Raw genomic sequence first — 97,725 nt, 5'->3', positions numbered from 1 at the left:
GGTTTGAGCTGCTTTCTCTTGCCTACTTCTCTTTGCAGCCGGCAAAGAGAAGTAGGTGCCGCCCCGCACAGGGGCAACGCTAATAGACCACTAACAATTCAAGGAAAGGCCAAAGCCCTAAGAACACTGACAATAAGCGCCGCAGGCAAAAAAACCCCAAATGCTCACCTCAATCAAAAGACTCCTAAAGAAATGGCGCGCCTCCCGCGACAGCGGCCACCAGCTCGACGCGCTGCTAGCGATCGCCGACAAGACGGCACCGTATCCAGACCGTAGCGAATGGCTGATCGAACTCGCCCATTGGATCCACCGCGGCCGCGCAGTCCACCCCGAGCAACCAGGCACCGCCAGCCCCACCCCAGCACACACAAGAATCCGCTACATGCTCAACGTGCTGGACCGCAACCCAGCCTGGAAGAGCAACGTCGCCGGCATTCTCCGTGCGCTCCTGCGCGAAAGCGACGGCCTCTCGCTGCTCTGCGATGCAGGCATGCCCGTGCACTCAGGCTTCTTCGGCGCACTCTTCGAGCGCCTCGAAGCCTCCCTGATCCCGCCCGCGCCAAACCGCCGCGATCTGAGAGCAATCGTCACGCTGATGTTCAGCCAGGAACGCGACGCCGAGTGGATCGCCAATCTGCCCACCGATCTGCTCACCCGCATCCGCGCGCTCTTCGATTACGAACAGGACGACAGCGAAAAACGCGACACCACCCCGTTCTCGCTCGACCTGCTGGCCGCCCTGCACAACCTCACCTGCCAGATTAGCTCGACCGGTCTGTCGCAAACCGTCCGCAGTCGCCTCGGTGACGTCGACCTCGGCGATGCCGGCGGCGTGCGCGTCGCCATGGAAAAGCAGCCGTTCTACCGGCTCACGCGCGCCATGCTCGCCGTCGAAGCGGCCCATCAGGCAGTCAGCGAAGGCGCCCCGCAGGAGAAGCTGCTGCATGAGGTCAACTATCTGCGCCTGCTGCTCGACGAGTGCCGCAGCGCCACCGACAACGTCTTCGCCCATCTCTATCGCAACGGCGTCAGTGTCGATATCGTGTTCCAGGTCGAACGGATGCGCATGCGCATCGTGCGCGCGGAGCACCTGCTGAACGCCTGGATGGCGCCGGACGATCCGCATGCCGGCGCACGTCTCACCGCCGAACTGGTGGACGCGAACCACGCGAGTCAGAGCGTGGCGCATCTCGTACGCAGCAATTTCTCGTTGCTCGCGCGCAAGGTCGTCGAATACAGCGCCGATACCGGTGAACACTACATCGCCCGCGATCGCGCCGAATACCTGAAGATGCTGCGCATGGCAGCCGGCGGCGGGCTCGTGACCGTCGTCACGGTCTGCGTGAAATTCGCCATCACCGGCGCGCATCTGCAGTCGATGTTCGAAGGCCTGCTCGCCGGCATCAACTACGCGGCCAGCTTCCTGCTGATGCACTTCCTGCACTTCTCGCTCGCCACCAAACAACCGGCAATGACCGCGCCCACGCTCGCGCGCGAATTGGACGGCGTCGGCACGCCGGCGGGTGTCGACAGCTTCGTGAGTTCAGTGACCGCGTTGATGCGCACGCAGGCAGCCGCGGTGCTCGGCAACGTGCTGCTGGTGTTTCCCGTGTGCTTCGGCGTGCAATGGGTGTGGCATGCGCTCTTCAACGCCAACATCATTTCGCCCGAGAAGGCCCACGCCACGCTGCACTCGTTCTCGCTCCTGGGACCGACGCCGTTCTACGCCGCGCTGACCGGCGTGCTGCTATGGTCGTCGAGTTTGCTGTCAGGATGGGCGGACAACTGGTTCGTCCTGCATCGCGTGGCGGATGCGCTCGCCTACAACCGGCGCCTGCGCATGACGCTCGGCGCGGCCGGCACCGCCCGGCTCGCTGCCTTCTGCCGCTCGAATGTGGCGGGCGTCGTGGGCAACATCACGCTCGGCCTGATGCTCGGGCTCGTGCCGGCGATCCTCACCGCCTTCGCCTTCACTTTCGAGGTGCGTCACGTAACGCTCAGCGCCGGCTCGATCGGCATCGCGCTCGGTGTGCTCGGCAAGGACGCGTTGAAGTTGCCGGAGCTGTGGTGGGCGGTTGCGGGTGTCGGCAGCATGGCGATCCTCAACGTGGCCGTGAGTTTCGCGCTCGCCTTCTACATGGCGGTGAAATCGCGCGACCTGCGGCGCAATGCGGTGCGCTCGCTGCGCGGCGCGATCTGGCAGCGGGTGTTCAGGCATCCGCTGGAGCTGGTATGGCCGGCCAAAGCGGCGCCGCACCCCGACCGCGTACAATAGCGCCTTATCTAACGCCTTCCGGCAACCTCAATGTCCTTCGATTTCTTCCTTCCCTGTCCGCGCGGCCTTGAAGCCTCGCTCGCCGCCGAACTCGCGGAAATTGCCGCGAAGCACCTGAACGGCGCGCCGTTCGCGGCCGGCGCGCAAGTGCCCGGCGGTGTGCATTTCCGCGGCGGCTGGGCCGCCGGCATGGCCGCCAACCTGCACTCGCGCCTCGCGAGCCGCGTGCTGCTGAAAATCGCGCATCGGCCGTATCGCAGTGAACAGGACGTTTACGCGCTCGCGGTCGAACAGCGTTGGGAGCAGTGGTTCTCGGCAAACGAAACGCTGCGCGTGGATGTCACCGCCATCAAGTCGCCGCTGCGCAGCCTCGAATTCACGACGCTGCGTGTCAAGGACGCGATCTGCGACCGTCTGCGTGAAGTGAGCGGCGCGCGTCCGAACATCGATACCGCCATGCCCGACGTGCGCGTGTTCGCGTTCCTCACGGCCACCGAATGCACGCTCTACCTCGACACGTCCGGCGATCCGCTCTTCAAGCGCGGCTGGCGGCTGGATAAGGGCGCGGCGCCGCTGCGCGAGAACCTCGCGGCGGGCATCCTGCGTCTGACCGGCTGGACCGCCGGCACGCCGCTGTACGACCCGATGTGCGGCAGCGGCACCTTCCTCGCGGAAGCCGCGCAAGTGGCGCTGAATATCGCACCGGGTGCGGAACGCCGCTTCGGCTTCGAGAAGCTCAAGCAATTCGACGCCAAGACCTGGCAACCGCTGAAGGCCGCCGCGCTCGACGCCAAGCACGCCGCGCGCACCTCGCGCGCCGATCTGCAGATCTTCGGCAGCGATATTTCCGGCGACATGCTCGACAAGGCGCGTGCGAACTTCCAGCGCGCCGGTCTGCCGTCGATTCCGCTCAAGCAGGTCGATGCGCGCGGCATGACGGCGCCGTCGGCTGAGCCTGGCATCCTCGTCGCGAATCCGCCGTATGGCGAGCGGATCGAAGTGCGCGGCCGCAACGCGCGCGGTGAAATCCGCGAAGGCCGCGCCACGCGTGAAGGCCGTGACGACGACAGCTTCCACCGCGCCCAGGAAGAGGTACCGGACAGCGAGTTTTTCCAGTCGCTCGGCGATGCGCTGAAGCAGCGTTTCACCGGCTGGCATGCGTTCATCCTGACGTCGGATCGCAAACTGCCCGGCCAACTGCGTCTGCGTGAATCGACCAAGACCCCGCTCTTCAACGGCGCGCTCGAATGCCGGTTGTTCCGTTTCGATCTGATCGCGGGCAGCGTTCGCCAGCGGCCGCAGAACAACGACACACCGGCAGCGTAAGCCGGAGCAGAGCAGCACTGAAAAACCCGCGGATTCTGGTCCGCGGTTTTTTTTTGCCGGTAGCTCGGCGATCGGCCGGGGTTGGATCCCACCTGTTGTCACACCAGCTTCTCCGTTCCTCCGTTCGCGGCCGCCTCGCCCCGCCATTCGGCCATCCCGCGCGCTCTGCCGCTCTACCATCCCGCCACGGCTGCCGGCTCTTCGACCACCACGTCCTTTTGCTACGCCCGCCACTCCCTACTGACACTACGCTGTCAGTAGCCCCCCCGCACACTCCTTCTCACGCCATCCGGCGCTTTGCACGGCTTACCGCCATCCCCAGGAGAGTGTCATGTTCGCATCATCCAAAGTTGTTGCATGGTTTGAGATTCCGTCCGTCGATTTCGAGCGCGCCGTTCGCTTTTACGAAGCCGGGCTCGACGTCAAACTGACTCGCGAGGAAATTGGCGGCCAGCCGATCGCCATCTTCGGCTACGAGGAACCGGCCACCGGCGGCGCGATCATCCATAGCCCGTCGATGACGCCCTCCGACGACGGCGTGCTCGTCTATCTGAACGCCCGGCCGACCGTCGACGCCACCCTCGCCCGCATCGAAAAGGCTGGCGGCAAGACCGATGGTCCGGTGATCAAGTTGCCGCAGGACATCGGCTACATCGCGTTCTTCACCGACACGGAGGGCAACCGCCTCGGCCTGCATTCGTTGACCAACGGCTAACAGCCAACGCGGCGCACAAGCGCGGCGGCCAGCAGGCACCGCGCAGAACGCTGACCGGAGCGCGGCATGCGGCGCTATCATCGCGGGACTGTTCCTGTCCTTTTCTACAAGACGCCCACGATGACGCGCCGCGCCGACCGTCTGTTCCAGATCGCCGAACTGTTGCGCGGACGGCGTCTGACCACCGCGCAACAACTCGCCGACTGGCTGCATATCTCGCTGCGCACGGTCTATCGCGACGTGCGCGATCTGCAACTGTCAGGCGTGCCAATCGAAGGCGAAGCGGGCATCGGCTACCGGTTGAGCCGCGCGGCGAGCCTGCCGCCGCTCACCTTCACCGCCGATGAACTGGCCGCGCTCGCAGCAGGCGCGCGGATGCTCGAATCGTGGGGCGGCGCCGGCTTCGCGAGCGGCGCACGCGGGGCGTTGGCGAAGATTGCCTCGGCCATGCCCGCCGACAAGCGCGCAACGATCGAACGTCTGGCGATCTTCGCGCCGTCGTTTCATATCAAGGCGGAGTTTTCAGCGAAGGTGGATGTGCTGCATCGGGCGATCGATGCACGTCAGGTGGTGAGTTTTGCCTATACCGATGCGAATAGCGCAGAGACCGAGCGGCGCGTGTGGCCGCTGTCGCTGGCTTATTGGGGCGCGCGCTGGACGCTCGGCGCGTGGTGCGAATTGCGCAGCGATTTCCGCAATTTCGGGTTGGAGCGGATCCGGGATCTTGAGGTACTCGAAACGTATCCGGATCAGGAAGGACGACGATTGGCGGATTGGCTGCGGCATGTGAATGCGAAGCCGCGGTGAATCACGAAGCGCCTTGCCTCGGCCAGATTTCGCGCACGCATCAGCCGCGTATCTGGCAGTTCGCGGCCCGCTGCGAGGCAGGCCGCGTAGCACAGTAGCGCTGTTATTCCACCGCCTTCACCATATCCTCGATCACCTTCTTCGCGTCGCCGAACACCATCATCGTCTTGTCCATGTAGAACAGGTCGTTGTCGAGGCCGGCGTAACCCGCCGCCATCGAACGCTTGTTCACGATCACCGTGCGCGCCTTGTACGCCTCGATGATCGGCATGCCCGCGATCGGCGACTTCGGATCGTTCTTCGCGGCCGGATTCACCACGTCGTTCGCACCGAGCACCAGCACCACGTCGACCTGACCGAACTCGCCGTTGATATCGTCCATTTCGTAGACCATGTCGTACGGCACTTCGGCTTCGGCAAGCAGTACGTTCATGTGTCCCGGCATCCGTCCGGCCACCGGGTGAATCGCGTACTTCACCTCGATGCCCTTCTCGACCAGCTTGTCGGTGAGCTCCTTCAGTGCATGCTGCGCACGCGCCACCGCAAGACCGTAACCCGGCACGATCACCACGGTTTCGGCATTGCCGAGCATGAACGAAGCGTCATCAGCCGAACCGGATTTCACCGGACGCTGCTCCGCCGACCCACCTGCTGCCGCCGCACCCGCCTCGTTACCGAAGCCGCCGAGTATCACGTTGAAGAACGAGCGGTTCATCGCCCGGCACATGATGTACGACAGGATCGCACCCGACGAGCCCACCAGCGAGCCCGCGATGATCAGCATCGGATTGTTCAGCGAGAAGCCGATGCCCGCCGCCGCCCAGCCCGAATACGAGTTCAGCATCGACACGACCACCGGCATATCCGCGCCGCCGATCGGGATGATGATCAGCACGCCGAGCACGAAGGCGATGATCGTCATGATGATGAACGGCAACCACGACTGCGTGAGGAAGAAGATCACGCCGAAGCCGAGCATCGCGAGCGCGAGGAACAGGTTGATCAGATGCTGCCCTGCATAGACGACCGGCGCGCCCTGGAACAACCGGAACTTGTACTTGCCCGACAGCTTGCCGAACGCGATCACCGAACCGGAGAACGTAATCGCGCCGACGAACGTGCCGATGAACAGCTCGACGCGATTGCCGTACGGCAGGAAGCCCGGCACCGGATTCTCCGGATCGACCAGACCGAAGGCCGACGGCTCCGACACCACCGCATACGCGATACACACGGCCGCAAGACCGATCAGCGAGTGCATCGCCGCGACCAGTTCCGGCATCTTGGTCATCTCGACGCGCGCGGCGACGAACGCGCCGATCGCGCCGCCGATCACCAGTGCGACCAGCAGCAGGCCGAGCCCTAACCCAAGATTCGAGCCGAGCGCATTCGCCTGTTTGACGATCAGCGCGATGGTGGTGAGGATCGCAATCGCCATCCCGACCATGCCGAAGGTGTTGCCGGTGCGCGCCGTCTTCGGATTCGACAGCCCCTTGAGCGCCTGAATGAAACAGACCGACGCGACCAGATAAAGCAGCGTGACGACGTTCAGACTCATTACGCATTCTCCTTGGCCGTCTTGTCAGCGATGAGCTTCTTCGGCTCTTTCTTGCGGAACATCTCCAGCATTCGCCTCGTCACCAGAAATCCGCCGAACACGTTCACCGCCGCAAGCGCGACGGCGAGCGTGCCGAAGAACTTGCCGGTGTCGCCCACGGTGAGGCCTGCGGCAAGCATCGCGCCGACGATCACGATCGCCGAAATCGCGTTGGTCACGGCCATCAGCGGCGTGTGCAGCGCGGGCGTGACGTTCCAGACGACGTGGTAGCCGACGTAAATCGCCAGCACGAAGATGATCAGGTTGATGACGGTGTGGTTGATGACTTCCATCGCCGTTCTCCTCTATGCCTTGCGCGTGACTTCGCCGTCACGGGCCAGCAGCGTGGCCGCGACGATGTCGTCCGCGAGATCGATGTTCAGGGCGCCTTCCTTGGTGATGATCAGCTTCAGGAAGTCGAGCAGGTTGCGTGCGTATAGGGACGACGCATCGGCGGGGACCATCGAGGCCAGATTCGTATAGCCGACGATCTGCACGCCGTTTCGGGTGACGACCTGGTCCGCTTCGGTCAGCGGGCAGTTGCCGCCGCGACGGCCTTCGTACTCGGCGCCGCGTCCTGCCGCGAGGTCCACCAGCACGGAGCCGGGTTTCATCGCCTGCACGGTTTCCACTGAGATCAGTGTCGGCGCAGCACGGCCCGGGATCAGGGCGGTCGAGATCACGACGTCAGCCTGTTTGGCCCGCTCGTGAACCAGTGCGGATTGCCGCGCAAGCCACGAAGGCGGCATCGGCCGCGCGTAGCCGCCGACGCCCTGCGCGGCTTCACGCTCCTCGTCGGTTTCATAAGGCACATCGAGGAACTTGGCGCCGAGCGATTCGATCTGCTCCTTGACCGCCGGACGCACGTCGGACGCTTCGATCACGGCGCCGAGGCGCTTGGCGGTCGCGATGGCCTGCAGACCGGCCACACCTGCGCCGAGAATCAGAACTCGGGCCGCTTTGACAGTGCCCGCCGCGGTCATCAGCATCGGCATGAAGCGGGGATAAAGCGTGGCAGCCAGCAGCACCGCCTTGTATCCGGCGATGTTCGCCTGCGACGACAGCACGTCAAGGCTCTGCGCACGGGTGGTTCTTGGCGCGGCTTCCAGAGCGAACGCGGTGACACCCGCGGCCGCCAGCTTTGATGAGTTTTCGGTATTAAACGGATCAAGCATGCCGACCAGCGTCGCGCCGCGCTTCAGAAGCGGCAACTCGGCATCGGTCGGCGACTGGACCTTGAGGACCAGATCAGCCCCAAAAGCAGTAGCCGCGTCGACGATTTCAGCGCCGGCGGCTGTAAAAGCTTCGTCAGGAAAGCTTGCGCCGGTGCCGGCGCCGCTCTGGATCGTGACCCGGTGGCCCTGGGTCACATACTTCTTGACCGTTTCGGGCGTCGCGGCGACGCGGGTTTCGTGCGCGCGCGTCTCGGCTGGCACTCCGATGTGCATCTTTTCTCCTCCTCGACTTCCTGTTTTACGACAGAGCTGCCGACGAGGCACGCCGGCTTGCAAGTGCAACGGCTAACGGCGTCACTTTAACCGAAACCTGGGGGTGCGCAGAAATCGGGGACAATCCGGGGGTGCCCGGCGGGCGACGCGGCTCGTTGGCTGGGGCTGAGCGGCCCTCGCAGCCGCCCGCCCGCTTCCAGGCAGCCCAGGCCCATAAACGGTAAAATGCGCACCCATGAAACCGGAAACCTGGCTGCCGCACGTCACCGTTGCGGCCATCGTCGAGCGTGACGGGCGTTTTCTCGTGGTCGAGGAACATACCGCCGACGGCCTGCGCCTGAATCAGCCCGCCGGCCATCTGGAAGCGGGCGAAACGCTTCTGGAAGCGGTCATCCGCGAAACGCTCGAGGAAACCGCGCAACCGTTCACGCCCGAGGCGCTGGTCGGCATGTATATGACGCATTTCGAGCGGCCCGGCAGTGAGGGCGTGACGTATCTGCGCTTCACCTATTGCGGCACGAGCGGCAAAGCGGATACCGAGCGCGCGCTCGATCCCGACATCGTCCGCACACTGTGGATGAGCGCCGACGAACTACGCGCCTGCCCCGAACGGCATCGCACGCCGCTTGTCATGCAATGTCTCGACGATTACCTCGCGGGACGGCGTTTCCCGCTCGACTTCGTGCACACGCATTCGGTCGGGCAAAAACAGGCGTGACCCGTCACAAGCGGGCCTGATCTGTCACGAGCGGTCAGGCAGACGACAGGGCAACACGGTCCACCCACGATCAACGAAGTTCCGCAGTACCCAGTGAGCACCTTATGAGCAAGCAGAAAGTCGTAGTAGGCATGTCGGGCGGCGTCGATTCGTCGGTTACCGCGTGGCTGCTGAAGGAACAGGGCTACGACGTGGTCGGCCTGTTCATGAAAAACTGGGAAGACGACGATGACAGCGAGTACTGCTCGACGCGGCAGGACTGGATCGACGTCGTCTCGGTGGCGGACCTGATCGGGATCGACGTGGAAGCGGTCAACTTCGCCGCCGAATACAAAGACCGCGTGTTTGCCGAATTCCTGCGCGAATATTCGGCCGGCCGCACACCGAATCCAGACGTGCTGTGCAACGCCGAAATCAAGTTCAAGGCCTTCCTCGATCACGCGATGTCGCTCGGCGCGGAAACCATCGCGACCGGCCACTATGCGCGCGTGCGCGAGAACAACGGCCGCTTCGAACTGCTGAAGGCCTTCGATCATACGAAGGACCAGTCGTACTTCCTGCATCGGCTGAACCAGGCGCAGTTGTCGAAAACGCTGTTTCCTTTGGGCGAGATTCCGAAAACCAAAGTCCGCGAGATCGCCGAACAGATCGCGCTGCCGAATGCGAAGAAGAAAGATTCGACCGGCATCTGCTTCATCGGCGAACGGCCGTTCCGCGACTTCCTGAACCGCTATCTGCCGACCAAACCCGGTCCGATGAAAACCACCGACGGCAAAGTGGTCGGCGAACACATCGGCCTCGCGTTTTACACCTTCGGGCAGCGCAAGGGCATCGGCCTCGGCGGCAGCAAGGAAGGCAGCGGCGAGCCGTGGTTCGTCGCCGGCAAGGATATTGCGTCGAACACGCTGTATGTCGCGCAAGGCCATGACCATCCGTGGCTGCTGAGCCATACGCTTTCCGCAGGCAATACGAGCTGGGTCGCGGGCGAACCGCCGGCCGACGGTTTCGCGTGCGGCGCGAAAACCCGTTACCGGCAAGCGGACGCACCGTGCTCCTTCAGCGCGGCAGGTGTCGGCGAAGGCCTCTTCGAGCTGAATTTCGACGCCGCGCAATGGGCTGTCACACCGGGGCAATCTGCGGTGCTCTACGATGGCGACGTATGTCTCGGCGGCGGCATCATCGAACACGCGGTGACTGGGCAGCCAACGGCACGCCAGCCGCAACAGGCAGCCCTGCTCACCGCCCGTTGAACCATGAGTTCGATCGTGCGGCAACGCTTCGGCGCCGCCGCACACGCCTCACCTGCATGTCTCATCTTCACGCTTCACCGACGCGTTTCACCTTCGAGCCGCAGCTAGCTTCACCATAACAAACAGGTGTTCGTTCCCCTCGCGGCAGACTCCGTTTGCGCCGACAGCGTTGACGATCCCTCCGCGACGATCCTCACTGCACTGGAGTCCCCATGTTTTCTCGACGTTATCTGGCGATGTGGTGCGCAGTCGTGCTGTTCGCAGCCTGCGCTCTGCTTGGCGCGACGCAGCACATTTCGTGGTTCTGGATCATCGTGCCGGTGGCGCTCGTCGCGCTCGGCCTGTTCGATCTGACGCAGCAGCATCACGCAATTCTGCGTAACTATCCGCTGTGGGGCCACTTCCGTTTCCTGTTCGAATTCATCCGCCCGGAGATCCGCCAGTATTTCGTCGAGGACGACACCGACGAGAAACCGTTCTCGCGCGCGCAACGCAGCATCGTCTATCAGCGCGCGAAGAACGACGTGGATAGCCGTCCTTACGGCACCGAACTCGACGTCAAAGCCGTCGCGCACGAATGGATCAGCCACTCGCTCGCGCCGACCAAGCTCGATAACCACGACTTCCGTATCGTCGTCGGACCGGATCGCGCGCAGCCCTACTCGATGTCGATCTTCAACGTCTCGGCGATGAGCTTCGGCTCGCTGTCGGCGAACGCGATCATGGCGCTGAACCTCGGCGCGAAGAAAGGCAACTTCGCACACGACACCGGCGAAGGTTCGATGTCGAAATACCACCGCGAGCATGGCGGCGACATCATCTGGGAAATCGCTTCGGGCTATTTCGGTTGCCGTAACGACGACGGTACCTTCAGCGCGGAAAAGTTCGCGAAGCAGGCCGCCGAGCCGCAAGTGAAGATGATCGAGGTGAAGCTCTCGCAAGGTGCAAAGCCCGGTCACGGCGGCGTGCTGCCAGCGGCGAAAATCACGCCCGAGATTGCGGAAACGCGCGGCGTGCCAATGGGCCGCGATTGCATCTCGCCCGCTACCCACTCCGAATTCTCGTCGCCGCGTGGCCTGCTCGAATTCGTCGACCGCTTGCGCACGCTGTCCGGAGGCAAGCCGACCGGGTTCAAGCTGTGCATCGGGCATCCGTGGGAATTCTTCGGCATTGCCAAGGCGATGCTGGAGACGGGGATTCTGCCGGACTTTATCGTGGTCGACGGTGCGGAAGGCGGCACGGGCGCAGCGCCATTGGAGTTCACCGATCACGTCGGCGTGCCGTTGCAGGAAGGGTTGCTGCTGGTGCACAACACGCTGGTCGGCATCGGCTTGCGTCAGCGCATCCGGATCGGCGCGAGCGGCAAGATGATTACCGCGTTCGATATCACCAAGACTTTGGCGATCGGCGCGGATTGGGTCAATGCGGCGCGTGGCTTCATGTTCGCGGTCGGTTGCATTCAGGCGCAGACCTGCCATACCGGCCGCTGCCCGACCGGCGTCGCGACCCAGGATCCGGTTCGTCAACGTGCGCTGGTCGTACCGGACAAGGCCGAGCGCGTGTTCAACTTCCATCACAACACGCTGCATGCGCTGAAGGAAATCATTCAGGCCGCGGGGCTCAAGCATCCGGCGGAATTGCGAGCGCATCACATCGTGCGGCGCGTGTCGTCGCATGAAGTGCGGTTGATGTCCGATCTGTTGAAGTATCTCGATCCGAACGATCTGCTGAAAGGCAACTATCGCTACACGTTGTACGAGAAATATTGGCCGATGGCGCAAAGCGATTCGTTTGCGCCGAAGGTTGAACTGGCCGCGACGTAAGGCAGTTGTGGCGGCGATTGGCTCGTGAGCCGATCGCTGCGTAGGTCTTAGAATTTGACGACGAGTTCTTGCAGAAAAATAAGAATCCTTAAGAGCTCGTCTCATATACAAGGACAGCGGCGGACCGTACATTTGCGTGATCTTTTTCCCGCTCAATGTCCATGGTTACGCGCCCTCCTGCTCCGCTGCCGCTCAGCGAACACACGCAACTCGTCCAGACGCGTCATGGCTGGATGCTCGCCAATCCCAACGACTTCTATCTAGGCCGCGCGCTCATCGAATACGGTGAATGCAGCGAACTCGAATCTGCCGTGTTGCGGCAGTTGCTGGTGCAGCCGGGCATCGTCGTGGAAGTCGGTGCGAATATCGGCGTGCATACGATCATGCTGGCGCGTGAGGCGCAGGCGCGTCGCCAGGTGCTCGTCGCGTTCGAGCCTCAGCCCGTGATCTTTCAGAACCTCTGTGCGAATCTCGCGGCCAACAGCATGCGCAATGTGCTCGCGTGGCCGTATGCGTGCGGGGCCACAGCCGGGACGCTGTATTTCGCGCAGCCGGACTACGATGCGCTGGGCAACTTTGGCGGCGTGTCGATGCAGACCGAGGCTGCGGCGAACACGCTCCCGGTTCCGTGCGTGCGGCTGGACGACGCGCTGCGCTCACATACCGTGGGGCTGCTTAAGCTCGACGTGGAAGGGTTCGAGTTGAACGCGCTGCTGGGCGCGCAGGAAACCATCGCCCGCTCGCGACCGGTGATTTATGTGGAGAACGACCGGTTCGATCGGTCGCAGGCGTTGATTGAGTGGTTGTGGTCGAAGGAATATCGGTTGTGGTGGCACTTGCCGCTTTTGTTCAATCCGGCCAATTTCTTTGGACGAACGGAGAATATCTACGACCGCGTGGTGTCGTGCAATATGCTGGCGCTTCCGCGGGAACTGGCGATGGAGATTGACGGGTTCGTCGAAGTGACGGATTCGGGGGCGCATGCGTTGATGAGTTTGAGCAGGTAGCGGACGGGACACGTTCCGACAAAACAAACGACCATCGGCCGCCTGAAGCGGCCTTGTTTCGTTTGAAGAACACTTCAGTCCCCGTCCGACCCCGCAAAACGGACACCCCCCTCCCTTTCCGTTAAAATCTACGGTTTAGCACTTCGCTCCACGGCCAGCTCGCGCGCTCCGGCGTTTGCGGCGCGGCCCTATGCCCGAAAGGCACTTCATGCTCACGTTTCAGCAAATCATCCTGACACTGCAGTCCTACTGGGACAAGCAGGGTTGCGCGTTGCTCCAGCCGATCGACATGGAAGTCGGCGCGGGCACGTCCCACGTCCATACTTTCCTGCGCGCAATCGGTCCGGAGCCGTGGCGAGCCGCCTATGTGCAGCCGTCGCGCCGCCCGAAAGACGGCCGCTACGGCGAGAACCCGAACCGCCTGCAGCATTACTACCAGTATCAGGTCGTGCTGAAGCCGGCGCCGGAAAACATCCTCGACCTGTACCTCGGCTCGCTCGAAGCCCTCGGTTTCGACCTGAAGCAGAACGACGTGCGCTTCGTCGAAGACGACTGGGAAAATCCCACGCTCGGCGCCTGGGGTCTCGGCTGGGAAGTGTGGCTGAACGGCATGGAAGTGACCCAGTTCACCTACTTCCAGCAAGTCGGCGGTCTGGATTGCAAGCCGGTGCTGGGCGAAATCACCTACGGTCTCGAACGTCTCGCGATGTATTTGCAGAAGGTCGAGAACGTCTACGACCTCGTCTGGACCGAGTGGGAAGAGCAAGGCCCGAACGGCCCGGAACTTCGTCGCCTGACGTACGGCGACGTGTACCACCAGAACGAAGTCGAACAGTCGACCTACAACTTCGAGCATGCAAACGTCGATCTGCTGTTCACGTTCTTCAACAGCTACGAAGCGGAAGCCAAGCGCATGATCGACGCACAGATCGCGCTGCCTGCTTATGAACTGGTGCTGAAGGCCGGCCACACGTTCAACCTGCTGGACGCCCGCGGGGCGATCTCGGTCACGGAACGTGCCGCGTATATCGGCCGGATTCGCGCGCTGTCGCGTCTGGTCGCCCAGGCTTACTACGACTCGCGCGAAAAGCTCGGTTTCCCGATGCTCGGCAATCCGGTGCACGGCGTGCCCGGCCTCACGACCGACGAACAGGATGCCGCCATGCCCGCGTGGGCGCCGCCGCTGAAAGTCGAACGCAAGATCGACCAGGACTGACGAGAACATCAAGAAATGACTCAACCCCATCAAGCTACCCTGCTCGTCGAGCTGCTGACCGAAGAACTGCCGCCGAAAGCGCTCGCGCGTCTGGGCGACGCCTTCGCCGAAGGCATTGCGCAGCGCCTCGCGGCGCGCGACCTGGTCGAAGGCGAACTGTCGTTCGAACGTTATGCGACGCCGCGCCGTCTCGCCGTCACGATCAAGAACGTGCGTTCGGTCGCGCCGGAAAAACACGTGCGAGAAAAAGTGCTGCCGGTTTCCGTCGCGCTGGATAAAGACGGCCAGCCCACCGCGCCGCTCGCCAAGAAACTGGCCGCGCTCGGCTTCCCCGATTTTTCGGTGAACGACCTGGAGCGCGCACAGGACGGTAAGGCCGAAGCCTTCTTCCTGCGCTACGCCGCGCCGGGCGCCACGCTCGCCGAAGGCCTGCAAAGCGCGCTCGACGAAACGATCGCCAAGTTGCCGATTCCGAAGCCGATGACGTATCAGCGCCCGGACGGCACCAGTGTGCAGTTCGTGCGCCCGGCGCACCGTCTGACCACGTTGCACGGCGAACAGGTCGTGCCGGTCACGGCACTGGGCGTCGATGCCGACGACACCACGCTCGGCCACCGCTTCCTGTCTGAAGGTTTCGTGCAGATCCAGCACGCGGATTCGTACGCCGATACGCTGATGCACAAGGGCCGTGTGGTCGCGAATTTCGCCGACCGCAAGGAAACCATCCGCACGCATCTGCTCGCGCAAGCCGATGGCGATCAGGTCGTGATGCCGGAATCGCTGCTGGATGAAGTGAATTCGCTGGTCGAATGGCCCGTGGTCTACGCCTGCCGTTTCGAGGACGAATTCCTGCAAGTGCCGCAGGAATGCCTGATCCTGACAATGCAGACGAACCAGAAATACTTCGCGTTGACGGATGCGAACGGCAAGCTGCGCTCGCGCTTCCTGATCGTGTCGAACATCGAAACGAAGACGCCTGGCGATATCGTCGAAGGCAACGAACGCGTGGTGCGTCCGCGTCTGGCCGATGCGAAGTTCTTCTTCGAGCAGGACAAGAAGAAGCCGCTCGCCGAGCGCGTACCGCTGCTCGCGAACGTCGTGTATCACAACAAGCTGGGGTCGGCGCTGCAACGCGTCGAGCGCGTCGAAGCCCTGGCGGGTGCAATTGCCTCGCTGATCGGTGCAGATGTCGCGCTCGCCAAGCGCGCTGCACGTCTCGCCAAGGCCGACCTGATCACCGACATGGTCGGCGAATTCCCCGAGCTGCAAGGCACTATGGGCACGTACTACGCGCGCCACGACGGCGAGCCGGAAGAAGTCGCGCTGGCATGCTCGGAACACTATCAGCCGCGTTTCTCCGGCGATGCCTTGCCGGCCACGGCAACCGGCACCGTCGTCGCGCTGGCCGACAAGCTCGAAACGCTGGTCGGCATCTGGGGCATCGGCCTGCAACCCACCGGCGAGAAGGACCCGTTCGCGCTGCGCCGTCATGCGCTCGGCGTGCTGCGGATTCTGGTCGAGAAGCAATTGCCGGTCGACCTGATCGAACTGCTGCGCACCGCTTACGCGCAATTCGCCACCGTGCCGGGCGTCGCCGATTCGACGCAAGCGATCTACGAATTCAGCATGGACCGCCTGCGCGGTCTGCTGCGCGAACGCGGCTACGCGCCCGGCGAAATCGACGCGGTGTTGGCACTGAACCCGACGCGCCTCGACGACATCGTCGCGCGCCTCGATGCAGTCCGCGAATTCGCGGCACTGCCGGAAGCAGCATCGCTCGCAGCGGCCAACAAGCGGATTTCGAACATCCTGAAGAAATCGGAAGGTTCGACGACCGGCGGTGTCCAGGTTGCACTGCTGACCGAAGCGGCCGAAAAAGCCTTGCATGCGCAACTCGAACAGGTTGCACCGCGCGTGCAATCGCAACTCGCCGTACGCGACTACACGGGCGCACTCACCGCGCTCGCCGCGCTGCGCGAACCAGTCGACACGTTCTTCAACGACGTGATGGTCAACGCCGAAGATCCGGCGTTGCGCGCCAACCGTCTGGCCTTGCTCGGCGCACTGCATCAGCAGATGAATTGCGTCGCCGACATTTCCCGACTCGCCGCCTGAGCCCCGCGCCATGCCAACCAAAAAGGTGGTGATTCTCGACCGCGACGGCGTGATCAACGTCGATTCCGACGCGTTCATCAAGTCGCCGGACGAATGGGTTGCCCTGCCCGGTTCGCTCGAAGCGATCGCGCGGCTGAACCAGGCGGGTTATCGCGTGGCAATCGCGACCAACCAGTCGGGCATCGGCCGCGGTCTCTTCGACATGAACGCGCTCAATGCGATGCATCTGAAAATGCATCGCATGGCGGCGGCGGTCGGTGGGCGCATCGACGCCGTGTTCTTCTGCCCGCACACGGCGCAAGATCAATGCGAATGCCGCAAACCGAAGCCCGGCATGCTGAAGATGATCGCCGAACGTTTCGAAGTCGATCCGCACCATACGCCGGTGGTCGGCGACGCGATGCGTGATCTGCAAGCGGGCGCCTCGCTCGGCCATCCGACGCATCTGGTGCTGACCGGCAAGGGCCGCAAGACGCTCGCAGCCGGCGGCCTGCCCGAGGGCACCCGTGTGCACGACGACCTGCGCGCGTTCGCACTCGACTTCCTTTCCGACGCTCACGAGTGACGCGCACCACGCGCGTCCTCAACCCTCACTGACCACGCCGATGCGCTTCATTCGTTCTTTGCTGCTGCTGATCTACTTCGTGCTCTTCACGGTGCCGTACGCAACCGCGTGCTTCATCGCGTTTCCGTTCATGCGCGCCGACAATCGCTACTGGATGGCGGCCGGCTGGTGCCGCGCCACGCTTCACACGGTGCGTTGGCTGAATGGCATCCGCTACAAGATCGAGGGCTATGAGAACCTGCCTAACGGTCCGGCCGTGCTGCTGTCGAAGCATCAATCGGCATGGGAAACGCTGGCGTTTCCGGCGCTGATGCCGCGGCCGCTGTGCTACGTGTTCAAGCGCGAGCTGCTGTACGTGCCGTTCTTCGGCTGGGCATTGGGCATGCTGAAGATGGTCCACATCGACCGCAAGGAAGGCAAGTACGCGTTCGAATCCGTCATCAAGCAAGGCAAGCAGCGCATGGCGGAAGGCGCGTGGGTCATCATGTTTCCGGAAGGCACACGTACGCCGACCGGCAAGCAAGGCAAGTACAAAACCGGCGGCGCGCGTTTTGCGATTGCTACCGGCGCGCCGGTCGTGCCGATCGCACACAACGCCGGACGTGTGTGGCCGCGCAACTCGTTTCTCAAATATGCGGGTATAGTCACAGTGTCGATCGGCAAGCCGATCGACACGACGGGGCTCACGCCCGATGAAGTGAACACGCGCGTCGAAAAGTGGATCGAAGCTGAAATGCGTCGCATCGATCCTACCGCGTACCGCGCGGCGGAAAGCAGCTCCGCCGCCGCACCAATCTGACGCGCCCGCGCCCTCGAAGGCGCATTTGCGCGAAGCCGAATCCGATGCAGAAGTCTCCTACGTCGCAGCCCGCTGCGGCGCTCGATAACCGGCAGCTCGATCTCCCGCTCTTCGCCGAGCCGGGGTCGACGTCGTCGTCCCCAACACCCTCCGCACCAACGGCGGGCTCGCAGAGCGGGCAGCAGCCGGCCGTGCCGCTCGCACCGGACGGCACGAAGCTGCGCAGCCTCACCATTGGTTCGCGCACGCTGCACTATGCGCTCAAGCGCTCGGCACGCCGCTCGATCGGCTTTGCGATCGACAGCACCGGCCTGATGATTACCGCACCACGTTGGGTCACGCTCGCGGATATCGAAACCGCGATCACCGAAAAGCAGCGCTGGATTTTTACGAAGCTGATCGAATGGCAAACGCGTGTCGAACAGCGCGCGTTGCCCAAGGTCGACTGGAAAGATGGTGCGGAAGTGCCGTATCTCGGCCAGCCGGTGCGCGTGAAGCTCGGTTCGCCGCAAGGCACGCTCGCGTTCAACGCGGATGAAGCCGCACTGCAAGTGCCGCTGCCGTTGCAAGCGGACCCGCAGCAGATCAAGGATCGCGTGCAAGGCTGGCTGCAAGGCGAAGCAAAGCGCCTGTTCGGCGAACGCCTCGCAATCTACGCGGAGAAGCTGGGCGTCAACTATCGCGCGTATGCGCTCTCTTCCGCGGCCACGCGTTGGGGCAGTTGTTCGAGCGATGGGAAAATCCGCCTGAACTGGCGGTTGATTCACTTCCCCCTGTCGATCATCGATTACGTCGTGGCGCACGAACTCGCGCATCTGCGCGAGATGAATCACAGTCCGCGCTTCTGGGAGACTGTTGAATCGATTTTTCCGGAATTCCGCGAGGCGCGGCAGACGTTGAAGTCGCATCCGCCGGAATTGCTGCCGACGCTTTAAGGCCTTCAGATCCTCTTTGGCCTTCTTCGGCCCTTCAGGACTTCGGCCATGCAGACTTAAAGCCGGCGCCTCAGCGCGAAGCGCCAGCCTTCTAAAACCCGCCACTCACTCCGTACAGAAAGTTTCCTGCAAGTGACGCCAAGTCACCTTGCCGTGCGCGTCCAGGTCCATCACCGCTGTCGAGCGCCGCACGTTCGCATTGCCCGCGTTGTCGCGCTGATACTCCCGATATTTCACCACCGCACCCGACGGATACTCAGACACGATCTCCATATCGCGAATCGTGATCTGCGAGCCGGGGCGCGCACCGTTCAGCTTCGCAAAAATCTCGCGCAGGCCCGCGTGGTCCAGTGCGAGACCGGACGGCATGACCAGCGTGAATTGCGGAGCGAAGCGCGCCATGATGCGCTCCAGCGCATCGTGATCCGCAGAACCGTCGAACAACGCCTGGATTTCGACGTGGATGTCGTCGAGTTCTTTGAAGTAGGGATTGCTGTCATTCATAGCTTGTCCTCGCCCCGCCGCTTACGTCACTTTTTCTTCTGGATGAATTCGATCTTGTAGCCGTCCGGATCTTCGACGAAAGCGATCACGGTGGTGCCGTGTTTCATCGGGCCGGCTTCGCGCACAACCTTGCCGCCCTGGGCCTTGATCTTGTCGCACGCCGCATACGCGTCTGCGACTTCGACGGCGAGGTGCCCAAAACCGGTGCCGAGGTCGTACGACGGCGTGTCCCAGTTGTGCGTGAGTTCGAGAACGGTGCCATCACGTTCGTCTTCATAGCCCACGAAAGCCAGCGTGAATTTACCGTCCGGATAGTCATCGCGGCGCAGCAATTTCATCCCGAGCAGCTCGGTGTAGAAGGCAATCGAACGGTCCAGGTCGCCGACCCGGAGCATAGTGTGAAGCAGGCGCATCGTGTACTCCCTAGTGCGTGATGTCGAGAACGACAATGTACCCGGAATCACGCCGCGCTGCAGGGCGCGCCACACGTGCCGACATGCGGCAAAACGCGTGGCGCGCCCGCTTTCAGCCCGCGCTTTTCACCTCGTCGCGCAATGCGCGCCGCAGAATCTTGCCGACATTGGTCTTCGGCAGTTCGCTGCGGAACTCGATGATCTTGGGGCGCTTGTAACCCGTCAGTTGCTCCTTGCAGAACGCAAGAATGTCCGCGTCGGTGAGCGCCGGGTCCTTCTTCACGACGTAAAGCTTCACCACTTCACCCGCCTCCGCGTCCGGCACGCCCACCGCCACCACTTCGAACACGCCCGGGTGCTTGGCCACCACGTCCTCGATTTCGTTCGGATAGACGTTGAAACCCGACACCAGAATCATGTCCTTCTTGCGATCGACGATCTTCACGAAACCTTCTTCCGTCATCACGCCGATGTCGCCGGATTTGAAGAAGCCGTCCGGCGTCATCACCTTCGCGGTTTCGTCGGGACGGTTCCAGTAGCCGGCCATCACCTGCGGCCCGCGAATGCAGATTTCGCCGCGCTCGCCGAGCGGCGCGTCATTGCCGGCGTCGTCGCGAATCGTAATTTCCGTGGACGGCAACGGCAAGCCGACAGTCCCGGTGAACGCGGTGGACGTCGGCAGATTGGTTGTGGCGCACGGCGAGGTTTCCGAGAGCCCATAGCCTTCGACGATCGGCACACCGGTCAGCGCCTGCCAGCGTTGCGCGACGGCTTGCTGTACCGCCATGCCGCCGCCGTTCGATTGCACCAGCTTCGAGAAGTCGAGCGTCTTGAAGTCCGGCTCGTTCAGCAGCGCGTTGTACATCGTGTTCACGCCGGGGAACGAGTTGATCGCGTAGCCTCGCAAGGCGTTGATCAGCCCCGGCAGATCGCGCGGATTCGGAATCAGGATGCCCATGCCGCCACAACGCATCGTCAGCAAACCGCAGACCGTCAGCCCGAAGATGTGATACAGCGGCAGCGCGACGACCGTGATGTACTGCTTGATGTCGGTGCGCCCACGATAAACCGGTTCGCGCCACAACTCCGATTGCAGGACGTTGGCGATCAGGTTGCCGTGCAGCAAGGTGGCGCCCTTCGAGACGCCGGTGGTGCCACCGGTATATTGCAGCACCGCCACATCGCTTTGCGTGAGCGTGACGGGTGTAAAGCCCGCGTCCGAACCGCGTGCGATCGCATCGTTCAGCGCAATACACGAAGTCGGCGGCACATTCTCTGCAACCTCTGGACTACCCGCGCCGAGCATCTCGCCGATCGACGTCAGCACGACATGCCTGATCGACGTTTGCGCTTGCACCGTCTCGAGCGTCTTCGCGAACGGTTCGAGCAGCACGATCGCTTCCGCGCCGCTGTCGTTCAACTGATGCTCGAGTTCTCGCGGCGTGTACAGCGGATTGACGTTCACCACCACGTAACCGGCACGCAGGATGGCCGCCATGACCACCGGATACCGCAATACGTTCGGCAGCATCACGGCGATGCGCGCGCCGCGCGCGAGGCCTAGCCATTGAAACCACGCCGCAAGGTGACGCGACTTCGCATCGAGTTCGCCGTAGGTCAACTCGTGTCCCATGCAAACGAACGCGCGCTCTGCGGCGTGCGCCTGGAAACTCTGCTCCAGCAAGTCGCCGACAGAACTGAACTGCGTAGTGTCGATCTCCGCCGGCACGCCTGGCGGATAGGACTTCAACCAGATTTTTTCCATGTCTCCTCCTTGGGTTTCGCATCGCGATGCGCCAATACACGATGTGCCGCTGCGCCAACACACCGATGCGAGTCGCTTCTATCGCGTAGTAAGTGCGGGCATACGCCGCGCGGGCCGGTCGAAGCAATCGAAGAATCTGCGCAACTGCTCGGCCGTGCCACGCTCCAGCACTACTGTGCCGTTCTCGAGGCACGCCGGCAACTGCGACACCATGTCGCGCAACATGCCGTACAGGGTGCTGGTTTCCAGCGCGAGTTGAACATCGATCGCCGACGGAGTGCGCTCGTGAATCTGCAACACGCCACGCCGCAATTCGAGCGCATGCGTTTCATTGCGATCCGTCACGCGGAATGCGAGTGTCATCTGCACATCGGCGCAACGTTCCGGATCGACGTTCACGCTAAAGCGCTGAAACACATTGCGCAACGGTTGGGCGCGCAATACATCCGTCGAGGCGAGGCTCGAGCTGCCGGCGAACGGCAGTTCGTCGTAGGCGTGTTCGAGTTCGCGCGCCGCGCTCAGGTACCAATTGCGCCAGTTGGTGTTCACCGTGCGGTAGCCCAGCTCGCGCAACACGCTCGCCTTGATGTTGCGGGCTTCGACGTCGCTTGTATCGAGGCGCACCAGCAGCGTGGCCAGTTCCGCAGCCCAACGCCAGTCGCCGTCACCCAGCGCGATACGCGCAGCGGCACGCACCGCCTCCACGCCGCCCATCATCTTGACCATGCGCTGCGAACGTTCAGCACGCGGCAACGGATCGAGCGATGCCGGATCGCCATCGAACCAGCCGAGCTGACCGCTGTACACCTGCCGCACCGAATGCTTGACCGTGCCGTAGTACTCGCCGAGCCACGCGTGCTCCGCGAGGTGCGGCGGCAACGCGGGAATGGCCTCAGCGAGTTCGTCCGGGCTCAGGCCGAAGTTCATGTGGCGAATGGTCTGATCGTGGATGAACTGGATGGCGTCGCGATACACGCACAGCACCTCGGCGACATACTGCGCGCCCGATACCGGACGGCCATGCGCCGGCACCATGTGCGCCGCGTTGAAGCCGCGCATCATGTCGATGGTCTGATACCAGCGCACCATCCATGGCGGATGCGCAATGGGGCGCCACGGTCCATCACTACTACAACCGGGACCGTACTCGTCTCCTACCCGTGCTGCTAGCGAAGGAAACGTGACTGACATTTAAAAGTTGTGTCCCCGACAGGCGCAAACGAAGCGGCCGCCGCCCGCCGGATAGCAGCACACGCAGCACCCAGTCCGTCTGGGTCGCTGCTTCCCTCACGGAGGAAACCATGACGAATCATCGAAAGAGAAAGACACGCGACACGGGCCGCGATGATGGTAAAGATGAGCGACCAGGAGACACCCCGAACTCGTCTGGCCCGCCAGTGCCCGACAGCGCTGCTCCGGTCTTGCAGTCAGAGGACGAAGACGCATTGGTCGACGAAGACGCGCCGGGATGAGATGCGACGGAGCGAGGCGTTGCGCCGAAAGGGAACATTTCCAGGAGGGACGCAGCGAGTGGAGATTGCTGCGATGGACAACTGATTTGACAGACAAGAACTGCTGCTTCACCTCGCGAACATGCTCGAACTTTTGAGCTGTTTGGGCCCGGACAGGTTCGCCAGACGCGCTGGTGGTCCAGCTTGCGAAGGACCAGGATTTGTTACAGGACTTCGAGTTTCTCCAGGCGCGTGCCGCCAAGATGACGGTGGCCGATTTCAGTGCACGCGTCACCAGCGCGTTCTTCCTGTGGCCAAAGGAACTGCTCGAGACGGAGGGATGCGGGGGGCCGAGCCGTTGCACGATGTCGCGCAGGAAGTGAATCAGGTCGGGGTCGCGCCGGGCGCGATGAGGCACCCAATCACCGCCGGCACCGGCGACCAACTTCCCGAGTCGGCCGCCTGATAAGGCCCCAGAGGCATGCGGTTAATGGTGACGCGTCGTGCGGTCCTTCGCCGCTTCCCTGGCGTCCCCGACGTCTTTCCTGGCTTGTCCCGCGGCTTGCTCAACATCGCCTTTCAGTTCCCGGGCCGGCCTGCCCGTGACCTTGCCCATGGCCTCGTTAAACTTGCCCTTCATCTTTTGAGCAACGCCTTTGACCTGGTCCTTGTTCATGATGTCTTCCTCCAAGTATGCGACCGACGTCGCGTTACCAGATTGCGACAAAAACAGTATAGGAAAAGCGGGGCGTTCGTGAAGCAGAGGGCGCGAACGAACCAGGTTGCACGATTCGCGTATGGTAAATCGCCGGGGACAAGACGCCCGGGAGCTAGCGCTCGCGATATGCATCCTGCGGCCGCCGGACGGTTGAAGCAATATGACGTTCCAGGTGCGCTCGACAAACGCGATGCTCGCCAACCCCTGCCTTCGCGCGGCGTGCCCCCTTCACCAACACAACGCCTGCGTTGTTCTGCCGACGCAACGAACAGTGAGCTCCGTGGGAACTTGTTCTGAAATCAGGCGGAACCGCAATCACTACGGCCCCCTACAGCAGAGCCGCCCGGTAACCCTCGTCCCGCTTCGTTCGGCCAGACGGGAAACGGGTCGAGAGGTCTCCTGATAGCAGGACATCGAGCCCTTCGCCCGGTCCTCAGTTCCAGCATTGCGCAACGAATCGCGAGTTGCACGAGTCGAAAATTGTCGATTTCATGTCTCCGCGCGGTAAGCGATGACGAAGCCGTGTGCAACCCGCTGTTATCGCGTCGGTGGCAATTCAAGACGTAGCCTATACACGATTACCGAGTCAGCAAGTGGGATACCACTGGCATCGTGACGAGGAAGCTGCGTACTACTGGCCCTTTTGCCTTGAGCCACCAGGTCCGCTTTTGACGTCGCTGTTCGCGCCGCTATTTGTACCCTTATTCAGACCGTTGGTCTTGCCCCTATTGGAACGCTCCGTCCTGGGGATACTGCGCGCCGCGCCGACGCCACTGCCCGTAACGTCGGGAGAACCGTAGCCGGTCTCGTTCGGGGTCTTCATCGAACCGGCACCGGCGCCGGGTGTTGGGACCCCGCCAGCGCTGCCGCCGGCCTGTGCGTATGTTATTGCCGACAGTGCCATCGCGAGAGCCGAAGCGAAAAACGTCCTGGTTATATTTTTCATGGCTCACCTCCGGAGAAGATATCTCATGCAAGCGTCTGCCGCTCACGAATGAAGTGCAGCAAGGTGCGTGCCTCGTGTCGCTCATTCGTCTCCTTTGTAGCGGCAGGTAGGCGACAAAATCGACAACGGAGGCTCCCGCAACGCAGTCATGTCCGAAAAATGCCGCGCTCACGGCGGTCCTTCGCAATGCCTGGCGCTCCGCCGCGCCCTGCAGTGCAGCGGGCTGTTCGTGCGCTCTCGACTCTCGTCGATTTCTGGTATGGATTCGCGCGTGCTTCGTAGGAATCGGCCCGTCATTTCGGCGGGCCGATTCCTATGTACAACACGAGAAGAATCGCGACAGAGATTTCCGGTTTAGTCGTTGACGAGAAAGTTGGCCGCGTTCACACGCTCTCAATCGGGAGTTCAAACTAGGGCCCGCTCAGCTCGCCTTCCAGAATCCATTGACGCTCGCTTTCCGACAACCGGTCAATCCGGAGTGTGCCGGAATCCGGGAGCCCGTTGAATTTTTCTGTCGCTCCGCTGACTTCCCACAGGCCGTTGAAAGCAGAAGGTGACTCGCCGCGTTTGCCTGGCAAGGTTGTCTGTCGCAGTTGCGTTTTCAGATAGAGTATGCCGCCGGGGCCACAAGTGATGACAAGATAGCGGGTTCCTCGACCATTGGTTTCGGGTCTCAATGTCACCTCGTGGAATCTCCACTCCTGCCCCCGTCGCGGCGCGAAGCATGCCCTCGCTCATCACCTTGCCTGAGCGACGCACAAGCGCGGCATCTCGATTGTTGCCGTCTGCAAACACCAGTTTCGTGTATTCATTGGGCGACCCGGGTTCACCGTTCTTGATGTCAAACCGGATTTCGGCTGTAAACGGCTTTGCTTCAGTCAATGATTGGGTCCCGGCCACGCCGCCTGCGGACGACCCCTGAGTCAACTGGCTCAATTGCAACTGAATTTGCTATTGCTCGTCTTCCGTCGCCTGCGCGCGCACAGCGCCCAGCGAAAAGCGCGCCGACGATGAACACCGGACGGCCTGGCGAGTCCAATCAAATACCGACGAAAACACCTCCTATTCCGAAGAAAGAAGACCACTGAAGAGGACCAGAAACCAATTTCCGGGCATCTCAAATTTGCGGACGAGCCGTGCGACGTGGGGTTTCTCCTCCCTTCTCTGCTCGGATTCTCAAAGGTGTACGCGCCAACGGATATGCGTGCGCAGGGACCAATTTGAGGGTTGGCACCGTTCGCTGATTGCGCAGACAGGGGCTGCCGCCTACGCTTGAGCGCGTCAGCAAACTGGCGGTCCTCGAGGTTCGTGGCTGCGGGACAGACCAAGGAGCGGCAGATGGACGTTGCTCAATATCTGCAGGCGATGAAGCAACTTGAACGCGCGACGGAAAGCATCTGGAAGAATGCGCCGGAGCCATTCAAAACCCAGGCATTCAAGTGCGGCTGGGCGCTCGACGATACGAAGAAGCGCCTTCGCTCATGGGGTTACGATTTGCTTCGAGACCGCGACCGAATGTTGCTGGCTACGGCTGGCATGAACGCCCAGCGGCTAGAGGCATGCGGAGATTTTGAGAGAGCGGTAAAAGAGATTCAGGCCGCGATTTTCCTCTTGCGTAATAGTCCTGGCGGCCCGTTTGACGACATCTTCGGCGGGCCACTTACACCAGAGCAAGAGGCTGACTTCCGGCTCCGTGACCTCGGGCCGTCTACAACCGCACCGACTATGGACACCGGACTCCCTGGCGAGTCCAATCAGATACCTCCGAAAAATCCCCCTATACCTAAGAACGAAGACGACTAAGGAGAGCCAGAAACATGTTTTCGGGTCTCTCGAACCTTGCCGACAAGCCTTGTTTCAGGATTCTTCCTACCCTCGAACCACGCGCAGGTGCGTGAGCCGGCCAACAAGCAGGCCGCACTAGGCATAAGCGCGGTGGGGCTTCGAATCGGATTTGACTGAACTCTCGTAGGTGCTCGCTGTGTCAAACCAGGGTTGATGCCTCTACCTGTGAGACGGTCTCAGGCTCCTTCTCATGCATCTCGAAGTATCGGTCAAGCGCGGCGAGTGTGATGTTTTCGCGCACGACAGTGCGCCGTTTCGCTCAGGCAAAAACAACCTGCTGTCGTGAAGAGAGCTTTGTCGGATGCATGGCCGGTGGGGCGCCGTTAGCCGGTGAGTAGCGCCGACTTGATAGCTCCCCAACTCGCAATACGCGCGTCCATGCGGAGCCGTTCGGCGCGCAGGACATCGTGGCAACCAACGCGGGAACCATTATGATAAGGCTGGTACTGCCGGGAGCCCCTCAGGGGCAACTGGGCGGTTGGGTAAACAAAAAGCCGTGAACCATGGACAGCACTCTCGCCGCCGAAGCCAGTGTTTCCGCAGACGGAAAGCTGGTCGCTTTTATCGCACATGCCCGTGGGCGTGCGGTGCAATGTTCGATTACTCGCGATGCACTGGAGCAGCACTTCTGGGCACCCATCGGAGCAGACGACGCGCACCTGCTAAAAGCTTGTATGGACGGACACAAGCGGATTGTGGCAGCTGTTGAACGAAAGGTGCTGAGAGGCTCGGACGAGCCGATAAAGCTGAACGCCGCAGATTTCTCTCACTGAGCGTCGCGTTACGCCGTTTCGCTCAGGCAAAAACAACCTGCTGTCGTGAAGAGAGCTTTGGCAGATGCATGGCCGGTGGGGCGCCGTTAACCGGTGACTAGCGCCGACTCGATAGCCTCCCAACTTGCAATACGCGCGTCCATGCGGAGCCGTTCGGCGCGCAGGACATCGTGACAACCAACGCTGGAGCCAAGCGGATGGAAGATGACCAGAAAGATGGGATGCTTGAGACGCGGCTGGTGAGGGTGCGCGGCCTCGTGCAGGGCATTGGCTATCGGGAAGCCTGTGTACGCCGCGCCCATGCACTGGGCGTCACTGGCTGGGTCCGCAACCGCATCGACGGCTCGGTGGAGGTGATGGTTCAGGGTTCGCCGGAGCAGCTTGCAGAAATGTGTGCCTGGTTAAGTGAGGGCATGTCCGCCGCGCTTGTCGACAGGCTTGAGGTAACCGAGGTCCCGCCACCGTTCGCCCGCTTCGAACACTTTGAGCGATTACCGACGTTGTAGGGACTCACGGTTTGCCCATAGCATTCCCACAGTGCACAAGTCTGGCGTGCCAACTTTGAACGACGTCCTCTCCTCGACCCGGCGGCTCAATTTTTCTTTGCCTGGGACGCATTCTTCGAATGCAATTGCCAGCGTTGAGCAGATGACCGCGGCGCGACAGTACCTACGTTCCGAGACCTGGCCGCCCGCTTTCGCCTTCAACTACGCGGACCCGCGGATTCGCGCTGCTTCCTGTGTTCGTGGCGAATATCGGTACCGCGAACAACATAGACGATGGCTTCGGCAATGTTGGTAGCATGGTCGCCGATACGCTCGATGGCTTTAGCGATAAACAGATAGTCGAGCCCAATCTGGATTGTCCGAGGGTCTTCCTTCATGGATGTGACGAGCTTGAGCACGAAGGCTCGAAACTCGGTGTCGATGGTTTCGTCGTCGCGGACAATCTGTGCAGCCGCAGTTGCATCCATGCGCGCAAATGCGTCCAGCGCTCTACGAAGCAGGTGCGAAGCCATTTCGCCGGAAGCCTTGATTTCAGCGATGTTGACGGGTCGCGCGGTGCTCTCCATGGCAATGCGGCGTGTCCGCTTCGCAATCTTCCGTGCCTCATCACCAGTACGCTCGAGGTTGGTGATGCACTTCGAGGCGGCCATCAGGAGTCGCAAGTCACGAGCGGTGGGTTGCCGGCGAACGATGATGTTGCTCACTTCTTCGTCGATTTCTATTTCCATCGCGTTGAGCCGGTGTTCACCCTCGATGACCTGCTCAACAAGTGTCAAATCGAACGTGTTCAGTGCCTCCATCGCGCGGGAAATCTGCGCCTCCACCAAGCCGCCCATTTCGAGCAACCGGGTTGAAAGCAGGTTGAGGTCGAGGTCAAACCTGCTGGAAAGATGCTTATCCGACATTTTCGCTCCTCGGACAAACTTGCCTGCGATGCAATGCTCAGCTACGCGATGCCTTGGTTCATGCGACCACGTCGCGTTGCTCAAGCAGATGCAAGAGGAATGCGAATCTCTATCCACCTGCGCCGGAATGAGCGGCAGTGCAAGTCGCGCGATGCGGACATGAGCAACGAAAAATTGCTAGCGTGTAATGCGCAAGCGCGCTTGTTGCGTCCGGTGCGGAAACCGCAGCGCTACGATTTTTCTGGCCAGCCGGTCTTCACAGTTTCGACGGCAGAAATAGCTGCCAGCAAACGCTTTGGGGGCACCGATTCGAGCAGGAGAAGACCAGCCCTCAGTAGCTCGCTCTTTTTCACCGATATGCCTGCGTCAAGACATTTCTGTTTCAGCGCCGCGATTTTTTCGTAGTCGGACTTCGGCATTGTGAAGCTGTCACGCACGACCTTTTCCTTCTTCACGTGCTTTGTCTTCACTTCAACCGCTGGAGCGGCTGAAGCTGCTCCAGCGGTTGCGGCGCGCGTCTGTTTTGGAACCCTGGTCGAAACCGGTTTCGCCTCTACGGCTTCGGTGGCCGGTGCATTTGCCCTATTTGCCTGCTTGTCGGAGGCTTTCGCATGGCCGTTTGCGTTCTTCGGGAAGTGAAAGGCTTTCTTGGTCGGCTTCCTGATGCTGGCTTCGGTCATGACCATCCCCAAGTTGACAAACGATATAAACAGTATATACAGTTTTTGAGCGGTTCTCGATTGCATTGGCGACGCCACCTACGGATATGACCCGCAAGTTGTCCACACAATCTGTTTGCAAGGCTGTAGATAATTCGCGAGCAAGCGGCGCAAGCCCCTGAAACGATTGGATTTGTGTATTGCGCGCTCGACGCGTGCATTTGACGGGGCGCCAGAGACCTGTACGGAATTGTGGAGTAAGCACACCACTGGTCAGGCCTACGAAAGAATATGTACAGACAAAACGACGACAACTGACCCTCCCTCAACGATAGGTCGATTCAATTTGCATGCGGAGCGGCAACATCGTCTAATCGCCTTTCCGCGCGCGCCCCTCTCTTCAAAATCCAGGAGCACACTATGGCCCCACCCAACTTTGAACATGTCGTCAAGACAATCGCCTCTGACACCAATACGTCCACTGAGACTGTTTCGAAGATGTATGCAGACACATGGGCCGAATACAGCGACGGCGCGCGAATCCTGGACTACCTGACGGTCCTGGTCACCAAACGCGTTCGTGAAAATCTGCGCGGTGTTTCGCGAGACCTACACTAGGCGGCCGCCACAATGCTCATCAAATCGCCTCAGGGTACCCGGCGTCGATGGCGTATACCGGGAAGGCCGCTCAGGGTCTCGGCATCCCCGGGTTTGCCTGTCGTTGACGAAGACAATCCGGTTCGGTACCTTTTGTTAAATCAGAGATACCGCAGAGCAGTGATTGATGGCCGACAACGATGAAACGACCAGAGAAATTGAAATCGAACTGAACGGGTCGCGCTATCGCGGCCGGTATCGCGTTATGAGCGATACGGTCATCGTCTACTACGAGAACGAAATCAAGTTTGCCGACTGCGGGATGAACGGACCTGAAGTCGTGGCGAAGTGGCTGCTCACAGACCTAACGCGCCGGCTCGAAGCGAAGAAGAGAAAATCCGCCGGCAGCTAGGCACACGGCGGAAAGCGCTAGGCTTGGCGGCCAACTGCTCACCATACGTTGCGAAGCATTTTGTGAGCGGCGCGCATGTGTCGCTTTTTCTGGGCGCCGAGAAATGCCACCGCCTCTTTCACAGCGTCCGGGTCGCCTAGCTGGAACGAATACTGGCGCAGCAGCGTCTCGCTGACGACTAGGTCATTGAGCTTACCCAACTCCTCCTGCACCCCGGTCAACAGTTCGGTTTTTTCCGATGGCTGCCGTCGAGCACCGGAGCAAAGAACTCGAGCAAATATCGAAGCTTTTTCCCTGCGATTCGTACCTCGTGCAGCGCGGCGTAGCCTGGATGTTCAGGTTGAATCGCACGCTTTACCTTCTTCTTCAGCGCCTTCTCGGCGACATCCACTCGCGATTCTGCAAATTCTGCGAGCATCGTATTCACAACTTGTGAGTTCAGTTGTTGTTGCGCGGAGGACAATGCGCCGTGCAATATATCTTCGACGCCGGCGCCGCGAATCGTTCTGCGACTGAACGACAGTGCAGCGGCCCGGTGCTCGCCCACCACGCGAAGCAGCGGGCCAAACGATAGCCGCGTTGGCTCCTCGCCTGAAAGAACGTCACGCAGCACATCCCAGTCTCGGGTTTTACCCGCTGCATTAGCCAGATACTTGAACTCCTCCCGTTGAAGCGTGCAGTCTTTCCTGTCAAGCAGCGGTTCGTAGGCCCAATACAGCGAACGCAATCGACGCAGCGCTACACGAAGCTTATGGAGGACCTCGGGGTCCGCTTTCGCGCGGAGTGCATGGGCGCGACGAATGGCTTCTGCAGCGGTCGCGGTGGCAAGGATAGTGAACGCTTCGGCCGCAGATGTGGCTACGCTTATCGACTCCGCAAGGGGCCTTTCTTTGACAGAGCCCGAAGCGGAGGCGTCAGGTTCTTCCATCGCCGGAGCAGAATTGTGCGAGCTCATGTCTGGAACGCCTTCGGATACAGCAACGTAGAAAGGAACTACAGAAGTCCACGACCTGCTTTCAACATACTTCAACAGCGCTTGCTTACTAGACGGTGTGTTTGACCCTATTTCAATCGTACAACGACGCACGCCTGGAAATTAATACGGTCTGGCATTTCGTTCGCGCTTCTGAATACACACGAGTCATCGCGGTCAATACTTACAAACGGTCAATGCAGCCATCAGGGTCGCTGGCGTGCTTCCGAAGCATGGTGGCCATCGCGTCCTGTCAGGCCGTCATCAAACGTTCAAGCCACCAGGCAACCATTTGACGGCCGACACACCGTGCCGGTGACTTGTCGTTCCCTCATCCCAACCCCGTCGTAAATACCACGCGGCTGCTCAGCGAGCGACCGCATCAAGTCGCGGATGCCTCGCGACACCAAGGAGATACGCATGTCGACAAAGTGTATTGCTCTCTCGAACAACGACATTATTCTTGTGGCATGGACATTCGAACACAAGCTTCCAGATTGCGTTGGCTTCGATGTCCGACGCATTGATGCATCACAAGCGAATCTCGAAAGCGATAGTCCACAGGGCGTATCGCTGCCCGCTATGGCCGGCTTTCCGAGCAATCCGAATTCGGGACAATCCGGACAAACAACCGCTCAGGGCCCAATCCAGAAGTTCTTCTGGAAGGACCTGTATGCACGGGATGCGCATACACAGGGCAGCTACATCTATCAAATCATCCCACTTCAGGGGACCTTCAGCAAAGATGCGTCGCCGAAGCTGTCGCCGCTCACAGGCGTAAGCGCTCTCTTTTCGAACCCAGTCAGTCTGACGGCCGAACACGGTCCGCAGGAAGACCCTGAAGCCATCAAATGCTATTTCAATCGGGGGATACTTGCCACGCAGGCCGTAGCCCGTCAGCTCCCCAAGAGCAAGGCCGATTTGCCGGACTCTGGCGCTCTGCTCAAACGCATCGCCGACGCCAATGACCCACTGCGAAAGTCGCTGGCCGGCGACCTGGTCACAGTGCTGCCATCGCTGCTGGTGGAGGCAAAAGCGCACGGTGGAAGCTGTTACGGCGCATTGTATGAGCTCGCCGACAAACAACTCGAAGCATCTCTGGTCAGCAACAAACAATTGCATCTGATTCTGTCGAACACCTACGACAGCACGACGCACGATGATAAGGAAAACGCGCCCGCACGAGTAGCGCTCCATCATTCCGGAGTCGACGTGATAGACCGGATGCTGCCCGACGGCAGCCATATCGGGCACAACAAGTTCATGCTTTACGTCGATGCTTATGGCAAGCCGGCGGCCGTGCTGACTGGCTCGACCAATTGGACGCCGACGGGGCTGTGCGCACAAACGAATAACAGCATCGTGCTGCGCTCTCCAACACTGGCAAACGCTTACTCGAACTATTGGGATGCGCTCAAGAAGGATACGCTAGACGCGGGCACGGACCCTCATGCACTACAGAGCAAGACGTTCCGGACGGAAAACGCATCCCCCATCGCCGTGGAGATTCCCGGCGCGAAGAAAGCAACGCTGTGGTTCTCACCGAACACGCCGCAGAAGAACAAGGCGAAAGGCGTGACGCCGCCGGATATGGCGAATGTGTATGCGCGCATCGAGAACGCAAAATCAGCGGTGCTGTTCTTAGCTTTCGACCCAGGCCAGCCCAGCATCATTGACGCGGCTGCGTCAGCGCAGGAAAAGAACAGCACACTTTTCATCCGGGGCGCACTCACCAATGCAGACCGCGCGGGCAACTTCGTCATCGACCTTCACAACAACAATACGAGGCCAGCGGACCCCGCTCAGGTGATTCCAACCGAAGGAGTAAATGACGCATTCGGCGTCTGGGAAAAGGAACTCGCAAGAGCCGGTCACGCCGTCATTCACGACAAAATAGTTGTCATTGACCCGTTTGACCCCGAGAACTGCACCGTGGTTGTCGGAAGCCACAACCTCGGCAACAAGGCGTCGTCCACCAACGATGAGAACCTCCTTATCATTGAAGGTAACGTCAGCCTGGCATCTGCGTATGCAGTTCACGTGCTCGATGTGTACGACCACTACCGCTGGCGTTACCTTCTCGCGCAGCATGGGACCAAGGATAGCTGGCAGGGACTGCATGAGGATGACTCGTGGCAGGACACGTACTTCTCGCCAGCGGGGAAAACGAATAACGCCGAGTTGGTGTTCTGGTTGGAGGCGTCGACGCGTGCGACGGAAGCGCGACCCGCAGCGAAGCCCAAGCGGACAGCCGAATTGGAGGCGTGACCTCTAGCGAAGCGCTGAATTGCGCGACTGACCGCCGTCGTTTCGACCAATTGCGCTCTTGCACGCGATACGACGCTCAGCAGCTCTCGGACGAATCCGGTACAGGATTCGAATGGGTAACAGGCGCACTCGAAGACCCCCACACGCCGGCTGGTTCCAACCAGCTGTTTCTTTACTCCTGCTTCCGGAAACGGTGACTGTCGGGGCGTCCTGTCTCGGCGTCGCGCCTGGCCAATTGCGTGAACCTGGTCAGGCGCAGCAGGAGTCAGACTGCTGCATCGGCGGACACCTGTTGGTACCGTACGAGCAGTACACGCAGCAATCCCCGGGTTTCGGTCTGACCACTGCCTTGCAATGCTCGCATTCGTAAAACCACACACAGGCGTTGGTCGGCATCGTCTCGTTTTTCTTGTGCCCACACACCGGACAGGTGATGTTGGAATCCAACACGACTGAAATCATTACTGCACCTGCCTGACGTGAGTCGGATAGCTGGAGTCAGTTGTGGCGGTAGCGTTTGTCAACGCGTCGACCGACGCCTTGTTCGGGTCAAAGACTACCTGCGTGCGTTTGCCTGCGAAGTCGACCTTAGCCGAAGCCACGCCGTGTACTTTCTCAACTGCCTTGCGAACCGTAATCGGACACACAGCGCAATCCATCTTCGTGACGTCAAGTGTGACCTTGCGAAGCTCCTCCGCGAGGGCCGTGGATGCGCTCAGCGCCGTCGCGACGAGCACAGCAATCAGTTTCTTCATGGCAGGTGCTCAATAGAAGAGCGGCGCATACAGGGGGAACGACATCAGCGCGAGCGCGGCCGGCATCACGACCCAGAAAATGAAGCGCTGCCGATGTCGCGCCGAGGGCACGGCGCAGGCTTTGCCCACCGCACATTCTTCGGACCTGGCGTAGAGCCTGCGAAAAGCGACCGCGAAAAACGCGATGGATATGGCGACAAATAGGGGTTGGAACGGCTGCAACGCGGTCAGGCGCGAGCCCCATGCGCCCCCCCACTCCCAGCACAACAAGGAGCAAGGGGCCGGCGCAACAGGCGGATGCCCCGAATGCGGCAGCAGTTCCGGCTAACAAGGAGCCGGTAGTGGCCCAGCGAGGTCGCATGGCACTTCCTTTTCGGACTGGTTGAGTCTAGTCTAGGTGCGTACCTAAGTACGGAGTCAAGCGCGCCATGCAGGAAATGACCATCGGACAACTGGCTGAAGCGGCAGAGGTCAACATCGAAACAGTGAGGTACTACCATCGTCGCGGGTTACTGCCGGCGCCACCCCGCCCAGCAGGCGGCATCCGCCGATACCCGATAGCCGTACTGACGAGGCTTCGCTTTATCAGGCGGTCCCAGTCGCTTGGCTTTTCGCTCGATGAGGTGGAGGCGCTGTTGTCTCTGCACGATGGTCAGGCGTGCAACGCCGCGCGCGCTATCGCCGAACACAAGCTTGTCGATGTGCGCCAGCGTATCCAGGATTTGTCCATGCTGGAAGCCGCGTTGGCAACACTGGTACAGCGCTGCTCGACGTCGAAAGGCACGGTGTCGTGCCCACTCATCGACACACTCATGAACGGCGATGAGCTGACCCAGTGAGCGCGTTAGCGCAACGCGTGCCGGTAGCACACACCGCCACCGACACAACCGGGACAGTGCTCACCTGTGTGACGGGGCCGGCGGTCGGCAGGCTACCTGCGGTTTACCGGCAATCGTAACGCAAGAGGCGCAATCATTTCGTCTCTCGAACGTCTAACAATAAGGTTGTGCTTATCTCTGGGTAGACCGTAATGCTGAACGTTTTTCGCCGATATCTGCTCGCGACGAGCTTGTTACTGGTCGTCAGTATCGCTTTCGCTGGCGAGCAGCCTTTTAGCCAGGCCCGGTTCGACAGGCTGAACGCCGACGGGAAGCCTGCCGTCGTCTACTTCCACGCGACTTGGTGCCCGACCTGCAAGGTCCAACAACCCATTGTGGACCGTTTGGCAGCGAGCCCGGAAATGAAAGACGTGACCATTTTCGTGGCCGACTACGACAAGGAAGTTGCCCTGAAACGGGCAATGAAAGTGAGCCAACAGTCGACATTCGTTGTCTTCAAGGGCGGCCACGAAGTTGCGCGCTCTACGGGGCAGACGCGCGAACAGGACATCAAAAACACGTTCGCCAAAGCCCTGTAATGGACTTCACGCCGGGTACGTACGCGCTCGGGTTCCTGGCCGGGGCCCTGACGACGCTGTCACCGTGTGTGCTCGCCCTTGTTCCCGTACTCGTTGCGTCTGCATTGGCGGCACATCGGCTGGGGGTCGTTGCACTCTCAGCTGGATTAGGCGTGTCGTTCTCGGTCATCGGGATTTTCGTGGCCAGCGTCGGCGCGTCGCTGGGTGTGGATAGTGAACTCTTTCGTCGCGTGGCCGCCGTGCTGATGATTCTGTTTGGGCTCGCGATGTTTTCCCACCGATTGCAGGCCATTTTCATCCGCGCGGCCGCCGGAATCGGTGGCTCGGGTCAAAATTGGTTGAGCAAGATACGAGGCGACACCCTGTCAGGCCAGTTCGCGGTCGGACTGATTCTGGGAGCAGTCTGGAGTCCCTGCGTCGGCCCCACATTGGGCGCGGCCACTACACTCGCCTCGCAAAGCAGGAGTCTCGGGAGTATCGCGCTGTTGATGGGCATATTTGGCATCGGAGCCAGCCTTCCGCTTACGATTCTCGGTTCCCTTTCCCGGACCTCGACGCAGAAGCTGCGACGCCGACTTGGCCCAGTGGGAACGGCAGGGACAACCATCCTCGGAGCGGTGTTCATCGCCGTCGGCATGCTCGTGCTTACGGGGCTGGACAAGACGCTGGAGACGGCGCTGCTGTCTGCAAGCCCCCCGTGGCTGACGGACTTCACAACGTCGCTTTGAGCAGCCACGTGCGGATTCGATACTCAGGGTACAAACCAGACTATGCTTTCGGCCGTGCACCTCCGGGCAATTTTCTAAAGCTCACTTAACTCGAAATATTCGGTTTCAGAACTCACAACCCCTTGGTCAACACTGTGGGTGTCTGCGGCGTTAAGGAGGTGAATAGTGCGAAGCCGTCCCGTTACCTGAACGGGAAAACTGCTGGAGCGGAACATGAAAAACACGAGCGGGCAGTCCCTGCGTTGTCAGGTCGAAAAGTGGCTCGCACCGGCTCCCGCGACACCTGTTCATGTGACCAGATTCAGTAGCACTGGATGGAATGGGCGACGCTACGTGTGCGTTGAGACGTCGTCACCAGCCGGAGCGCGCGCATTGTTCTTCTTCAGGCACGATGACGGCAGTTGGTGCGTATTTCCGCCGACTGCCAACAGACAGAAGTTGGCCGCAAAGCAACCTCTTATGCAGGCGACCATCGCGACGCCATAAACAATTTCAAGTCGCTGCCCTTTGTGGCCTGAGCCCACCTTTGCCAGCAGGCAAGCAGGTACGAACCCTCGTTGACTTTGCGCCGCCCCTCCCGTAATGTGAAATTCGCCGCCGTGAAGAACGTCGCTCTGGCGCCCGTCTGTCGAGCTGGCAGCATCCCGGCATCCCGACCTTCGAACTTTCTCTATTTCTCCAGTCGCTCTGTCAGCCATGGAAAGCAATCGCGCGCCCAGTCAAACGGATGAGCTCGCCCGCAGGCCGGTCCGCGCCGCAGATTATGCGGCCGAGAACCGGGCGCTTGTGGCACTCGCTCGAGCTCAGGCCGGCCCGCGCTCCGAATTCCTCCAGGCCATCGCGGATACGGCTCTGACACTTTGCCATGCTGGCAGCGCTGGCATCAGTCTTGTCGAAGGACCTGACGACAATCGGGTCTTCAGGTGGCTCGCAGTTGCCGGGCTCTGCGCTGGCCTGCGCGGCCATACGACCGCATGGGACGAGTGCCCGTGCGCGGTAACCCTGGAAGCGGAGACACCGCAACTATTCGTCAACCCTCAGGCTCGGTTCCCTTGTCTTGCGTTTCCGGGAGTCGACCTTCCGGAAGGAATAGTCGTTCCAATCACGGCTGAGAATGCAGAGCTAGGAGCGATATGGGTGATGTCACACACAGAGGATTGCAGATTTGACCTTGAAGACGTCAGACTGCTCTCAAACCTCGCCGTTTTCGCCGGCTCGGCGTTGACCATCGTCAATGCGCGCGACAGCGGTGAAGAGAGCGACCGGCGGCATAACGAATTCATCGCCATGCTGAGTCACGAGTTGCGAAATCCGATGACGCCAATCGATGGCGCCATAAGTGCAGCAAAACGACTTTGCGCCGAAGACGAAAGAGCCGTCGAAGTGCTGACTATCGCGCAACGCCAGATGAGGCATCTGCGCACGCTGGTCGATGACCTGCTCGACGCCGCCCGTTTGAAACATGGCAAGCTTGCTATCAAGCACAGCGACACGTCACTCAGCGACATTACGTTTGATGCCGTGACAGCCATCAGACATCACATCGTATCCCGCAGGCACACACTCAAAATCTCTGGGCTGGACGAGCCCGTCCCCGTGCGTGCTGACCATGTCCGCTTGAGCCAGGTGCTGGGCAACCTCCTTTCGAACGCGGCGAAATACACACCTGTCGGAGGCACCATCGAGCTCAACGTCCGCGTCGAGCCAAACAACTCGCGCGAAGAAGCACCCGGGCTGATTGTTATTGACGTCACTGACAACGGCATGGGCATCGATAGCGCGGTCCAGCCGCACGTCTTTGAGTTATTCGCGCAGTCTGCCCTTGGCCAGGCGCGTTCCGAAGGCGGCCTGGGAATCGGACTCGCGGTGGCAAAGCGGATGGTCGAGCTTCACCATGGAACAATCTCAATCCAGAGTGAAGGCTCGGGCAAAGGCACGGTTGTGACACTCCGTTTGCCGATAGCCCGGACGACAGCAGATACAGACGCATGCGCCCCCAGCGCGACCGCTGCAGCTCCCGAGCCGGCACGTCTCCTGCTCGTTGACGACAATCAGGATGCGCTCAAGGCGCTGAGCGTTTTGCTCGAGCTTGAAGGTCATGAAGTAACAACGTCGGACAACGGGCGCGATGCCATACGGCTGATGTCTGAAAAGCACCCTGAGGTTGCCATCATCGACGTGGGGATGCCGGAAATTGACGGCTTCGAAGTTGCGCGAACTGTTCGCCTGAATCGCAGATTCGACGACGTCATACTGGTAGCGCTCACGGGCTATGCATCCGAATCAGACAAGTCGAGGGCACTGGCGGCCGGCTTTGATTTCCATCTGACCAAGCCACTATCGCTCGACAAGCTGCAGTACATCCTGGCGAATCGTGCCGATGGCAAGTTACGGGGCATTGTCTAAGATTGGCGGGCCTTTGGTCACGAGTTCAGGGCTACGAAAAATCGGCTGAACTTGGGGGCGTCGGCCTGAACGGGCAGAAACGCCCTCACCACCTGCCAGTCGTATCCAGTTGTTTACCTGGGGCCTGGAATGCGCAAGGAGGCAGGCCGGAAGAGCCTTTGACTCGCGGCATTGACGCCCGAGCCGCGTGTGTATGTGGGGTGTGACGAATCGCCCCACAGCCGTGATATCGGAACGCTCACGCGTACGCTGCTGGTCCAGGCAGAATACGCTCAACAGCGAAACACTAGCGACCCGCGCTCTCGGGCCGATATGAAAGCAACGCTGGAACGTTCACGTCTTCATCTATTTCAGGCCAGATTATCTGCTCATGGTCCAGGGAGATGGCAAAGTGTTCGCGCTCGGCTGCCGTGGCGGCCTGCAACACGGGAAACCAGTCCAGTGGAAATTGAACGGCGGGACCGTCGGACATATCGAGAAACATGTGCACGCGGTCAAAATGCACGTTCACCGCAGCGCGGTTCATGGTCATCTCCTGAAGTGAATCAACTTAAAGATAGGCCGCGGCAGAGCGGCGTTCAAGAATGAATGCCGGAAAGAAGGCACGCGCCAGCGTTGGAATGAAACAGTCCGTTCGCTGGTTCGACCAGCAGCTAATTTCACGCCCCACTCCAGGGCTTTGTCGAATGATGGTTGCGCGGTATATAAGCGAACGAGTCGCCGTGTCGAAATGCTGGTGACGTTCGCCGTCTGTGGACCTCATGAGAATGATACGTTCTCAACAACGAACGCTGAGAACGGAGGGCACGTCAATTTCTTCGAAATACATGGGGTCAAGCAATAGTGTCACGCCGAAGATTGAAGCTCGGCGTCGACCCGTCGTTCCCCAGATTTCAACCTGTCCGTGCTGGCCAACGACCATGACTTCGCGGGCGCCACCTTCCAGATAGGCATTGACCCTCCGGCCGATATCTTGCGCCCTATCGCTATCAAGAAGGACCTCAACGCACAGGTCGGGCACGAATGGCACCGGCTCGTCGCGGTCGAAACTTTCCCATCTTTCGCACGGCATCCAGACCACATCGGGGACCCTGATGCCAAATGACAGGGTCGTAACGGTCACCGACATGGCCGCAAGATGTCCAATCTGCTCCGTGAGCTGACAGTAGATGTCCGTGAGCGCTATCTGGCGCCGCGCCGATGGGCGCGAATCCGTCACCACTTCACCGCGCTCGTCCAGCTCATACCACTCCTGCCAGTCAGCTTCCACCGCTGTGGTCAGGTGACGCCATGTGGTAAGCAATCCGTTGCAGTCTAGGAGAGGAGATACGTCCATGAGCTTCTCGCGGGGAAGGTACTTAAGCGTATACCCTCCTGCCGCGATTTAACAATTATCTATGTGTGCAATGCAACATTCAAGCGGCTTTCACGGCCGAAGCTGGCATCACTCGGTTTTGTCCAGGCGGGATTGCGGCGAACCGACTCGCGTTCGTTTTCGGACAGGCGGCGAGCCCGGCTCGTCCTTTACCTGATGGGTCGGCCACATCCCGATGAAGCCAAAATGTGACCTCTGCCAGTGGATTGCCCCCGTCCGGCTATGGGTGTTGCCGTGCTGTTGCTATTTTCATGAACGTGTGCGGTGAAATCGTCCATCTCCTTGCGAGGCAGCCCTTCACAGTCTAAGGTTCAAGTAGTTTCTCAAGTCTGTTGTGCACTGCAGCAGGGGGAAGAGATGAGAACCACGACGCGACATCCCGTACGATTGCTGTCCGATATCAAGCGTGCCCATGAATGCAGGACGCTCCGCGCGGTCGTCACCCGCAACACGATGCGCCTGGCAACGGAGGAAGCCGCTGCTGAGTCGGCCTCGCCGAAAGACATCCGTCGCGACGAGACGCGCCGCTCGTCGGCGGAAATCTACCTCCTGCCCGGTTCCGAAACAGGCTCCCGGCTGCACTAGAAGTGTGCGTGCGAGGGCGTTGGCTGAGGCCAGTTCACATCGGCGCGCCAGGCAACAGGAACCATAACCGGCGTGTTAGCGCCAGGAAAGCTGATAGAGCGTAGGATTGGGACACGGTCATGCGGACTAGCGCGGTGCCGGCCCATGCCGGTCCTGCATCGTGTGCCCGCATTCTGGTGAAAGACATCATGAAATTCGTTGCAGCGACAACCGGCATATTCAACGAGCCAGGCAAATGAAGGAGAAACATCGCTTTGGGGCCGGTCGACTCAGGGTGTGCTCCGCCGTCCGGCCACAGGAGGTCCAACATGAAACTAGACGCCGCCATGTTTGTGCGACTGCGCCGTCTCGCTCCGGTTCTCGATGACGTACTCAACGCAGGAGAGGTCGAGCACGCAGACCAGGCCGTGGACCTCGCTTCACTTGCTGAGTTGTGCTCACAGTTGTTCGACGCGTACCACTGCGAAAACCCGGGCGAGATTGCGCGAGCGCGACTCGACGCCCTCGAGTCGCAGTAACATACTTCGTCCGGACACCCCCCACGGCTTACCCAACAACGGGAACGCAATCCTGAATCATCCAGCGTGCTGGTAGCGCTTCCTTTCGTGTACGGCGATACTTTATACGAGATAAGGTGATGCACCTCACATTTGAGACCGCCTCCCGAATTGACCCGTACTGCGCAATCGGCTACAACTTCGGTGTCGGAGTCTTGGATAGCGGTTTCAGCACTGTGGTTGAGCGCCGGGCAGTAACTTCCGCTGTTGCAATATGTACAAGATTCAGGCGTACGGAATTCGGTGCGCTCTTTACACTTTGTTGGATTGAATGATGGAAACAGGTACAGTAAAGTGGTTCAACGACGCGAAAGGCTTCGGCTTTATCACGCCGGACGATGGCGGTGCGGACTTGTTCGCCCACTTCTCGGAAATCAGGGCAGCGGGCTTCAAGTCATTGCAGGAAAACCAGAAGGTCAGCTTCGACGTGAAGATGGGCCCGAAAGGTAAGCAGGCCGCAAACATCACGCCGGTTTAAGAGAAAATCCGCGTCACTGCAGCATACGATGCCCGGTTCGCCGGGCATCGTCCATTTTCGATGACGCTCAGCCCGGACAGCATCGCTACCGTCCGCGCCGACTCATCCGACGCCAGGCACACGACCGCGCGTGTCATTTCTTCTGGTCGCCCGAAGCGACCCGCTGGCACCTAACCTCCGCGCAATCCACCGAACTGCCCCCCGAACGCCCCTCGTTTCGCTCAATCAGATTTTCGTTTCCACTCCTAAACTTGTTTCCATGGAACGACAAGTCATAGAGCCCATCTACGCCGCCTTCCCCCGCGTTGTTTTGAACCGTATCGTTGGTTGCAATTGAAGCAGCAGGAAGTTGAAGCAACAGGAGGAGGGGTCATTCCCGGCGTCCGTACTGCTGTAACGCCGAGGACCCTCGCGCGCTGCACTCCTGGCTGCAGCTACCAGCGCATTTTGACCTGCCTGGCGCAAGGCCTGGCAAGCTGCCAGGCCAACCCTGCCCATACCTCACGCAGTTTCTAGTCTTCGTAGTTAAGTGTCGCGGGATTGGTGTTCCTGAAGATTAAGTAAAACGGTTGCTGAAGTGCGCCACCAGAGGAGTTGGCCGGCACGATGACGTCACATAGCTTGGTCGTGGGGCTGCAACGCCGCACCTGACCGGCTGTCGTGGCATCGCCGCCAGTGATGGGGATGAACAGATTGCCCCCCGGCCCGAAAATGATTGCCTGTGCGAAGGCCCTGGCGGCACCCGGCGCCGATAAAATGAGCTCGTCGAGAAGGACGCCGGTCCGGCCATCAAGTTTGAGGATTTTATCGCTATCGCTGGAAGCTGCGCGGAAGCTCGTAACCCACAGGTTGCCTGCGCTGTCGAAGACCAGGCCCTCAGGGCGGTGCAAGTCCGGGACACTGGTGTTAGATGCGAACATGTCAACAAATGCCTTGGTGCGGGCATCGAAGCGCAAGATGTATCCTATGAGCGGTTTGTAGAGCGGGTCCTTCGGGTCGAGGCAACCCACTGCCGAGACATACAGAAGACCGTCCGGCCCAAACACCACGCCGCGCGGATGGAACTCGTTGGTAAACGCACTTCGGTCCAGATTGCCTAGAAAGGCGCCCGCAGCGTCATATTCTTTGACGTTGCCTTGGTTGGCACACTTGCCAGCCTGGTCACCGATATCGGCCACGTAGAAGCCGTTGTCCCGCCCTCCGCGAACGATGCCGCGCGGCGCAAAGGGTGCGTTTCGGTCGCTCGAGGCGACAAGTTTGCCGACAAAAGTGCCAGTCGCACTGTCGAACTGCAGAACCTCGCCGCTTTTGCCGGTGCCCAGGTTCTGGTTGACAACCACAAGTTGCCCACCCGTAAAAATCATCCCCATGGGTCCCTTCAGCCCGGCAGTCTTCGGCGCAATGAAGGCGCCAAGATATGTCCCGCTCGAGGCATCGAAATGCTTGACTGAGCTGTCCCCGACGTCGCCAACGAACAGTTCCTGCGCCCTTGAGGATTGGCCGACCGACAAGGCACTTAACCCCAACGTTGCGGACAGCAGGATGGAGCGCAATACATTGCGATAAGTTGACCGATGTTTTGGCTGCAGGAAGCCGCGGCGCGAAGAGACAAGAGAAGTTGCAATCATTTTGGTGCCTCCATTCAATACGTTGTTAACTGCGTGTGACGACACAAACGTCGCGGTCAGTGCGGCGTCGGCTGCCTTAGGCGTCCTATCCGCCGTTTGCCGATGTCGACGAAACCGAATCATGGGTCGTTGCGGAGCCGGCCGCACCGGCACTCTCGCCACCCCCGCATCCCGCTAATGCAGATGTAACCAACATCGCGATTGTCAATGCCCGCAATGCTCTGTTGACGAGTGGGACCGAGTCGCGTGGCTATCGAAGAAAAGGCAGGTGGCCTAGCCTGCCTTTTCCCTAGCGGAAGCCGCGCAAGGCAATGGCTCACGCGAACGGAGCCGACGTGTTTGCAGTTGGTACGGTCTCAACTCACGGGCAACGCGCGAGGAAACGGTCGAGGTTCTGCTCGGCGTTCCTGCCGTCGCCGACGCGATACTGCGCTGCGCGCATTGCTGCAACCAATTCCTGCCGACTCCTGCTATCAGACGCATTTTCATGTTCACCCCTTGATTGCGACCAAGTATTCCTCCGCAGTGTTTCGGGGATACTTGCGGCGGCACATCTGCCAATCCGAAAAGCGAGTTGCGCCCTCCGTCCTCATTGAGACGGGGAGAAATCTATCGAGTCGGTTGGTTGGTCGAGAACGCGGAGCAATGTCTTTGATTCAAAGCGCGATTGCCGCAACCAGGACCAACGTTATAGGAGGGAGGACTGCGTCACTAAGCCATTGCTTGGCGGTTTAGTGCTGGCAGATAGGTGCTGAAGCGTCGCACTGAAGTCTGCCCGTGGTGACTTTATGAGTCTGCAACCGCATTAAGACTGAGTTGCAAGATTTGTTATAGTCCGGCGATGAGGGGATTACAAGACACCAACGTGACGACTCTTTGCAAGACGTTCAGGACTGTGTCCCCTGCCTTCTAAGGTGCCGGTGCGACCAGGCAAACGTATTCCAAGTTGGCTGCCTCTACAGTGCCCTCCTTCGAGCCCATGGCCATAATTTACCAGGCTCGCCGTTGACCCGACTTCCGGCGGATAACCACGTACGAGCTCCGCTAAGGGTCCTCCTCTCTAACGAAAGTTTCTCCTTTTTTGCACCGGCCCACATAACCCGGATTTCGCTACCCACCAACGACTGTTCAGGGCTTCCTCGCTGAAGCGAGCACACACGGCATCGGTACTCGAATCTCTCCGTCGCTTTGATACGCGGCCGCGTCTTCGGACACCGATTTTTGAATCAAAGCCAAGGCCTCCGGCGACTGAGCTTTCAAAATTGCGGCGATGCGCACGCCGCCGCGCATCAGCAGGTCGAAAGGCGTTTCCGGCATGCAGATACGCAACGTCTGGCTGATTTCCTGGACGTGGGGCTCGTCAAATCCCGCTGCGACCAATACGCGTTCACATTCGTGCAAGTCGCTGAACCGGAAGAACGGCGGCCCAGGGGGTAGTGGAACATCCAGTCGACCGTGCGCCTCGATTGCCTTGAGCACCATCGCGAATCCGACGGCTTTGTCCGGTGTCGCCCACACAGTGAAGCCAATCCTGCCGCCGGGGCGGAGCACCCGAAACGTCTCGGTGAGTGCATTCTCCGGATGGGCGAAGTGCAACATCCCGAAGCTGATGCCAACGGCGTCGAAACTCTCGTCGGGAAAAGGCAGGTCTTCCGCGCTGCCAATACGGAACGTGAGCCCGGGATACATGCGCCCGGCCTGTTTGACCATCGCCTCCGCGAAATCGACACCAACAGCATCGGCGCCGCGTTGCGCGGCCGCGGCAGCGAGATAGCCAGGGCCCGATGCGACGTCCAGGAAACGGCCCCCCGGGCGGACTTCCAGTGCATCGAGCAGGGCGCTATTGGATTGTGTGGTCAAGTTGCCGAAATACGCATGGTAGGGCTGCGCGACCTTCTCCCAACCTTGGTGCTCGAAAGCACTGAAATCGTCTTGTTCCATTTCAGCATCTCCACGCTTCGTCGTGCTCGCACAAAACGATGTCGGACCAGCATGTCGTGCTCGGTCATCTTCAGGGTGAAAGTCAGACCTCCCGTCGAGGGGCCGCGACGGGTCCGCACATCACACTCTGTTATAGGTCTCCAGCGTTGCAGTTCAACGAACATTCAATGCGGCTCTAGACGCTGTGCAGCGGTGACCAGCTCTGCCACATTTGCGCTGCGGCGAACGGATATCGATGTTTTGCACGCCTGGCAACACAGGCTATTTGCAAGTGTTGGCTTCGCGTCTGCAACCATGATTCATGGTGTTAGCCGGGGCCCAACACTGCGGCATCCTTTCCATCCTCCGCTTACCGGGTCCCGCCGGTGCAGCGCAATGAAGCCTTTGTGTCACAAGCGAGACGAGCGAGCGGTGATTGCCGGGCATACTCATTGCGTCGTTGTGACAGCCCGTCACTCGAGTGGCGCTCAGACTACATCTCACTGGAGACAAACGTGCTGGCAACGAAATCGTGCACTGCAACCTGCGTCATTGACGGCATAGCCGTCACGCTCACATTCTTCCCTGACACTGGTGTCTTGCGAATTACCGACACCACTGGTGTCCGCTTAAGGGAGATAAGGTGGGCCGCTTCATGGCATAGCCTTGTCACGACATTCCGCGAACTCAGCGAAACACCGGTAGAGGACCGTGCCGACCCTGAGACGCTCTTCGGTCGTCAGAACCGCGGCTTCGGGCGCATTGAAGAATCGATGGCCACGTTTAGCTGAGGTTGCGGAAATTCGAGCCATCGTCTCACGTCGTAATGCAGTTGGTTGTCTAAGTCGCGGTGACGTCGCGACGTTTGTTGTAAGCGTGGGTTCCATCCGTTGACTCGGGCGTTTGCGTCAGAGTGCTTGTAGACCATGGCCTGACGATAAGGAATTCCCGCGAGTCCTTACCATCCAGCCATTTGGGGCGTGTGCCCCATCCGGTCCAGGTTTGCCCGGTTTCTGGGTTCCTGTATCGCGGTGGGACGGGAGGCCGTCCACGCTTCCGGCCAACCAACTCACTCGGCGCGATACCATATTCGCGCATCAATGTGCGAATTTCCTGGATGGCGGCATCGCGTTCGATACGCCGTGCGCTTTCAATGCGCTTCTCAAGCTCAGCCAGGTCGGCCGAGAGCTCCCGATAGGTCTTCTTGCTCATAGCTCTCACTGCAAGTTCTTCGTGAGTTGTCTCCGGAGGGTGACCGCTAGCTGTTGCAGAATGTCAGGCAGCAAAACCTGTGCGTCCAGTGGTCCCACAACGGAGTATCCCGAGCCGGCGTCGCTGTCGAGAACGATGACGGCAGCGCAGCGCGCGCCCATCAGTTGCCGAACGTGATTGCACGCGGCATCAAATTGTCCGGCAGCTTCGCCGCCCTGCATGACCTTCGACTCAATGTTGTCGGCCATCGCGTCCTCATTAGGAAGTGAACACTCGGCGGACATTGTATGCCGACGGGGCGCAGTCAACGCTACACGAGATTGCCTCTCTCTGCTCCGAGAACATTTTGCATGAGCTAATCCAATGCATATCAATGCGCTGTCTCTCGTTGCCAATCCATCGGGTTACCAGGCATCCGAGACGCTTGCGTCGAGCGGGCCGTCCCAATAAAAGAGTCCCGTAAGAACTGGGGCTAACGTGTCCGACGAAGTTCACTTCAAGTGAAGAGGTTAAAGACACGAGTCGCGATGTCATTTAGACGCAGCATATCCCTAAAATCCAGATGGGCGGGGCCGCGGTCGGATGCAACCAGAATCTGCACGGCGGACTCCTTCATGCTCTGCCTTCGACATGCTCGTGCCGACACGGAAGACAACTGGTTCGCGCGTCATGGCTACGAATGAACGCTGGTCGAGGGGAGATTGCATCGGCGAGCGCCACTCTGGGGTTGGCAACAATCGTCCCCAATATCGGAGGACTTTCCGATGAACGCTACGAAGCAGTGGAGCACCAAACTCACTGGCGACCTGGACTCCCCTGCCATCTATGTTCGCGTGAAAGACCGCAGATGAATCGTCGCGGGCGCCACGCCGACCGAGGTGCGAGCACCAGGACGCATCTGGACTCACAGGGTACCAACTCGTGAGCCAAAGATTCCCACGAAGAGCGGACTAGGCGACATGGGTCTGCCCTGTTGCAAAGCCAGTAACCGTCGAGATTGAGAACGGCGGCGAGACGCGTACAGGCGTTCAGCGGCGGAACAGTGATTCCGCGTCGCCAATATTGCACGTCGTCTTCACTCACACCTAGACGCACGCGCCGCCAACGACTTTGCGCTTCGAGTTAGACAGCACTCCATAACGGCTTCGGCCGGCTGACTGCAACCCTTTTTTGCGGCGTTGCACACACCCAGGTAAATGTTCATGTATTACCTCCAGGCAAGGCTCCAAGGGTTGGCCGGGTTTTCCCTGGCTCACCGTTGTGCGCCAATACCAACGGGGCATTCAGCGTCTCCGGTACACGCCGCGCGTCACCGCAACGCAGCAAACGATTGACATTCGCACACCCAGTCCTAGAATGAGTCATGTTGCATCGCACCAACTTTCCTACTCCGTGGCTCGTCGTTTGTAATGCCGTTCGGCGGTGTTCCGAAGACTTGCCACGTCCACCCTTATGGAGTTAGTGATGAGCAGTCTCGCCCCTGAACAACTTTTCGCGGCGCAGAAGGTCGTTTTCGAAACAATATCCGGACTCCTGAGCAAGTTCTTCGGTGGCATTGAAAAGCTGGTTGAGCTGAACCTGCAAGCGGTCAAATCGACGCTCACCGAAAATCAGGAAATCACGGCCAAGGCGCTTTCGGTTAAAGACCCACAGGACTTGTTCGCTCTGCAGGCCAGCTATACGCAGTCCGTGACAGATAAAGCGCAGTCGTACGGCCGTAACGTGTACGAAATCATCTCCAGCACGCAAGGTGAATTCGCGGCGGCGGCTGAAGCGCAGTTCCAGCAGTACTATCGCGAGACGCAAGAGTTCGTCGACAAGTTCGCGAAGTACGCACCGGCCGGAAGCGAAACCGCCGTGGCAGCATGGAAGACATTCATCACGACGGCCAGCGAAACGGCCAGCACGACGTATGAAGCTGCCAAAAACGCTACGAAGCAAGCGGTTGAGATTGCCGAAAGCAATGTTAGCGCTGCGTCGTCGGCCTCGGCCAAGCGGACTCGACAGGCCGTTGTACCAGTCGCCGCCGCTGAGGAGTAACAGCGTTTTTGACGTCGGCCACCGTCGTCTAATTCTTCAAGCGAGCCCCTGCTCGCTTTTTTTTGCGCGCGGCCTTCTGGAGCACGGCGGCGTCCAGCGCGCCTCGGACGGCGTCATGGAGCAGTGGCCTGAGCTAAAAATTTGCAGGCATGGTTGCGCGGGTAGCGACCGTTGCTTCGTTGCGTTGCTTCCACTGTCAATCATGCGATTTGACCAGACTCCTTGTGGCCGAAACTTCGTCATGCCAAGTCCAATGGGGCACGACCGAACCAACGGGAGCGAGGTTGAAGGAGAAGCGGATGACCTCCGCAGAAAAGTCTTTGCATTTGCTGGTTGAAAAATGGCTGACGCCAACTTCCGCGACGCCAGTTCGGGTAACCCGATTCGGTCGCACAGCCTCTAATGGGAGACGTTATGTATGCGTTGAGGCACTGCGACCCGAAGGCCCGGTTGCACTCTTTTTCTTCCGGCACGATGACGGTACCTGGCGCGTGTTCCCGCCTGAGAGCAGGAGCTAACAATACGTGCTTACACAAGTGCCGTGTGATTGCGTTAGACGTCGCCGCTCGCTCCGCCCGGACCGAGCGGCCGCGCCCAGCCACAGCGGTGCTAATACTACCGGGTGTTTATCATGTATGCGTTCTCTCGGCGCTGGAGGTGCACGCGGCCGGAATCGCGCCTTGGGTAGCGCTATTTTGTCGCAAGGAGCCATATGCTCACAGTAAGGAAGCCAACTGATGAAGCACTTGCGCTGGAACGAGTGGTGAATGCGGCTCACGCAGTGCAAGCTGCGCTGACCGCTCTTAAACCGCGCTTTGCTTCGGATGGAGACGGACAGCCGTCGACGCTGGAGCTGGTGGCGTTCGAAGTCTCGATGCAAGAACTGAAAGACGCGCGCGAAGCGTTTGACATCCTCATGTCCCGCACGTCAGGCGAAAATTCGACAGCGACGCATCTGTAGCATGCAGCTCGTCACCGGTTCACCCGTTGATTGTGACGTCCCGCAGCAGGCAGCGTCGTAGCTCAACTTGGCCGGTGGGTGCAGCCGACGCCGCGACGAATGTTCGGCCGGGCAATCGAACCCCGATGAAATGCAAGCAATGGGAGATGTTTCATGCGTATCAACGGTGCGACAGGCACGATGATTCTGATGACTGAGCGAGACGACACGACCGGCCAAGACGTGCGCGTCTTGCGCTTGGAAGCAGCGGCAGACGGCAAGGCCGTCCTGCTCATCGACGTCGACCAACGGAAGCCTGGCATTCATCGCGAAATACGCTACGAGATTACTGCCGCAGAGTTGATTGCAGCGATTCGTGCGCATGGTGCTGAGTTGCCCGGGGAGCAGCCCAATCCGTGAAGTACGCTATAACTCGGGGCCGATGGACCAGCACCGGTGTTCCACCGCCCACTACGTCCAACCTGGCCGCAACCCGGAATGGCGCGCTGGCGAGCCAACGGCTTACGAGCGTGTCGCGTTCCCAGGTGCGATTTCCCGAACCGCTAGTGACATTCCGTACAATGGGCATTCAATTGCGCCGGCAAACCCTGTGGGACCGTTATTGGCAGTTAAACGTTGAACTCAGACACGCATCATCAAACCCTTGGCGTTGCGAGCACCGCGACGACCGGCACGCCTCTGTGCGGCACCATTATCAACCTCCCCATCATCAGCTTCACCATCACGAGCGCTCGCACGGGTAAGCATCGCGCGCGAACAACGCAGGCTCCGGTAGAGAACGGTTTGTCCTGCTATGGGAAAACCGTTTGTCGGCTTTACCGTCTAGGTCTATACGCGCACCGCCAGGTCTAGCTCTCACTCTTGGCCACTAACTAAGGCTAACCATTCACTTTTTCGCAGCGATGCGGGTAGCCGCGCGTCCCATCGAGGAGTGACCGCGGAGGCGCAGATGACAGAATCGTAATCTGCCGGTCAGCCCACGGTCAGTTTAAAAGGTCAATATAAGGACATTGCCTTGTGGACTGGGGGTGCCGACCTATGCCGGTCCTGCATTGCTACCCCTTCCGGGTAGAGACATCATGAAACTCGTTGCATGCAAACGACATTTTTAACGAGCCAGGCATACGGATGGTGAGCATCGCCTTGGTGCTGGCCGACTCGGTGAACTGCACAGTCTGGCCACAGGAGGTTCAACATGAAACTAGACGCCAGCACGTTTGTGCGACTGCGCCGTCTCGCTCCGGTTCTCGATGACGTACTCAACGCGCGCGAAGTCGAGCATGCAGACCAGTCCGTAGACCTTGCTTCACTTGCTCAGCTATGCTCACAGTTGTTCAACGCGTACCACTGCGAACACCCGGACGAGATTGCGCAAGCGCGACTCGACGCTCTCGAGTCGCAGCAACACACTTCATCTGACCTAGCCCGAGCGGCATGAGTCTGACTGCTGCATCGGGAGGCACCTGTTGGTGCCATACGAGCAGTACACGCGGCAGTCCCCGCGTTTCCGCCGGATAACCGACTTGCAGTGCTCGCATTCGTAAAACCACGCACAGGCGTTGACAGACATCGTCTCGTCTTTCCTGTGTCCGCACGCTGGACACAGGATGGTGGAATTCAACACGACCGCAGCCACAACTGCTCCTGCTCAACACGGGACAGCTACCTTCACTGGACATGGTTCAGCGTAGTACGCGGCGCCCGCCACCAACTCATGTGGGAGCAGTCAACCAACAACGCAACTGCGGGCTACCTGAAACCACAACGTCGAACGCTAGCGACCCGCGTTCTCGGGCCGATATGAAAGCAACGCGGGAACGTTCACGTCTTCATCTATTTCAGGCCGGAATATCTGCTCATGGTCGAGGGAAATGGCAAAGTGTTCGCGTTCGGCTGCCGTCGCTGCTTGCAGCACCGGAAACCAGTCCAGTGGAAATTGAATAGCCGGACCGTCGGACATGTCGAGAAACAGGTGCATGCTGTCGAAATGCACGTCCACCGCAGCGCGGTTCATGGTTATCTCCTGAGAGCGGAATCATCACAAAGATAGGTCGCGGCCGAGCGGCATTCAAGAACGAATGTGATTCGAGAATCCACAGGAAAGCTCTGGGCAGAGTTGGCCATTGGTCCGTACACATGGGAGTCAAGACTTATCCACTTGCGTTGCGGGAAGCACGAGTTATCCACAAAATCTGTTCGCAAATCTGTGCATAATTCGCCCGAAGTTGTTCATCGGACAGACCAGCGTCAATGCCGGACTCCCGGCTCAAGCCGGCGCCCGCGTAACTGCTAAGCAGCGGACGTTGCGGCATCGACTGGAAAATCCAGCCCTTCGAATTCATAGACGAACATTTCGTAGCCTGCTTGCACGCCGAGCTCGTCCGACCTTTATCAGATGATTCTATGTGCAGACACATGGACGCAACACCGACTCCCTGAGGGGATGCTGCGATGAGAGCCGCAGAGGCTTGGGCCGACGCCAACGGGGAATGGCGTAAGAGAACAGACGAAGAACCGGCGTCGTCGCTTGACCCTCTACCGCGGAGGCGGCGGGTCGCTTTTTCGCAGACTAAGGAACGGGTGCGGACGCAATTGCGATGCACGAGATGTCATCGGGCAAACGCTCAGGCATTGATTTTCCGGTTCCGTGGAAAAGAGCCCCCGCTCGACACGCTTTGCCCCGTCCATCAACCGAGCGGTCTGTGAGCCCGAAGCCGGAAGCTTGTGTAGAAGCGCTCGCGCCTTATCGTATTGGACAGGAATGAAAGCAGCGCGGCAACGTTCAGGTCCTCATCGATTTCAGGCCAGAACAGCTGCTGTCGGTCCAGCGAAATGGCAAAATGCTCGCGCTCCGTTGCCGTCGCCACCTTCAGAACAGGAAACCAGTTCAGTGGGAATCGCACGGCCTGACCGTCGGACAGGTTGAGAAACAGATGTGTATTGTCGAAACGCACGTCAACAACGACGCCGTGCATGGTCACCTCCTGAACGGGAAGCATCTGAACGACAGACTGTCGCAGGTTGCGCTCAACAAAAAACGCTGACAAGTAAGTTGCCCCCAGCATCGGGATTGAAGTGGGGTGTCCTCTTCACCTGGGGGCAACCCATTGATGGCGATAGCAACGCCGCCCCCTCGAAACTCTCGCAATGACCCCACTTCTGCCGCCGCCGGCTCGGGAACACCGCTTGCGCGCCACTGCAGTACCTTTTTCGAAGGGGGTAAATCATGGGCTCAATCAACCCGCAAGGTGGCACCCAACTCGGAGCCGGCATCGTCGGCGGTGGTATGGGCGAAGGGCCGGGGCCGGATGTCATGGCCGCAGCAACGCTCGATGGGAACAAGGTCATGTCTTCTGACGGCGAACACGTGGGGAAGATTTCAGACATCATGCTGGACGTCCGGAATGGACGCATCGCCTATGCCGTGCTTTCTGAGGGCGGTTTCCTCGGAATGGGTTCTAACCTGCACGCCATCCCGTGGAGTGCATTAACTCTCGACACGGACGAGAAGTGCTTCGTCGTCGACATTGCCGCACAGCGCCTCAAGGACGACCCGGGTTTCGACAAGGACCACTGGCCGACGATGGCGGATGCGAAGTGGGGAGAGTCAACGTACAGCTACTATAACCGGCAGCCGTACTGGTCTGCGACCCATGAAGTGGTGGAAAACGACCCTGCCATCAGGCCGAGCGAGCGCTGAACACCAACGGGTAACCCGTGCCAGCAGGACGGCTAGTCTTTCACTCTAGAGCGTACGCCACCGCGACCCACCGCGGTGGCGTAAACGCGTGGCTCCAGCGACCAGGCGCGCGCAAATAGCTTGGTGAACTCGGCCATCTGGTGCATTACTTCGGTCGGAAATCGCAGGTTGCACTCATGGTTCTGCTCGTAGAGGTGAGTGTCCCGGTAACCATACAAAATTATCAATGAGCCGCAGCAAGTCCGTCTCGTCCGGGCGGGTACCTTCCATGACCGCCAGGGCGATCAGTTGCTGTTGAACGAAAGCGGCCCGCTCGCCGCCGCATGGTCGCGTGTCTGGGGCGAGCACACCTCACAGAGCAACAGTGGCGCCGCCAACCCCGAATTCAGCGGCACGATGGCCGGCGTGCAAGTGGGCCAGGATATCTACGCGGATCGCAGCGCAAGCGGCCATCGCAATCACTACGGCTTCTTCATCGGCTTTGCCCGCGCGCAAGGCGACGTGAACGGTTTCGCGCTCGGTTTCCCCGATCTGTCGGCCGGGCGGCTGTCGATCAATGCCTACAGCGCAGGCGCCTACTGGACGCACATCGGTCCGGGCGGCTGGTACACCGATGCGGTCGTGATGGGTAGCTCACTCACGCTCGATCCATCGTCGAATCAGGGCATCGGTGCGAGCACGCATGGGCATGCCGTGACGACCTCGCTGGAAGGCGGCTTGCCGATTCCACTGCGCGCCAATCTCAGTCTCGAACCGCAAGCACAACTGATCTGGCAGCACGCATCGATCAACGATCTCAACGACAGCATTTCGAACGTATCGTTTCACGCGGCAAACGGCCTCGTCGGTCGGCTCGGCCTACGCCTGCAAGGCAGCTTCGAAGGCGCGGGTGCGCAATGGCAACCCTATCTGCGCGCGAATCTGTGGCGCTATTTCAATGGCACCGATAGCGCGACCTTCGCCGGCACAACCGTGATTCCCACCGATGTCGCCGCCACGGCCGCCCAGTTCGGCATCGGCCTGGTCGCGCATTTGAGCGCGCGCGGCAGCGTATTCGCCACCGCGAGTTACGCCATGAACGTGAACGGCGAACACCGCAGCACGGTAGAGGGCAATCTGGGCGCGCGCTGGAGTTGGTAAGGGTTCAGAACTGATGCCGCATGCCGGCCATCAGACCGATCTGGCTACCCTTCTGCGCAAGGCCGATACCGTTGACGCCCTGCAACTGCGCTCCGATCAGGTCGCCCCGGTACAGCGAATAATCGCCTTCCAGATAGATATCGGTACGCAGGGACAGGTTGTAGTCGGCGACCAGTTGGTACTGCCATGCCGAACCGTTCTGCGCGGCGGTTTTGCCGTCCTGCAGCGTGCGCCAGACATTCGCTGCGAAGTGCCACTTGTTGCTGACCTGCTGCGTGATGCCGCCCATGATCATGCGGCGCCGCGAAAAGTCCGTGTATTTGAGCGCGGCCAACGCGGGCGCGGTGAACGGCCCGTTGGCGAAATTCGAAAAGCCGGCGTCATTCTGATTGACGATATAGCCGACGGAGAACCGGGTCAGGTTCCACGTGTACGACCCGCCGAAGGTCCACGCTTTAGCGGCGGCGCCGTTGACCGAATCTTTCGACTCCTGATACGCGCCGCCGAAGGTGAACGGCCCACCCGGTGCATAAGCCAGTGCCATGCCGATCTGGCTGCCGTACGAATTGCCCGCGTTGCCGCCGAATGCATAGCCGGCGGCAACATGGAAACCGTTATATTTCGCCTGATACTGCACCTGGTTGCTGGTCCAGATACCGCCTGTCATCGTCACTTCCGGCTGGAAGTTGAAATCGTACGGAATCCAGATATTGCTGCCGTAGCCGCCGATGGTAATGCCTTCGATCATCACGTTGTACTGACGGCCGAAGATCACCTGGCCAAGGGAATCCGAGCGCACACCCACTTGCGCCTCATTGAAGAACGGCAAGGTCGGATCGCTTTGGCCGGTATTCATGTAGAAACGGTTTTCGAGCTTGAAGAACGTAGACCAGCCGCCGCCCAGATCCTCGACGCCCCTTATCCCCCAGCGGCTTTCCGTCATGCCGCCGTTACCGAGTCCGATCGACGAATCGCCGGCCTGGTTTGCGTGGGTCAGGTAGTGCACACTTTCGTCGATCACGCCGTAGAGCGTCACGCTCGACTGAGCGTGCGCCATTTGACACGCCAGTGCCGCCGGCACGACTGCCATCGCCCACCTGCTCACGCGCTTCATTTCGTCTCCTCATACAGATTCCCGCTTTTCACGGAAATTTCGACACCGCCACGTCTGCTGCAAAGTACCGGCACGCTGTTCATTTGAGGCCGCGCAAATCGACAGGCAGGATGCGAAGTCCGCGTCGGAACCTTGCACGACAGCCAATTCAGGCTGTTTGAATAAGCTGACGAAATGCGCGTGGGTGAACCTTAGCGCGAAATAGGGGCTGTCAGAAAATAGTCTGACGTAAGTGTTGTTATGTCATCGAAGTGCTTGCAGCCTGAAAGAAGCACGCGTAGGCGATGGGGTCATCGCATTGCGGGGCAGATGGCTTTGATATCGTATGACTTATGGCAGCGACCCAACAAAATCCATGAGCACCACCGCCCGGCCCACGCGCCGCACCCTGGATAGCTTCGCCATCCTGCTGATGATCGGCTTGTGCGCGATCTGGGGACTCCAGCAAGTCGCGATCAAGAGCACCAACGCGGCACTGCCACCGGTATTCCAGGCGGGTTTGCGCTCGGCAATCGCGACTGTGCTCGTATGGGGCTGGGCGCGCTCGCGCGGTACGCCGCTCTTTCGCGACGACGGCACATTGGGCGCCGGCTTGCTCGCGGGCGTGCTGTTCGCGGGCGAGTTCGTGTGCATTTTCCTTGGCCTGACGCTGACCAGCGCTTCGCGTATGGCGGTCTTTCTGTACACCGCACCGTGCTTTACGGCGCTCGGGCTGCACTGGTTCGTCGACGGCGAGCGGATCCGGCGCATTCAGTGGCTCGGCATCCTGGTGGCGTTTGCGGGTATGGCGCTGGCGTTCGCCGACGGCTTCCCGCATGGCCACGGGGCGCAGGGCTCGACGCTGAAGGGCGTCGCCGGCGACGCGCTCGGCATGCTGGGCGGGATCACATGGGCCGCGACGACCGTGGTGGTGCGCGCCACGCGTCTCGCTTACACGAGCGCGAGCAAGACGCTGTTCTATCAATTGGCGGTGTCGGCGGTAGTGCTGCTCGCGCTCGCGCTGGGGCTCGGGCAGGCACGTGTGGAAACCGTCACGCCGCTGGCGGTGATGAGCCTCGCCTACCAGGCGGTGATCGTGGCGTTCGTCAGCTATCTGCTGTGGTTCTGGCTGTTGACGCGTTACATCGCGTCGCGCCTGTCGGTGTTCTCGTTCCTGACGCCGTTGTTCGGCGTGACCTTCGGCGTGCTGTTGCTGGGCGAGTCGTTCAGCCTGCGCTTTCTGATGGCCGCGGCGCTGGTGCTGGCCGGCATCGCGCTGGTCAATCTGCCGGCGAAGCGGGTCGCCGCTTAAGACGTGGGATGTTTCACGCGCGCTGCAGGACGCAGCGCGCTTCCTTCAAGACCGTGCAACGCAACTCAGGCGTCGTCATTCCCGGTTTCCGCGGCCGCGGCGCCGCGCGCAGGCGAAGCCGCCACGATCTGCGCGACGCGCACATATTCGGCCACCGGTACATCTTCAGCGCGGCGTTGCAGATCGAAGCCCAGCGCCTCGAAATCCACCGAGTCACGAAACGCGGCCAGCGTATTACGCAACATCTTGCGGCGCTGCGAGAAAGCCGCCGTCACCACTTCGCCGAGCACACGCTCGTCCACGGCCGGCAGTTCATGCAGTTCGTACGGGATCATCCGCACGATCGCCGAATCGACCTTCGGCGGCGGGTTGAATGCATCAGGCGGCACGTCGAGTTGCTTGTCGATCACGTAGCGGTATTGCAGCATCACCGAGAGGCGGCTGAACGCCTTGGTGCCCGGTTCCGCCACCATCCGCTCGACGACTTCGTTCTGCAGCATGAAGTGCTGATCGATCACGCGATGCGCGAATGCGGTCAGATGAAACAGCAGCGGGCTCGAAATGTTGTACGGCAGATTGCCGACAATACGCAGCGACGCCTTCTCGCCAGGTGCGGCCAGCGTGCCGAAGTCGAACGCGAGTGCATCGCCCGCATGCAGCTCGAGCAGGTCGCCGAATTTTGTCTTGAGGCGGCCGATCAGATCGCGATCCAGCTCGACGGCGTGCAACGGCGCTTCGGGCGTCGCCAGACGCTCGATCAGCGGCTCGGTGAGCGCGCCGAGCCCCGGCCCAATCTCGACCATGCGCTCGCCGCGCTGCGGCCGGATCACGTCGACGATCGAATCGATCACGCCCATATCGACCAGAAAATTCTGTCCGAAACGCTTGCGCGCGATATGGCCTTGGTGCCGGCCCGGTTGCTGTCTGCTGGTGGACATCGAAGAAACGCTAAAAAAAGAACTGCCTAAGAATTGGAACAAACCAGGAATACACGCAACGAATGCGCAACGATCGCGCAAACGTCAAGCACCCGGAAGACCCTGGGAAGCGCGGACGAAACCGCGCCGCGATCGCTGGCTCAGCCCGCGCGGCGGTGTTGTGCCATCGAAACCGCCGTATCGATCGCGGCGATCAGACTGCCCGAGTCGGCACGGCCGGTGCCGGCCAGATCGAGCGCGGTGCCGTGATCGACCGAAGTGCGGATGATCGGCAAGCCGAGCGTGATGTTGATGCCTTCGCCAAACGTTGCGTACTTCAACACCGGCAGGCCCTGGTCGTGGAACATCGCCAGCACGCAGTCGGCCTGCTCCAGATAACGCGGCTGGAACAAGGTGTCCGCCGGATAGGGGCCAGGCGCGTCGATGCCCTGCTCGTTCGCGAGCTTCAGAGCGGGAGAAATCACCTCGATTTCCTCGCGGCCCAGATAACCGTTTTCGCCCGCATGCGGGTTCAACCCCGTCACGAGGATGCGCGGCGCAGGCAGACCAAAGTGGTGGCGCAGATCGTGATCGACGATGCGCAGCGTCTCGACGATACCTTCGATCGTCAGCGCGGCGGACACGTCTTTGAGTGGCAGATGCGTGGTAGCGAGGGCAACGCGCAACGGACGCTTGCCGGTGCCGGCCAGCATCATCACCACGCGCGGCGTGTGCGTACGTTCGGCGAGATATTCCGTGTGGCCGGTGAACGGCACACCGGCATCGTTGATGGTGCTTTTTTGCAGCGGCGCTGTAACGATGGCGTCGAACGTGCCGGCCATGGCGCCATCGATCGCGCTGTCGAGCAGATCGAGCACGTAGCGGCCGTTGGCGGCGTCCAGCTTGCCGGCCAGCGAGGGTGCGCCGAGCGGCCGATGCTGCACCCGCACGCGCTTGCCGTCCGCCACCAGAAGAGCCCAATCGACACCTACCGCACGCGCGCGGTCAGCCAGCAAATCCGCATCGCCCAGCACGGTGAACTCCGCACCGGGCCAATGCGTCGCCGCGCCCGCCAGCGCCTGCGCGGTCAGCTCGGGACCGACGCCGGCAGGCTCGCCGGTCGTGATCGCGATCTGCAACGGAAGGCTGGTGGACTGCGCGGCGGTTGTCATGACGTTTATTGCGTGCTCGTCAGCTGCGGCTTCACTTCCACATAGGCGGTGTCGCGCAGTTCGCGCAACCAGTCGGCGTAGGCCTGTTCCGCCTTGCGCTGGCCGATTGCCTGACGCGCCAGATCCATCTGCTGCGAAACCGAGCCTTCCGATTCGCGACGGCTCAGCACCTGAATCAGGTGATAGCCGTATTCGCTGCGCACCGGGTCGCTGATCTGACCGTCCTGCAGGTTGTTCATGGCGCGCTCGAATTCCGGCACCGTCTCGCCCGGGCTGATCCAGCCGAGGTCGCCGCCTTGCGACGACGAACCGTCTTGCGAGTAGGTGTGGGCGAACTTCGCGAAGTCGCCGCCTGCGGCGATCTGGTTCTTGATTTCGAGCAGCTTCTGACGCGCTTGCGGCTCGGACATGCCGTCGCCGACGCGCAGCAGAATGTGGCGAACGTGCGTCTGTACGAGCTTCGGTGCGTCGGAGCTGGCACCCTGGCCCGTGCGACGATCGACGAGGCGCACGATTTCGAAGCCGTCGTTGGTACGGATCAGATCCGGGCTGACCTCGCCCGGACGCAGCGCCGAGGCGGCCTTGACGAACTCAGGCGGCAGCTTGGACGGCGTCACGAAACCCGTATCGCCGCCTTTCGACGCGTCCGGCGCTTGCGAATTCGACTTCGCCAGCTTTTCGAAGTTGCCGCCACCCTTGGCTTCGGTGAGCAGGGCCTGAGCCTTTTTCTGCGCGGCTTCGATGTCGGTTTCCGAGGCGTTCAGCGGCGCCTTCACGAAGATGTGCTGAAGGTGCAGATCGCTCGTCAGACCGGCGTTCGGTCCGCGCTGGCTGGCGATGTAGTTCGCGACCTCGGCGTCCGACACCGTGACCTTGCTGTCCACTTCCTTCTCACGCAGACGCGAGAGCGTGAGTTCGGTGCGTGCGTCGCTCGTGAAAGTGGCCCAAGGCACGCCTTGCGCCTCGATACGGGCACGGTAGGTGTCGAGTGTCAGGTTGTTCGCCTGCGCGAGCCGCTCGAGCGTTTTTTGCACAGCGGCGTCGTCGATGTTGATGCCGTCTTCTTTCGCCTTCTGCAACTGGATGCGTTCCAGCACCATCTGGTTGAGCACCTGCTGGCGCAACTGGTCCATCGGCGGGACCGGCGCGTTCTGCTGGTTCAGCCGGCGGGTGATCAGGCCGATGCGGTCGTCGAGCTCGCGCCGCGTGATGACACCGTTGTTGACCACTGCGGCGATGGTATCGACCGTCCGGCCGCTATTGCCGGACAGCGCCTGCGCCTGAACCGGCGCAACCGACAGGAAAGACGCCGCGGCGACAAGACCGGCCGCAAGCGTTGCCAAGCGAAGCTTTTTCATGATTGCCACAGATACTCCAATGATGTCGGGCGCGCCTGGCCCGTCTTTTCGCATTCTATAAATGATCGGGCGAGCGTCATTCGTAATTGGTGAAACGCGCTTCCGGCGGCGGCGGCGGGGGCAACGGCGTATAGCCCGCCACGCTGCTGCGGAACGCGGAAATCAGCCCGTTGTCGACGCTCGACAAGCCCTTGAACGTCAACTGCGCGAGAAACCGCGTGCTCGACTGATTCTGCCCCGACGTATTCAGACCGTTCGCATAACGCTGGATCCCGGCGCCGAGCGTCCAGCAGTCGGCGTCGTATTGCAGGCCGACCAGACCGTCGACGATCCGGTGCCCGCCCAGGTCGTAATTGAAACGGCCTACCCCGTACACACGGTGCGTCAGCGGCCACTGCCCCGAAATCAGCACCTGGTTGATCGGCTGGTTGTCCAGCGTGGTGTTCGCGCGGGTGTAGCGATACGCGACATTGATCACCTTGCCGCTGGCCGGACTGAACCCGAAGCCGATGCTCGTCTTCGTCAACTGGTTGTTGTCGGCATTATATTGGAACGCCGTTTCCGAAGCGAAACCGGCCCCGAGCTTGAGCGACGCACCCGCGATCAGGTCCGAATGCGTGGCCTGCGTGCTGGTCTGCGTAGGCAGCAGCGTGACGCGCTGGTCCCGAAAGTAATACTGCTGCGCGATCACGAAACGCGCGCGTTCGTCGCCCGTGGCCGGGTTGATGAAGCGCGTGGTAAGCGCCGCGGTCAGACGGTTCGCGTCGGCGATCCGGTCGTTACCGACGAACGTGTTCGGCGTGAAGATTTCCGCCAGTCCGAAGTCGGAGTCGGCCGTATCGAACAGCGGCGCGTTTTCCTGGTTGCGGTACGGCGTGTAGACGTAGTAGAGCCGCGGCTCCAGCGTCTGGATGTAATCCTCGCCGAAGATCCGCACCGAACGGTCGAAAATCAGCCCGGTGTCGAAGGAGAGCGTCGGGATCGACTCGGTGAAATTCTTCGGCGTACCGGGTGTGGCGATATTGTTCAGGTTGTACGACGCAAAGTGCCACTGCACCTTCGGCGTAACGAAGTAACCCGGCCCGACCACCGAATACGACAGGTATGGGTTGAACATCACCCGCTGGCCCTGGGTCGTGTCCGCGGTGGTGATGCGGAAATTCGTGTAGTCGGCTTCCGCGCCGTAGTCGAAGCCGCCGACGTTGTACTTCGCGTACTTCACGTTCAACTGCGGCTCGCGGCCGTACGGCGCAGTGGAAGGCGTCAGCGTCTGCCAGTGCTGTTCACGGGCGAGCACCGACCACGGGCCGTTGTTATAGGTCACCCCGGCTTCCTGTTGATACAGAAGCTGGGTGCCGTTCTGGAACTGACTGACCGACGACGACAGGTCTTCCGGATACGTGTTGTCCGAAACCTTGTTGTAGTAGATGTAACCGCCGAACCCGTTGCCGAAGTTCTGGTTGTGCTGGATGTACAGCGCGTAGCGATTGGTCTTCGTCAGTCGGTCGTTCGGCAGGTATTCACCGGTGATCGAGCCCGAATAGGTGGGCGACAGATAACGGAAGGTCGACTGCAACTGCACGCCGCGCTTCGAGATCAGCCGCGGCGTCACTGTCAGGTCGCGATTCGGCGCAATGTTGAAGTAGTACGGTACCGACAGTTCGAAGCCGTTCGACGAACTGATCGAGAACGTGGGCGGCAGAATGCCGCTGCGCCGATCGCCCGACAACGGGAACGACAGCCACGGCGAAGCGAATACCGGCACGCCCTGGAAGAACAGCACGCTGTTGTACGCGACGCCTTCGTCCGCGCCGGTGTCGAAATCGAACTCGCTGCCCTTGAGATACCAGCCTGGATTGTCCGTGCACGAGCAAGCCGTGTACGTGCCCTTCGTGAACACCGAGCGCTCGCTGTCGAGCAGATCGACGCGCTCTGCGCTGCCCGAGCCCCCCGTCACATTGAAGTGGTACTTCGGCGCGGACATGAAGCCTTCACTCGAGTCCACCCGCATATGCGCTTCCGGGCCGGCGAACGTGGCGCCGTTGTTGTTCAGGTGAACCTGGCCGTATGCGTCGGCCATGTCCGTGTCCTGATCGTAGTGCAGCGCGTCGGCCTTGATCACGAAGGTATTGCGCCGCACCTCGGCCGAGCCTTTCGCGGCCATGTCCTGGTCGGTGGTGCCGCTCGTCGTGTCGCCGAGCACGAAGGTGGCCGCCTTCTGGCCTTCCGGCAATGGATGTTCTTCGAGCTGCGGGGCGAGCTGCATGCCCCATGGCGCGTCGATAGGCTGCGGCTGCGCGGCCTCCCCCACCAACTGGGCGTGCGCAAGCGCGGGCATCAGGCCCGGAACGGCGATCAACGCCGCGACGAGCCGCCTTTTGCGCGGCACTACAGCACAAGAGGGAGTCGTTTGGGAAAGCTGTCTAGGCGGCATGTATCGTTTGGCGAATCGGCCCGTCCGTCAGCTTTTGTAGTCACGATCCACCGCCTGCACATCCCGACCGTGACAGTCGGCTGCACATCAATATTTACAATCTGTCGAACGATGAGGCGGGCGGTAAAGCGGAACACGCGAAAGCTGGCGTGAGTCGCGTCAAAAAAGTCGTGGGGTATTATATGGCAAGACGTTGCCCCTCTGAATTTGCCGCCGGTTTTCATGACGCTGCCCCCTGCCAAAAACGCTACCCAAGATTCCTCCGACAGCCGCCTTGAACTGCTCAAGGCCTGGCTGAACGCCCACGCAGCGCGCTATGCGCTCGATCTCGACACGCTTGCGCCGGCTTCGTCCGACGCCAGTTTTCGCCGCTATTTCCGGCTTGCCGGTAAGGCGGCGGAAGGCGAAAGCGCCGGCACCCTGATCGCCGTCGATGCCCCGCCGCCCGAAAAGTGCCGCGAATTTGTGCAAATCGCACAATTGCTCGAGGCCGCCAACGTGCATGTGCCGCGCGTGCTGGAGGTCGATTTCGACGCCGGCTTCATGCTCGTCACCGATCTGGGCACCGATTCGTACCTCGGCGCGCTCACCGGGGCGCAAAGCGGCGATGACCCGCGCCGTGCCCGCACCTTGATGCGCGACGCGCTCGACGCGCTGATCCGCTGGCAGCTCACCTCGCGCGAAGACGTGCTGCCGCCGTTCGACGAAGCCTTCCTGCGCCGCGAGATGGAGTTGCTGCCTGAGTGGTTCATCGGCCGCCATCTGGGCCGCGAGGTCGACGACAAGACCCGTGCGCTGCTCGATCGCACCTTCGCGCTGCTGATCGCGAGCGCCCGTGCGCAACCGCAGGTGTTCATGCTGCGTGATTTTATGCCGCGCAATCTGATGGTCGCCGCGGCCCCCAACCCGGTGAATCCCGGCGTGCTGGACTTCCAGGACGCGGTGTACGGCCCGATCACTTACGACGTCGCCTCGTTGCTGCGCGATGCCTTCCTCGGCTGGGACGAAGAATTCGAACTGGATTGCTTCGTGTACTACTGGGAGCGCGCGAAAAAAGCCGGCCTGCCGGTCGATCCGGATTTCGGCGAGTTCTACCGCCAGCTCGAATGGATGGGCCTGCAACGGCACATCAAGGTGCTGGGGCTGTTCTGCCGGATCAACTACCGTGACAGCAAACCGCATTACATGAAGGATCTGCCGCGTTTCATCGGCCATGCCCGCAAGGTCGCGGAACGCTATGCGCCGCTGCGTCCGTTCGCCAAGCTGCTCGACGAGCTCGAAGGCCGCGCGAATGAAGTCGGCTACACGTTCTGACCGATGACGATGTCTCTGAAGAAAGCGATGATTTTCGCCGCCGGGCGCGGCGAGCGCATGCGTCCGTTGACCGACACGTGCCCGAAGCCTTTGCTCGTAGTGGGCGGCAAGCCGTTGATCGTGTGGCAGATCGAACGCCTCGCGCGCGCCGGTTTTCAAACCATTGTGATCAATCACGCGTGGCTCGGCGAGCAGATCGAGGCCGCGCTCGGCGACGGTTCGCGCTGGGGCGTGCAATTGCGTTATTCGGCCGAGCATGAAGCATTGGAAACTGCCGGAGGGGTCGTGCAGGCGTTGCCGCTGCTCGAAGATGACGGAGCTAGCGAAGTGTTCGTCGCGGTAAGCGGTGACGTATACGCGGATTTCGATTACGCCGCGCTGAATGCTCGCGCTGAGACGCTGGCGGCGTTGCGCGAACCCGGCATGCATCTAGTGATGGTGCCGAACCCGGCGTTTCATCCGAACGGCGACTTTGGTCTGGTCGACGGCGTGCTGTCGCTCGAGGCGCAACCGCGCTTCACGTTCGGCAATATCGGTCTGTACGACACGCGCATGTTTCGCGATCTGCCGCGCGGCACGCGGCGCGCGCTAACGCCTTACTATCGCGAGACGATTGCAAACGGTCTCGCGAGCGGCGAGTTGTATGAAGGCTTGTGGGAAAACGTCGGTACGCCCGCGCAACTGCAGACTTTGGGTCAGCGTGTGAGCGCGCGCTGAGTACAGCAGGGTGTCGAGCGGCACCGTGCGGTATCGTGCGATAACGCGGCGCCAACGCCGCCGCAAGACTCACCGCCCACCATCCCCCGCCCCGATCGTTTCAGCCGACTCCGGCGCCTCCGCAGCACGTTGCTGCTGCAACGCCCACATCTGCGCGAACAACCCGTTCGCATGCAGCAACTCGGCGTGCGTCCCACGCTCGACGATCCGTCCTTTGTCCATCACGATGATCTGCTGCGCGTGCACGACCGTCGAAAGCCGGTGGGCGATGATCAGCGTCGTGCGCTCGCGGGCGATCTGGTCGAGCTCGTGCTGGATCGCGCGCTCCGAACGCGAATCGAGCGCCGACGTCGCCTCGTCGAACAGCAGGATCGGCGGATTCTTGAGGATGGTCCGCGCAATCGCCACACGCTGCTTCTCTCCGCCGGACAACTTCAGGCCACGCTCGCCGACCGGCGTCTCGTACCCCTTCGGCAGCCCTTCGATGAAGTCGTGAATATGCGCCGCGCGCGCCGCCGCGATCACTTCCTCGCGCGTGGCCGACGGACGTCCGTAAGCGATGTTGTAGTAGATCGAATCGTTGAACAGCACCGTATCCTGCGGCACGATGCCGATCGAAGCACGCAGCGAATCCTGCGTGACATCGCGAATATCCTGACCGTCGATGGTGATCGCGCCGCCCGTCGCGCGGTCCAGATCGTAGAAGCGGAACATCAGCCGCGCGAGCGTCGATTTGCCCGAACCGCTATGGCCGACCACCGCCGTGGTGCCGCCCGCCGGAATCGTGAAGCTGACGTCGTGCAGAATCTGCCGCGCCGGCTCATACGAGAAGTTCACATGCTCGAAGCGCACCTGCGCACCGCTCACCCGCAGCTCGGGTGCGTCAGGCACATCGGGCACTTCCTGGGCCGCGCCAAGCAGCGTGAACATGCGATCCATGTCGGTAAGGCTTTGCTTCAATTCCCGATATACGACGCCGAGAAAATTCAGCGGAATATAGAGCTGCAACATGAAGGTGTTGATCAGCACCAGATCGCCGAGCGTGAGGCGCCCGGCCATCACGCCTTCGGTCGCGCGCCACAGAATGAACACGAGCCCCGTGCCGATGATCGCCTGCTGCCCGAAGTTCAGCGCCGACAAGGAGCGTTGCGATTTGATCGCTGCCGTGCGATAGCGTTTGAGGTTTTCGTCGTAACGGTGTGCTTCCCACTCTTCATTGCCGAAGTACTTCACTGTCTCGTAGTTGAGCAGCGAATCGATCGCGCGCGAATTCGCCTTTGAATCGAGGTCGTTCATCGTGCGGCGAAAATGCGTACGCCATTCGGTGACTTTCACGGTGAACGTGATGTACACGGCGAGCGCAATGAACGTGACGATCGCGTAATACGCCTCGTATTTGACGACGAAAAAACCCAGCACGAGGCCGACTTCGACCAGTGTCGGCAAGATGCTGTACAGCGAATACGAAATCAGTTGCGTGATGCCGCGTGTGCCGCGTTCGATATCGCGCGACATGCCGCCCGTCTGCCGATCGAGATGGAACCGCAAAGACAGTGCATGCAAGTGGCGGAACACTTTCAGCGCGAGTTGCCGCACCGCGCTTTCGGTCACCTTCGAAAACAGGATTTCGCGCAGTTCGGTGAAGAGCGAAGTGGACAACCTCACCACCGCATAGGCGACCACCAGCAAACCGACGCCGCCCAGCAGCACGATGGCCGGCGAATCGTGCGCGCGGCCGAGCGCGGTGAGATGCTGCACCGACGCGAGGCTGTCGACGATCCGTTTCATCACGATCGGCACGCCGAGATTGGCGACCTTCGCGCCGATCAGGCAGCTCAGCGCGAAGCCGACGCGCCATTTATAGGTGGCGAGGTAGGGCAGCAGCGACAGGATCGTTTGCCAGTCGTTGCGTGGCTGGGTCGAGATCGGGGAAGGTTCGGACGAGGGCGTACGGCGCATGGGATCGGCTGGGGAGAGTGTGGAAGCGACGGAGTTCGCAGCGGCGCGCCGACCGGCAGCGTGCCAACCTGGCATCCTGCTTTATGTCGCGCGACCCGGCTGGGCGCTTTCCCGTACAATTCCTGATCTTTCTATTGTCGCAGAAGCTGGCTGGCGCCGCTTTTCATCCCCATGACCGATCTCCTTCAACTTCCGCAAAAGCATTGCGCGCTGCGCGTCGTACCGCAACCGTCGGACGCGAATGTCCACGGCGACGTGTTCGGTGGCTGGATCATGGCGCAAGTGGATATCGCCGGTTCGATTCCGGCAAGCCGCCGCGCCAACGGGCGGGTGGCGACCATCGCGGTCAATTCGTTTGTCTTCAAGCAGCCGGTGTTCGTCGGCGATCTGCTGAGCTTCTACGCGGATATCGTCAAGACGGGCACCACGTCGGTGACGGTGGCGGTCGAGGTTTACGCGCAGCGCATGAGCCTGACCGAAGACCTCGTGAAAGTGACCGAGGCGACCCTGACCTACGTCGCGACCGACAGCGACCGGCGCCCGCGCGCGTTGCCGGTGCTGGATTGAGCGGCAGACTTTGAACGAAAAAAGAGGCGCTTGGGCGCCTCTTTTAGCTTCATACGTCGTACTTTGCCAGGATCCCCAGCACAAGCACGACCGGACCGGCAACCTCCATCCGGCCCGCAGCCGCTTACTGGCTCGCCGCCGCGGCGGCCGCCGCCTTCTTCTGCGCGTTCTGGAGATCCGTCGGATAGTTCGGATCGTTGCGCGCCGGGTTATACCCGTTGCTTTCCAGTTGCTTCAACTCGGCATTTTTCTTCGCCCGCGCCTGCTTGCGGGCAGCCTTACGTTGCGCCTTGGCGGCTGCCTTGGACGCGGCCGATGGCGTGGCGGCAGCGGCTTCATCGGCCGCCGGAGCACTACCGCCGCTTTGCGCGAACGCCGGTGCAACCGAAGCCACACTCAGTACAACCGATGCGAACAGCACAGCCCATTTCTTTGCAGGTGAAGACGTCATTTTTCTCTCCAGTCGGATTGGCAGATATTCGACGGCGAAGCGCCCATGACCCAGGTGCGAGCAGCGAAAACCGGGCGCAACGCCACGTGAATCGATGCTTTGTGGTTCCCAGCGAAGTCAGAGATGGGAATCCCGAATATATACGACTGACCCTCGCGCGCAAACCGGTAATCCCCCGCGAGCGGCAACCTGCACGCGCCAATCGGCACCGAATCTCACCCGCCGCTACGCAAATAGACGTCGACCTGCGCTTCGATCCACTGCGCAAAATGCGCCTGCTTCGCGTTCAGGATTTCGCGTTGCTGCCACACCAGCCAGTACGGGTACCGGTACGGCACGCGGATATCGGTGATCTGTACCAGATCGCCGCGCGCCAACGCATGCGCGACCAGACTGCGCCGTTCGAGCGCGATGCCCTGCCCCAGCAAAACCGCGCCCAGCACGATGTTCGAATCGTTTGCAGACAGCACGACCGCCTCGGCGGCCGGCTCCGCCACCTGCGCCGCCTGGCACCAGTCGGCCCACGGCGTGTTGGGGCTGGAGATCAACGGACACGCGATCACGTCCTCGGCGGTGACGGGAAGGCGGCCACCCGGCGCGAGCGTGAAGTGCGGCGCCGCGACTACCAGCACTTCGTCGTCGAACAGTTTCTGCTGCGCAACGTCGGGCCAATGCCCTTGCCCCATGCGAATGCCGATGTCGCTCACGCCCTGGCGCAAATCCTCGACCTGCAGACTCGTCAGCAGACGGATTCGATAGTACGGATGTGTCTCGCGGAAACTCGCGAGACGCGGCACGAGCCAATGCTGCGCAAACGACGGCACGGTCGCGATGACCAGCTCGCTTTCGTGTGGGCGCGCCTGCGCGCGGCGCGTCGCCCGCGTAATGTCGCGCAACGCCGACCGTATTTCCAGCGCGTAGAGCCGGCCTTCCTCAGTAGGCCGCAGGGCGCGCGCTTCGCGCACGAACAGCGCAACGCCCATCGAATCTTCCAGCACCTTGATCTGCTGGCTCACCGCAGAGTGCGTGACATGCAATTCGCGCGCGGCCTGAGTCACACCGCCCAGGCGGGCGACGGCTTCGAAGCAGCGCAGAGCAGTGAGGGGCGGGATCGGCTTCATGTAAGAAATTCTGACGTAAACCGTCGATTAATGTCGCTTTTTTTGACTTGCCGAGCGCTTTAATCTATTAGTCTGATGCATCACAAGTACCGTCTGGCAAGCGAACAGCCGGCTCTTCGCCCGCTCAGGCCAACCATATAGATCTTCTAACGGAAATGAGATGAAACTGATCGGAATGCTGGATTCGCCCTACGTGCGCCGCGTCGCTATCTGCATGAAGTTGCTGAAGCTCGACTTCGAGCACCAGTCGATTTCCGTGTTCAGCACGTATGAAGCGTTCGCGAAGATCAACCCGGTTGTGAAAGCGCCCACACTGATCCTCGACAACGGTCAGAGCGTGATGGACTCGACGGTGATCCTGCAGTATCTCGCCACGCTCGCCGCGCCGGATCAGCGGATCTTCCCGTCACAGCCGGAGCACTGCCTGCGCGCCGCGCGCCTAACGGGTCTGGCGCTCGCCGCTTGTGAAAAGACCGTGCAGATCGTCTACGAACGCAATCTGCGTCCGGAGGAGAAACAGCATGAGCCGTGGGTCGCCCGCGTGACCGAGCAATTGCATGCCGCTTACCGCGAACTCGAAGAGGACCTCGCGGCGGCGCCGCTGCCGATCGAGCCAGGCCATTTCGGCGCGGCGGACGTGGCGGTGGCCGTCGCGTGGAATTTCACGCAAATGTACTTTTCGGAGATCGTCACCAAGGCGGCACATCCGCGCTTGCAGGCATTTTCCAAGGTAGCCGAACAACTACCGGTATTCATCGATACGCCTGCCGTCTGAGGCACGCGCAGCGGGGAGCGGAACGCCGAACTACACCGTCTCCGCTTCGCGCCCCACTCCCCCCTGAAACAACGCCGAAATCGCCTCCGTCGACAGCGGCTTCGCGAAGTAGAAGCCCTGCATCTCGTCGCACGCACGTTCCTTCAGAAAGTCGAGTTGCGCCGACGTCTCCACGCCTTCCGCGATCACCTGCAATTTCAGCGAATGCGCGAGCGCGATGATCGCCGAGGTGATCGTTTCATCGTCGCCCGACACGCCGATATCCGACACGAACGAGCGGTCGATCTTCAACCGGTCCACCGGGAAGCGCTTCAGATAGCTGAGACTCGAATAGCCGGTGCCGAAGTCGTCGATGGCGAGGCCGATGCCGAGCGCGTGCAGCTCGTTGAGCATCAACACCGCCTCCTCGGCATTGCGCATGATGGTGCTTTCGGTGAGCTCGAGTTCAAGATACTGCGGTTCGAGCCCCGTCTCGGCGAGCACCTGCATGACGAGCTTCGCGATATCGCGCTGCTGAAAAACGCGCGCCGACAGATTCACCGACACCCGCGCCGGCGGCAATCCTTCGTCCTGCCAGGCCTTGTTCTGGCGGCACGCCTCGCGCAAGACCCATTCCGACAGCGGCCCGATCAGCCCGCTCTCTTCTGCCACCGGAATGAACAACGACGGCAGCACCAAGCCGACTTCCGGATCGCGCCAGCGCACCAGCGCCTCGGTGCCGACGATCTGCCCGCTCACGATATCCACCTGCGGCTGGTAGTGCAGCAGGAATTCGTTGTCACGCAAGGCGCGGCGCAAGCGCCGTTCGAGATTCATGCGCGCGCCGGCGCTCGCATTCATTTCCGGCTGATAGAACTGGAACGTATTGCGGCCCATGTCCTTCGCGCGATACATCGCGAGGTCGGCCTTTTTCATCAGCGTTTCCGCGTCTTCGCCGTCCTGCGGGAAGAGGCTCGCGCCCATGCTGCAGCCGACATACAACTCGGTGCCGTCGAGCCAGACCGGTTCGGAGATCGATGCGCGCACCCGCTCCATCCATGCGATCAACGACTGCTCGTCGACGGTATCGGTCATCACGATCACGAACTCGTCGCCGCCGTGCCGCGCGACCGTGTCGCTGGTCCGCGTGCAACGGGCGAGCCGTTCGGCGACCACGCTCAGCAAGCGGTCGCCGACGCTATGGCCGAGGCTGTCGTTGACGTTCTTGAAGCCGTCCAGATCGATGAACACGACAGCGACGCCCTTGTGATGCCGCTGCGCCACGATCAACGCATGCTGCAGACGATCGCGCAGCAGGTTGCGGTTCGGCAGCCGCGTGAGACTGTCGTAGTTGGCCTGATATTCAAGCTGTTCCTGATAGCGGATCAGATCCGTCACATCATTGATCACGCCGATGTGGTGCGTAATCACGCCCTCCGCATTCGGCACGGGCGCAATGAACAGTTGATTCCAGAACAGCGCGCCGTCCTTGCGATAGTTGCGCACCACGGCGCTCACCTCGCGATTCGCGGCGAGCGCCTGGCGGATCAAGGCGACGCCTTCCTGGTCGCGGTCGTCGCGCTGCAGCACACGGCAATCGTGACCGATCACTTCGGCGGGATCGTAGCCGGTGATCCGCATGAACGCGGGGTTCACGTATTCGATCAGATTGCCCGACGGCGACGGCGCGGTAATCAGAATCGCGTTGACGCTCGCATCGAGCGCGCGGCTTTGCAGACGCAAAGCCAGATCGGCGCGCTTGCGCTCGGTGATGTCCGTGTACGAACCGAGTACGCCGATCACGCGGCCGTCGCCGTCGGTGAACGGCAGCTTGCTCGTGACCGTGGTGCGGTGCACGCCGTCGATCACCAGGTCGACCTCGAAACTCATCTTCGGCACGCCGGTGGTCACCACCTCCTTGTCGTGCTCGTTCAGCAGGTCGGCGAAGGCGCGCCACGGCATGTCGCTGTCGCTCTTGCCCACCACCTGCTCGGGGTAAGAAAGCCCCGCATCGCGCGCAAACGCCATATTGCAGCCGAGATAACGCGACTCGTGATCCTTCCAGAAAATGCGCTGCGGGATGTTGTCCATCACCGTTTCGAGCATCTGGTTCGAACGCTGCGCTTCGGCTTCGGTATTGATCTGTTCGGTGACGTCGTCGGCCAGCACGAAGAAAGCGGCGCGGCCCATGAAGTTGAGTGCGTGATACGAAATGTCAGCGCTGATCGTCGAGCCGTCCTTGCGCCGGTGATGCCAGACACCCGCCATCGTGCGGCCGTGTTGCGCGGTGTCGCTGCGCTGCATGTGCGATTCGAGGCGCGAGATTTCGCCATTCGGCCGGATCGCGCGAATCGTCATGCTGAGGAATTCGCTTTCCGAGTAACCGTATTGCTGAATCGCCGCCGCGTTGACGGCGAGAAAGCGCAAGGTCTCGCGATCGAAAATGTACATCGGCACCGGATGGTCGTCGAACAGGCCACGGAAGCGCTCATCGTTGCGGCCGAGCGCGCGCACCGTGCGCAGTTTCTCCCGCGCACTGCTTTCGCGGGCGCCGAACGTGAAGATCAGAAGCGCGCTGCCGGCCAGCATCGTCACGATCAGCAGAAACATGGCGCGCTGGGTTTCGTTCGCGGAACTCGCGAGCGACGCCTGCAACGCCTCATTCTCCTGTTTGCGCAACGCCGCCAGACCGTCTTCCACACGGCCGAGACCCAGCCCGAGATGCGTATAGGTCGACGCCGCCCAGGCGCGCGACTCGTTTGGCGTGGTGCTGGCGCTCTTCAGGAGCGCATCGTCGATATCGTGTTGCAGCGCGTGACTGTCCGCGCCCAGCCTCGCGAGCGTGTCGAGCATGGCCGGATCGCCGGCGAGCTCTTCGCGCAACTCGCGCTCCAGAGCTGCCAGCGAAGCCGCCATGGCGGCGGCCTCGTTGACAGGCGCGGCCTCGCCCGTTGCTTCGAAACGGCCGAGCGCGGCCAGCCCGCCGTCGAGCGCCGTATGGTAGGCGTCGAGGTTCTGACGCACGCTCATCGAAAGCAGCATGCGCGCGTCGGCGTCGCGCTGGCCGCAAATCTGCGTATAGGCGACGAACGCGTTCGCGCCGACCGCCGCGGCGACGACCGCCAGATTGATCAGCAGCCGCTTCGATAAAAAAGGAGTCATGGGTTCCGAACGTCAATCGTTCTGAGGGCGGGAGCGCGGGGTCGCTTTCGGTGCGTCGGGTCGCACCGAGTCGAGTCTTTTTACGCGCCAACCCATGGATAACGGCAGAGTTCGGAACAGATTGAGGGGGCGAGGAGAAATATTTCGCGGATTGAGCTGGGGCGTCTGGCTGGAGGTGCCTGGGCGGCAGCGGCTGGCCGGACGTCCCTTGGTCTGTACTAACCGGCCGCACCTAGCCGGCCGCACCAAATTCCTTCATTGCGGGGACGAAGTCGTGGTTGCTTTCCGGCTTGCGCGACAATTTGGCGAGTACGTAGCGCTCGAACGGCTCGAGTTCGGCCCACTGAGCGACACGCGGCGTGGGCAGGCCGGCCAGCCCCGCCTGATGCACTACGCCGTCCGGCACGGCATCCGTGCGGCGCCAGGCAGGCGCTTCCTCGGGCGTGAACCACTCCGGCTCGATATTCGCGTGCGTGCGCAACATCTCGAACAGAGCGTGGTCGAAATTCGGCTCGATTTCTGCGTCTTCTTCGACCGGAAATCGCGCCAGCAGCTTGCGGTCTTCGAGCGGCAGCATTTGCCACTGCTCAAGGGTGATGCGCAGCCCGAAGCGATCGAGATTGAAGCGCACCGACATCGGGATGTAGGTGAAATTCTCCGAGGACGCGACTTCGAAGTTGAACAGAAGCGGTGCTTCGTTGAGTCCCATGACAGTATTCCTCTTTGGTGGCGGGCAACGCGCAAGCCCAGCTTGAGGTATTTTAGAACCTTATTCGCGCGATAGCGGCGTGGTCTGGCGCTGCTTCGCGCCGCCGGGCAAGGCTGCAGGCCGTAGAAACGCGCGCAGCATGAAAGGAGTGAAGTCGCTTGAACGAACTGGACACAGACGGGCAGACGGGCGCCGTGGAGCGCCAGGTGCACCGGCATCGCGGCGCAGCGGTCGAAACCGTCACCGATCACGTCGGTCAGGAATGGCCCGTGGCGCTCGTCTTCAATGGCATCTCGCACGCGGTGATGATGTGCACGCCGCGCGATCTGGAAGCGTTCGCGGTCGGTTTCGCGATTTCGGAAGGGATCGTGGAGCGCGGCAGCGACATTCAGGACATCGAGGTCGAGCTGCACGACGATGACGAATTGCCGCACGCCGAAGTGCAATTGACGGTGGTGCAGCAGGCTTTCGTCGCGCTGAAGGAAAAGCGCCGCGCGCTCGCCGGGCGCACCGGCTGCGGCGTATGCGGGATCGAAAGCATCGATCTGCTGGATCTGAAACCGGAACGCGTGCCGGACACCGGCTTTTTGCAGCGGCTTGCGCCGGATGCGATCGCGCGTGCCGCGCGCGAGTTGCCCGAACACCAGGCGCTGACGCGTCTGACCGGCGGCCTGCACGCCGCCGCATGGTGCGATGCGGCAGGCGCGATCCGTTACGCCTTCGAAGACGTCGGCCGTCACAACGCGCTCGACAAGCTGATCGGCCAACTGGTGCTCGACCGCGCGGATACCCGGGAAGGTTTTGTGTTTCTGTCGAGCCGCGCCAGCTATGAGCTGGTGCGCAAGGCGGCGCGTGTCGACGTGCCGATGGTCGCCACGATTTCGGCGCCGTCTTCTCTGGCGATTGCGATTGCCCGTAAAGCGGGCGTACGGCTTGTCAGCTTCTGCCGGGAAACCAGCTACGTCGACTACGATACCTTGCAGCCGACGCAACCTTGAGCGTCTGAAACATTCTCAAGCGCCTGAGGCATTTTCAGGCACCCTCGAGGAGCGCCTGAACGCAGCCGGTCAGTCGAACTGCCGGAAATCCGGCTTGCGCTTCTCGAAGAACGCCTTGAACGCCTCGCGCGCTTCCGGCGCGATCAGCATCTTGGCGAAGTGCACCGCTTCCTCGCTCATCTGCGTTTGCAGTTCATGCTGGCTCGCGCGCTTCATCAGACTCTTCGTCAACCGCAGCGACGACGCCGGCAGCGCCGCCAGCTTCGCCGCTTGCGCGGCTGCAAACGCATCGACTTCAGCCGCGGGCAGCACGCGATTCACGAAACCCATACGGTGCGCTTCGGCAGCGTCGAACGCTTCGCCGAGCAGCAGCTTTTCCGCTGCTGCCTGATAGCCGGCCACGCGCTGCAACAGCAAACTCGACGCCGCTTCCGGACACAGCCCGAGTTGCGTGAACGGCAGCGAAAAGCTCGCCGTATTGGCTGCGTAGACCAGATCGCAATGCAGCAGGAGCGTCGTGCCGATGCCGACTGCCGGCCCCGCCACCGACGCCACCACCGGTTTTTCCGCCGAACTGAGCGCACGCAGGAACTGGAATACCGGCGCGTCTTCGCCGCCTGGCGGCTTCTTCATGAAGTCTTCGAGATCGTTGCCGGCGCTGAAAATGCCGGCGCTGCCGCGAATCAGAATCGCGCGGATCGATGTATCGCCATGCGCTTCGACCAATGCGTCGGACATCGTCTGATACATCGCGGCGGTGATCGCGTTTTTCCTTTCGGGCCGGTTGAAGGCAATCGTCAGCACGCCGTCGGCGCGCTCGACCAGAATATCCATTGTCATCTCCTCGTACTCCTCGCTACTGCTGAATGAAAAAACGGTTCGCAAGCCTGGCGGCCTGCGAACCGTTTATGCGGTTCCTAAGGGATCACTGCGGGGATCACAGGGGAGACCACTGCGGGAATCACCGCAGCGATCGCGACAAGGATCACCGACGGAACCTGAGCGAACATGATTACAGGCGTTCGATGATGCCCGCCGCGCCCATGCCGGTGCCGACGCACATCGTCACCATGCCGTACTTGAAGTTACGGCGGCGCAGGCCGTGCACTACCGTCGACGCACGAATCGCGCCCGTCGCACCCAGCGGGTGGCCGAGAGCGATCGCGCCGCCGAGCGGGTTGATCTTCGACGGATCGAGACCGAGGTCCTGAATCACCGCCAGCGATTGCGCGGCGAAGGCTTCGTTCAGCTCGATCCAGTCCATGTCCTCGATCTTCAGGCCGGCGGCCTTCAGTGCGGCCGGAATCGCTTCCTTCGGACCGATACCCATGATTTCCGGCGGCACGCCGCGCACGGCGAAGCTGACGAAACGGGCGAGCGGCGTCAGGTTGAATTCCTTCAGCATCTTTTCCGACACGACGATCAACGCGCCCGCGCCGTCCGATGTTTGCGAGCTGTTGCCCGCCGTCACCGAACCCTTGTTCGCGAACACCGCGCGCAGTTTCGCCAGACCTTCCAGCGACGTTTCCGCACGCGGGCCTTCGTCGAGCGCGACTTCACGCGTCTTGATACGCACTTCGCCGGTAGCGAGATCAGGGAAACGCTCGGTGATCGTGTACGCGGCGATTTCGTCGTTGAACTCACCAGCTTGCTGCGCGGCGATGGCGCGGCGATGCGATTCGACCGAGAACGCGTCTTGCGCTTCGCGGCTGATCTTCCAGCGCTCGGCGACCTTCTCCGCGGTCAGGCCCATGCCGTAGGCGATGCCGATGTCTTCATTGCGATCGAAGATATGCGGCGACATCGACGGCTTGTTGCCCATCATCGGCACCATGCTCATCGATTCGCAGCCGCCCGCGATCATCGCGTCCGATTCGCCGACGCGGATACGGTCAGCCGCCATAGCCAGCGCGGTGAGGCCCGAAGCACAGAAGCGGTTCACCGTGACGCCGCCCACCGTGTTCGGCAGGCCGGCCAGAAGTGCGCCCATGCGCGCGACGTTCAGGCCTTGTTCCGCTTCCGGAATCGCACAGCCGATGATGGCGTCTTCGATGACCTTGGTGTCGAGGCCGGGCACTTGCGCCACAGCCGATTTGATCGCGTGCACCAGCAGTTCGTCGGGGCGCGTGTTCTTGAACATCCCGCGCGGCGCCTTGCCGATCGGCGTGCGGCTCGCGGCGACGATGTATGCGTCTTGCAATTGCTTTGTCATTTGAGGCTCCTCGCTTAGTTGCGCACCGGCTTGCCGGTTTGCAGCATGCCCATGATCCGTTCCTGCGTCTTTTGCGTGCCGAGCAGATCGACGAACGCTTGACGCTCTAGTTTGAGCAGCCATTCTTCGTCGACGAGGCTGCCCGCTTCCACGTCACCACCACACACCGCTTCCGCGATGCGGCTGGCGATCAGGTAGTCGTGCTCGCTGATGAAACGGCCGTCGCGCATGTTGACGAGCGATGCCTTGATGGTTGCGATCGCCGAGCGGCCGGCCACCGGCACCTGCGTGACACGCAGCGGCGGACGGTATCCCGCGGCGGACAGCGCGCGCGCTTCCTTCTTCGCGATGTCGAGCAGTTCGAACACGTTGAAGACGATCGTGTCGGACGGCTTCAGATAGCCCATTGCGCGGGCGTCGAGCGCCGAGGCCGAAACCTTCGCCATTGCCGCGTTTTCGAACGACTTCTGCACGAACTTCAGCAGGTCGTTGGTCGCGCCGGCTGCTGTCGCGGCTTCCGCCGCGCGCAGTGCCGCTTCCTTCAGACCGCCGCCCGCCGGCACCAGACCCACGCCGACTTCCACCAGGCCGATATAGCTTTCGATGTGCGCGACACGCTTCGCGCTATGCAGCGCCAGCTCGCAGCCGCCGCCGAGCGCGATGCCCGACACAGCCGAGATGACCGGCACGTTCGCGTACTTCACGCGCAGCATGCCTTGCTGGAATTTCTTCACGAACGGCTCGATGCCCTTCGCGCCGCCCATCATGAACGCGGGCATGGCTTCTTCGAGGTTCGCACCTGCGGAGAACGGGCCGCCCGGCGTGCCGAGTTTCAGCGACGTCGGCTGCCACACGACCAGACCCTTGTAGTCCTTCTCGGCCAGTTCGATGGCTTGCGTCAGACCGTCGATCACCGACGGTCCGATCGTGTTCATCTTGCTCTTGAACGACACGATCAGGACGTCGTTCTCGCCAGCACGGTCGTCGACCCACGCGCGCACGGCGTCGGTTTCGAACAGCGTCTTGCCGTAGGTCTTCGGATCAGCCGACGTTTCGCCAACCAGCGGTGCGCGGAACACCTGCTTGTCGTAGACCGACAGCGACGAACGCGGCACAAAAGTCTTCGAAGCCGGCGACCACGAACCTTCGTTCGTATGCACGCCGCCCTTCTCAGCAACCGGACCTTCCAGCACCCACGACGGCAGCGGCGCGTTCGACAACGCCTTGCCTGCCGCGATGTCTTCCTGCACCCATTCGGCGACCTGCTTCCAGCCGGCCGTCTGCCAGCCTTCGAACGGACCTTCGTTCCAGCCGAAGCCCCAGCGGATGGCCAGATCGACGTCACGTGCGTTGTCAGCGATCGATTCCAGATGCACGCCGATGTAGTGATACACGTCGCGGAAAATCGACCAGAGGAATTGCGCTTGCGGATGCTCCGATTCGCGCAGGAGCTTCAGACGCTCTGCCGGCGGGCGCTTCAGAATGCGGCCGACCAGTTCGTCGGCCTTCGCGCCGCCGTCGACATACGTGCCCGTCTTCGGGTCGAGCACCTTGATCGCCTTGCCTTCCTTCTTGTAGAAGCCGCCGCCGGTCTTCTGACCGAGCGCGCCCTTCTTCACCAGTTCAGCCAGCACGGCCGGCGTTTCGTAGACCGGGAAGAACGGGTCGTCCTTCAACGTGTCCTGCATCGTCTTGATGACGTGCGCCATCGTGTCGAGGCCGACCACGTCAGCCGTGCGGAACGTTGCCGACTTCGCGCGGCCCAGACGTGAGCCGGTCAGGTCGTCCACTTCGTCGAAACGCAGACCGAACTTTGCGGCTTCGGTAATCACGGCGAGGATCGAGAAAATACCGACGCGGTTGGCGATGAAGTTCGGCGTGTCTTTCGCGCGCACGACGCCCTTGCCGACCACGCTCGTCAGGAACGATTCGAGTTGGTCGAGGATTTCCGGACGCGTCGTTGCGGTCGGGATCAGTTCGACCAGGTGCATGTAGCGCGGCGGATTGAAGAAGTGCACGCCGCAGAAACGCGCCTTCAGTTCATCCGAGAAACCGTTCGACAGTTCCGTGATCGACAGACCCGACGTATTGGTCGCGAAGATCGCATTCGGTGCGATATGCGGCGACACCTTCTTGTACAGGTCGTGCTTCCAGTCCATGCGTTCGGCGATCGCTTCGATCACGAGGTCGCACTCGGCGAGCTTCTCGATGTCGTCGTCGTAATTCGCGGGCTGGATGTATTGCGCGTCGTCCTTCACGCCGAACGGCGCGGGCGACAGCTTCTTCAGATTCTCGATCGCCTTCAGGGCAATCGCGTTCTTCGGGCCTTCTTTTGCAGGCAGGTCGAACAGCAGCACGGGCACCTTGGCGTTGATCAGGTGCGCTGCGATCTGCGCGCCCATCACGCCGGCGCCGAGCACGGCTACCTTGCGAATGATCAGATTGCTCACGTCGTTCCTCCGGGGAGTTATGCGGTGTCGCGAAGGTGTCTCTTATGTTTCGCGATGTGTGACTTGTGGCGGTGGAAGGCGCCACGCCTCTTGAGGGCGTGGCGCTTGCCGTGAAGTGTGTGTCTTAGAACAGCGACTCTTCGACGTCCATCATCGACTTCGAACCGGCGCGTGCCTGACGGATCGTCATGGCCGTTTCCGGCAGCAGCTTCGCGAAGTAGAAGCGTGCGGTCGCGAGCTTGGCCTTGTAGAACGGATCGCCCGATGCTTCGTTGTCCAGCGCGATACGTGCCATGCGCGCCCAGAAGTACGAGAACACCAGGTGGCCCACGGTACGCAGATACGGCACGGCGGCAGCGCCGACTTCGTCCGGGTTCTGCATGGCCTTCATGCCGATTTCCATCGTCAGCTTCTGCACCTTGTCACCGATGTCGGCGAGCGGGTTGATGAACTCCTGCATTTCCGGTTTCACGCCTTCGGCTTCGACGAAATCCGACACCAGCTTGCCGAACTTCTTCATCTTCGCGCCCATGTCGCCGAGAATCTTGCGGCCGAGCAGGTCGAGCGCCTGAATCGCGTTGGTGCCTTCGTAGATCATGTTGATACGCGCGTCGCGCACGTATTGCTCCATGCCCCACTCGGTGATGAAGCCGTGGCCGCCGTAGATCTGCATGGCGTGGTTGGTGCTCTCGAACGCGTTGTCCGAGAGGAATGCCTTCAGGATCGGCGTGAGCAGCGCGACCAGATCCGCGGCTTCCTTGCGCACCGATTCGTCGGCGTGCGACAGTTCCTTGTCGATGTGCAGCGCGGACCAGTACGAGAACGCGCGCGCGCCTTCGGCGTAGGCCTTCTGCGTGAGCAGCATGCGGCGCACATCCGGATGCACGATGATCGGGTCGGCGGCTTTTTCCGGCGCCTTCGGGCCGGTCAGCGAGCGCATTTGCAGACGCTCTTTCGCGTACACCAGCGAGTTCTGATAGCCGATTTCGGTCAGGCCCAGGCTCTGCATGCCAACGCCCAGACGCGCGGCGTTCATCATCACGAACATCGCGTTCAAGCCTTTGTTCGGCTCACCGACCAGCCAGCCCTTCGCGTTGTCCAGATTGATCACCGCGGTCGCGTTGCCGTGAATGCCCATCTTGTGTTCGATGGAACCGCACTTCACGCCGTTGCGCTCGCCCGGTTCGCCCGCTTCGTTCGGCACGAACTTCGGCACGATGAAGAGCGAGATGCCCTTGGTGCCCTTCGGCGCATCCGGCAGACGCGCGAGCACCAGGTGAACGATGTTCTCCGCGAGATCGTGTTCGCCGCTGGAGATGAAAATCTTCGTGCCACTGATCGCGTACGAGCCGTCGCTGTTCGGTTCGGCCTTGGTGCGCAGGATGCCGAGGTCGGTGCCGCAGTGCGGCTCGGTCAGACACATCGTGCCGGTCCAGACGCCCGCAACCAGCTTCGGCAGGTAACGTTGCTGCAGTTCCGGTGTGCCGTGCGCATGCAGACATTCGTACGCGCCGTGCGACAGGCCCGGGTACATCGTCCACGCCTGGTTCGCCGAGTTCAGCATTTCATACAGCGCGTTGTTGACGAACGCGGGCAGGCCCTGGCCGCCGTAGTCCGGATCGCAGCCGAGTGCCGGCCAGCCGGCTTCCACGTATTGCTTGTAGGCTTCCTTGAAGCCCTTCGGCGTGGTCACGACGCCGTCGCCGACATACGTGCAGCCTTCCTGGTCGCCGCTGTGATTGAGCGGGAACAGCACTTCGGAGCAGAACTTGCCGGCCTCTTCGAGCACGGCGTTGATCGTGTCCGCATCGAGATCCGCGTGCTTCGGCATCTGCTTGATCTCGGCTTCGACGTTAAGCAGCTCGTGCAACACGAATTGCATGTCGCGCAGCGGCGCGGCGTACTGTCCCATGACTCTCTCCCAAGTTTGACAAGGAGCGAGGCCGTTAGCTGAGTCCGTGGATCGGATCTTTCAGCGCCGCTGAATCTGCTTGATTTCGGCGGCTCTGCTAACGGCTTTCGCTCTGATACGAAACAATCAATTTTTCCAGCGCGGCCCACGTCAGACGCACTGCGTCCGGCAGATGCAGGAAGCGCGCGTCGTGATGCAGGCCGAGCGTGAAGCTGTACAGTTCGAACAGCATCAGCTGCGGATCGGTATCAGCGCGCAGATGCCCTTCTTCCATCGCCTGCGAAATTGCCCGCGTGAGCGCCGCACGCCAGATCGTTACACTCGACACCAGTTGTTCACGCACCGGGTTGTCCCCGCGGTCGTCGTACTCGACGGCGCCGCTGATGTAGATGCACCCCGTGGTGACTTCCTGAATGCGTTTCTCGATCCAGCGGGAAATCATCGCGCGCAAGCGCGGCAATCCACGAGGCTCACGCAAACTCGGGAAAAACACCTCGTCTTCGAAACGACGGTGGTATTCGCGCACGACTTCGACCTGCAAATCCTCGCGCGACCCGAAATGCGCGAACACACCGCTTTTGCTCATCTGCATGCGCTCGGCCAGCAATCCAATCGTCAGACCTTCCAGTCCGTCGCGGCTTGCCAGATCAAGTGCTGCTTCGAGAATCGCGACTCGTGTTTGTTCGCCTTTTCGCATAGCTTTTTACCGTTCTAATGTGACCGAAAGAAAATCGAACGGCCGTACTATTATTGTGTGCGACCGTCCGCGAAACAAGGACTTTATTAGAAACCGGTTTCTAACCCGGCTTCAATTCTGCGGCATCCGTCAATCAGAGGAAGGAGATTTTTTAGAGGCGTTTGCCTTCTTTTTGTCCCTTTCATTGACGCTGTGCCCTTGCCGTTATGTGCGAGGTGTCGATGAGCTAGTCATAGCCACCCACCGTTAATAGCTTCATTACCGCCCGATAGGTCGTGTAGGCAAGCCAGTTGAGCAAGCGCTCGCCCGCCGGACGGGCATCATAGCGCGCCTCGTCGATCCGGCGCGATTCCTTGAACGCGGCGACGATCGCTTCGCGCAGCGCGCCGATCGACGGGTCGTTCACCAGCACCACGTTGGCTTCGTTGTTGAGCATCAGGCTCAACGCGTCGAGGTTCGACGAGCCGACCGTCCCCCAGTTCGAATCCACCACCGCGACCTTGCCGTGCAGCATGGTTTTCTCGTACTCGGCGATCTGCACGCCGGCTTTGAGCAGCGCACGATACAGGAACGGCACGGCGTAATCGAGCGCCTTGAACTCCTTGCGCCCGATGATGAGCTTCACGTCGACGCCGCGCCGCGCCGCGAACACCAGCGCGCGCCGCAGCTTGCGGCCCGGCATAAAGTACGGGTTGGCCAGCAAGACTTCGCTGCGGGCCTGGCCGATCGCGGTCAGATACGCCTTTTCGATGGCGCGGCGGTTGATCAGGTTGTCGCGCGCGACGAAGGCCACGCATGGCAGCCCGCCGGCCCAGAGCGCCTCGTTGCGATTGCGGCGCCGGCGGCGCAGCGTGCCGAGCGACGCCATGGTCTTCGGCCCGAGATCAGGCCCGAGCGAATCCAGGGGCCGATGCCCGAGATGGATCCGCCGCCATTGCACCTCGAACGCCTGGCGGATATCGGCGACCACCGGCCCCTGCAATTCCACCGTGAAATCCCAGCGCCGGTAAGGCAGCTTCTCGCCGTTGTTCTCGTAATCGTCGACGATGTTGATGCCGCCGCAGTAGCCGAACTGATCGTCCACCACCGCGATCTTGCGGTGCGTACGCGAGAAGCCGAAACGCCCGAACAGATGCGGGTTGTAGATACGATGGTCGATGCCAGTGAGCGGCCATTCGTTGAACATCGGCAGGCGCTCGGTGCCGATGCCGTCGGTAATCACGCGCACCTTCACGCCGCGCGAGGCTGCGCGCAGCAAAGCCGCGCTGACGGCCCGGCCCGCGCTGTCGTCACAGAAAATATAGGTTTCGAGAACCACGTCGCTTTGCGCCGCGTCGATGCGCTCGATCAGCGTGGCGAAGTACTCTTCGCCGGAACGCAGCAGCTTGACCTCGTTGCCGCTGGTGAAGCGGTAGCGCTGCCAGTAGCGGCGGCCGAGCAGCGCTTGCCGGAGTCGCGCGAAACGGCGCGCGCCGCCGACGCTCACCGGGCACGCTCCTCGGGCTGGCCATTCAGGCGCCCAGCGAGCCGTTTCGGCAATTGCAGGATCGCGTCGGCATTCGACGACGAAAAGCAGCGCGAGGCCGCCTCTTCATAGGGCAGCCACAGGAACGCGGTGTGCTCGCGCGGCGCGAGCGTCACTTCGAGCTGCTCGGGCACTTCCAGACTGAACCAGTGCTCGGTGTTGTGGATCACGCCCTCGGCATAGCGATGCCGGAACTGAGGGTAGATCTCATAGTCGATCGAGTACTGCCAGTCGAACAACGCACTGTGCGGCACGAGCGTACTGCCGATCACGATGCCGGTTTCCTCCGCCACCTCGCGCGTCGCCGTCTCGACAAAGGGTTCATCGATCTGGTCTTTCGAGCCGGTCACCGATTGCCAGAAATCTGCATGATCGGCACGCCGGATCAACAGCACGTCGAGCGCGGGCGTATGGATGACGACGAGTACGGATTGCGGGATCTTCGGCGGTTTCGGCATGGCGTAAAGACTGGGCGCAACGCTTGCGCGGTACATGTCGGCGAATGGTCCAATAAGCGGTCGAGACCGGTTGCTGCGACTGTAACGCAAAAAACGAAAAAGGCGCATCACGCGCCTTTTTCGTTTGCTTCCAGCTGTCGTTTTCAGACAGCGTTAGTTCGATCCCGCTTAGACCTTCGGTTCCGGCTGACGCAGACGGATGTGCAACTCGCGCAACTGGCGCTCGTCCACTTCGCTCGGCGCCTGCGTGAGCAGACACTGCGCGCGTTGCGTCTTCGGGAACGCGATCACGTCGCGGATCGAATCGGCGCCGGCCATCATCGTGATGATGCGGTCCAGACCGAATGCGATACCGCCGTGCGGCGGCGCGCCGTATTGCAGCGCGTCGAGCAGGAAACCGAACTTGGCTTGCGCTTCTTCCGCGCCGATCTTCAGCGCGCGGAACACCTGGCTCTGCACTTCTTCACGGTGAATACGCACCGAACCGCCGCCGATTTCCCAGCCGTTCAGCACCATGTCGTAGGCCTTGGCGAGGCAGCGCGCCGGATCCGTTTCCAGATACTCGAGGTGCTCGTCCTTCGGGCTCGTGAACGGGTGATGCGCGGCGACGTAGCGGTTGTCTTCCTCGTCGTACTCGAACATCGGGAAGTCGATCACCCACAACGGCTTCCAGCCGGATTCGACCAGGCCGTTGGCCTTGCCGAATTCCGAATGACCGATCTTCAGACGCAGCGCGCCCAGGCTGTCGTTCACCACCTTCGCGCGATCCGCCGCGAAGAAAATGATGTCGCCGTCTTGCGCGCCGGTGCGCTCGATGATCGCCTTGACCGCTTCGTCGTGCAGGTTCTTGACGATCGGGCTTTGCAGACCGTCACGGCCCTTCGCCACTTCGTTGACCTTGATCCACGCGAGGCCCTTCGCGCCGTAGATGCGCACGAATTCCGTGTAGCTGTCGATATCGCCACGCGAGAGCTCGCCGCCCTTCGGCACGCGGATCGCCGCGACGCGACCGTCTTTCGTGTTGGCCGGCGTGCTGAACACCTTGAAGTCGACGTCTTTAACCGCGTCCGTCAGGTCGGTAAATTCGAGCTTCACGCGCAGATCCGGCTTGTCCGAACCGAAACGGCGCATCGCTTCCGAATACTCCATGACCGGGAATTTCTCGGCCAGTTCGACGCCGATCGTTTCCTTGAACACGTGACGGATCATCGCTTCGAACAGATCGCGGATTTCCTGTTCCGACAGGAACGAGGTTTCACAGTCGATCTGCGTGAATTCCGGCTGACGGTCAGCGCGCAGGTCTTCGTCGCGGAAGCACTTGACGATCTGGTAGTAGCGATCGAAGTTAGCGACCATCAGCAGCTGCTTGAACAGCTGCGGCGATTGCGGCAATGCGAAGAACTGACCCGGGTTGGTACGCGACGGCACGAGGTAATCGCGCGCGCCTTCCGGCGTGCTCTTGGTGAGCATCGGCGTTTCGATGTCGATGAAGCCCAGCGAGTCCAGATACTTGCGCACTTCGATCGCGACGCGGTAACGCAGACGCAGGTTGTGCTGCATCTGCGGACGGCGCAGGTCGAGCACACGGTGCGTGAGGCGCGTGGTTTCCGACAGGTTGTCGTCGTCGAGCTGGAACGGCGGCGTGATCGACGGGTTCAGCACGATCAGCTCGTGGCACAGCACTTCGATCTTGCCGCTCTTCAGCGAGGCGTTCGTGGTGCCTTCCGGGCGGGCGCGAACCACGCCCTTGATCTGCAGGCAGAACTCGTTCCGGACGCCTTCGGCAGTCTTGAACATTTCCGCGCGATCCGGATCGCAGACGACCTGAACGAGGCCTTCGCGGTCACGCAGGTCGATGAAGATGACGCCGCCATGGTCACGGCGGCGGCTTACCCAACCGCACAGCGAGACGGGTTGGCCCAGCAGTTCTTCGGTCACCAGACCGCAGTATTCAGATCTCATCGACATGATGTTTGTCTTTCGTTTTGCATTGGTTGGACGGCGCGCGGCGATAAACGCTGCGCGCCGGCATTACAGCGGAGGCTCGACTGTCGTGCGGCGCACCGGCGCCGGCGGCGCGGACGGCGCCACGACGCCCATCGAGACGATGTACTTGAGCGCAGCGTCGACCGTCATGTCGAGTTCGATCACTTCGCTCTTGGGCACCATCAGGAAGAAGCCGGACGTTGGATTCGGCGTAGTCGGCACATACACGCTGACGTAATCTTCTTTCAGGTGATTGACCACGTCGCCGCCCGGAATGCCGGTCAGAAACGCAATCGTATAGGAACCGCGGCGCGGGTACTCGATCAGGAGCGCCTTGCGAAACGCATTGCCGCTGCTCGACAACAAGGTGTCCGACACCTGTTTGACGCTGGTGTAGAGCGGGCCGACCACCGGAATGTGAGCGACCACGACTTCCCACCACTTCACGAGCTTCTGCCCGATGAAGTTTTGCGTCAACAGCCCGACGACAAAGATGAACGCCAGCGTCAGCACCGCGCCGAGGCCCGGCAAACGGAAGCCGAGCGCGCGCTCCGGCTGCCATGAGGTCGGCAGCAACAATAGCGTCTGGTCCATCGTGCCGATGATCAGGCCGAGCACCCACAGTGTGATAGCCAGAGGCACCAGCACCAGCAGGCCAGTCAGGAACACCGATTTGAGCGTCGTTTTTTTCGTCGTCATGTGTACCGCCAGAAAGCCGCGCAAGCCGATACCCGACGCGCGGCGTGTGCGCCGCCCATAAGGGCGGCCATGCTACTAGGCGCTGCCGGAACCGCTCGAACTGGCCGAAGCGGCGGGTGGGGCAGCAGGCGTGGCGGCTGCGGCAGGCGTTGCGGCGGCGGCCGTGCCGTTGGCCGGAGCCGTGTCGGAATTCGCCGCGCCGCCGTTCCCGGCTGCAGCGTTTTCGCCCGAATTCGCATTCGAGCCGCCGTTCGCGTCGGGCTTGGCCGGCGCGCTCGCGCCGCCGTTACCGCCGCGGAAATCGGTCACATACCAGCCGGAGCCCTTCAACTGGAAACCGGCTGCTGTCACCTGCTTGCGAAAGGTGTCTTTCCCGCACTCGGGACACTGCGTCAACTGGGGGTCGCTCATCTTCTGAAGCACGTCCTTCCCGAAGCCGCATGACTCGCAACGATAAGCGTAGATCGGCATGAACTTTTCCCTACTGAAATCTTGTAAACGCTTGCAAAGCCTTGAATTATAGCCGCATATGGCTAGTCACCCGCGATTTTCGGGGACAAACGCCAGGCGCAGCCGCGGTTCACGTAAATGGGGGCGGCCGCTATCGAATCAAGTGCGGCCCGAGCCGCCGTCAAACGCGGCGGCGACGCGCTCAAGCACGACGGCGCCAGCTCATCCAGCGCTCATGGCCAGCAAAGACGGGAATCGAGTCGTTCACGGCTTCATCTTCGATCAGATCGAAGTGCGGCATGAGCAACGCGTCGAGTTCAGCGCGCTCGATGCCGAACGGCGGCCCTTTCGGCGTCGCGCCGATGAAAAAGAAACCCGCCAGCAACGCACCAGCCGGCAACAACTCGGCCATCCGTTGCGCGTAGTCTGCACGGCGCTCCACCGGCAACGCACAAAAGAACGCGCGCTCGTAGATCCATGCCGGCGTGAACGGCGGTTCGTACGTGAAGAAGTCAGCCTGTTCGACCAGTTGCTCATGCTGCGCACCCAATTGCTTGTGCGCTGCCGCCACGGCAGCCGGCGAGAAATCGATCGCCCGGACTGGATTGCCTAGTTGCGCCAGCCAGAGCGCCTCGTAGGCACTGCCGCAGCCGGGAATCAGTACGGCGGCGCCGCTGTGCCGGCCAGCGAATGACTGGAACGCCGACGGCACGCCTGCCTGATCCCACGGCGTGAAATGGCGTTCGAAGCGTTCGTCCCAGAACTCGGGCGAGTTGGGATCGCGGGTCGCGAAGTCGGGTGCGGAAGGCGGGTTCGGGTCGCTCATGAGATGCCTCGTAGGAATCAGGTTCGGGATCACCCGCCGTAGGCGAACGCCAGAAACGCCCGTGCCAGCACCGCGCCGACACCCACCGCCACGCCGAATAGCAGCAAGCCTTGCAGCAGCCGGTTGGTACGCTTCTGCTCGAGCAGAATCTGGCGAATCATGTCGTCGTTCACGCCGCGCGTGTGGTCGTGACGCTGAGCCAGCACGTGATGAATCAGGCGCGGCAACTGCGGCAGTGTCTTGCTCCACTGCGGGGCTTCGATCTTGAGCCGCTCGTACCAGCCGCGTAGACCGATCTGCTCGTTCATCCAGCGTTCGAGATAGGGCTTGGCGGTCTTCCACAAGTCCAGCTCAGGATCGAGCGAACGGCCGAGCCCTTCCACGTTCAGCATGGTTTTTTGCAGCAGCACCAGTTGCGGCTGGATTTCCACGTTGAAGCGGCGCGAAGTCGAGAACAGGCGCATCAGCACCTGGCCGAGCGAAATATCCTTCAACGCGCGGTCGAAATAGGGCTCGCAAACTGCGCGGATCGCGCTTTCCAGTTCTTCGACCCGAGTCGTAGGCGGTACCCAGCCGGACTCCAGATGCAGCGTGGCGACACGGTGGTAGTCACGCTTGAAGAAAGCGAGGAAGTTCTGCGCGAGGTAGTTCTTGTCGAAGTCCGACAGTGCGCCAATGATGCCGAAGTCGAGCGCAATATAGCGGCCGAAGTGCGTCGGATCGAGGCTCACCTGAATGTTGCCCGGGTGCATGTCGGCGTGGAAAAAACCATCGCGGAACACCTGGGTGAAGAAAATCTCGACGCCTTCGCGCGCCAGCTTCGGAATATCGACACCGGCTGCGCGCAGCGTCTCCACCTGGCTGATCGGCACACCGACCATGCGCTCCATCACCAGCACGGTGGGCGTGCAGAACTCCCAGTACATCTCCGGCACCAGCAGCAGATCGAGCCCGGCGAAGTTGCGGCGCAGTTGACTGCCGTTCGCCGCTTCCCGCATCAGATCGAGTTCGTCGTGCAGATACTTGTCGAATTCGGCGACCACCTCGCGCGGCTTCAGGCGCTTGCCGTCGGCCCATAAACGCTCGGCCCAGACGGCGATGTCGCGCAGCAAGGCCAGGTCGGAATCGATCACCGGCAACATGTTCGGCCGCAGCACCTTCACGGCGACCGACTTGCCCGCGTGCTGCCCTGCTTTCACCTTGGCAAAGTGAACCTGCGCGATCGACGCGCTCGCCACCGGCACCCGCTCGAAATCGTCGAACAGCACGTCGACCGGTGCGCCGAGCGACTTCTCGACCAGCCCGATCGCCACCGCCGAATCGAACGGCGGCACTTGATCCTGCAGCTTGGCCAGCTCATTGGCAATATCGACCGGCAGCAGATCGCGCCGCGTGGACAGCACCTGGCCGAACTTGACGAAGATCGGCCCGAGGCTTTCGAGCGCGAGCCGCAAACGCACACCCGGAGGTGCTTCGAACTTGCGGCCGATGGTAGTGATACGCAGCAGCAGACGCACACGCCGGTCGTTGACGCGGCTGAGCATCATCTCGTCGAGACCGAAGCGGATGACCGTAAAGAAAATCTTGAGGAAACGCAGAAAACGCATAGTTGTGCCCGATGACTAGCGCGTGCCGCGCGACGTAGCGGCGCCGCCCGGCGCATCTGCGCCGCGGGCTTCGACCTTCTGTTCAAGACGCTCGATGCGCTTTTCCACGCGCGCCAAAGCATCGCGGGCACGGGCCAGTTCGACGTTGAAGTCTTCCAACACGGCGCGGCGCACCAGTTGCGGATTTTCGTCGAGCAGATACTCGGCGGCAGTGTCGAGCAGATTGCGCCCGGTACGCCGCGCATGTTCGCCGACCGTGCGCACGACCGACGCGACCCGCCATGCCGGACCGTCGCCGATCAGCTTCGCCAGATCTTCTTCGGGCTCCCAGCGCAGATGCTCGGCGAGCTTGGCGATCACCGTCGCAAACTCGGCGTCGCCTTCGATCTTCACGTGCTTCATCACGGCGGCCTGGCCGCCTTGGATGAAGGCAGGCAGCGCATCGGACGGCACCGAGATGGTCACATCGAACTGTTGCGCATCGGTTTCGTCGACCGCGCCGAGGTAGCCGTCGGGTTGCACCAGCAGCATCAGCACGACTGGCGGACAGGACAGTCTGGCGGTCTTGCCCGCGTAAGGGGCGAGGCGCTCGCGAGCCCACGATTCGCGGGCGAGCAGATGATTGACAGCAGCAGCGAAGGGCTTGGCGGCGAGGGTCATTGAAAGTGGCAAGAAAAAACCCGCGCGGGCGAGGTGCCCGCGCGGGTTCCTATTGTAACGTCCGTTCGCTTCGCGGCCTGCTATGCCGAACGGCCAATGCTTTGTGCAAAGTCAGGGCAAGCAGGGCTGTCTCGGCCCTGCCCCGCTGCTGGCTCAGTGCTGTGCCACCTGCTGAATGCCGGCCAGCAGCCAGCCTTCGCCGGGGCGGTTCGCCTTCGTCAGGTTCCAGACCTCGACGAACGGCTCTGCCGCCGCACCCGCCGATTCGCGGATCAAACCGGAGAAGCGCACGCTGGCGAAGTATTCGGTTGCACGTTCTTCAACACCCAGCAGCTCCGCGTTCAGTTGCACCACGTCGGTCTGATTGGACTCGGCACCGCGCGAGTTCAGATCGACCTTCACTTCCGCGAACATTTCCGGCGTGGTGAATTCGCGGATGTCTTCCGTGTTGCCGACGTCCCATGCGGCTTGCAGGCGTACGAAGTACACCTTCGCGTTGCGCAGGAACGCTTCCGAATCGAAGCCGGCCGGCACTGCCGGGGCAGCGTTGATCGACGGCGTGGTCAGCGGGTTGCCTTGCGGTTCGAGGTACGAGCCGGTGGGCGGAGCGTTGTAACGCGGCTCCTGCGTATAGCCGGTGCCGCCCGCATTCAGAGACGGTGCGCCGCCCGCGTACGCCGGTTGCGACGTATCGCGCTTGCGACCCATGAAGCGGCGGATCAGCCAGATGCCGATCATCGCAATCACCGCGATCACGATGATGTTGGCCATGGCGCCGGCGAACGCGCCGCCCAGACCGAAGTGCGACAACAGGGCCGCGATACCAAGACCAGCGGCAAGACCGGCGATCGGGCCAAGCCAGCGCGAGCGGTTAGGCGCTGCGGCCGGAGTCGGCGCGGGCGCCGGTGCCGGCTGCGCGCGCTGCTGCATGGCCTGATTGCTTTGGGAAGGTTGCGACGGGGTCGACTGTTGCTGAACCGTGTTCGACTGACGGCCGATGCTACGGCCGCCGCCCATGCGGCGGGCTTCCGCATCGAGCGAGGCGAGAGAGCCGGCCATGATCAGACCGACCACCGCGATCAGTCCGATTCTTCTCACCAACGACCTCGAAACCTTACGGGGAGATGACACACCTGAATCGGACATTTTCGTACTTTCCTTTAAAAATCGATGGGTTAGGGACCCTAGTATTTGGTCCCCACATGTAAAGCTACCACGCCAGCTGACAAATTGTAATATTTGACGCCGTCCAGGCCCGCTTGTTCCATCATTGTTTTTAAAGTTTCCTGATCCGGATGCATCCGGATCGATTCCGCGAGGTAGCGGTAGCTCTCGGCGTCTTTCGCAAAGCGGTCGCCGAGCCACGGCAACACCTTAAAAGAATAGACGTCGTAGACCTTTTTTAGCGGATCCCACACCTTCGAGAACTCCAGCACCAGCAGACGGCCTGCCGGCTTCAACACCCGCCGCATCTCGGCGAGCGCCACATCCTTGTGCGTCATGTTGCGCAAGCCGAATGCCACGGTCACCACATCGAAGTAATTGTCCGGAAAGGGGATCTTTTCCGCGTCGCAGAGCAGCGCCGGGGTGATCACGCCCTTGTCCAGCAGGCGGTCGCGGCCCACGCGCAGCATCGATTCGTTGATGTCGGTGTGCCAGACTTCGCCGGTGTCGCCTGCCTGTTTGGCGAACGCTTTCGACAGATCGCCCGTGCCGCCCGCGATATCGAGCACCTTGAAGCCCGGCCGGACGTTGGCCTGGGCGATCGTGAACATCTTCCACGCCCGGTGCAACCCGCCCGACATCAGGTCGTTCATCAAGTCGTAGTTGGAGGCGACCGAGTGGAACACGCCCGCCACCTTCTGCGCTTTTTCCTGTTCGTCGACCGATTGAAAGCCGAAGTGGGTTTTGCTCATCGCGCTCGTCCTTTCGCGTATTCTGAAATGTTGCGCCGCATCAGCGCGGCGACCAGGGCGAATCGTATCAGTGACAGTGCCCGTGCGCAGCACCGGCTGGCGCCATTGGGGCATCGCGGTCGACGCCGGCCGCTGCCAGTTTGGCGAGATAGTCGCGCCAGAGTTCATCCTGACGGACGGCCATGTCGTACAGCAGGTCCCAGGAATAGATGCCGGTGGAATGACCGTCGGAGAAAGTCGGCTGCACCGCATAGTTGCCGACGCCTTCGATCATCGTGATCGTGACGTCGCGTTTACCGGTTTGCAAAGTTTCCTGGCCGGGCCCGTGGCCCATCACTTCCGCCGACGGCGAATACACGCGCAACAATTCGAACGGCAGGCGATACGTTTCGCCGTTTGCGTACTGCAATTCGAGCACGCGCGATTTGGAATGCACGACCACGCCGGTCGGCACCGGGGTATCGGGAGTCAATCCACTCATGATGACCTCATAACAAAAAGCAGAGCAGCCCCAAGCTTTCCGCTCCGCAGGAGGTCCCTTGGGGGATTGGCCCGTCGGGGCACTGGCGCGAAGCGGCTGGTTCGGCGGCGCTCAGCCAAACGCCTGTTCGATTTCTTGCCGCACCGCTTCGCGCAACAGGGTAGCTTGCGCGCGGCGCGACGACAGCATGGCTTCGGACACCGTGCGTTGGCGCGGCGCCCAGATCGGCAGCGGGAAATGAGCGTCGTTCGAAAAACGCGGAATCACATGCCAATGCACGTGCGGCACCTGGTTGCCGAGGCTCGCCAGGTTGACCTTCACCGGCTGGAGAATGCGCCGGATCGCACGCTCGACCGCATACACGGCCTGCATCACGCGATCGCGGTCGGTCTCGGCGAGATCGGAAAACTCAGCGATATGCTTGTTCCAGATCACCCGACAAAAGCCCGGGTAGTCGTGTTCGTCGGCGAGGACGACACGCAGGGTGTCGTCCTGCCACAGCACATCGCCGCCATCTTCACGGCAAAAAACGCAGTCCATCGTCGTCCTCAGGCATAAATCGTCAGTCGTGCCATTAAACCAGCACGCGCTCGATTCCGCCATTGTTCGCCCGCTGGACGTAGTCCGCCATCCAGTCTTCACCTAGCACGTGACGTGCCATCTCGACGACGATGTAGTCCGCCTCGGTGCCCGTGTCTTCGTTGTAGCGCGACAGGCCTTGCAGGCAGGATGGGCAGCTCGTCAGGATCTTCACCTCCGTGGCGCCGTTCGGCTGCGGCCCGTCGCCCGCCTTGAGCACGGAGCCGTTCGGCGCACCCGCCGCGCCGGTCGACGCATTGGCCGCGTTGATCCCATTCGCCCCCACCTCAGCTACGAGAGGAATACCACGGAGCTTCGCTGCGCCCTTGCGCATTTCCTCTTCCTTGCGGAAACGGACTTGCGTCGAAATGTCCGGGCGCGTCACCGCGAGTGTGCCGGATTCGCCACAGCAGCGATCGTTCTTCTCGATCTTGTAGCCGTCGTTCTCCGACCCCATCAGCTGATTGACGAGCTTGACCGGGTCCATCGTCTTGATCGGGGAGTGGCACGGGTCGTGATACATGTAGCGCACGCCGTTCACGCCTTCGAGCTTGATCCCCTTCTCGAGCAGGAACTCGTGGATGTCGATGATCCGGCAGCCCGGGAAGATCTTCTCGAATTCGTAGCCGGCGAGCTGGTCGTAACACGTACCGCACGACACCACCACCGTCTTGATGTCGAGATAGTTCAGCGTATTCGCGACGCGGTGGAACAGCACACGGTTATCCGTGACGATCTGCTCGGCCTTGTCGAACTGGCCCGAGCCGCGCTGCGGGTAGCCGCAGCACAGGTAGCCCGGTGGCAGTACCGTTTGCACGCCCGCTTCCCACAGCATGGCTTGCGTGGCCAGACCGACTTGCGAGAACAGCCGCTCGGAGCCGCAGCCCGGGAAGTAGAACACCGCTTCAGTGTCGGCGGTGGTCGTCTTCGGATTGCGGATGATCGGGACGATCTTGTTGTCCTCGATATCGAGCAAGGCACGCGCTGTTTTCTTCGGCAGATTGCCCGGCATCTTCTTGTTCATGAAGTGGATCACCTGCTGCGTGACCGGCGGCTTGCCGACCGTCGCCGGCGGGTGCGCCGTCTGCTTCTTCGCGAACTTCTTCAGCACGTCGTTGCCGAGACGCTGCGCCTTGTAGCCGATGCCCATCATCGCGGTGCGCGCGAGGTTAATGGTCTGCGGGTTGGTGGCGTTCAGGAAGAACATGCCGGCCGCGTTGCCCGGATTGAACTTCTTCTTGCCCATCTTGCGAAGCAGGTTGCGCATGTTCATCGTCACGTCGCCGAAGTCGATCTTCACCGGGCACGGCGTCACGCATTTGTGACAGACGGTGCAGTGATCGGCGACGTCGTTGAACTCGTCCCAGTGCTTGATCGACACGCCGCGGCGGGTCTGCTCTTCGTACAGGAACGCCTCGACCAGCAAGGAGGTGGCGAGAATCTTGTTGCGCGGGCTGTACAGCAGGTTCGCGCGCGGCACGTGAGTCGCGCACACCGGCTTGCACTTGCCGCAACGCAAACAGTCCTTGATCGACTCGGAAATCGCACCGATATCGGACTGCTGCATGATCAGCGATTCATAACCCATCAGGCCGAAGCTCGGCGTGTAGGCGTTGCGCAAATCGGCGCCTTCGAGCAGCTTGCCTGCGTTGAAGCGGCCATGCGGATCGACGCGCTGCTTATACGCACGGAATTCGCCGATCTCTTCGTCGGTCAGGAATTCGAGCTTGGTAATGCCGATGCCGTGCTCGCCGGAGATCACGCCGTCGAGCGAACGCGCCAGCTTCATGATGCGCGCGACGGCCGTGTGGGCGTCCTGCAGCATCTCGTAGTTGTCGGAGTTGACCGGCAGGTTCGTATGGACGTTGCCGTCGCCCGCGTGCATGTGCAGCGCGACGAACACGCGGCCACGCAGGACCTGCTTGTGGATCGCCTGGGCTTCTTCGAGGATTGGCTTGAATTCGCCGCCGTTGAAGATCTGACGCAACTCGGCCCGGATCTCCGCCTTCCACGACACGCGCACCGTACGGTCTTGCGTGATATGGAACACGGTCGCATCCGGCTGCGCGTCGGCGCGATCGGCAAACTTCTCCGCCAGCCCTTCGTAGCCGAGGCCGACCAGATAGTGCTGCGCCTCGCGCAAGGACAGATCGAGCTTGTCGCGCAGGAATTCCCAGCGCGTGCGCACCTTCTTCAGCATATCGAGCGCCTGCTGCACGCGATCTTCGAGCAACTCCGCGCTCGGGATCTCGTTGGCGTCGTCGCTCTTGCCGAGCGGCAGCTTGCCGCCTTTGAAGAACGCTTCGAGCGCGTCGACCAGTTGCAGCTTGTTTTTTATCGACAGCTCGATATTGATGCGTTCGATGCCGTCGGTGTACTCGCCCATCCGGTTGAGCGGGATCACCACGTCTTCGTTGATCTTGAACGCGTTGGTGTGCTTGGCAATCGCGGCGGTACGGCTGCGGTCGAGCCAGAAACGCTTGCGTGCTTCGGCGTTGACGGCGACGAAACCTTCGCCGCTCTTGCCGTTGGCCATGCGCACGACTTCCGAGGTCGCTTGCGCCACCGCGTCCGCATCGTCGCCGACGATGTCGCCGATCAGCACCATCTTCGGAAACGCGTTGCGCTTGCTCTTGGTCGCATAACCGACCGCGCGCAGATAGCGCTCGTCCAGATGCTCGAGGCCGGCGAGAATCGCGCCGCCCTGCTTCGACGTTTCGAACAGATAGTCTTTGATCTCGACGATGCTCGGAATCGCTTCACGGGCCTGACCGAAGAACTCGAGGCAGACCGTGCGCGTATGCGCCGGCATCTTGTGCAGCACCCAGCGCGCCGACGTGATCAGGCCGTCGCAGCCTTCCTTCTGCACGCCCGGCAGACCGGCCAGGAATTTGTCGGTCACGTCCTTGCCGAGACCTTCCTTACGGAATACGCGGCCCTTGATGTTGAGCGCTTCCGTGCGCAGCAGTTTTTCGCCCGGCGCGTGGTTGCCGTCGAACCACTTCAGCTCGAAACGCGCGACTTCGATGTCGTGAATCTTGCCGAGGTTGTGGTCCAGACGCGTGACTTCGAGCCAGTTCCCTTCCGGGTCGACCATGCGCCACCAGGCGAGGTTGTCGAGCGCCGTGCCCCACAACACCGCTTTCTTGCCGCCCGCGTTCATCGCGACGTTGCCGCCGACGCAGGATGCATCCAGCGAAGTCGGATCGACGGCGAACACGAAGCCGGCCTGCTCGGCCGCTTCGGTCACGCGGCGGGTGACCACGCCCGCACCAGAGAAAATCGTCGCCACCTTGCGCTCGACGCCCGGCAGTTCGGTCATCTCGACCGCGCCAAGTTGTTCGAGCTTTTCGGTGTTGATGACGGCCGAGAACGGCGTGAGCGGCACCGCGCCGCCTGTGTAGCCCGTGCCGCCTCCGCGCGGGATCACCGTCAGACCGAGCTCGAAACATGCCTTGATCATGCCGGCGATCTCGGCCTCGGTATCCGGCGTCAGCACGACGAACGGGTACTCGACGCGCCAGTCGGTCGCGTCGGTCACGTGCGAGACGCGGGACAAGCCGTCGAACTTGATGTTGTCTTTTTCCGTGACGCGGCCCAACACCTTGGTCGCGCGACGGCGCAGATCGAAGGTCTTCTGGAATTCGCTCTCGAAATCGTCGACAGCGCGGCGTGCAGCGGCCACCAGTGTTTCAACGCGGGCGGCCCGATCGATGCCCGCTTCATCGCCGTGCTGGACCAGATCGGCGCGACGGCGCTTCTCGATCTCGCTCAGACGGTGATGCAGCGCCTCGATCAGCAGCGCGCGGCGCTTCGGATTGTCGAGCAGGTCGTCTTGCAGGTAAGGATTGCGGCGTACGACCCAGATGTCGCCGAGCACTTCGTACAGCATCCGTGCCGAGCGGCCGGTGCGGCGTTCCGCGCGCAGTTCGGCCAGGGCCGCCCAGGCTTCGTCGCCGAGCAGACGGATAACGATTTCGCGGTCGGAAAACGACGTGTAGTTATAGGGAATTTCGCGCAGACGCGCTTCGGGATCGGCGGCCACCGCAGTGGCGGCCCCGTGCGGATCGAAAACTTGAGGTGCGTTCATGTTCGGACGACTCGGTGGGTCAACCGGGCGCGCTCATCTCTGTGAGGCGTCGGCGGACGGTGCGCGTGGAGCGCAATGCTGGAAATCTTCTAGGGGAGCGAAGCGCAACCGACGGCCTACCCACATCGGTCGCTTCACGGCGCTCAGAGACTGCTACACGATCGCGCGTGGCGGACGTGACGCTCCGCCGCGGGGCAAGACTCACGCGGGACGGGCATCAAGTGGGCGATCCGAGGCTGCCAGTGCATCTTCCGATCCTTATTCCAAAATGGAATTCTACCCCATGATCCAGCCACGCGTTGGCGCCTGAAATCAGGGTTGTGGCAGGACTTTTGGCGTTTTTGTGCTGAACGGCGCTCGTCAACGCATACGGACGATTCTCCGACCGGACGGTCGGGTTGGACTTTGCCGCCGGCGCGCCGGGATACGTGGAAGGTTCACAGAGGGCCAGCGTGCACACCGTTGGCGCTATCATTGACCCTTTCCCGTCTCGCAAAGCGCACCGCGCCCCCCGCATGGCTTCCCACGACTACCTGAAGAAAACCCTGACCGCGCGCGTCTACGACGTGGCCCGCGAGACCGAACTCGAACGCGCGCCGAATCTGTCGGCACGGCTGCGTAATCCGGTTTATCTGAAGCGTGAGGACAACCAGCCGGTGTTCTCATTCAAGGTGCGCGGCGCGTACAACAAGATGGCGCATATTCCGGCGGATGCGCTGGAACGGGGTGTCATTACCGCGTCGGCGGGCAATCATGCGCAGGGCGTCGCGTTGTCGGCGGCCCGCATGGGGGTGAAGGCGATCATCGTGGTGCCCGTGACGACCCCGCAGGTGAAAGTCGACGCGGTGCGCGCGCATGGCGGGGCGACCGTCGAAGTCGTGCAGTTCGGCGAATCCTATAGCGATG

The 97,725-nt window shown here is 61.3% G+C and carries 95 protein-coding genes; 42 read left to right on the top strand and 53 right to left on the bottom strand.

Annotated features, from left to right (window positions below):
• Positions 1–160: 160 nt before the first annotated feature.
• The 4 genes from FSO04_RS15870 (at position 161) to FSO04_RS15855 (ending at position 5,123) form a co-directional block, all read left to right on the top strand.
• Positions 161–2,275, top strand: coding sequence for a site-specific recombinase (locus tag FSO04_RS15870; protein WP_154560590.1), 2,115 nt, complete (start codon positions 161–163; stop codon positions 2,273–2,275).
• A gap of 30 nt (positions 2,276–2,305) precedes the next feature.
• Positions 2,306–3,601, top strand: coding sequence for a THUMP domain-containing class I SAM-dependent RNA methyltransferase (locus FSO04_RS15865; protein WP_154560589.1), 1,296 nt, complete (start codon positions 2,306–2,308; stop codon positions 3,599–3,601).
• Positions 3,602–3,932: 331 nt separating this feature from the next.
• Complete coding sequence (locus tag FSO04_RS15860) at positions 3,933–4,316, top strand: VOC family protein (RefSeq protein ID WP_154560588.1); 384 nt, start codon at positions 3,933–3,935, stop codon at positions 4,314–4,316.
• A gap of 66 nt (positions 4,317–4,382) precedes the next feature.
• The gene (locus FSO04_RS15855) at positions 4,383–5,123 is read left to right on the top strand and encodes a helix-turn-helix transcriptional regulator (protein ID WP_154560587.1); all 741 of its coding nucleotides are present in this window, start codon (positions 4,383–4,385) and stop codon (positions 5,121–5,123) included.
• Positions 5,124–5,226: 103 nt separating this feature from the next.
• Here FSO04_RS15855 and FSO04_RS15850 read toward each other — a convergent pair whose 3' ends face one another.
• The 3 genes from FSO04_RS15850 to FSO04_RS15840 are packed head-to-tail and all read right to left on the bottom strand — an operon-like array spanning position 5,227 to position 8,168.
• Positions 5,227–6,681, bottom strand: a complete 1,455-nt coding sequence (locus FSO04_RS15850) for an NAD(P)(+) transhydrogenase (Re/Si-specific) subunit beta (RefSeq protein ID WP_154560586.1) — start codon at positions 6,679–6,681, stop codon at positions 5,227–5,229.
• Positions 6,681–7,013, bottom strand: a complete 333-nt coding sequence (locus tag FSO04_RS15845) for an NAD(P) transhydrogenase subunit alpha part 2 (protein WP_028198874.1) — start codon at positions 7,011–7,013, stop codon at positions 6,681–6,683. Before FSO04_RS15845 ends, FSO04_RS15850 begins: the two co-directional genes overlap by 1 nt.
• Before the next feature lie 12 nt (positions 7,014–7,025).
• Positions 7,026–8,168, bottom strand: a complete 1,143-nt coding sequence (locus FSO04_RS15840) for a Re/Si-specific NAD(P)(+) transhydrogenase subunit alpha (RefSeq protein ID WP_154560585.1) — start codon at positions 8,166–8,168, stop codon at positions 7,026–7,028.
• A gap of 235 nt (positions 8,169–8,403) precedes the next feature.
• On the opposite strand from FSO04_RS15840, the gene FSO04_RS15835 reads away from it, so the two are divergent.
• The 9 genes from FSO04_RS15835 (at position 8,404) to FSO04_RS15795 (ending at position 18,596) form a co-directional block, all read left to right on the top strand.
• A complete protein-coding gene (locus tag FSO04_RS15835) occupies positions 8,404–8,886 on the top strand; it encodes an NUDIX hydrolase (RefSeq protein ID WP_154560584.1) in 483 nt (160 codons plus the stop codon).
• Between the two features lie 104 nt (positions 8,887–8,990).
• Entirely contained in the window at positions 8,991–10,136 is a 1,146-nt protein-coding gene (gene mnmA, locus FSO04_RS15830) for a tRNA 2-thiouridine(34) synthase MnmA (RefSeq protein WP_154560583.1), read from the top strand.
• Between the two features lie 212 nt (positions 10,137–10,348).
• On the top strand, positions 10,349–11,959 hold the full coding sequence (locus FSO04_RS15825) for an FMN-binding glutamate synthase family protein (protein WP_154560582.1): 1,611 nt from the start codon (positions 10,349–10,351) through the stop codon (positions 11,957–11,959).
• 161 nt (positions 11,960–12,120) lie between these two features.
• Complete coding sequence (locus FSO04_RS15820) at positions 12,121–12,966, top strand: FkbM family methyltransferase (protein WP_199203036.1); 846 nt, start codon at positions 12,121–12,123, stop codon at positions 12,964–12,966.
• A gap of 208 nt (positions 12,967–13,174) precedes the next feature.
• Entirely contained in the window at positions 13,175–14,182 is a 1,008-nt protein-coding gene (gene glyQ / locus FSO04_RS15815; RefSeq protein ID WP_013088411.1) for a glycine--tRNA ligase subunit alpha, read from the top strand.
• Between the two features lie 15 nt (positions 14,183–14,197).
• On the top strand, positions 14,198–16,297 hold the full coding sequence (glyS, locus tag FSO04_RS15810; RefSeq protein ID WP_154560581.1) for a glycine--tRNA ligase subunit beta: 2,100 nt from the start codon (positions 14,198–14,200) through the stop codon (positions 16,295–16,297).
• A gap of 10 nt (positions 16,298–16,307) precedes the next feature.
• On the top strand, positions 16,308–16,862 hold the full coding sequence (gene gmhB, locus FSO04_RS15805; protein ID WP_063494776.1) for a D-glycero-beta-D-manno-heptose 1,7-bisphosphate 7-phosphatase: 555 nt from the start codon (positions 16,308–16,310) through the stop codon (positions 16,860–16,862).
• A gap of 40 nt (positions 16,863–16,902) precedes the next feature.
• Positions 16,903–17,661 carry a lysophospholipid acyltransferase family protein gene (locus FSO04_RS15800; RefSeq protein ID WP_154560580.1) on the top strand — a complete coding sequence of 253 codons (759 nt, stop codon included), beginning with the start codon at positions 16,903–16,905 and terminating at the stop codon, positions 17,659–17,661.
• Positions 17,662–17,705: 44 nt separating this feature from the next.
• Positions 17,706–18,596, top strand: coding sequence for a M48 family metallopeptidase (locus FSO04_RS15795; protein WP_154560579.1), 891 nt, complete (start codon positions 17,706–17,708; stop codon positions 18,594–18,596).
• A 105-nt stretch (positions 18,597–18,701) separates the two neighbouring features.
• Here the strand turns inward: FSO04_RS15795 and FSO04_RS15790 are convergent, their stop codons facing one another.
• The 4 genes from FSO04_RS15790 to FSO04_RS15775 all read right to left on the bottom strand — a co-directional run bounded on the left by FSO04_RS15790 (position 18,702) and on the right by FSO04_RS15775 (position 22,469).
• On the bottom strand, positions 18,702–19,100 hold the full coding sequence (locus tag FSO04_RS15790; RefSeq protein WP_154560578.1) for a hypothetical protein: 399 nt from the start codon (positions 19,098–19,100) through the stop codon (positions 18,702–18,704).
• Between the two features lie 26 nt (positions 19,101–19,126).
• Positions 19,127–19,513: a lactoylglutathione lyase gene (gloA, locus tag FSO04_RS15785; RefSeq protein ID WP_097391309.1), complete on the bottom strand. Its 387-nt coding sequence runs from the start codon at positions 19,511–19,513 to the stop codon at positions 19,127–19,129.
• A gap of 112 nt (positions 19,514–19,625) precedes the next feature.
• On the bottom strand, positions 19,626–21,278 hold the full coding sequence (locus tag FSO04_RS15780) for a long-chain-fatty-acid--CoA ligase (RefSeq protein WP_154560577.1): 1,653 nt from the start codon (positions 21,276–21,278) through the stop codon (positions 19,626–19,628).
• Between the two features lie 78 nt (positions 21,279–21,356).
• Positions 21,357–22,469 (bottom strand): alkyl sulfatase dimerization domain-containing protein, encoded by a 1,113-nt coding sequence (locus FSO04_RS15775; RefSeq protein WP_154560576.1) that lies wholly within the window; start codon positions 22,467–22,469, stop codon positions 21,357–21,359.
• Positions 22,470–22,950: 481 nt separating this feature from the next.
• Here FSO04_RS15775 and FSO04_RS48500 point away from each other — a divergent pair, with 481 nt between their 5' ends.
• On the top strand, positions 22,951–23,112 hold the full coding sequence (locus FSO04_RS48500; RefSeq protein ID WP_308112559.1) for a hypothetical protein: 162 nt from the start codon (positions 22,951–22,953) through the stop codon (positions 23,110–23,112).
• A 104-nt stretch (positions 23,113–23,216) separates the two neighbouring features.
• Here the strand turns inward: FSO04_RS48500 and FSO04_RS15765 are convergent, their stop codons facing one another.
• Complete coding sequence (locus FSO04_RS15765) at positions 23,217–23,405, bottom strand: CsbD family protein (RefSeq protein WP_154560575.1); 189 nt, start codon at positions 23,403–23,405, stop codon at positions 23,217–23,219.
• Between the two features lie 1,398 nt (positions 23,406–24,803).
• The gene (locus FSO04_RS15760) at positions 24,804–25,070 is read right to left on the bottom strand and encodes a hypothetical protein (RefSeq protein WP_154560574.1); all 267 of its coding nucleotides are present in this window, start codon (positions 25,068–25,070) and stop codon (positions 24,804–24,806) included.
• 661 nt (positions 25,071–25,731) lie between these two features.
• Here FSO04_RS15760 and FSO04_RS15755 point away from each other — a divergent pair.
• From FSO04_RS15755 to FSO04_RS15745, 3 genes are all read left to right on the top strand, one after another.
• Positions 25,732–26,196, top strand: coding sequence for a hypothetical protein (locus tag FSO04_RS15755; protein ID WP_154560573.1), 465 nt, complete (start codon positions 25,732–25,734; stop codon positions 26,194–26,196).
• 545 nt (positions 26,197–26,741) lie between these two features.
• Complete coding sequence (locus FSO04_RS15750) at positions 26,742–27,011, top strand: DUF1488 family protein (RefSeq protein WP_154560572.1); 270 nt, start codon at positions 26,742–26,744, stop codon at positions 27,009–27,011.
• 197 nt (positions 27,012–27,208) lie between these two features.
• The gene (locus FSO04_RS15745; protein WP_154560571.1) at positions 27,209–27,517 is read left to right on the top strand and encodes an acylphosphatase; all 309 of its coding nucleotides are present in this window, start codon (positions 27,209–27,211) and stop codon (positions 27,515–27,517) included.
• A 197-nt stretch (positions 27,518–27,714) separates the two neighbouring features.
• On the opposite strand, the gene phoU is transcribed toward FSO04_RS15745, so the two are convergent.
• Positions 27,715–28,422 carry a phosphate signaling complex protein PhoU gene (gene phoU / locus FSO04_RS15740; protein WP_154560570.1) on the bottom strand — a complete coding sequence of 236 codons (708 nt, stop codon included), beginning with the start codon at positions 28,420–28,422 and terminating at the stop codon, positions 27,715–27,717.
• 230 nt (positions 28,423–28,652) lie between these two features.
• Entirely contained in the window at positions 28,653–29,102 is a 450-nt protein-coding gene (locus FSO04_RS15735) for a hypothetical protein (protein ID WP_154560569.1), read from the bottom strand.
• Between the two features lie 399 nt (positions 29,103–29,501).
• Here FSO04_RS15735 and FSO04_RS15730 point away from each other — a divergent pair, with 399 nt between their 5' ends.
• Together FSO04_RS15730 and FSO04_RS15725 are read left to right on the top strand one after the other, a co-directional pair.
• Entirely contained in the window at positions 29,502–29,699 is a 198-nt protein-coding gene (locus tag FSO04_RS15730; protein ID WP_154560568.1) for a DUF3562 domain-containing protein, read from the top strand.
• A 166-nt stretch (positions 29,700–29,865) separates the two neighbouring features.
• Entirely contained in the window at positions 29,866–30,090 is a 225-nt protein-coding gene (locus tag FSO04_RS15725; RefSeq protein ID WP_154560595.1) for a hypothetical protein, read from the top strand.
• Positions 30,091–30,128: 38 nt separating this feature from the next.
• Here FSO04_RS15725 and FSO04_RS15720 read toward each other — a convergent pair whose 3' ends face one another.
• Positions 30,129–30,311 carry a hypothetical protein gene (locus FSO04_RS15720; RefSeq protein ID WP_154560567.1) on the bottom strand — a complete coding sequence of 61 codons (183 nt, stop codon included), beginning with the start codon at positions 30,309–30,311 and terminating at the stop codon, positions 30,129–30,131.
• Positions 30,308–31,045 (bottom strand): CHAD domain-containing protein, encoded by a 738-nt coding sequence (locus FSO04_RS15715; RefSeq protein ID WP_154560566.1) that lies wholly within the window; start codon positions 31,043–31,045, stop codon positions 30,308–30,310. The genes FSO04_RS15720 and FSO04_RS15715 overlap by 4 nt, the downstream gene beginning before the upstream one ends.
• A gap of 411 nt (positions 31,046–31,456) precedes the next feature.
• Between FSO04_RS15715 and FSO04_RS15710 the strand changes: the two genes are divergently transcribed.
• A complete protein-coding gene (locus FSO04_RS15710; protein WP_154560565.1) occupies positions 31,457–33,331 on the top strand; it encodes a phospholipase D-like domain-containing protein in 1,875 nt (624 codons plus the stop codon).
• A 249-nt stretch (positions 33,332–33,580) separates the two neighbouring features.
• Here the strand turns inward: FSO04_RS15710 and FSO04_RS47540 are convergent, their stop codons facing one another.
• From FSO04_RS47540 to FSO04_RS47535, 3 genes are read right to left on the bottom strand one after another with little or no spacing between them, the layout of a single operon-like run.
• The gene (locus FSO04_RS47540; RefSeq protein WP_154560564.1) at positions 33,581–33,793 is read right to left on the bottom strand and encodes a GDCCVxC domain-containing (seleno)protein; all 213 of its coding nucleotides are present in this window, start codon (positions 33,791–33,793) and stop codon (positions 33,581–33,583) included.
• Complete coding sequence (locus FSO04_RS15700) at positions 33,793–34,086, bottom strand: cation transporter (RefSeq protein ID WP_154560563.1); 294 nt, start codon at positions 34,084–34,086, stop codon at positions 33,793–33,795. Before FSO04_RS15700 ends, FSO04_RS47540 begins: the two co-directional genes overlap by 1 nt.
• A 9-nt stretch (positions 34,087–34,095) precedes the next feature.
• Entirely contained in the window at positions 34,096–34,308 is a 213-nt protein-coding gene (locus FSO04_RS47535) for a mercuric transporter MerT family protein (protein ID WP_233464868.1), read from the bottom strand.
• Positions 34,309–34,514: 206 nt separating this feature from the next.
• Between FSO04_RS47535 and merR the strand changes: the two genes are divergently transcribed.
• The 5 genes from merR to FSO04_RS15675 all read left to right on the top strand — a co-directional run bounded on the left by merR (position 34,515) and on the right by FSO04_RS15675 (position 38,637).
• Positions 34,515–34,925, top strand: coding sequence for an Hg(II)-responsive transcriptional regulator (gene merR, locus FSO04_RS15690; RefSeq protein ID WP_154560562.1), 411 nt, complete (start codon positions 34,515–34,517; stop codon positions 34,923–34,925).
• A 191-nt stretch (positions 34,926–35,116) separates the two neighbouring features.
• Complete coding sequence (locus FSO04_RS15685; RefSeq protein WP_154560561.1) at positions 35,117–35,503, top strand: thioredoxin family protein; 387 nt, start codon at positions 35,117–35,119, stop codon at positions 35,501–35,503.
• Positions 35,503–36,231, top strand: a complete 729-nt coding sequence (locus FSO04_RS15680) for a cytochrome c biogenesis CcdA family protein (RefSeq protein WP_154560560.1) — start codon at positions 35,503–35,505, stop codon at positions 36,229–36,231. The genes FSO04_RS15685 and FSO04_RS15680 overlap by 1 nt, the downstream gene beginning before the upstream one ends.
• 213 nt (positions 36,232–36,444) lie before the next feature.
• Positions 36,445–36,717, top strand: a complete 273-nt coding sequence (locus FSO04_RS47530) for a hypothetical protein (RefSeq protein WP_166618190.1) — start codon at positions 36,445–36,447, stop codon at positions 36,715–36,717.
• A gap of 210 nt (positions 36,718–36,927) precedes the next feature.
• A complete protein-coding gene (locus FSO04_RS15675; protein WP_154560559.1) occupies positions 36,928–38,637 on the top strand; it encodes a hybrid sensor histidine kinase/response regulator in 1,710 nt (569 codons plus the stop codon).
• A 286-nt stretch (positions 38,638–38,923) separates the two neighbouring features.
• On the opposite strand, the gene FSO04_RS15670 is transcribed toward FSO04_RS15675, so the two are convergent.
• Both FSO04_RS15670 and FSO04_RS15665 read right to left on the bottom strand, forming a co-directional pair.
• Positions 38,924–39,163, bottom strand: coding sequence for a DUF2442 domain-containing protein (locus FSO04_RS15670; RefSeq protein ID WP_154560558.1), 240 nt, complete (start codon positions 39,161–39,163; stop codon positions 38,924–38,926).
• Positions 39,164–39,415: 252 nt separating this feature from the next.
• Positions 39,416–39,973, bottom strand: a complete 558-nt coding sequence (locus tag FSO04_RS15665) for a Uma2 family endonuclease (protein ID WP_154560557.1) — start codon at positions 39,971–39,973, stop codon at positions 39,416–39,418.
• A gap of 396 nt (positions 39,974–40,369) precedes the next feature.
• Between FSO04_RS15665 and FSO04_RS15660 the strand changes: the two genes are divergently transcribed.
• The 3 genes from FSO04_RS15660 (at position 40,370) to FSO04_RS15650 (ending at position 41,632) form a co-directional block, all read left to right on the top strand.
• Complete coding sequence (locus tag FSO04_RS15660; RefSeq protein ID WP_154560556.1) at positions 40,370–40,597, top strand: hypothetical protein; 228 nt, start codon at positions 40,370–40,372, stop codon at positions 40,595–40,597.
• 308 nt (positions 40,598–40,905) lie between these two features.
• Complete coding sequence (locus tag FSO04_RS15655; protein WP_154560555.1) at positions 40,906–41,115, top strand: hypothetical protein; 210 nt, start codon at positions 40,906–40,908, stop codon at positions 41,113–41,115.
• A gap of 313 nt (positions 41,116–41,428) precedes the next feature.
• The gene (locus FSO04_RS15650; protein ID WP_154560554.1) at positions 41,429–41,632 is read left to right on the top strand and encodes a cold-shock protein; all 204 of its coding nucleotides are present in this window, start codon (positions 41,429–41,431) and stop codon (positions 41,630–41,632) included.
• 512 nt (positions 41,633–42,144) lie between these two features.
• Here FSO04_RS15650 and FSO04_RS15645 read toward each other — a convergent pair.
• On the bottom strand, positions 42,145–43,260 hold the full coding sequence (locus FSO04_RS15645; protein WP_154560553.1) for an NHL repeat-containing protein: 1,116 nt from the start codon (positions 43,258–43,260) through the stop codon (positions 42,145–42,147).
• 1,128 nt (positions 43,261–44,388) lie between these two features.
• Entirely contained in the window at positions 44,389–45,201 is an 813-nt protein-coding gene (locus tag FSO04_RS15640; RefSeq protein ID WP_154560552.1) for a class I SAM-dependent methyltransferase, read from the bottom strand.
• 494 nt (positions 45,202–45,695) lie between these two features.
• On the opposite strand from FSO04_RS15640, the gene FSO04_RS15635 reads away from it, so the two are divergent.
• Positions 45,696–45,971 (top strand): hypothetical protein, encoded by a 276-nt coding sequence (locus tag FSO04_RS15635; RefSeq protein WP_168435699.1) that lies wholly within the window; start codon positions 45,696–45,698, stop codon positions 45,969–45,971.
• 49 nt (positions 45,972–46,020) lie between these two features.
• Here the strand turns inward: FSO04_RS15635 and FSO04_RS15630 are convergent, their stop codons facing one another.
• Positions 46,021–46,392: an H-NS histone family protein gene (locus tag FSO04_RS15630; protein WP_154560551.1), complete on the bottom strand. Its 372-nt coding sequence runs from the start codon at positions 46,390–46,392 to the stop codon at positions 46,021–46,023.
• 5 nt (positions 46,393–46,397) lie between these two features.
• Positions 46,398–46,640, bottom strand: a complete 243-nt coding sequence (locus FSO04_RS15625) for a hypothetical protein (protein WP_154560550.1) — start codon at positions 46,638–46,640, stop codon at positions 46,398–46,400.
• A 1,216-nt stretch (positions 46,641–47,856) separates the two neighbouring features.
• On the opposite strand from FSO04_RS15625, the gene FSO04_RS15620 reads away from it, so the two are divergent.
• From FSO04_RS15620 to FSO04_RS15605, 4 genes are all read left to right on the top strand, one after another.
• A complete protein-coding gene (locus tag FSO04_RS15620; RefSeq protein ID WP_154560549.1) occupies positions 47,857–48,432 on the top strand; it encodes a phasin family protein in 576 nt (191 codons plus the stop codon).
• Positions 48,433–49,144: 712 nt separating this feature from the next.
• Positions 49,145–49,393 (top strand): hypothetical protein, encoded by a 249-nt coding sequence (locus FSO04_RS15615; protein ID WP_154560548.1) that lies wholly within the window; start codon positions 49,145–49,147, stop codon positions 49,391–49,393.
• Between the two features lie 153 nt (positions 49,394–49,546).
• Entirely contained in the window at positions 49,547–49,792 is a 246-nt protein-coding gene (locus FSO04_RS15610) for a hypothetical protein (RefSeq protein ID WP_154560547.1), read from the top strand.
• Positions 49,793–50,588: 796 nt separating this feature from the next.
• Positions 50,589–50,831: a hypothetical protein gene (locus tag FSO04_RS15605; RefSeq protein ID WP_154560546.1), complete on the top strand. Its 243-nt coding sequence runs from the start codon at positions 50,589–50,591 to the stop codon at positions 50,829–50,831.
• Here FSO04_RS15605 and FSO04_RS47520 read toward each other — a convergent pair.
• From FSO04_RS47520 to FSO04_RS15595, 3 genes are all read right to left on the bottom strand, one after another.
• Complete coding sequence (locus FSO04_RS47520; RefSeq protein ID WP_372342492.1) at positions 50,814–51,017, bottom strand: GDCCVxC domain-containing (seleno)protein; 204 nt, start codon at positions 51,015–51,017, stop codon at positions 50,814–50,816. The two genes, FSO04_RS15605 and FSO04_RS47520, sit on opposite strands and share 18 nt — an antisense overlap.
• A 150-nt stretch (positions 51,018–51,167) precedes the next feature.
• The gene (locus tag FSO04_RS15600) at positions 51,168–51,407 is read right to left on the bottom strand and encodes a DUF2442 domain-containing protein (protein ID WP_154560545.1); all 240 of its coding nucleotides are present in this window, start codon (positions 51,405–51,407) and stop codon (positions 51,168–51,170) included.
• A 673-nt stretch (positions 51,408–52,080) separates the two neighbouring features.
• Positions 52,081–52,368 carry a DUF2442 domain-containing protein gene (locus tag FSO04_RS15595; protein WP_154560544.1) on the bottom strand — a complete coding sequence of 96 codons (288 nt, stop codon included), beginning with the start codon at positions 52,366–52,368 and terminating at the stop codon, positions 52,081–52,083.
• A 251-nt stretch (positions 52,369–52,619) separates the two neighbouring features.
• On the opposite strand from FSO04_RS15595, the gene FSO04_RS15590 reads away from it, so the two are divergent.
• Positions 52,620–53,093, top strand: a complete 474-nt coding sequence (locus tag FSO04_RS15590) for a PRC-barrel domain-containing protein (protein ID WP_154560543.1) — start codon at positions 52,620–52,622, stop codon at positions 53,091–53,093.
• A gap of 219 nt (positions 53,094–53,312) precedes the next feature.
• Complete coding sequence (locus FSO04_RS15585; RefSeq protein WP_168435700.1) at positions 53,313–54,233, top strand: autotransporter family protein; 921 nt, start codon at positions 53,313–53,315, stop codon at positions 54,231–54,233.
• A 4-nt stretch (positions 54,234–54,237) separates the two neighbouring features.
• Here FSO04_RS15585 and FSO04_RS15580 read toward each other — a convergent pair whose 3' ends face one another.
• Complete coding sequence (locus FSO04_RS15580; protein ID WP_154560541.1) at positions 54,238–55,347, bottom strand: porin; 1,110 nt, start codon at positions 55,345–55,347, stop codon at positions 54,238–54,240.
• Positions 55,348–55,702: 355 nt separating this feature from the next.
• Here FSO04_RS15580 and FSO04_RS15575 point away from each other — a divergent pair, with 355 nt between their 5' ends.
• Complete coding sequence (locus FSO04_RS15575; RefSeq protein ID WP_154560540.1) at positions 55,703–56,638, top strand: DMT family transporter; 936 nt, start codon at positions 55,703–55,705, stop codon at positions 56,636–56,638.
• Between the two features lie 65 nt (positions 56,639–56,703).
• On the opposite strand, the gene rsmA is transcribed toward FSO04_RS15575, so the two are convergent.
• The 4 genes from rsmA to FSO04_RS15555 form a co-directional block, all read right to left on the bottom strand.
• Positions 56,704–57,576, bottom strand: a complete 873-nt coding sequence (gene rsmA / locus FSO04_RS15570) for a 16S rRNA (adenine(1518)-N(6)/adenine(1519)-N(6))-dimethyltransferase RsmA (RefSeq protein ID WP_154560539.1) — start codon at positions 57,574–57,576, stop codon at positions 56,704–56,706.
• A gap of 140 nt (positions 57,577–57,716) precedes the next feature.
• Positions 57,717–58,727 (bottom strand): 4-hydroxythreonine-4-phosphate dehydrogenase PdxA, encoded by a 1,011-nt coding sequence (gene pdxA, locus FSO04_RS15565; protein WP_154560538.1) that lies wholly within the window; start codon positions 58,725–58,727, stop codon positions 57,717–57,719.
• 5 nt (positions 58,728–58,732) lie between these two features.
• Positions 58,733–60,094, bottom strand: coding sequence for a peptidylprolyl isomerase (locus FSO04_RS15560; protein ID WP_174825289.1), 1,362 nt, complete (start codon positions 60,092–60,094; stop codon positions 58,733–58,735).
• A 67-nt stretch (positions 60,095–60,161) separates the two neighbouring features.
• A complete protein-coding gene (locus FSO04_RS15555; protein WP_154560536.1) occupies positions 60,162–62,519 on the bottom strand; it encodes an LPS-assembly protein LptD in 2,358 nt (785 codons plus the stop codon).
• A 222-nt stretch (positions 62,520–62,741) separates the two neighbouring features.
• Between FSO04_RS15555 and FSO04_RS15550 the strand changes: the two genes are divergently transcribed.
• The gene (locus FSO04_RS15550; protein WP_154560535.1) at positions 62,742–63,833 is read left to right on the top strand and encodes an aminoglycoside phosphotransferase family protein; all 1,092 of its coding nucleotides are present in this window, start codon (positions 62,742–62,744) and stop codon (positions 63,831–63,833) included.
• 3 nt (positions 63,834–63,836) lie between these two features.
• Positions 63,837–64,550: an N-acetylmuramate alpha-1-phosphate uridylyltransferase MurU gene (gene murU, locus FSO04_RS15545; RefSeq protein WP_154560534.1), complete on the top strand. Its 714-nt coding sequence runs from the start codon at positions 63,837–63,839 to the stop codon at positions 64,548–64,550.
• 69 nt (positions 64,551–64,619) lie between these two features.
• Here the strand turns inward: murU and FSO04_RS15540 are convergent, their stop codons facing one another.
• Entirely contained in the window at positions 64,620–66,509 is a 1,890-nt protein-coding gene (locus FSO04_RS15540; protein WP_154560533.1) for an ABCB family ABC transporter ATP-binding protein/permease, read from the bottom strand.
• Between the two features lie 171 nt (positions 66,510–66,680).
• On the opposite strand from FSO04_RS15540, the gene FSO04_RS15535 reads away from it, so the two are divergent.
• Positions 66,681–67,076 carry an acyl-CoA thioesterase gene (locus FSO04_RS15535; protein ID WP_154560532.1) on the top strand — a complete coding sequence of 132 codons (396 nt, stop codon included), beginning with the start codon at positions 66,681–66,683 and terminating at the stop codon, positions 67,074–67,076.
• A 124-nt stretch (positions 67,077–67,200) separates the two neighbouring features.
• Here FSO04_RS15535 and FSO04_RS15530 read toward each other — a convergent pair whose 3' ends face one another.
• Together FSO04_RS15530 and FSO04_RS15525 are read right to left on the bottom strand one after the other, a co-directional pair.
• Entirely contained in the window at positions 67,201–67,527 is a 327-nt protein-coding gene (locus FSO04_RS15530; RefSeq protein ID WP_154560531.1) for a DUF4148 domain-containing protein, read from the bottom strand.
• Positions 67,528–67,742: 215 nt separating this feature from the next.
• Positions 67,743–68,648: a LysR substrate-binding domain-containing protein gene (locus FSO04_RS15525; RefSeq protein WP_154560530.1), complete on the bottom strand. Its 906-nt coding sequence runs from the start codon at positions 68,646–68,648 to the stop codon at positions 67,743–67,745.
• Between the two features lie 160 nt (positions 68,649–68,808).
• Here FSO04_RS15525 and FSO04_RS15520 point away from each other — a divergent pair, with 160 nt between their 5' ends.
• On the top strand, positions 68,809–69,423 hold the full coding sequence (locus tag FSO04_RS15520; RefSeq protein ID WP_154560529.1) for a glutathione S-transferase family protein: 615 nt from the start codon (positions 68,809–68,811) through the stop codon (positions 69,421–69,423).
• Positions 69,424–69,453: 30 nt separating this feature from the next.
• Here FSO04_RS15520 and FSO04_RS15515 read toward each other — a convergent pair whose 3' ends face one another.
• Together FSO04_RS15515 and FSO04_RS15510 are read right to left on the bottom strand one after the other, a co-directional pair.
• Positions 69,454–72,564 (bottom strand): sensor domain-containing protein, encoded by a 3,111-nt coding sequence (locus FSO04_RS15515; protein ID WP_154560528.1) that lies wholly within the window; start codon positions 72,562–72,564, stop codon positions 69,454–69,456.
• Positions 72,565–72,796: 232 nt separating this feature from the next.
• Positions 72,797–73,273 (bottom strand): nitrate reductase associated protein, encoded by a 477-nt coding sequence (locus FSO04_RS15510; RefSeq protein ID WP_154560527.1) that lies wholly within the window; start codon positions 73,271–73,273, stop codon positions 72,797–72,799.
• A 158-nt stretch (positions 73,274–73,431) separates the two neighbouring features.
• Between FSO04_RS15510 and fdhD the strand changes: the two genes are divergently transcribed.
• Entirely contained in the window at positions 73,432–74,271 is an 840-nt protein-coding gene (fdhD, locus tag FSO04_RS15505) for a formate dehydrogenase accessory sulfurtransferase FdhD (RefSeq protein ID WP_154560526.1), read from the top strand.
• A 69-nt stretch (positions 74,272–74,340) separates the two neighbouring features.
• On the opposite strand, the gene FSO04_RS15500 is transcribed toward fdhD, so the two are convergent.
• From FSO04_RS15500 to FSO04_RS15415, 18 genes are all read right to left on the bottom strand, one after another.
• Entirely contained in the window at positions 74,341–75,111 is a 771-nt protein-coding gene (locus FSO04_RS15500; RefSeq protein ID WP_154560525.1) for an enoyl-CoA hydratase, read from the bottom strand.
• A gap of 172 nt (positions 75,112–75,283) precedes the next feature.
• Positions 75,284–76,483: an acetyl-CoA C-acyltransferase gene (locus tag FSO04_RS15495; protein ID WP_120347548.1), complete on the bottom strand. Its 1,200-nt coding sequence runs from the start codon at positions 76,481–76,483 to the stop codon at positions 75,284–75,286.
• A 14-nt stretch (positions 76,484–76,497) separates the two neighbouring features.
• Positions 76,498–78,933, bottom strand: a complete 2,436-nt coding sequence (locus tag FSO04_RS15490; RefSeq protein WP_168435697.1) for a 3-hydroxyacyl-CoA dehydrogenase/enoyl-CoA hydratase family protein — start codon at positions 78,931–78,933, stop codon at positions 76,498–76,500.
• A gap of 124 nt (positions 78,934–79,057) precedes the next feature.
• On the bottom strand, positions 79,058–80,845 hold the full coding sequence (locus FSO04_RS15485; protein ID WP_154560524.1) for an acyl-CoA dehydrogenase C-terminal domain-containing protein: 1,788 nt from the start codon (positions 80,843–80,845) through the stop codon (positions 79,058–79,060).
• A gap of 97 nt (positions 80,846–80,942) precedes the next feature.
• Positions 80,943–81,542, bottom strand: a complete 600-nt coding sequence (locus tag FSO04_RS15480) for a TetR/AcrR family transcriptional regulator (RefSeq protein ID WP_046566835.1) — start codon at positions 81,540–81,542, stop codon at positions 80,943–80,945.
• A 226-nt stretch (positions 81,543–81,768) separates the two neighbouring features.
• Positions 81,769–83,028, bottom strand: a complete 1,260-nt coding sequence (gene clsB / locus FSO04_RS15475) for a cardiolipin synthase ClsB (protein ID WP_168435696.1) — start codon at positions 83,026–83,028, stop codon at positions 81,769–81,771.
• The gene (nudB, locus tag FSO04_RS15470) at positions 83,025–83,525 is read right to left on the bottom strand and encodes a dihydroneopterin triphosphate diphosphatase (RefSeq protein WP_154560591.1); all 501 of its coding nucleotides are present in this window, start codon (positions 83,523–83,525) and stop codon (positions 83,025–83,027) included. Before nudB ends, clsB begins: the two co-directional genes overlap by 4 nt.
• A gap of 168 nt (positions 83,526–83,693) precedes the next feature.
• A complete protein-coding gene (gene aspS, locus FSO04_RS15465) occupies positions 83,694–85,493 on the bottom strand; it encodes an aspartate--tRNA ligase (RefSeq protein ID WP_154560523.1) in 1,800 nt (599 codons plus the stop codon).
• Between the two features lie 63 nt (positions 85,494–85,556).
• Positions 85,557–86,210 carry a DUF502 domain-containing protein gene (locus FSO04_RS15460; RefSeq protein ID WP_093646478.1) on the bottom strand — a complete coding sequence of 218 codons (654 nt, stop codon included), beginning with the start codon at positions 86,208–86,210 and terminating at the stop codon, positions 85,557–85,559.
• 75 nt (positions 86,211–86,285) lie between these two features.
• Complete coding sequence (locus tag FSO04_RS15455; protein WP_154560522.1) at positions 86,286–86,681, bottom strand: FmdB family zinc ribbon protein; 396 nt, start codon at positions 86,679–86,681, stop codon at positions 86,286–86,288.
• 181 nt (positions 86,682–86,862) lie between these two features.
• A complete protein-coding gene (locus tag FSO04_RS15450) occupies positions 86,863–87,486 on the bottom strand; it encodes a methyltransferase domain-containing protein (protein WP_154560521.1) in 624 nt (207 codons plus the stop codon).
• A gap of 29 nt (positions 87,487–87,515) precedes the next feature.
• Positions 87,516–89,093, bottom strand: a complete 1,578-nt coding sequence (gene ubiB, locus FSO04_RS15445; protein ID WP_154560520.1) for a ubiquinone biosynthesis regulatory protein kinase UbiB — start codon at positions 89,091–89,093, stop codon at positions 87,516–87,518.
• Between the two features lie 15 nt (positions 89,094–89,108).
• The gene (locus tag FSO04_RS15440; RefSeq protein ID WP_154560519.1) at positions 89,109–89,753 is read right to left on the bottom strand and encodes a ubiquinone biosynthesis accessory factor UbiJ; all 645 of its coding nucleotides are present in this window, start codon (positions 89,751–89,753) and stop codon (positions 89,109–89,111) included.
• Positions 89,754–89,906: 153 nt separating this feature from the next.
• Entirely contained in the window at positions 89,907–90,899 is a 993-nt protein-coding gene (locus tag FSO04_RS15435) for a Tim44 domain-containing protein (RefSeq protein ID WP_154560518.1), read from the bottom strand.
• A 38-nt stretch (positions 90,900–90,937) separates the two neighbouring features.
• Positions 90,938–91,669, bottom strand: coding sequence for a bifunctional demethylmenaquinone methyltransferase/2-methoxy-6-polyprenyl-1,4-benzoquinol methylase UbiE (gene ubiE, locus FSO04_RS15430; protein ID WP_093646467.1), 732 nt, complete (start codon positions 91,667–91,669; stop codon positions 90,938–90,940).
• A gap of 67 nt (positions 91,670–91,736) precedes the next feature.
• Positions 91,737–92,150 carry a gamma-butyrobetaine hydroxylase family protein gene (locus FSO04_RS15425; RefSeq protein ID WP_154560517.1) on the bottom strand — a complete coding sequence of 138 codons (414 nt, stop codon included), beginning with the start codon at positions 92,148–92,150 and terminating at the stop codon, positions 91,737–91,739.
• 111 nt (positions 92,151–92,261) lie between these two features.
• The gene (locus FSO04_RS15420; protein ID WP_154560516.1) at positions 92,262–92,690 is read right to left on the bottom strand and encodes an HIT family protein; all 429 of its coding nucleotides are present in this window, start codon (positions 92,688–92,690) and stop codon (positions 92,262–92,264) included.
• A 34-nt stretch (positions 92,691–92,724) separates the two neighbouring features.
• Positions 92,725–96,819, bottom strand: a complete 4,095-nt coding sequence (locus FSO04_RS15415) for a DUF3683 domain-containing protein (RefSeq protein ID WP_154560515.1) — start codon at positions 96,817–96,819, stop codon at positions 92,725–92,727.
• A 515-nt stretch (positions 96,820–97,334) separates the two neighbouring features.
• Between FSO04_RS15415 and FSO04_RS15410 the strand changes: the two genes are divergently transcribed.
• On the top strand, positions 97,335–97,725 hold a 391-nt coding region (locus FSO04_RS15410; protein WP_154560514.1), incomplete at its 3' end, for a pyridoxal-phosphate dependent enzyme.

This window comes from Paraburkholderia madseniana (assembly GCF_009690905.1).
GTDB lineage: Bacteria > Pseudomonadota > Gammaproteobacteria > Burkholderiales > Burkholderiaceae > Paraburkholderia > Paraburkholderia madseniana.
Note: the sequence above shows the minus strand (reverse complement) of the source record. Positions and strands in the feature narration are given on the sequence as shown.

Bases quoted from the DNA above. Each gene is read 5' to 3' on its own strand.
- FSO04_RS15870 (WP_154560590.1), top strand. From the start codon at position 161: ATGCTCACCTCAATCAAAAGACTCCTAAAGAAATGGCGCGCCTCCCGC.
- FSO04_RS15865 (WP_154560589.1), top strand. From the start codon at position 2,306: ATGTCCTTCGATTTCTTCCTTCCCTGTCCGCGCGGCCTTGAAGCCTCG.
- FSO04_RS15860 (WP_154560588.1), top strand. From the start codon at position 3,933: ATGTTCGCATCATCCAAAGTTGTTGCATGGTTTGAGATTCCGTCCGTC.
- FSO04_RS15855 (WP_154560587.1), top strand. From the start codon at position 4,383: ATGCGGCGCTATCATCGCGGGACTGTTCCTGTCCTTTTCTACAAGACG.
- FSO04_RS15850 (WP_154560586.1), bottom strand. From the start codon at position 6,681: ATGAGTCTGAACGTCGTCACGCTGCTTTATCTGGTCGCGTCGGTCTGT.
- FSO04_RS15845 (WP_028198874.1), bottom strand. From the start codon at position 7,013: ATGGAAGTCATCAACCACACCGTCATCAACCTGATCATCTTCGTGCTG.
- FSO04_RS15840 (WP_154560585.1), bottom strand. From the start codon at position 8,168: ATGCACATCGGAGTGCCAGCCGAGACGCGCGCGCACGAAACCCGCGTC.
- FSO04_RS15835 (WP_154560584.1), top strand. From the start codon at position 8,404: ATGAAACCGGAAACCTGGCTGCCGCACGTCACCGTTGCGGCCATCGTC.
- mnmA (WP_154560583.1), top strand. From the start codon at position 8,991: ATGAGCAAGCAGAAAGTCGTAGTAGGCATGTCGGGCGGCGTCGATTCG.
- FSO04_RS15825 (WP_154560582.1), top strand. From the start codon at position 10,349: ATGTTTTCTCGACGTTATCTGGCGATGTGGTGCGCAGTCGTGCTGTTC.
- FSO04_RS15820 (WP_199203036.1), top strand. From the start codon at position 12,121: ATGGTTACGCGCCCTCCTGCTCCGCTGCCGCTCAGCGAACACACGCAA.
- glyQ (WP_013088411.1), top strand. From the start codon at position 13,175: ATGCTCACGTTTCAGCAAATCATCCTGACACTGCAGTCCTACTGGGAC.
- glyS (WP_154560581.1), top strand. From the start codon at position 14,198: ATGACTCAACCCCATCAAGCTACCCTGCTCGTCGAGCTGCTGACCGAA.
- gmhB (WP_063494776.1), top strand. From the start codon at position 16,308: ATGCCAACCAAAAAGGTGGTGATTCTCGACCGCGACGGCGTGATCAAC.
- FSO04_RS15800 (WP_154560580.1), top strand. From the start codon at position 16,903: ATGCGCTTCATTCGTTCTTTGCTGCTGCTGATCTACTTCGTGCTCTTC.
- FSO04_RS15795 (WP_154560579.1), top strand. From the start codon at position 17,706: ATGCAGAAGTCTCCTACGTCGCAGCCCGCTGCGGCGCTCGATAACCGG.
- FSO04_RS15790 (WP_154560578.1), bottom strand. From the start codon at position 19,100: ATGAATGACAGCAATCCCTACTTCAAAGAACTCGACGACATCCACGTC.
- gloA (WP_097391309.1), bottom strand. From the start codon at position 19,513: ATGCGCCTGCTTCACACTATGCTCCGGGTCGGCGACCTGGACCGTTCG.
- FSO04_RS15780 (WP_154560577.1), bottom strand. From the start codon at position 21,278: ATGGAAAAAATCTGGTTGAAGTCCTATCCGCCAGGCGTGCCGGCGGAG.
- FSO04_RS15775 (WP_154560576.1), bottom strand. From the start codon at position 22,469: ATGTCAGTCACGTTTCCTTCGCTAGCAGCACGGGTAGGAGACGAGTAC.
- FSO04_RS15765 (WP_154560575.1), bottom strand. From the start codon at position 23,405: ATGAACAAGGACCAGGTCAAAGGCGTTGCTCAAAAGATGAAGGGCAAG.
- FSO04_RS15755 (WP_154560573.1), top strand. From the start codon at position 25,732: ATGGACGTTGCTCAATATCTGCAGGCGATGAAGCAACTTGAACGCGCG.
- FSO04_RS15750 (WP_154560572.1), top strand. From the start codon at position 26,742: ATGGACAGCACTCTCGCCGCCGAAGCCAGTGTTTCCGCAGACGGAAAG.
- FSO04_RS15745 (WP_154560571.1), top strand. From the start codon at position 27,209: ATGGAAGATGACCAGAAAGATGGGATGCTTGAGACGCGGCTGGTGAGG.
- phoU (WP_154560570.1), bottom strand. From the start codon at position 28,422: ATGTCGGATAAGCATCTTTCCAGCAGGTTTGACCTCGACCTCAACCTG.
- FSO04_RS15735 (WP_154560569.1), bottom strand. From the start codon at position 29,102: ATGACCGAAGCCAGCATCAGGAAGCCGACCAAGAAAGCCTTTCACTTC.
- FSO04_RS15730 (WP_154560568.1), top strand. From the start codon at position 29,502: ATGGCCCCACCCAACTTTGAACATGTCGTCAAGACAATCGCCTCTGAC.
- FSO04_RS15725 (WP_154560595.1), top strand. From the start codon at position 29,866: ATGGCCGACAACGATGAAACGACCAGAGAAATTGAAATCGAACTGAAC.
- FSO04_RS15715 (WP_154560566.1), bottom strand. From the start codon at position 31,045: ATGAGCTCGCACAATTCTGCTCCGGCGATGGAAGAACCTGACGCCTCC.
- FSO04_RS15710 (WP_154560565.1), top strand. From the start codon at position 31,457: ATGCCTCGCGACACCAAGGAGATACGCATGTCGACAAAGTGTATTGCT.
- FSO04_RS47540 (WP_154560564.1), bottom strand. From the start codon at position 33,793: ATGATTTCAGTCGTGTTGGATTCCAACATCACCTGTCCGGTGTGTGGG.
- FSO04_RS15700 (WP_154560563.1), bottom strand. From the start codon at position 34,086: ATGAAGAAACTGATTGCTGTGCTCGTCGCGACGGCGCTGAGCGCATCC.
- merR (WP_154560562.1), top strand. From the start codon at position 34,515: ATGCAGGAAATGACCATCGGACAACTGGCTGAAGCGGCAGAGGTCAAC.
- FSO04_RS15685 (WP_154560561.1), top strand. From the start codon at position 35,117: ATGCTGAACGTTTTTCGCCGATATCTGCTCGCGACGAGCTTGTTACTG.
- FSO04_RS15680 (WP_154560560.1), top strand. From the start codon at position 35,503: ATGGACTTCACGCCGGGTACGTACGCGCTCGGGTTCCTGGCCGGGGCC.
- FSO04_RS47530 (WP_166618190.1), top strand. From the start codon at position 36,445: ATGAAAAACACGAGCGGGCAGTCCCTGCGTTGTCAGGTCGAAAAGTGG.
- FSO04_RS15675 (WP_154560559.1), top strand. From the start codon at position 36,928: ATGGAAAGCAATCGCGCGCCCAGTCAAACGGATGAGCTCGCCCGCAGG.
- FSO04_RS15670 (WP_154560558.1), bottom strand. From the start codon at position 39,163: ATGAACCGCGCTGCGGTGAACGTGCATTTTGACCGCGTGCACATGTTT.
- FSO04_RS15665 (WP_154560557.1), bottom strand. From the start codon at position 39,973: ATGGACGTATCTCCTCTCCTAGACTGCAACGGATTGCTTACCACATGG.
- FSO04_RS15660 (WP_154560556.1), top strand. From the start codon at position 40,370: ATGAGAACCACGACGCGACATCCCGTACGATTGCTGTCCGATATCAAG.
- FSO04_RS15655 (WP_154560555.1), top strand. From the start codon at position 40,906: ATGAAACTAGACGCCGCCATGTTTGTGCGACTGCGCCGTCTCGCTCCG.
- FSO04_RS15650 (WP_154560554.1), top strand. From the start codon at position 41,429: ATGGAAACAGGTACAGTAAAGTGGTTCAACGACGCGAAAGGCTTCGGC.
- FSO04_RS15645 (WP_154560553.1), bottom strand. From the start codon at position 43,260: ATGATTGCAACTTCTCTTGTCTCTTCGCGCCGCGGCTTCCTGCAGCCA.
- FSO04_RS15640 (WP_154560552.1), bottom strand. From the start codon at position 45,201: ATGGAACAAGACGATTTCAGTGCTTTCGAGCACCAAGGTTGGGAGAAG.
- FSO04_RS15630 (WP_154560551.1), bottom strand. From the start codon at position 46,392: ATGAGCAAGAAGACCTATCGGGAGCTCTCGGCCGACCTGGCTGAGCTT.
- FSO04_RS15625 (WP_154560550.1), bottom strand. From the start codon at position 46,640: ATGGCCGACAACATTGAGTCGAAGGTCATGCAGGGCGGCGAAGCTGCC.
- FSO04_RS15620 (WP_154560549.1), top strand. From the start codon at position 47,857: ATGAGCAGTCTCGCCCCTGAACAACTTTTCGCGGCGCAGAAGGTCGTT.
- FSO04_RS15615 (WP_154560548.1), top strand. From the start codon at position 49,145: ATGCTCACAGTAAGGAAGCCAACTGATGAAGCACTTGCGCTGGAACGA.
- FSO04_RS15610 (WP_154560547.1), top strand. From the start codon at position 49,547: ATGCGTATCAACGGTGCGACAGGCACGATGATTCTGATGACTGAGCGA.
- FSO04_RS15605 (WP_154560546.1), top strand. From the start codon at position 50,589: ATGAAACTAGACGCCAGCACGTTTGTGCGACTGCGCCGTCTCGCTCCG.
- FSO04_RS15600 (WP_154560545.1), bottom strand. From the start codon at position 51,407: ATGAACCGCGCTGCGGTGGACGTGCATTTCGACAGCATGCACCTGTTT.
- FSO04_RS15595 (WP_154560544.1), bottom strand. From the start codon at position 52,368: ATGCACGGCGTCGTTGTTGACGTGCGTTTCGACAATACACATCTGTTT.
- FSO04_RS15590 (WP_154560543.1), top strand. From the start codon at position 52,620: ATGGGCTCAATCAACCCGCAAGGTGGCACCCAACTCGGAGCCGGCATC.
- FSO04_RS15580 (WP_154560541.1), bottom strand. From the start codon at position 55,347: ATGAAGCGCGTGAGCAGGTGGGCGATGGCAGTCGTGCCGGCGGCACTG.
- FSO04_RS15575 (WP_154560540.1), top strand. From the start codon at position 55,703: ATGAGCACCACCGCCCGGCCCACGCGCCGCACCCTGGATAGCTTCGCC.
- rsmA (WP_154560539.1), bottom strand. From the start codon at position 57,576: ATGTCCACCAGCAGACAGCAACCGGGCCGGCACCAAGGCCATATCGCG.
- pdxA (WP_154560538.1), bottom strand. From the start codon at position 58,727: ATGACAACCGCCGCGCAGTCCACCAGCCTTCCGTTGCAGATCGCGATC.
- FSO04_RS15555 (WP_154560536.1), bottom strand. From the start codon at position 62,519: ATGCCGCCTAGACAGCTTTCCCAAACGACTCCCTCTTGTGCTGTAGTG.
- FSO04_RS15550 (WP_154560535.1), top strand. From the start codon at position 62,742: ATGACGCTGCCCCCTGCCAAAAACGCTACCCAAGATTCCTCCGACAGC.
- murU (WP_154560534.1), top strand. From the start codon at position 63,837: ATGACGATGTCTCTGAAGAAAGCGATGATTTTCGCCGCCGGGCGCGGC.
- FSO04_RS15540 (WP_154560533.1), bottom strand. From the start codon at position 66,509: ATGCGCCGTACGCCCTCGTCCGAACCTTCCCCGATCTCGACCCAGCCA.
- FSO04_RS15535 (WP_154560532.1), top strand. From the start codon at position 66,681: ATGACCGATCTCCTTCAACTTCCGCAAAAGCATTGCGCGCTGCGCGTC.
- FSO04_RS15530 (WP_154560531.1), bottom strand. From the start codon at position 67,527: ATGACGTCTTCACCTGCAAAGAAATGGGCTGTGCTGTTCGCATCGGTT.
- FSO04_RS15525 (WP_154560530.1), bottom strand. From the start codon at position 68,648: ATGAAGCCGATCCCGCCCCTCACTGCTCTGCGCTGCTTCGAAGCCGTC.
- FSO04_RS15520 (WP_154560529.1), top strand. From the start codon at position 68,809: ATGAAACTGATCGGAATGCTGGATTCGCCCTACGTGCGCCGCGTCGCT.
- FSO04_RS15515 (WP_154560528.1), bottom strand. From the start codon at position 72,564: ATGACTCCTTTTTTATCGAAGCGGCTGCTGATCAATCTGGCGGTCGTC.
- FSO04_RS15510 (WP_154560527.1), bottom strand. From the start codon at position 73,273: ATGGGACTCAACGAAGCACCGCTTCTGTTCAACTTCGAAGTCGCGTCC.
- FSO04_RS15500 (WP_154560525.1), bottom strand. From the start codon at position 75,111: ATGACAATGGATATTCTGGTCGAGCGCGCCGACGGCGTGCTGACGATT.
- FSO04_RS15495 (WP_120347548.1), bottom strand. From the start codon at position 76,483: ATGACAAAGCAATTGCAAGACGCATACATCGTCGCCGCGAGCCGCACG.
- FSO04_RS15485 (WP_154560524.1), bottom strand. From the start codon at position 80,845: ATGGGACAGTACGCCGCGCCGCTGCGCGACATGCAATTCGTGTTGCAC.
- FSO04_RS15480 (WP_046566835.1), bottom strand. From the start codon at position 81,542: ATGCGAAAAGGCGAACAAACACGAGTCGCGATTCTCGAAGCAGCACTT.
- nudB (WP_154560591.1), bottom strand. From the start codon at position 83,525: ATGCCGAAACCGCCGAAGATCCCGCAATCCGTACTCGTCGTCATCCAT.
- aspS (WP_154560523.1), bottom strand. From the start codon at position 85,493: ATGTCGATGAGATCTGAATACTGCGGTCTGGTGACCGAAGAACTGCTG.
- FSO04_RS15460 (WP_093646478.1), bottom strand. From the start codon at position 86,210: ATGACGACGAAAAAAACGACGCTCAAATCGGTGTTCCTGACTGGCCTG.
- FSO04_RS15455 (WP_154560522.1), bottom strand. From the start codon at position 86,681: ATGCCGATCTACGCTTATCGTTGCGAGTCATGCGGCTTCGGGAAGGAC.
- FSO04_RS15450 (WP_154560521.1), bottom strand. From the start codon at position 87,486: ATGAGCGACCCGAACCCGCCTTCCGCACCCGACTTCGCGACCCGCGAT.
- ubiB (WP_154560520.1), bottom strand. From the start codon at position 89,093: ATGCGTTTTCTGCGTTTCCTCAAGATTTTCTTTACGGTCATCCGCTTC.
- FSO04_RS15440 (WP_154560519.1), bottom strand. From the start codon at position 89,753: ATGACCCTCGCCGCCAAGCCCTTCGCTGCTGCTGTCAATCATCTGCTC.
- FSO04_RS15435 (WP_154560518.1), bottom strand. From the start codon at position 90,899: ATGTCCGATTCAGGTGTGTCATCTCCCCGTAAGGTTTCGAGGTCGTTG.
- ubiE (WP_093646467.1), bottom strand. From the start codon at position 91,669: ATGAGCAAAACCCACTTCGGCTTTCAATCGGTCGACGAACAGGAAAAA.
- FSO04_RS15425 (WP_154560517.1), bottom strand. From the start codon at position 92,150: ATGAGTGGATTGACTCCCGATACCCCGGTGCCGACCGGCGTGGTCGTG.
- FSO04_RS15420 (WP_154560516.1), bottom strand. From the start codon at position 92,690: ATGGACTGCGTTTTTTGCCGTGAAGATGGCGGCGATGTGCTGTGGCAG.
- FSO04_RS15415 (WP_154560515.1), bottom strand. From the start codon at position 96,819: ATGAACGCACCTCAAGTTTTCGATCCGCACGGGGCCGCCACTGCGGTG.